At 41.3% G+C, this 115,343-nt stretch carries 103 protein-coding genes, 1 tRNA gene, 3 pseudogenes and 1 CRISPR repeat array (1 of these 108 running past the window's edge); of the genes and pseudogenes, 56 read left to right on the top strand and 51 right to left on the bottom strand.

The features are described from left to right. The coding region (locus V7K76_RS31265) for a WD40 repeat domain-containing protein (protein ID WP_335030371.1) at window positions 1-248 on the top strand (248 nt) is incomplete at its 5' end. Window positions 249-414: 166 nt separating this feature from the next. Here the strand turns inward: V7K76_RS31265 and V7K76_RS31270 are convergent. Both V7K76_RS31270 and V7K76_RS31275 read right to left on the bottom strand, forming a co-directional pair. After that, window positions 415-5,589, bottom strand: coding sequence for an nSTAND1 domain-containing NTPase (locus V7K76_RS31270; protein WP_334951563.1), 5,175 nt, complete (start codon window positions 5,587-5,589; stop codon window positions 415-417). Next, the gene (locus tag V7K76_RS31275; RefSeq protein ID WP_334777236.1) at window positions 5,565-6,896 is read right to left on the bottom strand and encodes a P-loop NTPase fold protein; all 1,332 of its coding nucleotides are present in this window, start codon (window positions 6,894-6,896) and stop codon (window positions 5,565-5,567) included. The genes V7K76_RS31270 and V7K76_RS31275 overlap by 25 nt, the downstream gene beginning before the upstream one ends. Window positions 6,897-7,617: 721 nt before the next feature. On the opposite strand from V7K76_RS31275, the gene V7K76_RS31280 reads away from it, so the two are divergent. Continuing rightward, entirely contained in the window at window positions 7,618-7,770 is a 153-nt protein-coding gene (locus tag V7K76_RS31280) for a hypothetical protein (protein WP_334777237.1), read from the top strand. 64 nt (window positions 7,771-7,834) lie between these two features. Here V7K76_RS31280 and V7K76_RS31285 read toward each other — a convergent pair whose 3' ends face one another. The 4 genes from V7K76_RS31285 to V7K76_RS31300 form a co-directional block, all read right to left on the bottom strand. After that, window positions 7,835-8,179 carry a DUF1815 family protein gene (locus V7K76_RS31285; protein WP_334777238.1) on the bottom strand — a complete coding sequence of 115 codons (345 nt, stop codon included), beginning with the start codon at window positions 8,177-8,179 and terminating at the stop codon, window positions 7,835-7,837. Between the two features lie 1,068 nt (window positions 8,180-9,247). Then, the gene (locus V7K76_RS31290; protein ID WP_179066914.1) at window positions 9,248-9,463 is read right to left on the bottom strand and encodes a DUF2839 domain-containing protein; all 216 of its coding nucleotides are present in this window, start codon (window positions 9,461-9,463) and stop codon (window positions 9,248-9,250) included. Window positions 9,464-9,547: 84 nt separating this feature from the next. Continuing rightward, window positions 9,548-9,697, bottom strand: a complete 150-nt coding sequence (locus V7K76_RS31295; protein WP_334777239.1) for a hypothetical protein — start codon at window positions 9,695-9,697, stop codon at window positions 9,548-9,550. 36 nt (window positions 9,698-9,733) lie between these two features. Further along, a complete protein-coding gene (locus V7K76_RS31300; protein ID WP_334951557.1) occupies window positions 9,734-11,311 on the bottom strand; it encodes an ATP-dependent DNA helicase in 1,578 nt (525 codons plus the stop codon). 118 nt (window positions 11,312-11,429) lie between these two features. Here V7K76_RS31300 and V7K76_RS31305 point away from each other — a divergent pair, with 118 nt between their 5' ends. Then, entirely contained in the window at window positions 11,430-12,392 is a 963-nt protein-coding gene (locus V7K76_RS31305) for a M48 family metallopeptidase (RefSeq protein WP_334696048.1), read from the top strand. Between the two features lie 187 nt (window positions 12,393-12,579). Here V7K76_RS31305 and V7K76_RS31310 read toward each other — a convergent pair whose 3' ends face one another. Both V7K76_RS31310 and V7K76_RS31315 read right to left on the bottom strand, forming a co-directional pair. Beyond that, entirely contained in the window at window positions 12,580-13,443 is an 864-nt protein-coding gene (locus V7K76_RS31310) for a CPBP family intramembrane glutamic endopeptidase (protein ID WP_334777307.1), read from the bottom strand. 178 nt (window positions 13,444-13,621) lie between these two features. Continuing rightward, entirely contained in the window at window positions 13,622-14,059 is a 438-nt protein-coding gene (locus V7K76_RS31315) for an AbrB family transcriptional regulator (protein WP_094350106.1), read from the bottom strand. A gap of 1,583 nt (window positions 14,060-15,642) precedes the next feature. Here V7K76_RS31315 and V7K76_RS31320 point away from each other — a divergent pair. Beyond that, window positions 15,643-16,650, top strand: coding sequence for a succinate dehydrogenase/fumarate reductase iron-sulfur subunit (locus V7K76_RS31320; RefSeq protein WP_334777308.1), 1,008 nt, complete (start codon window positions 15,643-15,645; stop codon window positions 16,648-16,650). A 116-nt stretch (window positions 16,651-16,766) separates the two neighbouring features. Here V7K76_RS31320 and V7K76_RS31325 read toward each other — a convergent pair whose 3' ends face one another. After that, window positions 16,767-17,291, bottom strand: coding sequence for a TolB family protein (locus V7K76_RS31325; protein ID WP_334777242.1), 525 nt, complete (start codon window positions 17,289-17,291; stop codon window positions 16,767-16,769). A gap of 110 nt (window positions 17,292-17,401) precedes the next feature. Beyond that, window positions 17,402-17,491, bottom strand: a pseudogene (locus V7K76_RS31330) (site-specific integrase); the annotation flags it as partial. A 143-nt stretch (window positions 17,492-17,634) separates the two neighbouring features. Between V7K76_RS31330 and V7K76_RS31335 the strand changes: the two are divergent. Then, complete coding sequence (locus V7K76_RS31335) at window positions 17,635-17,841, top strand: DUF6888 family protein (protein ID WP_442936695.1); 207 nt, start codon at window positions 17,635-17,637, stop codon at window positions 17,839-17,841. Between the two features lie 65 nt (window positions 17,842-17,906). Further along, a complete protein-coding gene (locus tag V7K76_RS31340; RefSeq protein ID WP_334777246.1) occupies window positions 17,907-18,086 on the top strand; it encodes a DUF6887 family protein in 180 nt (59 codons plus the stop codon). Window positions 18,087-18,426: 340 nt separating this feature from the next. Here the strand turns inward: V7K76_RS31340 and V7K76_RS31345 are convergent, their stop codons facing one another. From V7K76_RS31345 to psbX, 3 genes are all read right to left on the bottom strand, one after another. Then, a complete protein-coding gene (locus tag V7K76_RS31345; RefSeq protein ID WP_334777248.1) occupies window positions 18,427-18,987 on the bottom strand; it encodes a TolB family protein in 561 nt (186 codons plus the stop codon). A gap of 47 nt (window positions 18,988-19,034) precedes the next feature. Continuing rightward, window positions 19,035-19,949, bottom strand: a complete 915-nt coding sequence (locus V7K76_RS31350) for a Ycf66 family protein (RefSeq protein WP_334777249.1) — start codon at window positions 19,947-19,949, stop codon at window positions 19,035-19,037. A 351-nt stretch (window positions 19,950-20,300) separates the two neighbouring features. Next, a complete protein-coding gene (gene psbX, locus V7K76_RS31355) occupies window positions 20,301-20,420 on the bottom strand; it encodes a photosystem II reaction center X protein (RefSeq protein ID WP_334696052.1) in 120 nt (39 codons plus the stop codon). A 285-nt stretch (window positions 20,421-20,705) separates the two neighbouring features. Here psbX and V7K76_RS31360 point away from each other — a divergent pair, with 285 nt between their 5' ends. After that, the gene (locus tag V7K76_RS31360) at window positions 20,706-20,999 is read left to right on the top strand and encodes a YggT family protein (protein ID WP_292853255.1); all 294 of its coding nucleotides are present in this window, start codon (window positions 20,706-20,708) and stop codon (window positions 20,997-20,999) included. A 184-nt stretch (window positions 21,000-21,183) separates the two neighbouring features. On the opposite strand, the gene accC is transcribed toward V7K76_RS31360, so the two are convergent. Next, window positions 21,184-22,527 (bottom strand): acetyl-CoA carboxylase biotin carboxylase subunit, encoded by a 1,344-nt coding sequence (gene accC, locus V7K76_RS31365; RefSeq protein WP_334777251.1) that lies wholly within the window; start codon window positions 22,525-22,527, stop codon window positions 21,184-21,186. A gap of 433 nt (window positions 22,528-22,960) precedes the next feature. On the opposite strand from accC, the gene V7K76_RS31370 reads away from it, so the two are divergent. The 13 genes and pseudogenes from V7K76_RS31370 to V7K76_RS31430 form a co-directional block, all read left to right on the top strand. Further along, window positions 22,961-23,041, top strand: a tRNA-Leu gene (locus tag V7K76_RS31370). A 367-nt stretch (window positions 23,042-23,408) separates the two neighbouring features. Next, on the top strand, window positions 23,409-24,038 hold the full coding sequence (locus V7K76_RS31375) for a chorismate lyase (protein WP_334777253.1): 630 nt from the start codon (window positions 23,409-23,411) through the stop codon (window positions 24,036-24,038). A 653-nt stretch (window positions 24,039-24,691) separates the two neighbouring features. Beyond that, complete coding sequence (locus tag V7K76_RS31380; RefSeq protein ID WP_334777254.1) at window positions 24,692-26,422, top strand: DUF3352 domain-containing protein; 1,731 nt, start codon at window positions 24,692-24,694, stop codon at window positions 26,420-26,422. Window positions 26,423-26,643: 221 nt separating this feature from the next. Further along, window positions 26,644-27,741, top strand: a complete 1,098-nt coding sequence (gene ccsB, locus V7K76_RS31385; RefSeq protein ID WP_334777255.1) for a c-type cytochrome biogenesis protein CcsB — start codon at window positions 26,644-26,646, stop codon at window positions 27,739-27,741. Between the two features lie 197 nt (window positions 27,742-27,938). Next, window positions 27,939-28,247 (top strand): KGK domain-containing protein, encoded by a 309-nt coding sequence (locus V7K76_RS31390; protein ID WP_334777256.1) that lies wholly within the window; start codon window positions 27,939-27,941, stop codon window positions 28,245-28,247. A 167-nt stretch (window positions 28,248-28,414) separates the two neighbouring features. Then, on the top strand, window positions 28,415-30,205 hold the full coding sequence (locus tag V7K76_RS31395) for a hypothetical protein (RefSeq protein WP_334777257.1): 1,791 nt from the start codon (window positions 28,415-28,417) through the stop codon (window positions 30,203-30,205). Window positions 30,206-30,232: 27 nt separating this feature from the next. Beyond that, on the top strand, window positions 30,233-31,162 hold the full coding sequence (locus tag V7K76_RS31400) for a hypothetical protein (RefSeq protein WP_334777258.1): 930 nt from the start codon (window positions 30,233-30,235) through the stop codon (window positions 31,160-31,162). A 285-nt stretch (window positions 31,163-31,447) separates the two neighbouring features. Beyond that, entirely contained in the window at window positions 31,448-31,702 is a 255-nt protein-coding gene (locus V7K76_RS31405) for a SemiSWEET transporter (protein ID WP_334777259.1), read from the top strand. Window positions 31,703-31,723: 21 nt separating this feature from the next. Continuing rightward, window positions 31,724-33,379 (top strand): B12-binding domain-containing radical SAM protein, encoded by a 1,656-nt coding sequence (locus tag V7K76_RS31410; RefSeq protein WP_334777260.1) that lies wholly within the window; start codon window positions 31,724-31,726, stop codon window positions 33,377-33,379. A gap of 119 nt (window positions 33,380-33,498) precedes the next feature. Beyond that, window positions 33,499-33,687 carry a CPXCG motif-containing cysteine-rich protein gene (locus V7K76_RS31415; protein ID WP_012411100.1) on the top strand — a complete coding sequence of 63 codons (189 nt, stop codon included), beginning with the start codon at window positions 33,499-33,501 and terminating at the stop codon, window positions 33,685-33,687. Between the two features lie 19 nt (window positions 33,688-33,706). Then, window positions 33,707-34,156 carry an SRPBCC family protein gene (locus tag V7K76_RS31420; RefSeq protein WP_334777261.1) on the top strand — a complete coding sequence of 150 codons (450 nt, stop codon included), beginning with the start codon at window positions 33,707-33,709 and terminating at the stop codon, window positions 34,154-34,156. A gap of 987 nt (window positions 34,157-35,143) precedes the next feature. Next, window positions 35,144-35,911 (top strand): beta-carotene ketolase CrtW, encoded by a 768-nt coding sequence (crtW, locus tag V7K76_RS31425; RefSeq protein WP_334777262.1) that lies wholly within the window; start codon window positions 35,144-35,146, stop codon window positions 35,909-35,911. 242 nt (window positions 35,912-36,153) lie between these two features. Further along, window positions 36,154-36,387: pseudogene (locus V7K76_RS31430) on the top strand (transposase); the annotation flags it as partial. Between the two features lie 120 nt (window positions 36,388-36,507). Here V7K76_RS31430 and V7K76_RS31435 read toward each other — a convergent pair. Beyond that, window positions 36,508-36,693, bottom strand: a complete 186-nt coding sequence (locus V7K76_RS31435) for a hypothetical protein (protein WP_179063627.1) — start codon at window positions 36,691-36,693, stop codon at window positions 36,508-36,510. 57 nt (window positions 36,694-36,750) lie between these two features. Then, on the bottom strand, window positions 36,751-37,821 hold the full coding sequence (locus V7K76_RS31440; protein ID WP_334777263.1) for a glycosyltransferase family 4 protein: 1,071 nt from the start codon (window positions 37,819-37,821) through the stop codon (window positions 36,751-36,753). A 456-nt stretch (window positions 37,822-38,277) separates the two neighbouring features. Between V7K76_RS31440 and xth the strand changes: the two genes are divergently transcribed. Further along, window positions 38,278-39,060: an exodeoxyribonuclease III gene (gene xth / locus V7K76_RS31445; protein WP_334777264.1), complete on the top strand. Its 783-nt coding sequence runs from the start codon at window positions 38,278-38,280 to the stop codon at window positions 39,058-39,060. A gap of 77 nt (window positions 39,061-39,137) precedes the next feature. Here xth and V7K76_RS31450 read toward each other — a convergent pair whose 3' ends face one another. Next, window positions 39,138-39,296 carry a hypothetical protein gene (locus V7K76_RS31450; RefSeq protein ID WP_334951547.1) on the bottom strand — a complete coding sequence of 53 codons (159 nt, stop codon included), beginning with the start codon at window positions 39,294-39,296 and terminating at the stop codon, window positions 39,138-39,140. Between the two features lie 346 nt (window positions 39,297-39,642). On the opposite strand from V7K76_RS31450, the gene V7K76_RS34750 reads away from it, so the two are divergent. Continuing rightward, window positions 39,643-39,768, top strand: coding sequence for an IS4/Tn5 family transposase DNA-binding protein (locus V7K76_RS34750; RefSeq protein WP_442936197.1), 126 nt, complete (start codon window positions 39,643-39,645; stop codon window positions 39,766-39,768). A 217-nt stretch (window positions 39,769-39,985) separates the two neighbouring features. On the opposite strand, the gene V7K76_RS31455 is transcribed toward V7K76_RS34750, so the two are convergent. The 5 genes from V7K76_RS31455 to V7K76_RS31475 all read right to left on the bottom strand — a co-directional run bounded on the left by V7K76_RS31455 (window position 39,986) and on the right by V7K76_RS31475 (window position 46,461). Next, the gene (locus tag V7K76_RS31455) at window positions 39,986-40,690 is read right to left on the bottom strand and encodes a hypothetical protein (protein ID WP_334777266.1); all 705 of its coding nucleotides are present in this window, start codon (window positions 40,688-40,690) and stop codon (window positions 39,986-39,988) included. Beyond that, window positions 40,665-41,912, bottom strand: coding sequence for an urease accessory protein UreH domain-containing protein (locus V7K76_RS31460; RefSeq protein ID WP_334777311.1), 1,248 nt, complete (start codon window positions 41,910-41,912; stop codon window positions 40,665-40,667). The genes V7K76_RS31455 and V7K76_RS31460 overlap by 26 nt, the downstream gene beginning before the upstream one ends. Window positions 41,913-42,118: 206 nt before the next feature. Beyond that, window positions 42,119-42,511, bottom strand: coding sequence for an ankyrin repeat domain-containing protein (locus tag V7K76_RS31465; protein WP_334777267.1), 393 nt, complete (start codon window positions 42,509-42,511; stop codon window positions 42,119-42,121). A gap of 417 nt (window positions 42,512-42,928) precedes the next feature. Continuing rightward, window positions 42,929-45,604, bottom strand: a complete 2,676-nt coding sequence (locus V7K76_RS31470; RefSeq protein WP_334777268.1) for a DNA polymerase III subunit alpha — start codon at window positions 45,602-45,604, stop codon at window positions 42,929-42,931. Window positions 45,605-46,311: 707 nt separating this feature from the next. Next, on the bottom strand, window positions 46,312-46,461 hold the full coding sequence (locus tag V7K76_RS31475) for a hypothetical protein (protein ID WP_334777269.1): 150 nt from the start codon (window positions 46,459-46,461) through the stop codon (window positions 46,312-46,314). 120 nt (window positions 46,462-46,581) lie between these two features. Between V7K76_RS31475 and V7K76_RS31480 the strand changes: the two genes are divergently transcribed. Then, window positions 46,582-47,325: a peptidoglycan-binding domain-containing protein gene (locus V7K76_RS31480; protein WP_334777270.1), complete on the top strand. Its 744-nt coding sequence runs from the start codon at window positions 46,582-46,584 to the stop codon at window positions 47,323-47,325. Between the two features lie 62 nt (window positions 47,326-47,387). On the opposite strand, the gene cobO is transcribed toward V7K76_RS31480, so the two are convergent. The 3 genes from cobO to V7K76_RS31495 form a co-directional block, all read right to left on the bottom strand. Further along, the gene (cobO, locus tag V7K76_RS31485) at window positions 47,388-48,065 is read right to left on the bottom strand and encodes a cob(I)yrinic acid a,c-diamide adenosyltransferase (protein WP_334777271.1); all 678 of its coding nucleotides are present in this window, start codon (window positions 48,063-48,065) and stop codon (window positions 47,388-47,390) included. A 1,117-nt stretch (window positions 48,066-49,182) separates the two neighbouring features. Continuing rightward, window positions 49,183-49,638: a GFA family protein gene (locus V7K76_RS31490; RefSeq protein WP_334777272.1), complete on the bottom strand. Its 456-nt coding sequence runs from the start codon at window positions 49,636-49,638 to the stop codon at window positions 49,183-49,185. A 219-nt stretch (window positions 49,639-49,857) separates the two neighbouring features. Then, entirely contained in the window at window positions 49,858-51,126 is a 1,269-nt protein-coding gene (locus V7K76_RS31495) for a plasmid pRiA4b ORF-3 family protein (RefSeq protein ID WP_334777273.1), read from the bottom strand. Window positions 51,127-51,320: 194 nt separating this feature from the next. On the opposite strand from V7K76_RS31495, the gene V7K76_RS31500 reads away from it, so the two are divergent. From V7K76_RS31500 to V7K76_RS31515, 4 genes are all read left to right on the top strand, one after another. Further along, on the top strand, window positions 51,321-51,857 hold the full coding sequence (locus tag V7K76_RS31500) for a nucleotidyltransferase family protein (protein ID WP_334777274.1): 537 nt from the start codon (window positions 51,321-51,323) through the stop codon (window positions 51,855-51,857). 255 nt (window positions 51,858-52,112) lie between these two features. Continuing rightward, on the top strand, window positions 52,113-52,247 hold the full coding sequence (locus V7K76_RS31505) for a hypothetical protein (protein WP_334777276.1): 135 nt from the start codon (window positions 52,113-52,115) through the stop codon (window positions 52,245-52,247). 475 nt (window positions 52,248-52,722) lie between these two features. Next, complete coding sequence (locus tag V7K76_RS31510; protein ID WP_334777278.1) at window positions 52,723-53,385, top strand: nuclear transport factor 2 family protein; 663 nt, start codon at window positions 52,723-52,725, stop codon at window positions 53,383-53,385. A 264-nt stretch (window positions 53,386-53,649) separates the two neighbouring features. Further along, entirely contained in the window at window positions 53,650-54,882 is a 1,233-nt protein-coding gene (locus V7K76_RS31515; RefSeq protein ID WP_334777279.1) for a DUF4336 domain-containing protein, read from the top strand. 133 nt (window positions 54,883-55,015) lie between these two features. On the opposite strand, the gene V7K76_RS31520 is transcribed toward V7K76_RS31515, so the two are convergent. Beyond that, a complete protein-coding gene (locus V7K76_RS31520; protein ID WP_334777280.1) occupies window positions 55,016-56,350 on the bottom strand; it encodes a GTPase family protein in 1,335 nt (444 codons plus the stop codon). 84 nt (window positions 56,351-56,434) lie between these two features. On the opposite strand from V7K76_RS31520, the gene V7K76_RS31525 reads away from it, so the two are divergent. After that, a complete protein-coding gene (locus tag V7K76_RS31525; protein WP_334777281.1) occupies window positions 56,435-56,677 on the top strand; it encodes a hypothetical protein in 243 nt (80 codons plus the stop codon). Between the two features lie 129 nt (window positions 56,678-56,806). Here V7K76_RS31525 and V7K76_RS31530 read toward each other — a convergent pair whose 3' ends face one another. From V7K76_RS31530 to V7K76_RS31545, 4 genes are all read right to left on the bottom strand, one after another. After that, entirely contained in the window at window positions 56,807-57,118 is a 312-nt protein-coding gene (locus V7K76_RS31530; protein ID WP_334777282.1) for a type II toxin-antitoxin system RelE/ParE family toxin, read from the bottom strand. Beyond that, window positions 57,118-57,345, bottom strand: a complete 228-nt coding sequence (locus V7K76_RS31535; RefSeq protein ID WP_334777312.1) for an addiction module protein — start codon at window positions 57,343-57,345, stop codon at window positions 57,118-57,120. Before V7K76_RS31535 ends, V7K76_RS31530 begins: the two co-directional genes overlap by 1 nt. 221 nt (window positions 57,346-57,566) lie before the next feature. Continuing rightward, window positions 57,567-60,200: a PAS domain S-box protein gene (locus V7K76_RS31540; RefSeq protein WP_334777283.1), complete on the bottom strand. Its 2,634-nt coding sequence runs from the start codon at window positions 60,198-60,200 to the stop codon at window positions 57,567-57,569. A 424-nt stretch (window positions 60,201-60,624) separates the two neighbouring features. Continuing rightward, complete coding sequence (locus tag V7K76_RS31545; protein ID WP_334777285.1) at window positions 60,625-61,323, bottom strand: rhomboid family intramembrane serine protease; 699 nt, start codon at window positions 61,321-61,323, stop codon at window positions 60,625-60,627. Window positions 61,324-61,706: 383 nt separating this feature from the next. Between V7K76_RS31545 and V7K76_RS31550 the strand changes: the two genes are divergently transcribed. Together V7K76_RS31550 and V7K76_RS31555 are read left to right on the top strand one after the other, a co-directional pair. Next, complete coding sequence (locus V7K76_RS31550) at window positions 61,707-63,839, top strand: tetratricopeptide repeat protein (RefSeq protein WP_334777286.1); 2,133 nt, start codon at window positions 61,707-61,709, stop codon at window positions 63,837-63,839. A gap of 349 nt (window positions 63,840-64,188) precedes the next feature. Further along, window positions 64,189-64,308 (top strand): ATP-binding protein, encoded by a 120-nt coding sequence (locus V7K76_RS31555; protein WP_334951534.1) that lies wholly within the window; start codon window positions 64,189-64,191, stop codon window positions 64,306-64,308. A 373-nt stretch (window positions 64,309-64,681) separates the two neighbouring features. Continuing rightward, a CRISPR array of direct repeats spans window positions 64,682-65,223; the repeat unit is 35 nt; unit sequence GTTTTAATTCCTTTACCCCTCACGGGGATGGAAAC. Between the two features lie 153 nt (window positions 65,224-65,376). Here V7K76_RS31555 and V7K76_RS31560 read toward each other — a convergent pair. The 7 genes from V7K76_RS31560 to V7K76_RS31590 form a co-directional block, all read right to left on the bottom strand. Then, window positions 65,377-67,128: a serine/threonine-protein kinase gene (locus V7K76_RS31560; protein ID WP_334777287.1), complete on the bottom strand. Its 1,752-nt coding sequence runs from the start codon at window positions 67,126-67,128 to the stop codon at window positions 65,377-65,379. A gap of 228 nt (window positions 67,129-67,356) precedes the next feature. Further along, the gene (locus V7K76_RS31565; RefSeq protein WP_334777288.1) at window positions 67,357-67,758 is read right to left on the bottom strand and encodes a type II toxin-antitoxin system VapC family toxin; all 402 of its coding nucleotides are present in this window, start codon (window positions 67,756-67,758) and stop codon (window positions 67,357-67,359) included. Next, window positions 67,758-67,994, bottom strand: coding sequence for a hypothetical protein (locus tag V7K76_RS31570; RefSeq protein WP_334777289.1), 237 nt, complete (start codon window positions 67,992-67,994; stop codon window positions 67,758-67,760). Before V7K76_RS31570 ends, V7K76_RS31565 begins: the two co-directional genes overlap by 1 nt. Before the next feature lie 81 nt (window positions 67,995-68,075). Further along, complete coding sequence (locus V7K76_RS31575) at window positions 68,076-69,629, bottom strand: YcjF family protein (protein ID WP_334777290.1); 1,554 nt, start codon at window positions 69,627-69,629, stop codon at window positions 68,076-68,078. A gap of 1,282 nt (window positions 69,630-70,911) precedes the next feature. Further along, complete coding sequence (locus V7K76_RS31580) at window positions 70,912-72,405, bottom strand: catalase (protein WP_335030372.1); 1,494 nt, start codon at window positions 72,403-72,405, stop codon at window positions 70,912-70,914. A gap of 242 nt (window positions 72,406-72,647) precedes the next feature. Beyond that, the gene (locus V7K76_RS31585; protein WP_334951526.1) at window positions 72,648-73,694 is read right to left on the bottom strand and encodes a DUF1611 domain-containing protein; all 1,047 of its coding nucleotides are present in this window, start codon (window positions 73,692-73,694) and stop codon (window positions 72,648-72,650) included. Next, complete coding sequence (locus V7K76_RS31590; protein ID WP_334951524.1) at window positions 73,678-74,730, bottom strand: dipeptide epimerase; 1,053 nt, start codon at window positions 74,728-74,730, stop codon at window positions 73,678-73,680. The genes V7K76_RS31585 and V7K76_RS31590 overlap by 17 nt, the downstream gene beginning before the upstream one ends. Before the next feature lie 125 nt (window positions 74,731-74,855). On the opposite strand from V7K76_RS31590, the gene V7K76_RS31595 reads away from it, so the two are divergent. The 4 genes from V7K76_RS31595 to V7K76_RS31610 all read left to right on the top strand — a co-directional run bounded on the left by V7K76_RS31595 (window position 74,856) and on the right by V7K76_RS31610 (window position 76,950). Beyond that, the gene (locus V7K76_RS31595) at window positions 74,856-75,410 is read left to right on the top strand and encodes an NUDIX hydrolase (RefSeq protein ID WP_334777296.1); all 555 of its coding nucleotides are present in this window, start codon (window positions 74,856-74,858) and stop codon (window positions 75,408-75,410) included. Window positions 75,411-75,610: 200 nt separating this feature from the next. Further along, complete coding sequence (locus V7K76_RS31600; protein ID WP_334777297.1) at window positions 75,611-76,009, top strand: hypothetical protein; 399 nt, start codon at window positions 75,611-75,613, stop codon at window positions 76,007-76,009. Between the two features lie 8 nt (window positions 76,010-76,017). Then, window positions 76,018-76,200 (top strand): hypothetical protein, encoded by a 183-nt coding sequence (locus V7K76_RS31605; RefSeq protein WP_334777298.1) that lies wholly within the window; start codon window positions 76,018-76,020, stop codon window positions 76,198-76,200. Window positions 76,201-76,689: 489 nt separating this feature from the next. Beyond that, window positions 76,690-76,950, top strand: a complete 261-nt coding sequence (locus tag V7K76_RS31610) for a hypothetical protein (RefSeq protein ID WP_334777299.1) — start codon at window positions 76,690-76,692, stop codon at window positions 76,948-76,950. Window positions 76,951-77,154: 204 nt separating this feature from the next. Here the strand turns inward: V7K76_RS31610 and V7K76_RS31615 are convergent, their stop codons facing one another. Beyond that, on the bottom strand, window positions 77,155-78,078 hold the full coding sequence (locus tag V7K76_RS31615) for a nucleoside hydrolase (RefSeq protein WP_334777300.1): 924 nt from the start codon (window positions 78,076-78,078) through the stop codon (window positions 77,155-77,157). 14 nt (window positions 78,079-78,092) lie between these two features. Between V7K76_RS31615 and V7K76_RS31620 the strand changes: the two genes are divergently transcribed. Then, a complete protein-coding gene (locus V7K76_RS31620; RefSeq protein ID WP_334777301.1) occupies window positions 78,093-78,524 on the top strand; it encodes a nucleoside deaminase in 432 nt (143 codons plus the stop codon). A 152-nt stretch (window positions 78,525-78,676) separates the two neighbouring features. On the opposite strand, the gene rbsK is transcribed toward V7K76_RS31620, so the two are convergent. Then, window positions 78,677-79,612, bottom strand: coding sequence for a ribokinase (rbsK, locus tag V7K76_RS31625; RefSeq protein ID WP_334777302.1), 936 nt, complete (start codon window positions 79,610-79,612; stop codon window positions 78,677-78,679). A 378-nt stretch (window positions 79,613-79,990) separates the two neighbouring features. Between rbsK and V7K76_RS31630 the strand changes: the two genes are divergently transcribed. The 3 genes from V7K76_RS31630 (at window position 79,991) to V7K76_RS31640 (ending at window position 86,089) form a co-directional block, all read left to right on the top strand. Beyond that, a complete protein-coding gene (locus tag V7K76_RS31630; RefSeq protein ID WP_334777303.1) occupies window positions 79,991-80,899 on the top strand; it encodes a nucleotidyl transferase AbiEii/AbiGii toxin family protein in 909 nt (302 codons plus the stop codon). Between the two features lie 262 nt (window positions 80,900-81,161). Next, complete coding sequence (locus V7K76_RS31635) at window positions 81,162-81,860, top strand: hypothetical protein (RefSeq protein WP_334777304.1); 699 nt, start codon at window positions 81,162-81,164, stop codon at window positions 81,858-81,860. Between the two features lie 371 nt (window positions 81,861-82,231). Continuing rightward, window positions 82,232-86,089 (top strand): CHAT domain-containing protein, encoded by a 3,858-nt coding sequence (locus V7K76_RS31640; RefSeq protein ID WP_334777306.1) that lies wholly within the window; start codon window positions 82,232-82,234, stop codon window positions 86,087-86,089. A gap of 404 nt (window positions 86,090-86,493) precedes the next feature. Here V7K76_RS31640 and V7K76_RS31645 read toward each other — a convergent pair. From V7K76_RS31645 to V7K76_RS31660, 5 genes and pseudogenes are all read right to left on the bottom strand, one after another. Beyond that, window positions 86,494-86,749: pseudogene (locus V7K76_RS31645) on the bottom strand (transposase); the annotation flags it as partial. A 239-nt stretch (window positions 86,750-86,988) separates the two neighbouring features. Next, window positions 86,989-87,174 (bottom strand): DUF6887 family protein, encoded by a 186-nt coding sequence (locus V7K76_RS31650; RefSeq protein WP_334779140.1) that lies wholly within the window; start codon window positions 87,172-87,174, stop codon window positions 86,989-86,991. Continuing rightward, entirely contained in the window at window positions 87,171-87,347 is a 177-nt protein-coding gene (locus tag V7K76_RS34755; protein ID WP_442936196.1) for a DUF6888 family protein, read from the bottom strand. The genes V7K76_RS31650 and V7K76_RS34755 overlap by 4 nt, the downstream gene beginning before the upstream one ends. A 201-nt stretch (window positions 87,348-87,548) precedes the next feature. Next, window positions 87,549-88,547 carry a UDP-glucose 4-epimerase GalE gene (galE, locus tag V7K76_RS31655; RefSeq protein ID WP_334779141.1) on the bottom strand — a complete coding sequence of 333 codons (999 nt, stop codon included), beginning with the start codon at window positions 88,545-88,547 and terminating at the stop codon, window positions 87,549-87,551. A gap of 181 nt (window positions 88,548-88,728) precedes the next feature. Beyond that, window positions 88,729-88,950: a hypothetical protein gene (locus V7K76_RS31660; protein ID WP_334779142.1), complete on the bottom strand. Its 222-nt coding sequence runs from the start codon at window positions 88,948-88,950 to the stop codon at window positions 88,729-88,731. Between the two features lie 27 nt (window positions 88,951-88,977). Between V7K76_RS31660 and V7K76_RS31665 the strand changes: the two genes are divergently transcribed. From V7K76_RS31665 to V7K76_RS31680, 4 genes are all read left to right on the top strand, one after another. Then, window positions 88,978-89,637: a hypothetical protein gene (locus tag V7K76_RS31665; RefSeq protein ID WP_334779143.1), complete on the top strand. Its 660-nt coding sequence runs from the start codon at window positions 88,978-88,980 to the stop codon at window positions 89,635-89,637. A gap of 217 nt (window positions 89,638-89,854) precedes the next feature. After that, window positions 89,855-91,606 carry an ABC transporter ATP-binding protein gene (locus V7K76_RS31670; protein WP_334779144.1) on the top strand — a complete coding sequence of 584 codons (1,752 nt, stop codon included), beginning with the start codon at window positions 89,855-89,857 and terminating at the stop codon, window positions 91,604-91,606. 523 nt (window positions 91,607-92,129) lie between these two features. Next, window positions 92,130-93,434, top strand: coding sequence for a sensor histidine kinase (locus V7K76_RS31675; protein ID WP_334779146.1), 1,305 nt, complete (start codon window positions 92,130-92,132; stop codon window positions 93,432-93,434). A gap of 303 nt (window positions 93,435-93,737) precedes the next feature. Further along, window positions 93,738-94,376, top strand: coding sequence for a HupE/UreJ family protein (locus tag V7K76_RS31680; RefSeq protein WP_335030374.1), 639 nt, complete (start codon window positions 93,738-93,740; stop codon window positions 94,374-94,376). Between the two features lie 141 nt (window positions 94,377-94,517). Here the strand turns inward: V7K76_RS31680 and V7K76_RS31685 are convergent, their stop codons facing one another. Further along, the gene (locus V7K76_RS31685; protein ID WP_335030375.1) at window positions 94,518-95,210 is read right to left on the bottom strand and encodes a class I SAM-dependent methyltransferase; all 693 of its coding nucleotides are present in this window, start codon (window positions 95,208-95,210) and stop codon (window positions 94,518-94,520) included. 327 nt (window positions 95,211-95,537) lie between these two features. Between V7K76_RS31685 and V7K76_RS31690 the strand changes: the two genes are divergently transcribed. Together V7K76_RS31690 and V7K76_RS31695 are read left to right on the top strand one after the other, a co-directional pair. Then, window positions 95,538-96,101: a leucine zipper domain-containing protein gene (locus tag V7K76_RS31690; RefSeq protein ID WP_334779151.1), complete on the top strand. Its 564-nt coding sequence runs from the start codon at window positions 95,538-95,540 to the stop codon at window positions 96,099-96,101. A gap of 53 nt (window positions 96,102-96,154) precedes the next feature. After that, window positions 96,155-96,541 carry a DUF2358 domain-containing protein gene (locus tag V7K76_RS31695; RefSeq protein WP_335030377.1) on the top strand — a complete coding sequence of 129 codons (387 nt, stop codon included), beginning with the start codon at window positions 96,155-96,157 and terminating at the stop codon, window positions 96,539-96,541. Window positions 96,542-97,025: 484 nt separating this feature from the next. Here the strand turns inward: V7K76_RS31695 and V7K76_RS31700 are convergent, their stop codons facing one another. Then, window positions 97,026-97,796, bottom strand: coding sequence for a pentapeptide repeat-containing protein (locus tag V7K76_RS31700; RefSeq protein WP_334779153.1), 771 nt, complete (start codon window positions 97,794-97,796; stop codon window positions 97,026-97,028). A 526-nt stretch (window positions 97,797-98,322) separates the two neighbouring features. Between V7K76_RS31700 and V7K76_RS31705 the strand changes: the two genes are divergently transcribed. Together V7K76_RS31705 and V7K76_RS31710 are read left to right on the top strand one after the other, a co-directional pair. Then, on the top strand, window positions 98,323-98,589 hold the full coding sequence (locus V7K76_RS31705; protein ID WP_334779154.1) for a type II toxin-antitoxin system HicA family toxin: 267 nt from the start codon (window positions 98,323-98,325) through the stop codon (window positions 98,587-98,589). After that, the gene (locus V7K76_RS31710) at window positions 98,573-98,785 is read left to right on the top strand and encodes a type II toxin-antitoxin system HicB family antitoxin (RefSeq protein WP_334779155.1); all 213 of its coding nucleotides are present in this window, start codon (window positions 98,573-98,575) and stop codon (window positions 98,783-98,785) included. Before V7K76_RS31705 ends, V7K76_RS31710 begins: the two co-directional genes overlap by 17 nt. Before the next feature lie 438 nt (window positions 98,786-99,223). On the opposite strand, the gene V7K76_RS31715 is transcribed toward V7K76_RS31710, so the two are convergent. After that, entirely contained in the window at window positions 99,224-100,285 is a 1,062-nt protein-coding gene (locus V7K76_RS31715; RefSeq protein WP_334779156.1) for an L-histidine N(alpha)-methyltransferase, read from the bottom strand. A 216-nt stretch (window positions 100,286-100,501) separates the two neighbouring features. Here V7K76_RS31715 and V7K76_RS31720 point away from each other — a divergent pair, with 216 nt between their 5' ends. The 4 genes from V7K76_RS31720 (at window position 100,502) to V7K76_RS31735 (ending at window position 105,109) form a co-directional block, all read left to right on the top strand. Beyond that, window positions 100,502-102,280, top strand: coding sequence for an ABC transporter ATP-binding protein (locus V7K76_RS31720; protein ID WP_335030378.1), 1,779 nt, complete (start codon window positions 100,502-100,504; stop codon window positions 102,278-102,280). Window positions 102,281-102,503: 223 nt separating this feature from the next. Then, a complete protein-coding gene (locus V7K76_RS31725) occupies window positions 102,504-104,303 on the top strand; it encodes an ABC transporter ATP-binding protein (protein WP_334779158.1) in 1,800 nt (599 codons plus the stop codon). Between the two features lie 208 nt (window positions 104,304-104,511). Beyond that, entirely contained in the window at window positions 104,512-104,838 is a 327-nt protein-coding gene (locus V7K76_RS31730; RefSeq protein ID WP_334951509.1) for an ArsR/SmtB family transcription factor, read from the top strand. 70 nt (window positions 104,839-104,908) lie between these two features. Next, window positions 104,909-105,109: a hypothetical protein gene (locus V7K76_RS31735; protein ID WP_334779161.1), complete on the top strand. Its 201-nt coding sequence runs from the start codon at window positions 104,909-104,911 to the stop codon at window positions 105,107-105,109. A gap of 139 nt (window positions 105,110-105,248) precedes the next feature. Here V7K76_RS31735 and V7K76_RS31740 read toward each other — a convergent pair whose 3' ends face one another. Continuing rightward, window positions 105,249-105,482, bottom strand: coding sequence for a hypothetical protein (locus tag V7K76_RS31740; RefSeq protein WP_334951506.1), 234 nt, complete (start codon window positions 105,480-105,482; stop codon window positions 105,249-105,251). 39 nt (window positions 105,483-105,521) lie between these two features. On the opposite strand from V7K76_RS31740, the gene arsB reads away from it, so the two are divergent. The 4 genes from arsB to arsC all read left to right on the top strand — a co-directional run bounded on the left by arsB (window position 105,522) and on the right by arsC (window position 107,680). Continuing rightward, the gene (arsB, locus tag V7K76_RS31745) at window positions 105,522-106,583 is read left to right on the top strand and encodes an ACR3 family arsenite efflux transporter (protein WP_335030379.1); all 1,062 of its coding nucleotides are present in this window, start codon (window positions 105,522-105,524) and stop codon (window positions 106,581-106,583) included. A 34-nt stretch (window positions 106,584-106,617) separates the two neighbouring features. Continuing rightward, on the top strand, window positions 106,618-107,052 hold the full coding sequence (locus tag V7K76_RS31750; protein WP_334951502.1) for an ArsI/CadI family heavy metal resistance metalloenzyme: 435 nt from the start codon (window positions 106,618-106,620) through the stop codon (window positions 107,050-107,052). A gap of 126 nt (window positions 107,053-107,178) precedes the next feature. Continuing rightward, a complete protein-coding gene (locus V7K76_RS31755; protein WP_334779166.1) occupies window positions 107,179-107,310 on the top strand; it encodes a hypothetical protein in 132 nt (43 codons plus the stop codon). Then, a complete protein-coding gene (gene arsC, locus V7K76_RS31760) occupies window positions 107,285-107,680 on the top strand; it encodes an arsenate reductase, glutathione/glutaredoxin type (RefSeq protein ID WP_334779167.1) in 396 nt (131 codons plus the stop codon). Before V7K76_RS31755 ends, arsC begins: the two co-directional genes overlap by 26 nt. 54 nt (window positions 107,681-107,734) lie before the next feature. Here the strand turns inward: arsC and V7K76_RS31765 are convergent, their stop codons facing one another. After that, window positions 107,735-111,451, bottom strand: a complete 3,717-nt coding sequence (locus tag V7K76_RS31765) for a PAS domain S-box protein (protein ID WP_334779168.1) — start codon at window positions 111,449-111,451, stop codon at window positions 107,735-107,737. 1 nt (window position 111,452) lies between these two features. Continuing rightward, complete coding sequence (locus tag V7K76_RS31770) at window positions 111,453-111,773, bottom strand: helix-turn-helix domain-containing protein (protein WP_334779170.1); 321 nt, start codon at window positions 111,771-111,773, stop codon at window positions 111,453-111,455. 911 nt (window positions 111,774-112,684) lie between these two features. Between V7K76_RS31770 and V7K76_RS31775 the strand changes: the two genes are divergently transcribed. Both V7K76_RS31775 and V7K76_RS31780 read left to right on the top strand, forming a co-directional pair. Continuing rightward, window positions 112,685-113,083 (top strand): VOC family protein, encoded by a 399-nt coding sequence (locus V7K76_RS31775; protein WP_334779171.1) that lies wholly within the window; start codon window positions 112,685-112,687, stop codon window positions 113,081-113,083. A gap of 454 nt (window positions 113,084-113,537) precedes the next feature. Then, window positions 113,538-114,464, top strand: coding sequence for a bestrophin family protein (locus V7K76_RS31780; protein WP_334779172.1), 927 nt, complete (start codon window positions 113,538-113,540; stop codon window positions 114,462-114,464). A gap of 268 nt (window positions 114,465-114,732) precedes the next feature. Here the strand turns inward: V7K76_RS31780 and V7K76_RS31785 are convergent, their stop codons facing one another. Next, window positions 114,733-115,343: the 3' portion of a M28 family peptidase gene (locus V7K76_RS31785; RefSeq protein WP_334779173.1), read on the bottom strand. It continues 238 nt past the right edge of the window; only the last 611 of its 849 coding nucleotides appear in the window; the start codon falls outside the window, past its right edge — the gene reads right to left on this strand; its stop codon occupies window positions 114,733-114,735.

A 115,343-nucleotide genomic window follows, 5' to 3' on the forward strand; every position in this document is an offset into this window, starting at 1 on the left:
TGCGTGGTCATGAAGGTTGGGTCTATTCTGTCGCCATCAGCGCCGATGGGCAGACCATTGTCAGTGGCGGTTATGACGGCACTGTGCGGTTGTGGCGGGGTGGCTGGCGTGCATGGTTGCAAGTCTGTTGCGACAGGTTGCGCTACCATCCCATCTTCACCAATCCGCAAACAGAGGAAGCAAAAGCCGCTTGCGAAGTCTGCCGTAAATATGTTTGGAGTAAAGAAGAAATTAAAAGCGGGGATTAATGAGAACAAAACAGGAAAAATCAAGCTTTAATTTCCAATTTTAAGGCTCAGAACTCCATTTTTCACCTTCAGAACTAGAAACTTCCTGTTCAAAACTAAAACGTTCTGTCCCTAAGTTTTTGGATAGATAATTAATATATATAACGCCTTTCATAATTCTTCTACGTCACCTACCAGAACACAAGGCGCGATCGCTATTCATTACCTTTTGATTAGTCTGCAAATAATCATGGAGCAAGTGGCAACCCTGCGCCAGTAATTTTTCTAGTTGGATATCTGCCAAATTCTGTAAAATCACCGTACCGTTAGCACTTCCCGCAGCTAAAGTTTTGCCGTCATGGCTGAAAGTGACGCTGGTTAATTCATCCTTATAACCTTTCAAAGCAATCAGCAACGTCCCTTCTCGGTTCCAAAGTCTCACGTTGTCATCACTGCTGGCTACCAGAGTCTTGCCATCGGGGCTAAAACTGACACTGATGAAACTATCGCCATCTCCCGTGAGATTATTTAGTAATTCACCGTCTCGGCTCCAAATCTTCACTGTGCTATCAATACTAACTGAAGCGATCGCCTGACTATCAGGTGTCCAAGCAACCCCATTTACCCGGCGGATATGACCAGTTAATGTGTATAGCAATTTACCATCTACACTCCAGATTTTCACGGTTTTGTCATCACTGGCTGAGGCTAGTAACGTGCCATCAGGACTAAAGCTGACCCAATTCACCGCATCTTGATGTCCCTGCAAGGTGTTGAGCAGTTTACCGTCGCGACTCCAAAGTTTGACTGTTTTATCTTTACTAGCTGAAGCTATTACTTGACCATCAGGCGACCAAGCAACACCCAAGACGGCGTCATTATGACCCTGTAAGGTGTTGAGTAATTGACCGTCATGACTCCAAAGTTTTACCGTTTTATCTTTACTAGCCGAAGCAATTACTTGACCGTCAGGGCTGAAACTAACGCCCCAGACTTGGCCTTTATGCCCTGTGAATGTACGGAGAAGTTTACCGTCACGACTGAAAATTTTTACAGTTTTATCTCGGCTTGCTGCTGCTAAGGTGCGATCGCCTGGGCTGAAACTAATACTAGTTACCCAGTCATCGTTATCAGCTTTGGGCTTCCGCAGTAACACATCGTCCCAATGCCAAAGTTTAATAGTTTTGTCCCGACTAGCGGAAGCCAGGGTGCGACCATCTGGGCTAAAACTGACGCTATTCACCCAATTATTATGTCCTTTCAGGGTTCCCAGCAACACACCTTCAGAACTCCAAAGTTTGATTGTCTCGTCGGTACTTGCAGAAGCGATCGTTTTACCATCGGGGCTAAAACTGACGCTGGTAACTCCAGCACTATGCCCCGATAAGGTTCGCAGTAGCTTACCATTCAGATTCCACAGTTTGATAGTCTGGTCTAAACTAGCAGAAGCAATAGTTTGACCATCAGGCGACCAAGCTACACTTTTGACGGCATCTTCATGTCCCTGCAAGGTTTTGAGTAATTTACCATCCCGACTCCACAATTTCACCGTCTTGTCAGCACTCCCAGAAGCTAGGGTTTGACCATCGGTTGACCAAGCAACACCCAAAACTGCACCATTATGTCCCTGCAAGGTTTTGAGTAATTTACCGTCCCGACTCCACAGTTTCACCGTCTTGTCGGTACTCGCTGAAGCGATAATCTGACCATCAGGGCTAAAACTGACACTATTTACTACAGCTTGATGCCCTAATAGAGTCGCAAGCAATTGACCCTCTCGACTCCAAAGTTTTATTGTCTTGTCCTGACTGGCGGAAGCAAGGATTTGACTATCGGGGCTAAAACTGACGCTATTGACGACATCATCATGCCCCGACAAGGTTTTGACCAAGCTACCATCGGGATGCCAAAGTTTGATTGTATTATCCGCACTGGCTGAGGCAATTAAAGAGCCTTGGCTGTTAAATGTAACACTATTTACCCCAGATATATGTCCTTCTAAGCGGTTATATTCTCTTACCCCCGAAACTGCTTGATAAAGCGCCGTCTGCACTTGCTCTCTTGTATAGGAATCTACCCAGACTGTTTGTTGTAATTTTATCCCTGCTTTTAAACCTTCCTTTAAGGCATCAATACCTTTTTGTGAGGCAAAGAGGGCTTCACTGGATACACTCAGGGTTTTAATTTCGCTATCTATTGCTGTAACTATGGAAACACTTAATCCTAATATGGCCAGAACAGAAGCAGTCAGGGCAATTTTCAGCGAACGATTTAATTTAGCTTCACTGAGCCTTTGTTGTTCTTGACTCTCTGCAAGTTTAGCTGTTAACTCTTTTTCTTTAAGTTGAGCTCGCAATTGCTCAATTTCTAACTGACTTAATTCTTCCCGCTTTTGTAACTCCCGCAATTCTGTTAATAAATCTAATCCTTGTTGGGTATGAGGAACTACGAATTTAGAACGCTGCTTATTTTGGAGTTCGCTTTTAAGTCGCTCAATCTCAGCTTTACTTTGTTCTACTTTATAGCGTAGTTGGTTAAGTTGTACCTGTAGGCTCGATTCTTGTTGTTGCAGATAGCGAATCAAGTCTACTAAATAATCGTGAATTAGTTGATAGCGTTCTGGGACATCAGGAAAGAGAACTACTAAACCGGAACGCACTAAAATATCTAACACTAAATCTAATTTGCCAGCATCTTCTAATTCTGCTAGCTGTGTCGCCAACTCAGCACGAGTTTTAAAAGGTCGGTTGTTACTTTCATCTGTTAATAAATATAAGACAAGTAAGGCGGCTCGTTCGTTTTCTGGTCCGCAATCTTTAATCAGTTCTTTAATATATCGCTCAATGAGTTTATTAGGTCTATATGGCTGATATTCTTCTAGTGTAGTAATGCGTTCATCTTGAATCTGCGCTCCCACAACTTGTAATTCAATGGGGCGGACTTCACCAAATTCTGTTGATAAATCTTCGATTAAGGCATCAATTAAAGCCGGCTCTAAATTAAACTGCGATCGCTCCGTCAATTTTCGGATAATTGCTTTAGCATATTCTGGCGAAAAATTATTTAATTGATAGCGGATATGCTTGTCGAGAATATTATTATTAATCGCTTCTAGTGCCGAAAGATGTTTAAAGTCTAATAACCGATGTAAATAATCTTCTCGCAAGGAAAGGATAACTTTAACAAAGGGTATATTTAGGCAGTCGCTAATAAATTTATCAAATTCTTGCTTTTGATTGCGATCGCTATAACCAAAGAAAAATTCTTCAAACTGGTCAAAAATCAAAACTGTGATCAGATGGTTGTCAGCATTTTCTTTGAGTTGCTGTAAAATTCTCAGGATGGTAATAGGTGTGCCAGAGTAGGGTAAAACTTCCGGTTCAATGGCTGCTTCTGGCTTAATATCAGCATAAATAGCAAGGGATGCGTCACTAGACATCGCCTCACTTAAAGATTTCCCTAATTCCCGCGCCCAATCGGTATAAACTTGCAGTACCACAGGCACGGCTATTTGATCGCCAATGGCTCGATTTTGCAATGCTGGAACTAAACCCGCCGTGACGGTGGAACTCTTACCCACCCCTGACTGTCCGTGAATCACCGTCAACTTTTGATCGGCGCGGCTAATTCTGCCAATTAAGTTATTAATATCACGCTCCCGACCAGAAGCAGCAATTTCTAAAGCAACGGTGCTACTTCCAGAAGGTGCCATCAATGCGGGGTTTGTCGCTTGTCTTTGGGGTTGCAAGCGTCCCGCACCAATAAAAGCCCGAAAACCATACTGCTGTTCAACAGAACGCCGTTTCTGTCGAATGCAATAGGCTTCCAGATAGCGCCCTTCTTCAAAATATAGCGATCGCAGTGTCCGCAATAAGCGAATATAACGATGGGCATCGTATTGATGGGCACTGTTTTCTAAGGCTGCTGGTAGTTCTTTTGTGGCCTTATCTAAGTATTCATCAGCTACTACTAGTTCACCTAAATTTCGCTGTGCCTTCGCCAATACTAAATAGTAAATTTGCCCCAATAATAATGGAAATAAGCAGTTATAAGGGTCGTTGTGCTTTTGCGCCTCACCTAATTTCAGCAGTGATACGTGTGCTAAAATACTTGCCTGTACCCACCGCGACTGCTGCACAGCCACTTGTGCTAGAAAGCCGTAGTCACAAGCTAATTGGATTTGACTACCATAAGTTTGATGTAACTCCAAAGAATTTTGAGCAACTGTCTGCAACTCTTCCCACTCTTGCAGATATTGCAAAACCTCTGCAAGTTGATTAATAAATCCAGCCACTATATCTAAACGCCCAGCCACCTGCAAGATATTCAAGCATTGCTGAAAATAAGATTTAGCTGTATTCCAATGGCGACGGTTTTCTGTTTGATTTTGCTCTGCAAAACGGCAGTAACACAGCCCAATATAAAACAGCAAAATTCCCTGTCGCAGCAGCAAGGGAGATGGAGGCGATGGAGGAGATGGGGAAGTAAAGGGAGCAGGGGGAGTCAACTCCTCATCTTCTCCAGTCTTTTTATGCAATTTTGAATTTTGAATTTTGAATTTTGAATTGATTTCCTCTGTCTCCGCCAACTTTTGCCAAACTTGCAAGCTTTGTTGAAAATGGCTTAAAGCTTTATTGATGCGATCGCTAATATAATTATCTAGACCAAAAACAAATTCTAAACTAGCGTATAATTCTGGCTGTAAGGTAATACCACGATTGTGCAATTCTCTAATGGCAAAGTGGAGTTCATAGCTATGCTCCCAGACTTGCTCCACAGTGGAATAATGCTTTGCAACTTGCAGATTTTGATTTTGTGCAGCATCACTTAGTAACACCGTAGCAAATAAAGAGTCAGTTTCCTGTTGCAGAAATTGCAGCAGAGATTGAGTTGTCATTTCAAACCGAATCGGTGTCGCCGCCCAACTAGCAAAATCTGGTGCTAAACGGACTACCTTTTGCAATATTTCTTCATTCACCCACAAAATCATCGGAAATGGGTGGCGTTTGCGAAATTCATCCCGAATATGATTAATAGACCTCAGTAAATCATCGATTCCATCTACTGACTCTAAACCCAAAATCATCAACGCCGATGGCGGATTAGCTTCGGTTAGCAGTTGTAAATGAATACTTGTGTAAAGACTTCTAGCATTATGTGGCAGAACTACCTTGAGAATTTGGTGTACTCCTGAAGAGAGTTCTTCGAGTCGTTGCAGCATTCGCTCTTGCAAAGCTCGATAATTGCAGCACACCAAAACCAGAGAAAATTGACCACTAGAAAGGGTAATTGCTCTCCCTAAACTCCGCAAAGCCCGCTCATTAGCTGCTCTGACATCTACTTGTGGGTGTCGTTCAACCATGATTTAAATTTTTCCGTCTCTGCTAAAACTGGGTTGACGGCAAACCAAGCTCCCTGATGATCGCGGTATTCAAATACAAACAGACTTCGCAATAGAGTGTAGTATTCTATATCACCTCTAACTCTCTGCTGCTGCACCACCTGAAAGATTAATTCCCACTCCTGGGGATCGATGGCGTTAGCTCGGTAATCTCGCTGTCTTTGAATCACCAATTCGACACACTCCCGCTCAAAGGGTGGATCTTGTTCTCGCAGACAGTCAAACAGCAACCCTAGTAAGTCGCGTACATGACCACCACTAATCAAGCACAATCGATCTAAGGTTTCTAGACTATCAAACACTTCTGTAATTAAGCCTAACCGATCGCTAGCTAAAATGTCTGGAAAAGCTCTAGCTAGTACCATTTGCCGTAACATTGTTAGCCCTTGCGGAAAAATCTCGCCAGAGCGCAGACGTACAGGTATCATCGGCAAAACTTTTGGTGCAACTCCACCCCCCAAACGATGTTGAAGTTCGGCGCTATCGTTGGAAAAAGTCAAGGCTAGGGGAATAGTGTAGACTACATGACAATTCAGTTTGCGTAATTGTTCACCACGCTGAATAAATAAATATTCTGGCAGCGATCGCCCCGATGGTAAAGGTCGAATTGCGACTCGATCCAAGTTATCAACAATCACTACCAGTCCTTTTTTCCCCCTGGCTTTCAGTTGCTTGATGGCAGGTTCTAGCAATTCTTGATTAATTGACTGTAAAATATTTGCTGTTCGCGGTTCTAGATAATCCCTTAGCCGCCGCCGCAATTGGGGACTTTCTTTAGTTTTAGCTGTAATTTTGGCAATTCCTACAGACAACTCTGCTTCTACCCCAAGTTCAATTGGTGTTTGCAGAAAATCGACAATTTCACCAAACAACTTGGTAAAATAGGTAGGTTTGAGCCTGATTTTCATCGCTTCTAAGCTTTCACTTACCTGTCCTGCGATCGCTAACAAAATATCAGTCACATCCACATCAGCCATTTCTAAGACGTGGGTAGACTCAAAGTAAACTACATGAAATTGCTCCACTTCTAACTCAGCTTGCAGCCGCAACAACTCCGTTGATTTTCCACAGCCGAGATGTCCGGTAAATAGCTGACAAGTTGGAGAATTCGGCGAGATTCGAGCGATCGTGCGCTGCAAAGCCTCGATGATTTTACCACCCCGCACCGCAGCAAAATCGATATAGTACCTGCGATCGCTAGGGTTTCCTATAATTAGAGGTCTGCTCGGATTGCAAGCCTGATAAAATCTTTCTAAATCTAGGAGCATAACTAATCAAGTTCACTCAGGAATGGGGATGACAAAATTTACTAGATAAATATATTGATTTTAGGTAATTTATGCCTTATTTTAATCAAACTACTAACTAAACTAGCAGCATTCAGGATAATTGTTTATATCTATAGGAATCCGATTTGATGACTGAACTTACTTGTGTAGGCAGAGAACTCTTAACTAGGAAGAAGGGAATAGACGTGTACTAAGTTTTTTCACCCAATCAAATACGAGTCCTATATGTTCGATATAGCATAGATTAATGGTGATATTTGAGTTAAAGTAAGCAAAAATACTACTATAAGTACAAATAGCAAAAATATCTAATATCAAATAAGGTACTCTTATGAATATTAAAAATATCCAACACAAAAAAAGGTACTGTTAAGTACAATTTTATCGCTCTCTTGAAGGGAGCATCTCAACGAAAGCAAATATACCAAGCGATTAGAAATCGCAGCTACAAAAACCAAGTCCGCTTATGCAGACTCAAATAATTTTAAACCCAGGTCGGTGGGTTTTGTCTGTATAGCCGCGACTTCTAGTCGCCAGGGCTAATAATAATTTAGACTTTTCAAAATGTAGAGAACTGCTGGAGAATATTCTGATTCTGGTATGGATTAATATGAGCAAAAATACCAAGAACTGATTCTCAAAAATCTCAGGCTTTTGGTTTGGAACTTATTCCTATTTCTCACCCTACCGAATGTGTTTCTTGAAAAACACCGTCAGCATTTTGATAGCACTTTGGAAAAAGAGCAGTGGCGAATTAGTGAGGTTTTGGCAAATGCAAAAAATTTGCGATGGGCAAGCTACGAGCCAATCACTTAATGGTAATGGAGAATGGGTAAGAGCGATCGCTAACTAAGCCACTATTACCGATTACCAGTCACCGATAATCAATTTATAACTTGCCATCGACCTTTGAAACCTTAATACTTCTTGGCAAGAGTTTTAGTACCTGTATCAGTTTGCATAGATTGCTTGACAAGATCAGCCAGTTCGTCTAGCTGGCTAATTGCCTCCGCACCTTCTAGCTTCATTAATTCGCGGTCATCCCGCATTTCCGTCCAAGTGATCCCGTAATCGGACACTAAAAACCGAATTAGATGGTTATCACCCAAGCTAACCATAAATGATGCACTATTCATTTGGTCGCCACAGGTGTAGCAAGACGCAGGATACCCACGCCGCTCAAGTACAACCGCCAATGCTTGCAGGTTCATTACCAAGTCTTGGACGAATTGTCGATGTTGATGTGCTAGTCTCAGAAACACTTTTGTCCTCCAGACACCACAGTTATTTGAGTCTCTTTTATATTTTCTTTAGATTTATCTCATCCACTGGTATTGTAAACTATTTGCTACAATTACCAGACAGATAATATTGAGTCGTTAATTAACTACCTTGTTTAGGGTAGCAGATCGGGGTTTTGAGGGTCGTATCAAACTATTCAGTTTGCAAATTCAAAATCTCGGACATAATTGCTAAATTTAACTATATCTTTATACACTTCTGTCAGGGTAGATTCTTACAAGAAGCGATCCGCTTTAAGAGTAACTTAAATTTAGCACTAGTCAACTACAGAAAAGCTACATATTTCGTTTTTATTGATGACATTTAGCCAAAATGACTGTGATTAGAAGCCATAACATAGTTTTGCATCACTATAGTGTTTTTTACTCAGATGTTTGGTCTATTCTCTTTATACCGTAGATTTTGGTATAGACAAATGATGAAGTATACCAAATTCATTCCTCTTGTATATATAAAGTTAAATAGATGACAGTGCAAATCTAATATTACGTGCTAATAGTAGACTAAACGTAGCTCTTTACACAAACTTCACGTAATTGATAGACCAATAGGCTTGGGTTAGGGACTTCCAATTAACAATTCAAAATTCAAAATTAAAGAAATTTCAGACGGGGATTTAGCGAGAAACGCGGTCTTGGGCTTTGCCCAAGTGGAGCGATTTCTCAAGACAAACCCCGACTGAAATGGGTGCTACATGTAGATTTGCCTCGTTCCCAGTCTCCGACTGGGAATGCTTGTCTTTGAGGCTCCGCCTCTCTTTACTAGCGGCAGAGCCGCTTTGAGTTGCATTTCCAGCCTCCGGCTGGAAACGAGGTTTGAAAAGGGTTTTAGCTTAAGTGTATTGATTGATAGAAAAAGCAAATCAACCCAACACTGACAATACCTAAACTCAGGAGAGCAATGTTGTCATTTAGGCAATATTTTTAGCTATTTTGGGAATATAAACCGCCCATTTGACAATTTGGTGCAATCTCACCAATAATTACGAATTACATAGCTTGCTTCTCGCCGGAGGCGAGTATTACGAATTAGTAGACTACTTGCCACCAACCGAAAGCTGGGCCGATAAAACGGATAGTTGCCCATCCTACAACCATAATACCAATGCCTATCCAGGCACCACGAGTAGTCCAAGTGACAAATTGTTCGCCTTGAGTTTTTGTGATGGGAACCCAAGGCAAGATGCGAGCCTCTTGACCGTATGTTTCCTTCTGTGTGGTTTTACGACGTTTTGCTTCACCCATAATCAGCAACTCAAATTCTACTTAGGTTCTAAATTTATTTTGCCAGGAATCATCGCTACAGAGAGGCGATGATTCGCATATCTTCTATAAGCTGATAATAGTGCTTGCTTTGAAGCGATCGCATTTTGGTTGACAAAATTTAAATTGAGTATTCGGCAAAACAGTTCCGTTAGCGTTAGCGGGGCGTTTAGCCCGTTCCGAGTTACGAGTGGGGAATCTCACTTCTTTACTCATTACTCAGCACTCCTGAAGGGCGTTGGTAACTGGACTTTAGGCGGAATTTTCCTCATCGGTATTAGAAAACAGACTGGGATCGAGATAGTTAATGCGTGCCAGAGGACTTAAAGCAGCGAGAATTTGAGCGCCGTAGCTGCGGTTAACTACACGACTATCAAGTAAAGCTACGATTCCTTGACTTTCTCGTAGTGGAGCGATCGCACGTTGTAATTCATTTAAAGCTGCTGGCAACAAGTATAAACGGAACCAATCTTGATGCGATCGCTTATAAAGAGCTACCCTACCAGCTACCAGGGGATTTTCTAAAGATGGTAGGGGTAAAGTCGCAATGATTAACAGATGAGGTGCTGGCAAAACTCGTTGATGTTCTCGCCAAAATTCCCAGCCGCTAATCAAAATACCATTTTCATCCAAACAAGTTTTTTCTACTTGCACCCGCGAACCAAACTCTGAAGCCAGAATTGTCGCAACTTGAGATTTTAGTGGTACATCCCCCACCAAGATAACCGTTAATCCTGGTACTGTCGCACTTAAACAAACCAGTGTGCGGACTTTGTGAATAAATGCCGCTTGAAACTCTGGTGTGTTGGGTAGAGGCAACTTATAAGGTACATAAAGTTGAATTGCTTCCGCTTGACTTTCCGAAGAGAACTTCAGGCAAGTTAAATCTTCCAAACCCAGGCGTTGGCGGAAAAGGGGAGCCTCAGTTTCCGGTTCGATGGCGCTACCAACTAAAACGACTGGTTGTCGCTGCCAAATTGGCGAGAGTATTTCGCCTAATTCCATTGGGGCGTAGTGCAAAGAAAATAAACCTTGTCGATGGGCAATAGTTGCCCAGAAGAGGGCAGGGGGGGTAGGGGAAACAGGGAGGGCAGGGGAAGAAAGATTTTCATCAAGGGTTTGAAGTTGTTGCCAGAATTGTTTCCAAGGTTCTGGCAGTGATTGTACTGACTCTAAAGCCAAATACAGACGACTCAAAATTTCTATTTCTGGCTGGGAAATTAGATAGCACTGATATGGATTAGCTGGATGCTGAAAAAGTTCGTGTGTTAGTTGTATCCGTGCTTCGCGAATTGCCTCAGCTTGGTTTGGGCAAGCTAGCATTAGCTGATCCCAATCATGGGGTTGAATATCTTGGGTAAGTTGATCGCGCACCCAATCTTCGAGATCGTCTACCCCCTCAATAATTGTGGGAATACCTTGGGGAAAGCGATCGCCACCAGTCAATTGTCCTCTTAACCAAGCTTCTGGGGAGGTTAACAGTAGCCCTTGAAACTGGGCATCAGGCCAAGCGTCACCTGTTCTAATCGATTTATTGGTTGGTAGCCACTGCTGTAGGCGGGGAATTTCCACCCGCAGCAGAAGTTGCTGCACTGCTTCTTGAGCAACAATAATTACAGGACCATGCCACATTAGGGCTGATGCTACGAAACTAGTACGATACCGCCCTTGATAACCACAAACTGCCCCGACTTGAATTAGGGCGCTACGTCCCAGGCGCAAGGCGCGTGCTACCAACCGTGCCATCGTCAAATGATGGGGCCAGGAAGGGAACCCCGCTTGCGATCGCAAAAAGTTATGTAGTGACAAATGAACTTCTGCCTCAATCACACGCTTTTAATTCCATACAAAGTGACTTTTACTGCCAATTGCCCCATTTCTATTATCTTGTCATTTGTCCTTTGCTAATGACCAATGACTAATGACAAATCACCCAACACCCTAAATTATGCCAACTTACACAGGAATTTCCAGCGAAGCCTTCAGGCATCCACTAGATCGCCAAGCCGAGCAAGCTTTACGAAATTTACCAGGATTTGATTTAATTGCTCGTAAATTTGTGGAATTTATCTACGAACGCCCTCAATTAGTCTATCTAATGGGTAACACCATCCAAGTCGGGCCGCGTCAATATTCCACTATTTACCAGATGTTTCGTGAATGCGTCCGGGATTTAGATATTTACCCAGAACCAGCACTGTTTGTCTCGCAAAATCCCGAAGCAAATAGCTATGCGTTGGGGCAAGAGAATCCTTACATAGTTATAAATACAGGGATATTAGACTTACTAGACGAAACCGAGATTCGGACGGTGCTAGCCCATGAACTGGGGCATATTAAATGTGGTCATACTATTTTAATTCAAATGGCGATGTGGGCGATGAATGCTGCCTCTGCCTTGGGAGAATTAACCTTCGGCATCGGTAATATTGTCACCCAAGGCTTGATTTACGCCTTTTTTGAGTGGCGGCGCAAAGCCGAGTTATCGTCAGATCGTGCTGCACTACTAGTAGTGGATGACTTGAATCCGGTGATGTCAACGATGATGAAACTCTCTGGCGGTAGTCACAAATATGCCAATGAGTGTAGTTTACAAGAGTTCATCAAGCAGTCGGAAAATTATCAGGCGTTGGATGAAGATGGACTGAATCAGATATATAAATTCTTGATCTACAATGGCGCTCAGGGTACGATGTTGAGCCATCCTTTCCCTGTTGAACGCTTGCATTACTTACGGGCGTGGGCAGTATCCGAAGAATACCAGCAAATTCGCCGAGGAAATTATCAGCGATCGCCTGCTTCTGGATCGGTAAATGTTTCAGCAGAATCTTCCGAAAATCAAACAGAAACTTTACGCCGTCAAATTGAAGAATTACAACGGGAAATCGACAGAATCAGAAGGAATCAGTAGTTTTTATTAAGGAGGCAGGAGGCAGAAGGCAGGAGGCAGAAGGTTTTACCTCAGTTGAGGATTCAGCCTCCTCCTCAATTGACATCCTCACCGCCGTGTTCGCCCTTGGCGTTCCCGAAGGGTACGCATGGGGAAAAAGGAGTAATGAGTAATAAATAGCCCCAAATTTTTAATTTGCTGGGGTCTTCTATGCGAAATTAAAATACTTAGAGAATAACCAGATAATTACTCCAGTTCCCAGTACACAAATAATTCCTGCCAAGCCAGCTAGGGGTTTTTTATTTTTACCGGTAAACCAGTCAGAGACAATACCAGTGTATGTAATTAGTTCTGCTGTATCTATGGTAGCGATCGCCCATACCCATCCCGCGTGTAATCCCCAAGCTAAACCCAAATTACCACTGGCGGCAAAGCGTGCCAACACTAGCACCATTCCCATCAGCCACAATCCAGGCAGTTGGGGTGCAGTTTCGCGCTGCTCCCAAACCAGATGTAACAAGGCAAAAATCAAGCTAGAAATTACTGCTGCTACCCAAACTGGGTAATCTTGCGCTAATTCTGTGAACAGGAAACCGCGAAAAATTAACTCTTCTATGCCACTGACTAACAACGCGATCAAGAAAATCGGTAGCAATATGGGTAGTAGTAACTTGAAATTCGTTTTTTCAAAAGAACATAAACCTAACCCGAATTGTCCACCAAATACAATAGCTAGGCTCCCGACTCCCAAAGCAAAACCTAGCGCTAAATAACCAAGAGTTGAAAGATTGCCAACAAAGCCGTAATCTGAAAAAGATTTATTAGTCAGCCAAACAACTCCCCAGAGAATCAGAGGAGCTAATAGGTAAAGTGACACCAATAATGGCATCTTCTGCTCTGGCTGCAAAGGTTTAAGGGGTTGCCAATTTAGCAATATTGCTGATATTGTTGCTACTGGCAACCAGCAAACTATCCAGCAAATAAAAAATGCCACCACTATCACTAGTGCTGGTGCATTTTCGATAAATGCCAGTAAGGCGTTGACCGAAGGCTCAAAGAAAGTTATCAAAATAAATAAAAAAACACGATAGACTTATTGCATTATAGATTTCTTGCCGATTAATCAAGACTCTACTAAATTTGGTGACTTCTGCAAGGGGTCTAATCGTATTTTTTACCTGGTTATCAGTTTGCTATTGGGTTAGGGACAAGTTATCATCACCTGAAACTTATCCCTACCATCAGCAAATTTACTCTTCGTCTTCCAAATCTTCGTCTGATTCGTCAGAATCTATATCTTGTGATGTTAGTTTTTTATCACTTTCACCTAGTTGAATCAGGTGAATATGTTTGTATCCCAGTCTAATTTCAAACTCATCTCCAGCCTTTAAGCCCATTGCTTTGGTATATGTAGCACCAATTACAATCTGACCATTTTGATGGACACTAACCCGGTATGTCGGTTCGCGGCCACGACCATCTTTAGGTGCTTCTGGACTTAGAGGAATTCCCCTAGCAGATAGCAAAGCATCATAAAAATCAGTGAGATTGACACGAACCTGGTTATTTTTAGTAACAGTGTAATAGCCACACTGTTTAGCTCTTTCTCGGCGTGGTAATGTGGAAAGTTCTTTTACTTTAGCAAGTAGTGCTTTTCCGGTTAATGGCGCGGTTGCAGTTTCAGTCATTATGCTCAAATTTTCCTTACTCTCTCCAAGCTGATAAACGATGTAGTCTTATGCTGGCATTTGACTTTTTAGCATTTGCATAGAGCTACTCAAGACCCTAGTGTAACGGGTGAATTCCTGCCGATAGGAGCCAAAGGCACTTCTATATATGGTTGTCCACAACCAACTAGAGGCCATAGTTGCCATAGACATTAATTTTGGTGATGTTACGGCACTTTTAACCATTATTCGCCATCAGAAAGAAAACTATTTTTTCCTTTGGCGCTACTGTAGCGGTGTAACTTTCAGCCACCTTTACAAATCGGGTAGGTTCTACTGCAAATAAGTCGTAGACCCCAAAAATTGCAGGTTTTTCACTTTCAGTGCTTGCCTTTCTTGCCAATGAGCAAGTAGAGTTTTCTCTACTCGTCCTCTCAAGCTTAGGACAGCATAGTATTTCAATAGAGTCCTACGGGCTTATGCCCTTTTGTCCTGCCAGTAGAGACGCGAATTCTCTTGTCTCTACATTACGAATCAACAAAGCAGTAGTAACCGCGCTGATACGGCTATTGATTCTGGTTTTGTCACTTCGTAATTTTATATTAAATACTAGCATGGACTAATAATAGCAAAATAGTTGTTTAATTTTGAATTAAAGTTGCTAGTAAATTTTTATTTAAATTCCTGGACTTGAAAGTTGAAAAAGCAGTGACGATTTTCCTAACCCTTTATTGCAAGCCTGAGCATTGCCATCTAGATTTTATAAAAATTTATATAATTGAGACGAGCAGTTTTGACCAATGAGTTCAATCCAATATTTTCTTGATTGAGAGCAAGCCAAAAACCAAAAAGTCTCGCGTATCAGGGTTTCGCGGTTCTCTAACTTTTCTTTGAAAGTGGTGAGGATTTTTCCTCGGTTTATTATCTTCAGGTCAAAAGTGGTAAGAGGATTTTGCACGTCTGTCTATGGGAAGAACAAATCTCTTAACATCTGCCTAGTGATTGATTGCCACTACTATATATTAAACATGGGTTTTCACACTTCTATATAGAGTGTTCCAAAAAATAAATGATCCAAAACCCGTCATTGCTTCGCTTCGCTCTCTACGAGACGCACTCGCGTTCGCAATGACAATTGGGCATTTTTTTACTTGGAGTACTCATAATCAAAAAATTCTGTCAAGCGGTAGCGAAGGCAGAATTTTAGAGTCAGGACTGCTTGACTCTAGTTGACATCAAGATGTGTTGCTAACCTGACATGCATTTCATTTGGATATGCTCGCTAGGTCAAAAATTAACCTAAGTTCCTTTTTAAGCAAACCCTCTTTCCTTTATATTCCCAAACAGGTAAATTCAATGCAAAGCGGCGATTATACTTTTGGCGTTTTAACTCAGAATTTGACAAAAATCTTGCTTACAGGGCTGCTACAAGTAAAATTTTAATGGTTATCCTTAAACTAGAATCAGTTACCCTTTAATCGTCAGCCTATTAACATCAGAGTTTGAATTAAGGGCAAAAAAGTATAGCTCACTTTTCGGAACTACCTGCTTGACTGATGATTTTTGAGGCTGGCGAAGCAATTTTAAAATTTTGGTTAGTGGTTATGGAAGTTATTTTTAAGGTCATTCGACAGCAACAAAATTCCTCCCCTGTTGTACAAACCTACCTGCTAGAGGCAGAACCAGGTAATACAATCTTGGATTGCCTGAATCAGATTAAGTGGGAGCAAGATGGAACTTTGGCATTTCGCAAAAATTGCCGCAATACCATTTGTGGTAGCTGTGCTATCCGAATTAATGGGCGTTCGGCTTTAGCTTGTAAAGAAAATGTTGGCAGTGAACTTGCCAGATTACAACAAATACCATCATCCCCAAGTAAAGTAAATGCGATTCCTGAAATCACGATCGCGCCTCTTGGCAATATGCCCGTGATTAAAGATTTGGTTGTAGATATGAGTAGTTTCTGGAATAATCTTGAGGAAGTTGCCCCTTATGTGAGTACGGCAGCACGACAAGTACCAGAAAGAGAGTTTTTGCAAACACCACAAGAGCGATCGCGCCTCGATCAAACTGGTAACTGTATTATGTGCGGTGCTTGTTACTCTGAATGCAACGCCCGTGAAGTTAATCCCGACTTTGTAGGGCCTCATGCCCTTGCCAAAGCTTACCGAATGGTAGCAGATTCCCGCGATAGCGATACCGAAAATCGTTTAGCAAGCTACAACGAAGGTACTAAAGGCGTGTGGGGTTGCACCCGTTGTTTGTACTGCGATTCAGTTTGTCCAATGGAAGTTGCACCATTAGAACAAATCACCAAAGTTAAACAAGAAATTCTCGCCCAGAAACAAAAGAGTGATAGTCGCTCAATTCGTCACCGAAAAGTATTGGTAGATTTAGTTAAAGAAGGTGGTTGGATTGATGAACGTCAATTTGGTTTACAAGTTGTCGGTAATTATTTTCAGGATTTAAAAGGATTACTCAGTCTTGCACCCCTCGGTTTGCGAATGATCCTCCGGGGTAAATTTCCCCGATCATTTGAACCTTCAGAGGGGACAGAACAAGTGCGATCGCTAATTGAATCTGTGCAACAAGAAGTAGGGAATAGGGAATAGGGAATAGGGAGTAGGGAGTAGGGAGTAGGGAATAGGGATTAAAAGAATTCTTTCCCAGTCCCCAGTCCCCAGTCCCCAGTCCCCAGTCCCCAGTCCCCAGTCCCCAGTCCCCAATCTCAACGCGGCTCTTGAGGTATATTCAACGGCTGTCCATAACGGTCATATACTAAAATATCCCACTGCCCATTATTACTGGACTCAAAGGCAATCCTGCTACCATCAGCGCTAATTGTAGGGTTGCGGACTTCCGCTTGCAGGTTATTAGTCAAATTCCGTGATTGACGTGTTTCCCGATCGTAGAGAAAAATAGCCGATCGCCCTTGACGGCTAGCACCAAAGACAATATAATGACCATCTTGGGAAACACTAGGATGATTTGCGATCGCATCAAAAGAGTTTAAACCCGGCAAATCAACCAAATCACGAGTTACCGTATCAAACATATAAACATCTTGGCTACCCCGTCGGTCACTAATAAAAACAATGTATCTCCCAGAGATTTGGGGGTCTAACTCCGACGATAAACTATTGAGACTCCGACCCCCCGGATCAAAGGGATAACTCAAAATTCGAGGGTAGCCAAAACACCCAGTCAATAAACTTAAACAGAAAAATACAGGTATAAAAAAAATACGTTTCATATAATTAGTAATTTAGTCATTAGTCAATAGTCTCACAACTCCTAACTCCTAAGGTACAGACGCGATTAATCAATCACTGGGAAGGTGTGATGCCTGCGGCGGGCGTAGCCATCGCGGTCATTGTCTAAGCCACCACTGAAGATTAGCTGTATCTCTTGCTGAGTAAGAACCTTGGCGCGTCCATGCCGATTTATTTTCATTGGCAGACTGTAGACCCTGTGATCCACAGCCTATAATGTTTTGACATATGATTTGCATAACTGTTTGACCTTTAGGTGAAACTAGAGGTGGTAGTACAAAAAATAAAAATTCTGAGGAGATAATCAAACCACTGCATCCTACAATAGAACAGCTAGAAACCTTCTACCGCGTATGTGTACGAGCAAGCAATCTATTAAGAACAATTGAATTAACTCGCTACGATACACGCTCTCAAAGAATCGTAGTGTTAATAGGCGAAACAATTCAAGTAGAAATTTTAAGTAACGGTGAGGAATTAAAACAAGTCGCAAGTCGCAAGTCGCAAGTAAGTTTTGTGACGTGGATTTAGACCCCGACCCAAAACTTGCCGGTTATTGAACCGGGGGACTTAAACCCACGGAGTTTGTTAATTCAATGAGTAACTATCAACAATTAAGCGAAGCCGAACTGAGAACTTATGTAAAAACACATCCAGATGATGAGGAGGCTTTTCAATATTATTTAACAAATATGAGGGCAAAACCTAACCGCGTTGTAGTTAGTACAGAGGAACAAGCCCTAATTGAATTTAGGAAGAGAATACAAGCGGATTGACACTCCCAGCCCTAACCCCGTCACACCCAATCAATTCCCCCATTCCCTCAGAACCCCAATTCCTACCCCGTAGTGTGTCTCTAGCTGTGGGGTTTTGTTTTTGGTGGTTGGGTGCGATCGCTTTTTGGGCTCTTGCGTCCCTTTTATGGTGATTGAGGATTGATTGTAACAAAACCCCTGTGGGGCAAGGGTTATAAAGAGTTATGGCACTGTTTTGAATGAAATGCTTACAGGGCAAGGTTTTCAAGGGTTTTGAACCGGGTTCTCCATAAAAATAACCGAAGAGCCACTTTTTGGTTTACTGTTAATCGCGTCTCTCCAAACTCCTAACTCCTAACTCCTATGGAGGTGAACCTACAGTTGCACCATTAGGAATATCTAACTCAATATTTGGTCCCCGGTCTAAGACTTCAATATCCCACTGACCACGGGTAGCGGTTTCAAAGACAATATAACGTCCATCTGGGCTGATATTTGGTTTTCTGACCCAGCCGCGATAGATGGGTGTGACGATTTGCGACTGTTGTGTAGCGCGATCGTAAAGCGCTACCACTGGTCTACCTTGGTCACTAGTAAGATAAGAAATATAACGCCCGGTGTAGCTCAAACTTGGACTTTCGGCAATTGTCTCCTGTCGGTTTATTCCCGGTGTGCTAATAAACAGTTGCCTCTCCAAATCGTATACCAAGAGTTGCTGATTACCATTTCGATTAGATACAAACGCTAAAAAGCGCCCATTTCCACTCAAAGCAGGTTGCTCCTCGGTGTAGCGACTGTTGAGGGAAGTAGGCCCTATGGAGATATCATTAGAACCACAAGATACAAGTAAACTTGCTAAACCAAAAACCAGGCTCCAATGAATTGGTCTTTGGAGCCAAAATGTCGGCGTAAATTTTTCCACCTCAACTGTTTTCCGTCGCCTCTAAATCTACTTCCACACCAAATGTTTTAAACATCGTCATCAAAATCGGTCAAATTATCTGGTCGCTCATTTGGTTTTTCAATTGGATTGTATGGCACATAATCAGTTGGGATTGCATCATCATCTTCGCGCGGTCTTCGAGGAGTTGAGTCAGTGGATGGACGACGCCTTTTCGGTCTGGGAGAAACATCATCTTCACGAATTTCGGGACGCTGGGGGCTATTATTACTGCGGCGAGAAGGTTTTCTGACTTCCCCACTCGAACTTTCCCAATCATCAACTTGCCTAGATGAAGAACCCCAATTTTCCTCTTCAGAACTTTCAGAAGGGCGATTCACAGGACGACCAGAAGTCCGCCTACGTGTTTTATCCCCTGAAGTCTGTCTTTCACTACTGCTGCTGTTGCGGCGTTCTGTACGACGGGGGGGTTGCTCCTCGTAGTAGTCATCACGTGTTGAAATCTCATCCCTACTACCCCGAATTCGGGGACGCACGGGGCGATCCTCTTCTTCATAAGGCAGTGGATCTAAGTCTGCATCCATTTCAGCTTGATACTTTCTGCGATCGTTGTACGAATAGCGATCGCTAACTGGTCGATCTTCATCCACAATCGGAGTGTTGCGCTTTGCTTGTTGGGTAGCTATACTCCGCAGGCGAATACTTTCAACTGCAAAAAATACAGTTGTGCCAACTAAAAGTAATTGACCAAATTGTAGAATTGGGTCTAGCCGCCATCCTTGAAACACCAGAATGAAGCCGCAAAGCAAGCCGACTGCCGCAAAAAAGATATCTTGATCCCGTGACAATTCTGGACGCACAGTGCGGAGAAAATACAGTGCTGCCCCAGCCACAGCCAGGAAAATTCCTAGAATACTGGCTGAGTTTGCTCCAAAATTTACCTGAGCCAGAAAACTGGCTGAGTTCAGCCCAAAATTTATCATTGCTGTTTTCCCAATATCAAATCTATGTTAGCGAGTCACAATTAAAATCACTACTGTAATTAGTCACGAAATATTGAAGCTTCAAAGCCTCTGGCAAAGAAGCTCTGAAGCTATTCACCGAAAAGTAAAAACACATACTTCTGTCAGCAAACAGGGAGTAGGGAACAGGGAGTAGGGACTGGGGACTGGGAAAGAATTCTTTTAATCCCTATTCCCTACCCCCTACTCCCGCCCCAACGGGGCTTGGTCATCTACAACCGCCACCAGCAGCAGAAATTGCTGCTTTTAGTGCAATTAAGTAGATAGCTGACAGACAATCGATTATGAGAGTTAAATTAACTCTCATAAGCATTATGAACGCTGAATTTTATCCTTTTGGCTAACGAAAATTAGACCAACTGTAGCAGGTACTACCACAATTGCAGCACCCCAAGCCAGACTCCAAAGAAAATTTGCTAAAGAAGGGGTCATACTTCTAAACCTTTTTTTACACACTTCATCCTAATTTTAATAGTGTATTACTTTCTTGAGAAGCCTCTAACTCCGAACTTCTAAACTTGGTAACTGCTGTGAGAGAGTTTGCTTTTCTATTCCAGAAGGAAGTGGCAGCATTTGGTTAAAATGATGATGAGAGTGCTTTACAAAGCTTCAAACTTTTTTTGTGGCGATGTCTACGACAGGCTACGCCTACGCAAAGCGCAGCTTGCCGTTGCCCAAATTTTTTCTTTCTTTACAGATAGATAGTAGCTGAAACCGATGACTGGTGTTAACCTGACTGCTTGGATACTTGGCCCTGTATTAGGGGTGATGACGTTTTTATTTATATTTCGTATCATTCTCACTTGGTATCCGCAAGTGGATCTGAATCGTTTGCCTTTTAATTTAATATCTTGGCCCACTGAACCATTTTTAATCCCACTGCGAAAGCTAGTGCAACCTATAGGTGGGGTAGACATTACACCTATTATTTGGGTTGGTATCTTTAGCCTGCTGCGAGAAATCCTACTAGGTCAACAAGGATTGCTGACTATGCTATCTCGTGTGAATTAGGGATGGGGCATTGGGCATTGAGCAATTCAATTTTGGATTTTGGATTGACGATAGCGCCGGCGGCAAGCGAGTCCGCGTTCGCTTTTAGCGTCTCGTAGAGAGCGTCTTTTGGATTAAATTTAAATCTAAAATCCAAAATCTAAAATCTAAAATTCTTACTCCCCAATCCCCAGTCCCCAATCCCCTAACCGTTCATTTCCTGCACAAAATTTGTATAGACATTACCTTGCAAAAACTGTGGAGTTTCCATAATTTTTTGATGAAACCCGATGGTAGTGGGTAGTCCAGTGATGGCACATTCCCGCAGTGCGCGTTTCATCCGGTTAATAGCAGTGGGTCGGTCTGGGGCCCAAACAATTAACTTGCCAATCAAGGAATCATAGTAAGGCGGAATTTGGTAATCAGTGTAAACGTGAGAATCAATCCTAACACCAGGGCCACCGGGGGGAAGATAGCCGCTGATCCGTCCAGGAGAAGGGCGAAAGTCATGATCGGGGTCTTCAGCGTTGATTCGGCATTCGATCGAATGACCTCGTAATACTACTTGGTCTTGGGTAAGCTTGAGTCTTTCCCCTTGGGCAATGCGGATTTGTTCAGCAACTAAATCTATCCCCGTAATCATCTCTGTTACAGGGTGTTCTACTTGAATTCGGGTGTTCATTTCCATAAAGTAGAATTTACCGGATCTATCCAAGAGAAACTCGATAGTACCCGCCCCACTGTAATTAATGAATTGAGCAGCTTTAACAGCAGCTTGTCCCATCTTCTCACGTAGGTCTTGGTCGAGAGCCGGACTAGGTGCTTCTTCTAGTAGCTTTTGATTCCGGCGCTGAATTGAGCAATCGCGTTCACCCAAGTGAATTACATTACCATAGTTATCCGCCAAAATTTGAAATTCGATGTGGCGGGGACGTTCAATAAATTTTTCGATGTAAACGCCAGAATTACCAAAAGCTGCTCCGGCTTCCCCTTGGGCTGCGAGGAAAAGTTTGACAAACTCATCTTCAGAACGCACTAGGCGCATACCCCGTCCACCGCCACCGGCTGTAGCTTTAATCATCACTGGGTAGCCGATATCCTTGGCGAATCCTAATCCTTCTTGCTCGGATTCTACCAATCCCTCACTACCTGGTACTGTTGGTACTCCAGCTTTTTGCATGGTTTCTTTGGCAGTGGATTTATCACCCATCCGTCTCATAGCTTCTGGAGTTGGGCCGATAAAAGCAATATGATGGTCGGCACAGATTTCCGCAAACCGGGCATTTTCTGCCAAAAAGCCATAGCCTGGATGAATGGCAGTCGCATTGCGCGTCAGTGCAGCAGCAATGATATTGGGAATATTCAAATAACTTTTACTGCTAGCAGGTTCGCCAATGCAAACCGCTTCATCAGCAAGTTGGACGTGGAGAGCATTACGGTCAACGGTGGAGTGAACCGCAACTGTGGCAATCCCCATTTCTTCACAGGCGCGGAGAATGCGAAGGGCGATTTCTCCCCGATTGGCAATTAATATTTTGTCAAACTTCATTTTTTAGTTTCGATATCATTACCAGTAGATTGACATTTTCTCTGATCCAATTTGAAATAATGCAGAAGCGTTGTTTCAAATTATCACAGGAGATTCGCCACCCTGATTTTAAGCAAACGTAAGATTGCAGGCTGGTTGCCTTTAAGGGTCTTACTACACTAACAACATTGCTGCTGTAAGTCTTGGCTAGACTACCAAGCTGGGCTTTTGCAATCGCTTATGGCGGGCAGGTACGCGATGGCTACGCCCGCCGCAGGCATCGCACCGCGCCGAACACAGTCGCTCTACCCTTTTTAATATCACTTGTGCAGCTGCTAGATTTCTGTCAGTCTGATACCGCCTTGAAAAAATTTATATTTTTGAGCAACTGAATTTAGATATCACCTTACTATAATTATTTTCTTATGCTATAGTCTATCTTTAGACAAACCATGCGGATGTGGCGGAATTGGTATACGCGCACGCTTGAGGTGCGTGTGGCTTTGCCTTGCGAGTTCGAGTCTCGCCATCCGCATTTTAGCTTGTCTAACCATAGGGTCAATAGTCAAGGATAAAAAAACCTCAGACTATTGACCCTTAAATATAAGTTTTAGTTAGTACTCTAGTGATTGTCTAAAGTATTTAAGTGTTACTAAATACTAGTCAAGTTTGCATTGTCAAAGTACTAGTTTTTTATAATAAGAAGAATTCAGGGTTGAATTCTGTACGACTGGATAATGAATATTGGTTAAAAGCGAGTGGAATAGTGGGCCAAACTAGTATTAAATATTCTCGCCTTAAAACTCTATCCCTTTATGGGTGGAGTATTCTGAATTCTGAATTCTGTATTCTGACTCCTAATTTATGCTTTTATAGAGATACGTGAAGTTTTGTAAAAAGCATTGACTATTACTTTTACGCCCACAAACAACCTAACAGTGCCACCAGTTTGGCATCGCCTCGCTCCGATTTGGCAAGGAGGAGAGGAAATAATTCAACAAAGTTTACCTCACACTCAGCTAGCACCAGCTTGGCAGCTAATGCTTTTGGGTGACGGCTCCCCAACACGTCACTTAGAATTGCTCACGAGTGAACCTGTAGAAGTAGATGTTATTGATATGTCATTGATTGGTATGGACTTGGATGCTGCTCCTGAGTTAATCCAAGCTGTCCCAGGACCTCGACTGCGACGACAAGTATGGCTACGTACTGTTTCTGGTCAGCGATTAGCCTATGCTACTTCTTGGTGGGAAGCCAGTCATATCGATGAGTATTTGCAAAACCGTTCATTACCAATTTGGGCAAGTTTAGCTCGTCTTCGCACAGAGTTGTATCGGGATGTTCGAGGGATTTACTACGGTGACTCATCAGCACTACAGTCGGGTTTTGATGTAACTGGGCCTTTTTGGGGCCGCCACTACTTGTTTTGGCATCATGGACAGCCATTGACTTTAATTTATGAAGTTTTTTCGCCTTATTTAACCAAATATTTGGGGCCTATGCAGTTGAGTGCTGTTAATGCTGAGGCCTAGTATTATTTAAAAGTTTTTCATCCTTGGCAGTGTGCCCCAGGGCATGAGAACTTTGCACCAATTTCAATAACACTATTGTTGTAGGGTAGGCACTGTCTACAGTATTTAATTGATTTTTAATTTTTTATTTCTCAACAAATTACCAGTTGCTTCTCAGCAAAAATAACATCCATTCTGTATCATTTTGATGCCAATTCCCAAAAATGATCGTTTAACAACATATCTGACTTGGAAGATTGGTAATCGATGCGAAATCTCGGACACTGAATTGATCTTGGTTAGATAAAGTTAATACAACGGGTGGAAGCTCTGTAAATAGAAGCTGGTGTGGATATAACTAACTTGCAGCAATGCCCAAGTTAGTTATATCCTCGAAGTGCTTGAAATGACGGATGTGAACTTTTGGAGACTTGCCGATAGAGGCAACCGTTTAAAGGAAGTATCCTGCGAAATTCAAGAAAGCGTGTTAAAAAAGGTAACTAACCACGAAAGAACTGCTTTTGAAACATTCGGGAAGGTTGATTACGGAAATATCATCAATTTTTAGGATCGAAAAATTTATGCAGTTAACTGTCCTAGATAACGAGAAATTTATTGGTTAATTTAACTAATCAAGTAAGTAATGAGTTTGCAAGTATGAGGTATAGGTTTCAATGGCACTACCTCTTGTGTCTGTTCGGATGAAAAAAAATAAGAAACCATCTCTGGTGCTGACGCTCTCGGCTGCTGGGTTATTGATTGGTGCGGGGAGTGCAGCATACTGGTTGTTAGCTCAGAGACGGCTATCTTCTAGCGATTTGCTAGTAGGGGCAAATATTATTCCTGGTGATGCCCTGTTTGCGGTTTCTTTAACAACAGATCCCCAGCAGTGGCAGAAGTTGCGGCAGTTTGGGACAAGAGAAACCCAAACAGAACTGGACAAAAATTTAGTCCAGTTACGCGATCGCTTTCTGACTAATAATGGTTACGATTTCCAAAAAGATATCGCTCCTTGGGTAGGCAATGACGTTACCATCGCAATCCTTGCCCCGACAATCGTGAGTAAACCTACACCCAAGCCAGTTACTACTAACGAAGATGCTGGTAGCGATCAGCAGTCGATGGTAATGGTATTGCCAGTAAAAAACCCAGAAATCGCCAAAAGCATTTTGGCACAACCCAAAACCCTTAAACAAGGTAAATGGATTGACCGTACTTATCAAGGGTTCGCCATCAAACAAAGTGAGGGACAAGTAGGGGAAAACTTCTCAGCCGCATTACTAGATGGGCGTTTTTTAGTTATAACTGATAATCCTAAAGCTACAGAAAGAGCGATCGATGCCTACAAAAATAAAACATCCTTAGCGACAACAGGGGGCTTTGCCGAGAATTTCCCAAAAATTGCCGATTACCAACCCTTTGCCCAGTTTTATGTAAATGTGCCAACAGCAGCCAAAATAGCCGCAGCCTCTCCAAATCGCCCTTTACCTGCTCAAGTTTTGGCTCAACTGCAAAATAACCAAGGTTTAGCAGGGACAATTACCTTAGAGTCAGAAGGAATCCGCTTCAAGGGCGTTTCTTGGCTAAACCCTAATAGTCAAAGAGTGCTGGCAGTGGAAAACAAAGCTGGCAAAATGCAAAGCCGCCTACCAGCCGAAACCTTAATGATGCTTTCGGGGGGCAACTTACAGCGATTGTGGGGAGATTATGTTTTAACATCCCAGGGAAATCCCCTCTCGCCGATCGCACCAGAACAGCTACGAGGTGGTGTAAAATCTCTTACCAATCTTGATTTAGATAAGGATTTACTCAGTTGGATGAAAGGTGAATTTTCTCTATCAGTGATTCCGACTACTCCAAAAGCAGGTTCACCAGATGATTTTCGTTCTGGCTTAGTGTTTATGGTAGAGGGAAAAAATCGCAACTCAGCTGAAGCATCCTTAAAACAGCTTGATGATGTGATGAGAAATCAATACCAGTTCCAAGTTCAACCGGGGAAAGTCGCTGGACAACCTGTTGTTAACTGGATTTCACCTTATGGTACCTTAACTGCTACCCACGGTTGGTTAGATGGAGATGTCGCCTTCTTGGTAGTGGGCGCTCCGATTACGGATAAAATTGTTCCTAAACCCAACAACACGCTAGCTAACACTCTTGCCTTCCAACAAACAGTTCCTACAGAACCAAATCCGACAGATGGTCAATTTTTTCTGGATGTGGAAAAAACTGTGAAAAATTTTCCATTACCAACTCTAATTCCCAATCAACAAACTTTGCTAGATGCAACGCGCTCAATTGGGATGACATCTGCTGTCAGCGACAGTCGTAGTAACACCTACGACATTTTTATCGCACTCAAAAAAGTTACTAATGCGACTGCTTTGCCTACTCCAGAAACTAGATAGGGGATTGGGGACTGGTGATTGGGGATTGGGGATTGGGGACTGGGGACTGGGGATTGGGAAAGAAATTCTTTTAAGATTGGTTGGGATATGAATCTAGATACTTATCTTCGCCAGTCTCCAATGCCCAATGCCCAATGCCCCATTCTCTATTTCCCTTTAAACATATAGGATCAAAACAGTCAAGAATCAATATTTTAAATTATCCACGGAGAGAAGACTTTATGAATCTGGTTGTACTCCAGAATTGGCTGGACAATGCCTCCTTTGCCATATTATTCCTGACAATGCTGGTTTATTGGGGAGGAGCGGCTTTTCCAAATCTGCCTTATCTAGCCGCTTTGGGGACAGCTGGGATGGCGATCGCAAATTTGTGTATAGCTACTCTATTGGGTGCAAGATGGATCGAAGCTGGTTACTTTCCCTTAAGTAATCTCTATGAATCTCTGTTTTTCCTAACTTGGGGAATTACCGCCGTCCATCTGATTGCCGAAAATAGTAGCCGTAGCCGCTTAGTAGGAGTTGCTACAGCTCCGGTGGCAATGGCGATCGCAGCTTTTGCTACTATGACACTACCATCCCAGATGCAGGCGTCAGAACCACTAGTACCTGCTTTGAAGTCAAATTGGCTGATGATGCATGTCAGTGTCATGATGTTGAGTTATTCTGCCTTGATGGTGGGTTCATTATTAGCGATCGCTTTTTTAATTGTCACTCGCGGTCAAAACATCCAACTACAAGGCAGTTCTGTTGGTACTGGCGGCTATCGCAGCAATGGCTACCGCTTGCACAAAGCCACTGAACTAATTTCTCAACCATCAGCCCCCGCTATCGAAAATAACGGCTTTGCTCGTTTTGAAAGTAGTAGCAACGGCAACGCGAACACCGCTGTTTTGGGTTTAGTCACAACAACCCCAATCCAAAATCCGCAAGACGCTCGAGGACTCGCTAACGCTTCGCTATCCGAAATTCCAAATTCTGAACCCCTTTCACCCCAACGCCTTAGCCTTGCTGAAACCCTTGACAACATCAGCTATCGCATCATTGGACTAGGATTTCCTCTGCTGACAATTGGTATCATTGCTGGTGGTGTTTGGGCTAACGAAGCCTGGGGTTCTTACTGGAGTTGGGACCCGAAAGAAACTTGGGCATTAATCACTTGGTTAGTTTTCGCCGCCTACCTTCACGCCAGAATTACTCGCGGCTGGCAAGGGCGCAGTCCTGCAATTTTAGCCTCCGCCGGCTTGCTTGTCGTTTGGGTTTGCTATCTCGGTGTGAATCTTTTAGGTAAAGGTCTGCATTCTTACGGTTGGTTTTTCTAATACAGTGATTCCATACACTCTGACCTTTTTAGGAGAGAGACTTTGAATCTTACCCCCTTCCCCTTGTAAGGCAAGGGACTGGGGGTTAGGTCTGTATTGAACTCAACAGAAAACTGCCATAACCTTAAAATCATTATTTTATTTCGGATGAACTGTTATATCTCTGGAAAATATAGATTTAGTGACAGGAGATTTTTATGGAAGATGGATTTGAGAGACTAAATCATGATGAAGTTGTGTCTATAGAACCAAACACTTTCAATAAGTTAAATATTGCTAAAACTTTTAAAGTCCGTGATTTGATTACAGCAATTAAGGAATATATTGGAGCAGAAGAGACAGATGAAGTAAATTTGTATACCCAAGGATTAAATTGTGAAGTTTTGCAATTTAGCACTCAGGGATGGAAAAAAGGAAAAGTTAGACTTGCTTTAGAATTTTGTTCTGATGAATCTGAGTCACCACTTGATGAAATTTTTCAAAAACTCAAACAAGTGGAAAATTAATACTCAATGAGGATTCCTAAGTTCATTGATGAAACTAAGTTAACAGGATATTAACTTCAGAAAATATTTATGCTTCGAGGGTGAGTGCCTTACTCGCCCTTTTTTACTGGTATTGCTATAGTAGCGGATGAAACATTTGACTAAGTGCGAGCGCATCTACTATCAACATGGATAAAGAGTCTCAAAATCGCTTAAAACACTTTGCTGCTTTAAAGTCCAAGTACCAGGCAACTCAATATCAAGATTCATCACCCGCTAGTCTCCTGTATCTCATACTGCGTAAAGTTGATTTAGGTATTGAACTCAGTGACCTAGAACTTAATTGGTTACAAGAGCATCAACTTTTTGAAACTATTGAAATTATCTGGCTACAACAATTTAAAATGGGAGAATTCAAAAGACTAGAAGCTGAATTTTCTCATCTTAAAGCTAAGTATAAAGTTGCCAAAAACTGGGAATCATCAGTAGGTAATGTTTTGTATCCGATACTTTGGAAACTTGACTCAGAAAATAGTTTGACTGATTCAGAAGTCAAATTATTGCAAGATAATAATCTTACTCAAACAGTTGCAATTGTTCAAGATATAAAACGCTTTGCTGATCTAAAAAATAAATATCAAGCCACCAAGTATCAAGATTCATCTCCTGACAGCCCACTGTATAAAATACTAAAAGAGCTAGACACAGAAATGAGTTTAAGTGATCATGAATATGAGTGGTTGCTAAATCATGAACTTTTTGAAGTTATAGAAATTTTTGAAAAACAAGAGTCTGCAAGACGGGCTAAAGTTATCCAGCTAAAGAATAAATATCAAGCAAGCCAACATCCAGATACGTCCTTATCAGGTCAACTATATCAAATACTCCAAAAAATTGATGCGGACAAAAAATTAATTTATTCAGAAATTTACTGGCTAGAACAGCAAGGACTTACCAATACAATTGCTATTGCTGAGGAACTTGAACGAAAACGAGAATTTATCGCATTGAAGGCAAAGTATAAAGCTAGCCAATATCAAGATTCATCACCTACTAGTTATTTATATACGATTCTTAAAAAACTTGATTCAGAAACTCATTTAAATGAGCAGGATATTAATTTTTTAAGACAGTCTCAACTACCTGAAACAATTGAAATTGCTAATGATAAATATGCTTCTATTTTGAAGTCAAAGATAATATCAGGAGTAGTTCTGAGCGATTTAGAAGTTGACTGGCTAAGAAATAATGAATATGAAGATATCATTATTTTAGCCCAGCACAAGCACTTTGCTGCACTCAAAAGAAAATATAGATTGGCAGCTCCTTCACTTCCATTAGAGCCATTTTACACGATCATGGTCAAGCTAGAGAAAAAAGAACGGCTAGATCCTAAGTTAGTTTTACAGCTTATGGAAGAGAATGAACTATATCGTGGTGGTGAAATTGCTCTTGCGTATTACAGACTAGAAGCAGAGTTTTACGAACAAGAACTTGGACGTACTGGACACAAGTGGAATATCCCCACAGCCAGTGGTTATTGGCGCAAAGCAAATGAGCCTGAACAGGCTTTAAAACTTACTAACCTAGACTTAAATAGAGTTAACAACAGTAATCTCAAATCAGCTATTTTAGTCACTAGAGGGGCAGCATTCAGAGATATGGATAACTTAGCTGATGCAGAGATTTGTGCAAAAAAAGCTATGGAATATCAGCCTGATAGTCATCAACCTTACACCTTAATAGGTGCTATATGTTATGACCAATATAACTATGAAGAAGGGGATTGTTGGTTTGAAAAAGCCATTCAGCGTGGAGCTGAAACTGAAGATATAGATGCTGAAAGAAAACGAGTAATCAAGACTACAAAAGATGAGAATAAACGACATGAAGCAGCAGAGTACTTGTTAAAAAAAGATTCACAACGATATGCTTGGGCTAAGTCTTATCTCAAAAAATCGTCAGAACATGGTAAATAAACTGGTTTGCATCACCAAACTACCAACATGACCAGATTTATCCATGACCAATTTGCCAAAGACTATCTCGAACAATTACTCACTCCTTACGGCGAAGTCCAAGCACCTAGACGAGTCGCAGGAGAAGTTAGACAGATTGATGTTTATTTCATTCCCAAACCACAACCAAGGGAGATGCCAGGAACACTCGGATTATTAGGTCAAATTGTCACTACCCCTTCTCTACTTGAACCCTTTCGTAACGCAGCCTCAGCTACAGAAATTTGCGATTGTCTCTTAAAATTATTAGAGGTGCGTGGCGATTTACAACGACAAGCAAATCGGAATAAAACTCGTATTCTAGAATCTGATTTACCAAAATTATGGATTCTTACCCCCACAGCATCAGCGCAACTCTTATCAGGATTTGGTGCTAACCCAAAAGATGACTACCTACCTGGAATACACTTTCTGCCACAATATCTACGTACAGCTATAGTAGCAATCCATCAGTTGCCTTCTATCCGAGAAACCTTATGGCTGAGAATCATCGGTAGGGGAAACGTTCAAAAGCAAGCAATTGATGAACTAGAAGCACTTACTCCTGATAATCCTTTCCGAAAAGCAGCGTTAGAATTGCTGTACAATTTGCAACAAAACTTACAAGTCACTCAAAATCAAGACGAGGAAGATAGGGAATTACTTATGCGATTAGCACCACTTTACCAACAAGACCGCGAACAGGCGATACAAGAAGGAGAACAACGGGGACTCCAAACAGGACTCCAAACAGGACTCCAAAGAGGAATTCAGCAGGGAGAACGCTTGGTGGTAGAAAACTTGCTCAAAGTTCGCTTTGGTGAAATAGATAATGAGCTTCAAGCAATTATTGAACCTTTATTATCGTTACCGCCAGAAGAGTTTACGCCTTTACTGTTGCAGTTGTCTCGTGAAGAATTAATTCATCGGTTTTGCTAGTGTTTATCACATATCCTTGAATGAGTTTTATTTTGTCATGCTAATTGCATTTATAATCGGTCTTTTTTGGTGGTTAATATACATAAATTACAATTTTTACCGATTATTCTTGCTAAGACCGTGATACATTTTTAGATTACCGACTTATTGAATAAGTCGGTAATCTTGTTGTTAAGATGTTGTAGCGATCGCTCAACAGTGTAAAATGTCTCGTATAGCGTTGTATTAATCAGACAATGGCGATCGCTGATGTATGATATGGCAACTTAATATGAATAATTAAACATGGATTTTCTGACAATTCTAGGATTAGCTGCCGCCACATTAACCACCACCGCATTCTTACCACAGATGTTTAAAACTTGGCAAACAAAATCAGCCAAAGATGTTTCTTTAGTAACGCTGGTTACATTCATAGCTGGTGTTTTTTTGTGGCTAATCTATGGAATTTATTTACAATCTTTACCAATTATTCTTGCTAACGCCGTAACATTGGTTTTTAACTTAATTATTCTATGGCTTAAAATTAAATATAGATAAACTTGCATCTAACAAACACCTGTGACATCATCTGTATTTGACTCTGAACGCCTTCTATTTAACCCCACTACCCCAGATACCAACGCTATTCCCATAATCTTCGCCTTTCCCAATGAGTACAGCGTAGGTATAACTAGTCTCGGCTATCAGGTAGTGTGGGCTACTTTTGCAATGCGTGATGATGTGCAGGTGAGTCGCCTGTTTACCGATATTCACGAACAACTCCCCAGAAAACCGGAAATTATAGGATTTTCGATTTCGTGGGAACTGGATTATGTGAATATTTTAAATTTGCTGGAATCTTTAGAAATTCCCATTCGAGGAACCTCTCGTGATGATTCTCATCCGATAATTTTTGGTGGCGGCCCCGTTCTCACTGCTAACCCCGAACCTTTTGCAGATTTTTTTGATGTCGTTTTACTGGGGGATGGCGAAATCCTATTAGGGAATTTTATTGAGGCTTACAAAGAAGTCAGAAATGCCTCAAGACAAACTCAACTAAAAAGACTTGCACAAATACCAGGAATTTATGTACCCAGTTTGTATGAGGTGGAATATTACACCAGAGATGGTGAAGTAAAGTCAATTAAACCAATTTCTCCCGAAATTCCCGCAGTGGTGCAAAAGCAAACTTATCGGGGTAATACACTATCAGCATCAACTGTAGTCACCGAAAAAGCCGCCTGGGAAAATATTTACATGGTGGAAGTGGTGAGAAGTTGTCCAGAAATGTGCCGCTTTTGTTTGGCGAGTTATCTCACACTGCCTTTTAGAACAGCGAGTCTGGAAGATTCATTAATTCCAGCGATCGCCAAAGGTTTAGAGGTCACAAATCGGTTAGGATTATTAGGGGCTTCAGTTACTCAACATCCAGAGTTTGAGGCGTTGCTAGATTATATTAGTCAACCAAAGTACGATGATGTCCGTCTCAGTATTGCCTCAGTGCGAACTAATACTGTAACAGTCCAGTTAGCAGAAACTTTGACGAAACGAGACACGCGATCGCTTACTATTGCTGTAGAAAGTGGTTCTGAGAAAATCCGGCAAATCGTCAATAAAAAGCTGCATAACGATGAAATTATCCAAGCGGCGATAAATGCCAAAGCTGGCGGATTAAAAAGCTTGAAACTCTACGGAATGGCAGGAATTCCTGGTGAAGAAGCAGAAGATTTAGAGCAAACCGTGGCAATGATGCGTAATATCAAAAAAGCTGCACCAGGATTGCGCTTAACATTTGGATGCAGCACCTTTGTACCCAAAGCACACACACCCTTTCAATGGTTTGGGGTGAATCGGCAAGCCGAAAAGCGGTTGCAGTTTTTACAAAAACAGCTAAAACCACAGGGAATAGAGTTTCGCCCAGAAAGCTATAATTGGTCAATTATACAGGCTTTGTTATCGAGAGGCGATCGCAGACTCTCCCAACTTCTCGAACTTACTCGTGACTTTGGCGATTCCTTGGGTAGCTACAAACGTGCTTTCAAACAACTCAAAGGACAAATCCCCGACTTAGATTTCTACGTCCACACCGAATGGTCAACAGAACAAGTATTACCCTGGAGCCACTTGCAAGGGCCTCTGCCACAGTCTACACTACTAAAGCATTTGGCTGATGCTAAGAGTTATATCAATCCATCCCCAAAAGAATTACAGCCAGTATTGGGGACTAGGGATTAGGGATTAGGGACTGGGGACTAGGGACTAGGAATTAAAAGTTAATACCCAGTAGCCAATACCCAATACCCAATACCCAATACCAGTCCCCAATACCCAGTCCCCAATACCTTGAAAACTTGATGCAAAACACAGCCGAGTATTACTGTGCCTATTGCGGCGAACCGAACTTAACTTTTATTGATTTGAGTGCTGGAGGACAGCAATCTTACGTTGAAGATTGTCAAGTTTGTTGTAACCCAAATATTTTGTATGTGCGGGTTGACGAAGATACCCTAGATATCGAAATTGATACTGAATCCGAAAGTTGAATTTTAGGTTTTTCTTTCCATGCTGCACTTTAAACATTCCTCAGTAATTAATGCCTCACCAGAAGTAGTTTGGAAATTTCACGAAAGGCCAGATATTCTACAACTGTTAAATCCACCTTGGCAGCCAGTCCAAGTGGTTCGTCGTGAGGGGGGATTGAAAGTAGGCGCTATCACCGAATTTCGCTTGTTTCTCGGACCATTACCCTTAACTTGGTTAGCGCGTCATACTGAATGTGAAAAATATCGTCTGTTTACCGACGAACAAATATCTGGCCCTTTCGAGTATTGGGTACATCAACATGAATTTGAACCAGAAAATGGCAAAACTAGACTAACTGATGCTATCTCCTTCTCTATGCCTGGTGGAGGAACAGTTGAATTTATCAGTGGTTGGCTAGTACAAGCGCAATTAGAAGCGATGTTTCGCTATCGGCACTATGTAACTAAACGAGAATGCGAGTCATATTAAGTAGGTGGGCGTCAATATTTGTCGTTGGGATAAGGCAGGAAGCAGGAGGCAAGAGAGTTTCAGCCTCGGTCATTTTTGTTAACATAAACCTCATCTATGTTGAAACCTAGAGTTTTTTAAAAGATATATTTATGTAGGTTGGGTGGAGTGAAACGCAACCCAACATTACCACCAAATTTTATGTTGGGTTACGCTATCGCTGCACCCAACCTACAAAACTACTAAGTATGTGTAGGGTGTGTTACGGCTTCCGTAACGCACCAAAATCTTCGGGTGGTGCGTTAGCCTACGGCATAACACACCCTACAAGACTACTGGAAGTCGCGGCTATACAAACAAAACCCACCTCAGTGGGCTAAAAACCCTTGATTTTCTCTTAGTCCACGTTCGCGTAGCGTTCCGCAGGAAAGGTGGACTAAGTTTTGTGTAGTAGCGAATTCTATTCACCTAATATTTTTCTTTAATACTATAGATAGTCCTAATTGATAGGTTAAATCAGTAAAATAAGCAATGAACTTTACCTAAGTGACGCTTTAGAGTTGGGGTTTAATCCTCAATCTGAACCTTAGACGCTTGGCGATGATTCAGTTTCTAGACTACATTAGTTTGGGATCTCAACGGCTACAGCATCATACACGAATTACTCCACTTCATTACCTACTCTTGCTGCTAATTATGTTACCGCCTTTTTCCCCGACTTCGGCTCTTTAAAAAGCCCCATATTACAAATACTAGTTTTTATCATCACCAAAACCATCAGTACTATAACTTGTATAATCCAACCGCCATACCAAAAACAGTTGTTGGTATGGCGATTGTATGTGTAATAATAGTTAAAGTATCTTAATATTTCTAAACATCTTAAAGTGTTAGCACTATCCAATGCAAAACACTGACCGCTAATAGGGTTTTCTGGCTGGTGGTTAGTGTTTTTTGTGGTGACTATATTTTAGGAATTTTTACCTGAATACTAGACGGAATAATAGCGTGATTCAATTAGAACAACCACCCAGTCATCAAACAAAACTGACTCCAGTAGTGAAAAGTCAATCCCAGTTTAAAGGACTTTTCATTGCTATTGTCATTGTGAGTGTATGGGTTATTAGCTTGAGTTTATTACTTCCCCTTGACATCTCCAAGTCAAAACTTTGGGTGCTATTGCCTACCATAGCTTGGCAAACATTTTTATATACGGGATTATTTATTACGTCTCATGATGCTATGCATGGGGTAGTGTTTCCCCAAAACAGCAAAATTAATCATATTATTGGGATATTAACCCTATCTCTTTATGGTCTTTTACCATATAAACAATTATTAAAAAAGCATTGGTTACACCACCACAATCCAGCAACTCAAAAAGACCCAGATTTTCATAATGGTAAATACAAAAACTTCCTTGCTTGGTATTTATATTTTATGAAAGGTTACTGGAGTTGGGGACAAATAATTACCCTCATCATTATTTATAATTTTGTTAACAATATACTCCATATCCCCAGTGATAATCTAAATTACTTTTGGGTGTATCCTTCACTTTTAAGTTCATTCCAATTATTTTATTTTGGTACTTTCCTCCCACATAGCGAACCAAAAGGAGGCTATATTCAGCCTCATTGTGCCCAAACGATTAGCCGTCCAATTTGGTGGTCATTTATCACGTGCTATCATTTCGGCTATCACGAGGAACATCATGAGTATCCCCATCTTCCTTGGTGGCAGTTACCAGAAATTTATAAAGGGACTTCCAAATAAAAAATATCCAATTAACTCTTGTGGGGTGGGCGTCTCGCCCGCCCAGTTCATAGGGCGGGCAAGATGCCCACCCTACGATATTGGATAATTTATTTCTTGGAGTTCCCAAAGCAAAATAGCTCTTGTTTCTCTAATAAATCAGTAGGCGTGAATAATTAAAGGTTTCAGCCCTTAAAATAAGTCTGGGCTGCTTACAAGAAAGACTGGGAAGTTTGAAAACCCCTAAAGAACAGGTACGCAGTGATGTAGACCGTTCTGAAAACATAGAGCCTACTGGCAACACAGTTGGATTAGATGTTGGATTGAAAGAGTACTACACCGACTCTGATGGAACAATGGTTGAAAACCCTAAGTTTCTTCGTATTGGTGAAAAAGTTCTTAAGCGTTCACAACGTCGTGTCTCTAGAAGACTAAAAGGCTCAAAAAACAGAGGCAAAGCTAGACATATTTTAGGCAAGCGCCACCTCAAAACCAGTCCCGAAGCGCCAAAGATTCCCCAACTTGATACGCTGAAGTTGGGGAATCCTGAGGGCAACCTGTTGATAGGTCTAAACTAAATCAGTATTGATTTTTAGTAAGTTTTATATGTTGAAAAACTAAGTATTCACTGCTGGCTGGGGAACTACTCCGGTGTTCCGGGTATCCACATTAGGTAAGCGAATAGCATTTAATAGCGGTACTTCTTGTCGGCACGACAGGCAAAACCAATATAGTTCACCATGACGGGCATGACGCAGGAGGGAACCGCCGCAGCATGGGCAGGTGTTGGCTCTCGTACTCATACCAATATCCTCCTTAAAAAAATTTGTTGTTTAAACTCAGCAAAAAAAAGCAGTTGATTAAAAATGGATTTTGGTAGCATGAATGCGACCATTCGATTCTATGCGGTCTTTAATAATTTGTCTGTAAACAGCTTCATATCCGTTAACCATTTGGTTAACGCTAAAGTTATTTTCCACATATTTTCGACAGGTTTGACGATTGAGTTCCAAAGCTAGTGGAATCATTGCGGCCATTTCTGCGTAGTTATTGCAGATAAAACCTGTTTTACCGTGGGCAATAACTTCAGGTACCGAACCTAAATTCATCGCAATAACTGGTGTACCAGTTGCCATTGATTCAATCATTACTAAACCAAAAGGTTCTTGCCAGTTAATAGGGAAAAGAGTGACAGCAGCATTGCCCAAAAGTTCAGCTTTTTCAGCGTGGTTAATTTCGCCGAGATATTCAATTTGCTGACCATCTATATGGGGAGCAATCTCTTGTTCAAAAAACTCAGAGTGTACTGCATCAACCTTTCCTGCCATCTTCAAGCGCCAACCACTTTGTTTAGCAATGGCGATCGCATGTTGCGGCCCTTTATCTGGCGAAAAACGCCCTAAAAATGCCAAATAAGGAGGTTCTGACGGTTGGGTTATGAATGGGTAATCTGCTAGCTCAATTCCGTTATAAACTGTGGCAACATAATTGAGATCGATTTGACGCTGCGAGTTACTAATGCTGATATAAGGTTGCTTTTGGTGGTAGCTAAATGCGTGACGGTTGTCAGTTGTAAAATTATTGTGCAGGGTGTGGACTGTAGAAGTTGTTGTTATCAAACTCGCTAAAGGTAATGCCGAAATCCCTACATGAGAATGGATAATATCGAATTGGGCAGCACCTTGGTAAACTTGGCTTAGTTCTAGCATTTCATACACTACATACTCTTTCACATTTGGGTCTAAGCGTAATGCACGTGGATAAACTGCTTCTAAATGAGCCAAAGTTTGAGAATCGCCAGAGGCAAATAAAGTTACCTCATGACCACGACGAACAAGTTCATCAGTTAAGCGACTCACTACCAGTTCTATCCCTCCATAATTAGGAGGTGGAACCCTTTCCCATAAGGGGGCAACTTGAGCGATTTTCATAAGTTTTTTTGGTTCAGTCTATGAAATTTACCTCAATAATGAGCTACATCATTATTTTATGAGGCAAGAGCATTTCTACTTACTCTTTTGACATTTAAATTAACCTAAAAGGCTAACAAAAGCGCAATAAAGGTTAATCGCACCGCACATTTCCTTCCGTCAAATCTAATGGGCTATCGGCAAAAGTCAACTCTGACCTACAGTTCTAACCTATAACTAATCTATTACTTGTTGCATCTGTCCTGGGGATCATAATGAGGTAGACTATTTTGTAGCGGAACTTACAAAATTGAATATTTTGTAGCGGAAAATACTAAAATATTCAATGGGATCAAATCATTAAAGCTTGGTTTAAAGGTAATTGGTAAAAGGAAGAAAAATTATAAATATTAAGTAATTGTACAATAATTACATAATTTGTAATTAGTAATTTACAAAAATTCTGATAATTAACTAATGAAAATCGCTACTTGGAACGTCAACTCAATTCGCACTCGCCTTGAACAGGTTATCGATTGGTTAACCCTGAATCCTGTTGATGTTCTCTGCTTGCAAGAAACTAAAGTTGTGGAAGCTGAATTTCCGCGATCGCCTTTTGAGGAGTTAGGCTATAACCTTTATATATCAGGACAAAAATCTTATAATGGCGTAGCCCTGATTAGCCGCCAGCCACTTGTAGATGTCAGTAGCGGATTTCGGGCGATTTTGCCAGATTTACATCATGAATGGGACGAGCAAAAGCGCGTGATTACAGGTGTAATTGATGGTGTTCGCGTTGTAAACTTATATGTTCCCAATGGTGCAGCAGTAGGAACCGAGAAATATGAATACAAACTACGCTGGTTGACAGCGCTACACGAGTATTTAAGATTGCTGGTGTTGTCAGAATATGCAATTTGTGTGTGCGGCGACTTCAACATTGCCCTAGAAGACAAGGATATTCACGAGCAAGTGAGTACAGAAAATCATATCATGGCAACAGAAACAGAGCGTCAAGCCTTACGGGACATTTTGGCGCTGGGATTTGCCGATGCTTTTCGCAAATTCAACACAGAAGGCGGAAATTATAGTTGGTGGGATTATCGCTCTGCCGCTTTTCGTCGCAACTTAGGTTGGCGAATTGACCATCACTATTTGACACCCGTACTATATGAACGTGCTAAAAGTTGCATTATTGATGTCGCGCCAAGAAAGTTAACTCAACCCAGCGACCATGTGCCGGTAATTGTGGAATTTTAAATTGGGGATTGGGGATTGGGGATTGGGGATTTGGGACTGGGGACTGGGATTGGGGATTGGGGACTGGGGACTGGGGACTATAGCGGTTCTCGTTTGGATGCAATACACAATAGAGTAAAGCAATGCTCATTGGTGTCAACTTCAGCTGAAACTCCTTTAAAATCTCGTTTCCAGCCGGAGGCTGGAAATGTTGCTCCTGGTGGCTCTGCCGCCAGTAAGGAGAGGCGGAGCCTCAAAGACAAGCATTCCCAGTCGGAGACTGGGAACGAGAGAATCTAAAAGCTAGTTCTAGACTTGCTTTCACGTTAAGTTGACACCAATGAGCAATGCTGTGCCCCTACAAATGGTCTGTATTCTATGCAATTAAGAACCGCTATAGAACAATCTGACTTTTACCGTTAAGTCTCAAAAGGCTTGCTTACAAAGGATTTTAGATAAAGCACAGCACATAGGGTACAGTAATTGAAATTGGGTGCTAAAGGTGACAAATCATGTTGGACTGGTGGGAGAAAAATTTTGCTACTTGTGAATTAGGCGATTACCTACGGTAGGCTTCGCCAACGCCGATTGAATGAGGGTGCAATGTCAATTGGCTACGCTATAAGTCAAGGATTTGGCAAAGCACTGTCGGAAATATTCAACGGAGGAACCGTACTCAAGAGGGCTTATGAGTTTTTGCGAACGCTAAAGTGGAATTTTCCAAGATAATTGAGCCGCACTGTTAAATGACGGCGGAAACTGTTGCGGAATGCGAAGTAGTGCCCATTTCATTACGGCAAGAAATTTCATAGGGCGGGCGAGACGCCCACCCCACAAGAGTTAATTGGATATTTTTTTATTTGTCAGTCCCAAAATATAGCGATGTAATGCTCCCGGAGCAGAGGGCAAAGACTTACTATAACTTAACCCTCCACTCCACTACTCCCTATTCCCCACTTCCCCCTCTCGTCCCTCGTACTGCAACAACTAAGATGGCAATGAATCCGAAGATTGGCAGTGCGATCGCCCAAGTTGGTAATTTCTGAGATTCTCCCTCTGCTAAATCACCATTGACATCTCGTATGTTTCGTGTATTCTCTTGTGTAGACCCGCCTGCTACAGTAACTTTAAATTTGAACTCAAAGGGTTTGAATCTTGCCCCAGAGATCGGTTTACCATTCAGTTGCAACTCATAAATACCTGGCTTGGGAAAAACAACTTCCGCACCTGGAATACCTTGATAGCGTTCGGCTGACACAGGTTTTAACTCTGGTTCTAGCAGTGCAGGCTCTCCGGCTGCATAAGGTTCGGCATAAACAGCTAACTGACAATTACACTGTGATAGGGGAATTACCCTTCCACCTCTGCGGGTAAGTGCAAACCAGGCTTGGCTCGGTTCTCCAGCACGGGGATTATCATTTGGTTCAATGTGGATAGTGGCACCGACATCTCCAGCTACTTCCACTTTATGAGCAGATGCAGGGTAAAGATTAGTCATTGATATAACTAAGCAACTCAGGAATAATAAATACTTTATTGTTCCTTGATTCTGCCAGGAAATGCCTTTGAGTAGGTAATGCCTCTGTTTTTGACTTGTTGGGATGAAGCCAGAAAATAAGGATGATTTACCGCGATTTGGTTGGGGGAACATAAAACTTTTCTACGGCTAACTTTGACCAAAAAAAGCGCGAACGGATTAGCAAGACACTGAGAGTAAAAAATACCAACAGTACTGCCGCTAATTTATTTCCCCAAGTTGATTGCAAGGAACCCAGGTAATGGGAACCAATCAACACAGTATGAATAGCACTCAAGAGCAAGGCTGGCACACCCAATAGATGAATCTGTCGCCAACGCTTACCCCAAGATTTTTGCAAAGATTCCCAACTTGTGAAAGCGGCGGGGGACATTAATACTAATGCTACAGCACCCGCAGCCATACCCCACTGAAATTCTCGCGGCATAAAATCAAAGGCGGCAAAATTCCATTGCAATGAGTGTTCTATCATGTGGGCGGTATGAACTACAGAAAGCACAAAAGCTCCCACTCCCAAGCCCCGGCGGTAACGCAGTGGTGAAGCCCACAAGCCACTAATGGGACGCGCAATTAGTGCCAAAATTAAGCAGATTAAGGCAGCGTGTCCGGTGTAATCTACCATTGTGTCACCAGTCCGCAACAAGGTAATGATGCCAATGATCAGCGTCACCCAACCGCCTAATCGAAACAACTGACTGCGCTTGTCTTGACTTACCAAAGATGTGGAAACGCCTACACCTAACATCGTCGGCAGAGTTCCTAAGCCAAAAGCTAGCATCGTTGCCCCACCCATCCATAAATTGCCAGTTTCAGCAGCTTTAATTTGGGCAGCATACAAAAAACCACAGGGCATTAAACCCCAAGTCATCCCCAAAAACATTGGTGTCCACCATTTGGTTTTTAAGGAAAGCTTAACCATTCCGGTGCTGAGGCGATCGTGTAAACTACCTTGCAATAGGGGATGTAGCACAGGAAGACGCGGCAGTAAATCGGGTTTTACTTGTCCTAAGCCAAACCAAATCAACATGACACCAGTTAGAATTGCCATCCAGCGCCGGAAGTCACTGCCAACACCCGCTAGCTGTCCGCCTTGCAGTAATACCGAACCTAGCGCCCCAATGCTCGCACCGACTAGGGCATAGCTCAACATCCGCCCCAGATTTAGCAGGATATGAAATTTTAATTGCTGTTGCCAAGTGTTGGGCTTTTCTAAGGGTGATGTCTGTTTCGGCTGATGAGACAGGGAAAACGCCACTGTTAAAGGGCCACACATCCCGAAGCAATGTCCAAAACTCCCCAGGAATCCCACGATCGCGATCAGCAATAAATCTACCATAAAAAAGCCCTGAGTCATGAGTCCTGAGTGTCAGAATAAAGATTTTGAAGAAGTAATAAGAAATTCTTTTCTTTATTCAGCACTCCTCTAGTGCGGCACTTTACGTGAAGTTGCGATCGCTGTCAAAAGACAAACCGTCAAACTTGATGTTTACTCCAGTCAGGAAAGCCTGGGTGTAAACAACCGTAAAACTCCTTACACACAAGCTACTGAGAGCCTTTCAACTCAAGCAACCCTGGAAATCCGCGCATTGGGCAAACTTTTATCAGCGATTTGCCTGTATCAGGTCTAAAACGATGCGACCTAATATCACTCTGCTTACTGCCATCTTCTAGCAACGCCTGTTCACAGTAAAAGTGCATTTCACCTCCCCCAGCCAGAACGGTATTTTGAGATTCTTGTTGAACAGCATTCACATTCGCGCCATGTTCCAAGAGGAAGCGAATCATATCAATACCTGCATTGGCGCTGCTAACCGCACACATTAATGGTGTTTGCTGGGAATACTCGTCTAGGCGCTCAATATCAACCCCATTGGCTATTTTACGTGCGACTCCTGCAATATCTCCCTGCTGTGCATAAATATGAATTTTTTGCATAATTTTTCTGAGCTAACTTTTGATATAGATTATTGGCGTTGCTGAATCAAAATGTGAATTATGCGTAAACATCGCCTCCAACGCCAGGATTTGTGGTGTTGCTCAAGCGTTGGCTTATTGAAAGAACATTTTAGCCTATGTTCTAGCTTATTAAAATCCACCACCTTTCTATCCTTGCAATCCGGGTGTTTGATAAACTCGTGCTGGGAAATTTTCTAAAACATCAGTTTCACTGTTACTAGACTCATGTGCAGGTGCTACATCTTCCTCTGGTAATGGCAACATCCGCGCTGCTGACTCAATCCGTTCATGTAATGCTTGTGTTAGCGTTTTAATATTCGTCTGAAGACGACTATGTGAAACTAGTGAACAATTAAACCAAGTTTTTTCTAGTCCTCTTCTAGAGGACTTGCACCATTAGACAGGGAATTCTATTCCCTGGCGCTCTGGTTGGTAAACCAATGAATTTGGCAAACCCTCAACCCGCATCAAATCTAATTCGCGTTCAAATATTTCATCAATTGGCAACATTTGACCATCAACAGTCATAAATTTATGGTCTTTTGTTGCCCGAATTAATGAACCATCTTCCAAACAATACTCAAATACCTCTTGTTCGCCGCGATCGTGCCACTGTGCTACAGGTTGCGTGTAAATATTCCCATGATTATCAACACTATACACACTGCATTCAATGCTTTTTTCGACAATTTCTCCAATCGGCAGCAATCCATATTCTACGGTTAATATTTCTGTGTCATAGCTTAAACAATATTCCGCAAACTTCAACATTTGCTCAAATAATTCATCCGCAACTTTTTTCTGCACGCCATTTTTAGCTGCGCCATCCACGAATTTTTCTCGCTGCTTTTGCATCTCCGAAACTTTCTTTTTACCCATCGCCCGACGCAGCAAGTCAGCTTGTCCTAAAGAATACCCAGCCATATCTTGAGCAATTTTCATGATTTGCTCTTGATAGACCATAATTCCATAGGTTTCGTCTAATATTGGTTCTAGAACTTGGTGTTGATAATCAATCTTTTCTCGACCATGTTTGCGGTTGATAAATTTAGGAATTAGTCCTGCATCTAATGGGCCTGGTCGATAAAGTGCCAAAATTGAAGAGATATCTTCTATATTAGAAGGTTTCAAATCTCGCACGATCTGACGCATCCCAGAAGATTCTAGTTGAAATATCCCTTCTAGTTCACCTGCTTCTAATAAATCATAAGTTTTTTGGACATCTTTTGGTAAAGTGCTATGCTCACCTTTAGCTAATATCCTCTGGGCTTTTCTTTCCTGGCGGGGAATTTCATCAGGATCAATCCGATATCCTTTCGTTTCTTGAATTAAATCAACAGTTTTTTGAATCAGCGTCAGGTTGCGTAAACCCAGAAAATCCATTTTCAACAAACCCATTGATTCCAGGTCTTCCATGAAATATTGGGTAATTACAGAACCGTCATTATTTTTCTGTAATGGGACAATTTCATCCAGTGGATCGGCGGAAATTACTACACCTGCTGCATGAACACCAAAGGTTTTGTTAGTTCCTTCAATTCGCATCGCCATATCAAGCCAATGGCGAACATGGGGTTCTTTATCATATTTCTCTTTAAACTCTGGTTCTGGAGTTTGATCGGAAATCATCACCTTGAGTTTCGTTGGCTTCCCCCGTACTACAGGAATCAATTTCGCCATTTTGTCAGCTTCCCCGTAGGGAATATTTAATACTCTGGCGACATCTTTTAAAACTGCTTTAGAAGTTAGGCGGTTAAAAGTAATAATTTGGGCAACTCTATCTGCACCATATTTCTCGGTGACATAATCAATAACTTTATCCCGTTGTTCAATACAGAAATCTGTATCAATATCAGGCATAGATTTACGTTCTGGGTTCAAGAAACGCTCGAATAGTAACCCATGATGTACGGGGTCAATATTAGTAATTCGCATTGCATAAGCAACTAATGAACCAGCCGCCGAACCCCGACCTGGCCCTACGGGAATATTATTATCTCTAGCAAATTTGATGTAGTCCCATACAACTAAAAAGTATTTGGAAAAACCCATCTGCTGAATCATTTTCAGTTCGTATTCCAATCTTTCTTTATAGACGGAATCGACTTCCTGGCGAGATTTGCGATTTAATCGTTCTAAAAGTCCACTCCATGCAACATCTTCGGCGTAAGTGTCAGCAGTATGACCAGGGGGAATGGGAGGTGTAGGAATCTGAGGCTCACCCATAATATGGTAAGGCTCGACTTTATCAGCGACTTCTTCAGTAGTAGCGATCGCTTCTACAATCACATCATCTGGTAAATGGTCACGAAATAGTTGCCGCATCTCTTCACCAGACTTGAGATACTCTGTACCGCTATAGCGCATCCGCTTATCTTCAATAATTAATTTGCCAGTTTGAATACATAGCAAAGCGTCGTGGGCTTCAACGTCAAAACAAGAAATAAAATGTGAATCATTAGTCGCAACAATTTTAATTCCTAGTTCCCGCGCAATTTTGACGATTTCAACATTCACAATCCGGTCTTCTTGAGAACCGTGGTCTTGGATTTCTAGATAATAATCATCACCAAATATCTCTTTATACCATTGTGCAACTTTCCGGGCGGCATCTGGTCTATTACTGAGAATCGCTTGGGGGACTTCTCCACCTAAACAAGCGCTGGTGACAATCAAGCCTTCATAATACTCTTTTAATAAATCTTTATTAATACAAGGTCGAGAAAAAATTCCTTTACCTTGAACACCTTTGAGGTGAGAAATTGTAGTTAATTTAACTAAATTTTTGTAACCTTTGGTATTTTTAGCTAAAACAACTTGATGATATTTGGGGCGGCGTTCTTGTTTCTCAATATCGCCGTTAATTACATACATTTCATTGCCGATAATCGGCTTAATATTTTGACTACGGCAGATTTTGATCAGTTCAACGGCTCCATACATGACACCATGATCGGTAAGGGCGATCGCTTTCATCCCCAGTGCGATCGCTTGATCCACCAACTCTGGTAGTTGACTTGCCCCATCGAGCAAACTATAGTCGCTGTGAATATGTAAAGGAACAAAGGACATAAGCATCTCCAACCACAAGCCAAGATACCTCTAGAGGCCTACCTTGTGGTATACCCTTTTGAGCTAGATTTTGCAAAGCAACGAAATCTTAGAGTGAACTACTCAGACTTGCCTACGGCTGAAGTCTGGGCTTCCCAATTCATCGGGAATAGCCATCAATTACTCCGTAGTTTTTTTTTGGTCTTACATTCCCTCCAAGGGCAGGAGTCCTGGTTCCCAAGACCCAAATCTTTTTCTTCTCCCAAGGGGAGACGCCAAAGGCGATGCAACATATACCTCCACCGCTTGGTTTCGCTTGTGGCATTGATGGTCAAGACAGTAACCACCTTACCAGAAAAACAAGTAGGATTCGTCATCCATCCAGAATTTGTTTTTACTTGAGTTTTAAATCAATTCCAGATGTAAGGGACTTCCAGAAAATAAACTATTCCATTAAACAATAATGATAATCATTTTAAAAGGGATGAAGGGGCTACTGACGGCCATAGGTGTCAACTTAAGCTGGAAATAGCTTATCTGTTGGCTTCCATGCCCACCCGGAAATAAATGAGTAATGAGTAATAAGTAATAAGTAATACTCATTACTCATTACTTATTACTTCAAAAATAAATTTCTTTGGCTTTTAGCTTAAGTCTACTGAAGTAGACTGGAGATTTTTGGCGATATTTAGTCATCTTCAGATGACTTTCGCTATTATACGGGAATTTCAATTCCCGGCGGACAAGTGATTTCGCGTTAAGTTGACACGTATGACAGCTGTGCTGCCCTGCTGCGTAGTATCATCAATAGTTGAGAATAAGCGATCGCGATCGCCCTTTCTTTTTCTCGGTGTGTAGTCGCCTACGCCAAACGTCACACATCATCTTTTGGAACGCCTTGCAAACAAGAAATGTTAGATTTATTTATTTCTACTTACCTAATTTTTGTAAACCAAGATACATTAAATGGTAGTTTAATCGCAAAGGAACCAAAACCTATGTCCGTTAGTAGCCCTGAAGTCATCCGTCATATATTGATTGGGCTAGGATATTTAGCTCCTGAGATTGATCCTAAGCCGGATCTCACTAAATTTGCTCCCTGGAAGCGGAATAACAACTCCTTGACAGACGATCCTACTGAAGAAGCTATTAAAAAGTTTCAGAAACAGTACCCACAAAAACTTACGGTTAATGGTAATGCTGATACTGATACTAGAACTGTAATGGAAGATACAGTCAAAGGGCTTCAGAATAGATTGAAGTTTCACCATTTTGCAACCGATGCTGAAATTCCTCCCGACAAGCCTTTTTATGGCCCAGCTACTTATACCGCAGTCAAAAGATTTCAGAAATCTCAGGGTTTAACTGAAAATGGTATTGCGACTATTGAACAGCGTCAAATTCTACAGCAACCGAGTCTCACAGATAAGCCCCCAACTCCGCCTCAGTCACAACTCAAGCTGATAGATTTGTGCTTTCAATTCAAAAAAAATCCTCAAAATCCTTCTTACATTGCAGCGTTAAATAACTTACAACAAAATTTACCCAAGGATGTTTTAAACAAAGTTACTAACAAATGGAGGGGAACAAACGATCAAAACCCTGAGATTGTCAAGCTGACAAATCTTTTTACTTATTATGATGACAACAATGCAAATCATCGTGATGCACTAAATCACTTACAAAGTCAGATTACCCCAGCCATCTCTCAAGCATTTTTAAATCTCTGGAATAAGAAGTAAACAAATACAGCAGAATTCAGAATTCAGAGTGGATATTTGCGATCGCAATTCTGATTTCTGATTTAATACTCAATTCCCGGTTGTGCTTTCACACCTTGATCGCGGAAAGGGTGCTTAACTAGGGTCATTTCGGTTACTAGGTCAGCACGTTCAATTAAAGCCGATGGTGCGCCTCTACCTGTGAGAATGACGTGTTTGTTAGCAGGTTTTTGCGCTAAACCGGCTAAAACGTCTTCTACTGGTAAGTAAGCCATTTTGAGGGCGATATTGATTTCGTCTAGCAACACCAGATGAAAGTCTGGGTTGCGGATGTATTCTAATGATTTTTCCCAAGCGGCGCTAGCTTTGTCAAGATCGCGATCGCGGTCTTGAGTTTCCCAGGTAAAGCCTTCGCCCATTGCGTGAAATTCTATCTGGTCTTCCCAATAGCTGAAAACCCTTTTCTCAGAAGGTTCCCAGCTACCTTTGATGAATTGAATGATCGCTACTTTATACCCATGACCTAGCGATCGTAACACCATCCCTAAAGCCGCAGTGGTTTTACCCTTGCCGTTACCAGTATTTACAATAATTAACCCTTTTTCTGGTACGGCTTCTGCTATGCGCTTGTCTTGAACTTCTTTGCGTCGCTGCATCTTTTTGCGGTACTGTTCATCAGTCAGAGACGAAGACATTACCTCATCAATCAAGCGCCCAATTTCTTGGTCTGAGTTCAATTCTTGTGGTGTATCGTTTTTCATCAAGCTTGTCTAAAAATAACTGTTAAAAGTGTTGAAAATGAACCAAAATCGTCTTAATTATCCAATTTCACCTAAATTACTTGATTGGAAATGTCCAGTAAGTCTTCATCTGAAATATTCATAATGTGTTAGCTTTATTAATGATTTGCAGACAAGTAGAAATATAATATATATAATACACAAACTGAACTTATAATTTGAGTTTACTATTACTGTTTTAAATATTTTAATATGTTCATTAAAGTAGTTTACCAGTAAAAATTTATCATTATCACCTTTGCTACAGTCGTGAATTAGACTATAGGACTAGTACCGCAAGGCGGAATTCAAAATGACGCTCGTTCGCGTAGCGTGTCGCAGACAAGACTCGCTTGCCGCCGGCGCTAACAAAATTAAAAATTCAAAATGAATACAGCGTAAGGTTTTCAGGGATTTAGAATGGTATATCTATTTACGCCGTGCTGTACTAGTATTTGATTAGTGTATTTAGACGTAGGTTGGGTGGAGCGGAGCGCAACCCAACAGATATCAGGATGTTGGGTTACGCAAAGCCTCCATCCAACCTACAATTTTTTTGGGAGCATCCCAAATGTGCAAAAACCTTGATAGCCCTCATCCCCTAACCCCTTCTCCCATCTTTGGGAGAAGGGGAACTAGAATTATGTCTCCCCTCTCCCAAAGATGGGAGAGGGGCTGGGGGTGAGGGAAAATATTTAAGCAAAATTGGGATGCTCCCATTTTTTTGCTTATGCAAAAACTCTCTGAAACTCCTATTCCGAATGGCACTAAGAAAAGCCCAAAAGCCTGTGTAGCCTCGTTCCCAGCGTCCAGGCTGGGAATGTATTCCGAGAGGCTCCGCCTCTGGTCAAGAAAGAGGAGGCGGAGCCTCCCAGAATGGGTTCCCAGCCTGGAGGCTAGGAACCAGTCAGCGCAAGGGCTGTATCTTAACTTAGTGCCATTCCTCCTATTCCTTCGTGTGCTTTGCGTCCTACCCTACGGAAAGCCGCTCCGCGTCTATGCGGTTTGTTTTTTCATGATTTTGCGTAAGTGCTGTCAGGGTTAAATCCACGTCTGAAATGTCTTTAATTTTGAATTTTGAATTTTGAATTTTGAATTGTTAAGGATGTTGTTGTTTCCATTTTTCCCATAACGGCTGCGTATCCTCTGGTTGACCGTCATAGTTGAGTAATTGGTCTGAAATTATTACCCATGACTGGGCACTACCTGTCCAAATGTTACCCACTGGGCGTAACCAACTTGTATCATCTAAGGTTCCAGCTTTGATATTGATGGTATTTGGTTTGTAAGTTCGTTCATGGAACAATCGCGTTCCGCAGTCGCCACAAAACAGGTTATTTACTTCACGTCCGCTATCATTTTTCCGAGTCCAAGCTTTCGGTTTTCCCTGAACAATTACAACAGCATCTCGTAATACTGTAAGAGACATTCCAAAAGCACTAGACGATTGTTTTTGACACTCCTTGCAGTGGCATAGGTAAAGTGTTAATGGTTGGGCATGAATTTCATAACGAATCTGTCCACATTGACAACCTCCAGTATATGGAAGACTCACAAGTTTTATCTCCTGAAAATTTGTGTTGCCTGATTGTAACTAAAACTGTCTCTGTCTTAAAGCGGGTTTTGCTAGACACAAACAGAAGACACGTGGACACGATTCTCTACGCGTCCCTAAATCCCTCTTATTAGACATCTCCAGAAATAAATATACGTTACCCAGAACCCTTGTAGAGACGTAGCAGTGCTACGTCTCTACATTCTTTTTCGGAGATGTCTATTCTTCATCTTCATCCGATTCATCATCCTCACTCCAATACTGTTGAGGTGCATTTCCGTGAACATCTAAAATCTTAGCTTTTTTAATTTTCTTATCAGGTGGATTCATTGCTTCTAACTGTACATCAAATTTCCAGTTGTCACCAAAATCATAAAGATAGGTCATTTTACCACCTGGTTCTAGAGATAAATCACCAATTTGCACTTGGTCTGCAAATGGCGGTGTTTCCATGTAGGCATGACCGATTTTTATGATGCGACCAAAATGGTCTTTATAACTAAATTCGTATAGGTGATCGTAATCAAAATCAAAAGCATCAAGAATTATCTCTGCTAACCAGCTTAATGGTTTATTTGCTGGTATCGCAATGCGTCGCCAAGCTTTAGAAAGGGACACTTTAAAAATATAAATACCATCCGTGAAGCCTTGCTTAGGAACAAGTAAATTATGCTCCCATTCTGGAAAAAATGGTTGTAAATGTGACTGTAGTTTTCCAAAAGTTACATTTACATCATCCTGTAATTCTCCTCGTATACCCAATGGGAAAAGTAATTGCAACAGAGCATCACCAAAGGGTAAGCGTTGTAAACTAGTAATGCGCCACCCCTTGCCTTCTTGTGGTTTACCATGTTTGATAGATAACAATCCAAATAACTCTAACAGGGCAACATTATGTAGACCGGGGTAATAACTAATATCGTGTTGGTTTTCATATTTAGGAAATTTTAAACCTTTATCTGGGACGCGGGGCCAAAGCTGCATACATCTAAATAAATTCCCTAATGAATCTTGATGTTCGCCCAAAATTTCGTTATTTCCCCAAATCAACCAAGCTTCTAATAAGTTGAAATAACGTTCTGTTAAGTTCAGGTTTGACCAGGATTGTAAAGTTGCTGCGTCTAAAACTAAAACCTGCTTTTTCCCTTGGGATCTAATTTGGGCTATTCCAGAACTGCGTAATAACAGATATAGTCCATTAATGTAGGGGTATGATTTCTGTACGGGGCGTTTGAGTTTAGTTTCAATTGGGTGACTTAACCGAGAATTAACTTCTGATAGTACTTTTAGCGGTAGAAGGTTATTAACACTACTAACTTCCACTCCGTTTGGTTGCAAGAAATCTATCAGGGTTTGAAAGTCATGCAGAATCGTACCGGGTTGATTTTCATCAATACTGAGTTCTTGTAGGAGTTGTTGTTGTGACTCTGCAAGGGTTGGCAGTTCAGGATTGAGTGTGCGTTCTAGTCGCGCAAATAAATCTTCCATAAATAAAAATTATTAATTATCAATTCACAATTTAACCTTCGTGTAACCTTGTTTTCTTTATACTATGACTTCAGCAGTTATCCTCAAAAAGATTGACTTGCCAAGTGTCACAGCAGGACTATCAACACCGTAAGTTTCATGAAATGTGAATGATAATATTTTCACCTTTTACTTGACAATCCCAGGCATTTAATATGAATAGTAACACTCGCCTACAGATGATTTTAGCTGATACACGTATTAATACAGTATTACCTGCGATCGCTCAACTAAATCTACCTAACTGGTGGTTAGCTGGTGGTGCAGTCCGAAACACCGTTTGGTCTGCAATTTTTGGCAATGATTGTGGGTTAGGTATTAAAGATTTTGATATTGCATTCTTTGATACAGAGGGAAACCGTTCCCAGGAACAAGTAGCAAAGACAACCCTCACAGAAAAATTTCCTCATGACGAGTTTGATGTTAAAAATCAAGCCAGTTTTGCTCGTTGGCGACTTGGCAGCAGACCTTATACTAATACAGAGGATGCGATCGCAGATTGGCTGCATACTGCTACTGCTGTGGGAGTTCGACTAGATGCCCAAGGCCAATGGCAATTTTTCACACCCTACGGGTTGGATGACCTATTTGGTGGCATTATTCGACCGACACCAACGCATACTCATAATATAGACGCTCACAATAAGGCCTCTAGTTTTTTACAAAAGTGTCCTTATCTGCGGTTGGTGTAAAAATTACAGTCAGATTTTAGCCACTACTTTCCGTTACCAGGCAATAATCGCTTTTTAATATACAACCCTTGAGTACGGAATCCCAGTGTTAATAATTTTCTCCTGCTGGGAATAATTAAACTAGAACCCCTTTCACGATAGAACGGGGGTGATGCTAATTTTATAACTTTATAATCAAAAATCAATGCCAAATCGTACTGGATATCAAATCAACTCGACTCTCCACGAAGGAATTCCAACAATGACGAGGAAAGGATGCTGCCAGTTCATCAGCAAGTAAATAACCTTTACACAATTAACCATTTATTTGTTAATAAGCTAATGCTTTTTTACATATTTGGAGACTATTTTAAAGCTGTAGAAAATGCTGCGATCGGTAAAGTTAAATAGTCATTGGTGCTAATGACTAATGACTAAATCGGCGTACGGCTATCCTGGACACCCCTCTTTTTGGGATGGGATTACCGCCGATTTTCGTTGAGGAGTTTATCATGAATCTTTTAGAATTGCTATAGTAATTCTATTTAGGGCTTACTGAAAATTGGTAAACTAAAATTCATTTTGCTATTACTAAAACTATCTAAGTGGTAACTTTATTACTTAATCAAATCAACACAAACTTAGTTGCAATTAACACCTCTAACTTACTAATTAACTGTTATAACTAATTGTATACATCAAATCTTGTACGTACTAGTTTTTTCATTTACTAGAAAATAGATTTTCTAGCGAATATAAAATATCATTCCTAGCAAAATCTCCAAGCATTTCAGCCAGGTTTTATTGGCTAAAATTATTATCCAAAACTTTAGTTTTGGCTACAGTACAAGATGCGAAAATTGTAAATAATTAAGGGAGTAATCTTGTGGAAAAAAGAAGAGAAAATGGGGGAATAGTTTCCAAGGCTATTTCGTTCCTGTTAAATCGTATAACTTTGATTGTGCTTGCAGTCACTCTTGTGCTGTTTATTGGTGGTAAATTTGAACTAGCAAGTGCATCTCAACCTAACGCGGAACTAGAAATTCAAAAATTAACATCCTGTTACTCGCTAGGAACTGACGCTATTGGTAGAGGAAATCTCCAAGAAGGCAAGAATATTTATCGGGATTGTTTTACTCAAGATGCAGTTCTCACTGTCATTTCCCCTGATGGGACAACTCAAACAAGTTATGGGACAGATTCTTGGGCAGATTTTGTCTATTCAGTATTCCAAGGAAATGGTTATACAGCTACTCAACACTTGATAGGTACAATAAACATTTCAGTTGAGAATAATAAAGCAACGATTACCTCTTATCTCCATGCTACTCATAAACGTTCGGAAACTAGCATTGATGTAGCTAATGGCACTTATGAAGATCAAGTTGTTAACAGAAATGGAGGCTGGAAAATTCGTAATCGTACCCTTAAACTCATTGATTTCTTGAATCTCAGTTCGCCAACTACTGCTTCTTCAAGCACTAATGCCCGAAGCACTAATTCCTCACTCAGGTTTGTAAGACCAAATTTACCTCGTTTAAAAGAATAATTCTTCAGTATACCCGTAAGGGCACGGCAGTGCCCATTAGTGTCAACTTCAGAGGATAAAGCCCAAATTTGTTGAGTGTAAGCGTCAATCTCAAGGGTGGCGCTTACGCTTACATCAAAGATATTACGAATTACGAATTAAGTTAGCGAAGTGGGACATAACCCATTACGAATTGGTATTGTTATCTCAACAATTTGCTAAACTCCAACTTTAGGAATAACAAATAAAAACAATTTGAGCAGGGAATTTAGAGAGGGTTGCAGAGTGGCTGATGATGAACCCATAGTCAATACACAACAGATTTACCCAAGGGATTTTTCCTGGGGATTATGGCCTGTTTTGCCACTCTACCCTTATGGCAGGCGGCAGACAATCCGTAAAGAAGTCCTTAAGGACACAATCTGGAATTTTGACCAGATTCAGGGCATTTTCTACGTTGTTGTCCCGATTCGCATGACTGTTGTCAAACTCGAAGCTGGAGGTCTTCTCGTTTACGCGCCTGTTGCGCCAACTCCAGAGTGCATCCGGCTTGTGAATGAGTTGGTGGCAAAACACGGTAATGTTAAGTACATTATTTTGCCAACAATCTCTGGTATAGAACACAAGGTTTTCGTCGGCCCCTTCGCCAGATACTTTCCAACTGCACAGGTGTTTGTGGCTCCCCATCAGTGGAGTTTTCCGCTAAATCTACCCCTTAGCTGGCTTGGCTTACCCCCAAAACGAACTCAATTACTCCCAGAAGATAGTCGCAAAACACCCTTTGCTGATGAGTTTGATTATGCAATGCTTGGCCCCATCGCTCTTGGGGCTGGTCGATTTGCGGAAGTTGCTTTTTTTCACAAGCGATCGCATACTCTTTTAGTAACAGATTCCGTGCTTTCGATCCCAGAAGATCCACCTGCGATCGTTCTATTAGATCCATATCCTTTGCTATTCCATGCCAAGGATCGTGCTTCTGATATTGTTGCAGACATTCAGGAAAATCGCCGTAAGGGATGGGGGCGGATCTCGTTGTTTACTTTGTACTTCCAACCAAGGGCACTAGAGATACCCCAATGGAGTCAGGTGTTGCAAGATGCCCTGAAAGCACCAGAACGCTCAAGAAAAGCCTATTTTGGATTGTATCCCTTTAAATGGCATCCAGATTGGCAGCGATCGTTTGATGCTTTGCGAGGAAATGGGCGTTTGTTTGTCGCCCCAATTTTACAGACATTGATTCTGAACCGCGCACCCAAAGAAACCATTGAGTGGGCTGATAAAGTTGCAAGTTGGGACTTTGAGTGGATTATTCCCTGCCATTTTGATTCACCGATTAAAGCCGAACCGCAGCAATTTCGCCAAGCTTTCTCTTTTTTGGAAAAGCAACCTGCTATCAGTGAAGGTTTGTTGAGTAGTAGTAGCTATCCTTTGCCAGAGGAAGATTTTAAAACACTTAGAGAAATCGATGCAGGTTTAAATAAGTTTGGCATTGTGCCAGCAGCCAAGGAGAAGGTGTAGGCATAGATCAATACGCTTGGGTTACAAGACGCGATAAATCGCCGTCTCTACAAGTGTTTTGGCTAATTAGATTTTATTACCCCTTCAGTTAATTACATAAGTTGAAGCAGCCAACTCAACATCTAAAATTTTCTTAACGTTTGATTCCCTTAAACCGTTCTTGCGCCGCCTGAAACGCTTCTTGCATCACCAACTGAATTTTCTGGGGATCGGGTTTTTTACCTCCCATTAAATCACCAAAGTAAACGCAGGCTGCTTCCCCTAGTGCCCAAGTATAAGCGGCTGCCCAAGAGGCAGCGATCGCACTCCCAAAACCTGGTATAAATTTAATTAACTCCCGTGCAATAGCTTGTGCTAAAAAACCACCTGCGATCGCACTTACAACACCTCCCGCCTGAGATGGCGTAATTGTCTGCCCATATAATTTACCCAATAGTCCCACCATTGATACTTGCAAGGCAGTGAGTACGGGCATTGTGGCAAATGGCAGAGGTACAGCAGCGAGGGTAGCAGACATAATCGCAAATGGCAAAATATAACGGCGTGCAGCATCTCGGTAGAGGTTACTAATTTGCTGACCTACTTCTTCTCGATCTAATAGCTGATAAATTGCCTGGGCTTCTGCCTGTGGAAGGAGTTCTGCTAAGGAATCTCGCAGTGCTTCTAAGCCGTAAAATACCGGATTGTAGCCATCTTCTTCTAAGGTAAAGTCGATGAGTACAGAGCGATCTGTTATTCCTGCGAAGGCTTGTTGGATTGCGGCAAATGGGCGATTGACTTCCTCATAATCTGGCGGATAGGTGGGATGATCGGCGGTATCGGCAGGATAAACCTCATGTAAGGAAGTAACTACCAGCAGACAGGGGATGTCTGGATACTTCTGGTGTAGTTGTTGAGCAATTTGTCGTAGAGTTTCAGTTGCAAAATCATTGATTTTAACGGTCAAAAGGAGGATTCTGGCGGAACGCGTTTGCTGTTGTAAATCGCCAACTAACTCCTGAATGATTGTTTGAGTATCTTGTTTAACATCACCCAATCCCACCGTATCAGTAAAAATCAGTAACGGCAGGTCATTGGAAGGATAAGCATAGCGCTGGGTGTGTTGCGTATGAGGACGAAATCCCTGACCGATAATTTCGGCAGAGACTCCCGTCAACCCCCGGACAATTGAACTTTTTCCGGCTTGGGGTTTACCAATTAGAAGGGCTTCTGTAGTTGGTAGTTCGGCTCGGATTTTCTCTAAAATCTCTGCAACCTGAGTTTCGCTGACGCTAAACCATTCTACAACCGTCTGTGCCACTTGTTCTACGGGTAGGAGTTGCGTTAGACGTGTTGTTGCTTTGTTCCAGATACCACCAAGGCGGTTTGTCCAGGAATTATCGACCGACTTGGTAATCGTTTTGTTGGTCGGTTCGCTCAATTGCTGAGAATCGGTTGATGGTAAATCAGCATCACGTTGCTCAGTCATTTTCATCCAAACCTAGAAGACCCTTTTACTAATCTTATAGCGATTCTCAAAGGGATAACTAGTACCTTTAGTAGTGTTATAAATATGAGCGATCGCGTTTTGAGGGCTGACAATGCGATTGTTTTACCTGACAATGCGATTGTTTTACCTGACAATGCGATTGTTTCGCTTGACAATGCGATTGTTTTGCCTGACAATGCGATTGTTTTGACTGACAATGTGATTGTTTTGACTGACAATGTGATTGTTTCGCCTGACAATGCGATTGTTTCGACTGACAATGTGATTGTTTCGGTTTGCACTCCCCGGAGTGTTTTTGAGGCTTAACTAATGACCAATGACTACTTGATCAAATCAGCGATCGCTTTCACCAATGCATCTGGATCTACTGATTTGGAAATATACATTTAAAATCTTGCTGTTGATTCATTTTTAGAAATTTATTTCGAGTTTATTTTATCCATCCGATGGTTTCTCTGTGAGGCGCTCTTTCCAGTATCCCGGTTCACGACTACAGTGCATTACCGCCAAAATTAAAACGCGATCTTCCTCAATAGTGTATAAAATTCCATAGGGAAATTTGCGCGTTAGACATCGACGAATGTCTTCGTCAACAACAGCCCAACGAGTCGGTGACTGGATAATTCGGAAAATTGCATCCTCAACCGCATTAATAAATGCTTGTGCTAATTCAACCCGGCGCTCTGCGTAAAACTTGACTGCTTCACCGTATTCACTCAATGCTGCTGGATGAAAGACGTATTTCATTACTCCAAAAGTTGTCTTACTCTAGCTAACGCTTCCTCTCCAGGAATGGGTGAAACTGCACCACTACGAACTTCGTCTCTACGCTTCTTGGCTTCATCTGTCCACAGTGTTTGGAGTGTTTCGTCTACATCAAATTCAAGACTTTCAACCAGCTTTTCTGCCAACAATGCTCTCGCTGCACTGGGCAAAGTTAAAGCTTCTTTCATAATCTGCTCAACAGATACCATAATTCCTGAAAGCATAAGGACTATTCAGAGTCTAACAGTAAAGCAGATTTGTAGGTTGAATTTCGTTCCTCAACCCAACCTACCCCGGAGTGTTTTTGAGGCTTAACTAATAGACATCTCCAGAAATTAAAGATGCGTTACCCAGAACCCTTGTAGAAACGTAGCAGTGCTACGTCTCTACATTCATTTTCACCAGATGTCTAATGACCAATGACCAATGACTACTTGATCAAATCAGCGATCGCTTTCACCAATACATCTGGATCTACTGGTTTGGAGATATGCATTTGAAATCCTGCTGCTAGCGCCTGCTGTTGATTCATTTCTCCTGCATAAGCTGTCAGCGCGATCGCTGGTACGCTTCCTCCTTGTTGAGGCGATCGCGATCGCACTTCCCGCATCAGCATATAACCATCTGTCTTTGGCATTCCAATATCACTAATTAAAACATCTGGTATCGACTCAGATAGTGCTTGTAGTGCTTCTTGTGCTGATGCTACGGCGGTTACTTCTACACCGTAATCTTGTAAAATAAAGGTAATTAAGTCGCGGATATCTGGTTCATCGTCTACCACTAAAACTTGAGTGTCCGCAAGGAGGGAGGATTCAGACTCAGAAGATAAAGACTGATTCTCTTCACCCCAAACCTGTTCGCTTCTGATTAAAAGCGGTAATTCAACAGTGAAGGTTGCACCTGCTTGTTCTCCAGGACTTTCGGCTTGAACTTTTCCCCCATGCATTTCTACAACTTTACGCACGATCGCTAATCCTAAACCTAGTCCGCCAAATGTCCGCGTAGTTGTGCCATCAGCTTGGCGAAAGTAATCAAACACATAAGGTAAAAAATCTGGGATAATTCCCTTACCTGTATCGCTGACCTGAATTTGAATCTGATTATCAGCTTCCATGAGTCGAATTTCTACGCGTCCGCCTGTTGGTGTAAATTTTACCGCATTAGAAAGCAGGTTCCACACAACTTGTTGCAGCCGATTTGGGTCGCCCATCACTTGTCCTAAACTGGGATCAAATAAGGTCTGAATTTGAATTGACTTAGCTTCTGCTGCTAGTCGTACCGTTTCTAGTGCTGCTTCAACTACCATTACCAAGTTTACTGGACAGACATTCAAGTTTAATTTTCCTTGGAGGATGCGAGACACATCTAACAAATCTTCAATTAGCTGGGTTTGTAATTTGGCGTTGCGTTCAATGGCTTCTAAGGCGTGGTTAGTAGTTTTGTCGTCAAATTTGCGAGTCCGCAGCATTTTCGACCATCCCAGGATGGGGTTGAGTGGGGTTCGCAATTCATGGGAGAGAACTGCTAGAAATTCATCTTTAATTTTGTTGGCGATTTCTGCTTGTTGGCGTGCTGTCCTTTCGCATTCGAGGAGGCGATCGCATTCTTTTTCTGCTAGTTTGCGATTGGTAATATCTAGTACAAAAGCAACACCATGTTCTTGAGAGTCATTCAGCAGGGCCACCCCCAAGACAATTGGTACTCGCTTGCCGTTGCGATGGATGTACTCTTTCTCGTAAATTTTGGAAACTCCAGTGGTTTGCACCTCTAAAATGGCGCGATCGTCTAAATCTTTATACTCAACAGGAGTAAGTTCTCTCCAATTAATTTTACCTAAAGTGGTAAACTCATCACGAGTGTAGCCAGCTAGTTGAAGAAAGGCATCATTAGCATCAATCACTAATCCATCTACAGTCCAAAAAGCGACTCCAATAAGGTTAGATTCAAACAAACGCCGAAATCGTGCTTCACTTTCACGTAATGATTTTTCTGCCCGTTTATGTTCGGTGATATCACGAGAAACAGCAATTACGCCTTCAATTGTTTGGTCAACATTGCGTAATGCAGTGAGAATATATTCATAATAATGAATGCCATCAGCAGCAATATATTTACACTCATCTTTGAGCGGCTGCCCAGTTTTCATTACAGCTTTTCGTTGGTTATCTACCTGCATTATGAGGTCTGGAGGTAAATCCAATTCTGGCAAAGTTTTGCCGATAATATCTTGGGGTTTTAAGCCTAGTATTGTTGCACCATCACGACTAATATATTGATAACAACCTCTACGATTAAAAATATAAATATGATCGACGGAGGCAGTAAGGATAGCATTTAAGATATTTGCCTGTTCTTGGACTTGGGTTGTTAGTTCGCGAGTGCTTTCTTCTGCCTGCTTGCACACAGTAGTTTCCATACAAACGCCGATCATTCTTACTGCTTGACCCCCATCGTCATAAATAAATTTTCCCTTAGCAGAAATCCAATGTACGCTTTGGTCTGACCGAACTATGCGAAATTCATCGTTGTAGTCAGTTTTGTGTGTCAAAGCGTGAGCGATCGCCTGCATAACAGATTGCTTATCTTCAGGATAAACGCACTTTTGAAAGGTCTCGTAAGGCCCATCGAAACTACTTGGGATTAGACCAAAAAGCATTTCATAATTTTCAGACCAGATTACTTGATTGGTAACAACATTCCAATCCCACAAGCCCATCTCAGAAACATCTAGAACTAGCCTCAGCCGTTCTTCACTCTCTCTTAAGACTACTTCTACTTGCTCTCGTTTGGCAATTTCTTGTTGAAGCTGCTGTAGAATCACTTCCACATTTGTTGATAGATTGATAGTGGATGTGTCCTTATCAATATGCAGATCGACAACTGGAATATCAGGATTTCCTACTTCTTCTGGTAGATTTCTTTTTAATTCTATTAATTCTTGCTCAAGCGCTGCTTGCCTTTGCTGATAAGATATCTCTGATTGCTCTAACTCAGCTACACGCTGCCGCAAAACTGCTAATTCATCAGTGAGTTGAAAGTTAATTTTATCAACATTTGGCATCTTGTACACCACTCATACTTAATAACATCGATTTGAAGAGATGTATGCCCTAATACGCTTGGGTTAAGGGCTACTGGCAAAAATTTTGGGTTTCGAGACGCGATAAATCGCCGTCTCTACAAGTGTTTTGTTCCTAAATCTGAACTATATTGAGGTATGTCCTAGTTTGATCTATGAATTTTATAGATGAAAATTCAATCCATCAAAAGGTATATAAATACTTTAAAAGTCAAAATTTAAAATATTATTACAGCAATCATTTTGTCTATTAACGATATGTTTCTTTAAGCAAAACCAAGATATTTCAGCCAAAAGATATATGTGAGTTCCAATAACTGTAGGTTAAGCACTGCCACAAATATAAAAATAGAGGTTTTCGGCATCAGTCAATAATGACCACGCTACAAAAGTAGCTAAAGAAAATTTATTTCTTTAATCGCATGAAAGCTGCACCTATTAATAATGCCACTACTTGCCCCCAGAAAACAACACCCGATTGATTTACGCCAACAGGAGGAATATTTAAGCTGCCGATACCATAAAATAATTGTTGTCCAAACCACCAAAATATATAGAAAAAGGCCGGTACTTGGATAGGGATATACAAGATTATTAACGGCAAAATGGTGTCAATTTTAGCTTTAGGAAACTTCATAACATAAGCTCCTAAAATAGCTGCGATCGCACCATTTGCCCCAATCAGTGGTACTGTCAAACTCGGTTCAGTCAGAATTTGTAATACCTCTGTAATCACGCCAGCAGCAAGATAAAATCCGAGATAGCGTTTGTGTCCCAGAATATTTTCTACAGTTTTCCCAAAAACCCATAAAAATAGTAGATTTCCTAATATTTGACTAAAACTGCCGTGCAGAAATATTCCAAAAAGTAGCGAAAATGTTCGCCAAATTACAATTATCCAAGCAGCATTGTTGAAGAAGAGTGCATTTGTAATTGCCCCACTAATCTGCGCTGGAATTACACCCCAACTATTGACAAAATAGCCCAGTTCATCATTAAATTCTAGTTTAAGTTCCCATAAAAACACAGCCAGATTAATGCCAATCAACCAATAATTAATAATCGGCTTACTTCGACAACGAATATTATCACTAATAGGAATCATATAGATTTGGGGTATTGGGCATTGGGCATGGATAAGAAACAAGGGAGACGGGGTAGACAAGGAAAAGACTTGTTCATAATTCCCCCTTGTCTCCCTTGTTCCCCTTGTCCTCTTTATGAAAAGAAGTGAGTTTAAAACCGTACTTCGTCCCGCTACGCGCTTTCGCCCGCAAGTGGCGCGTTCGCGGTAGCGTTCGCACGAGAAAGAATCATTGTTTCCCAAGGGTTGTTGAAACCCCACCCGCAAGTGGCGTGGCTGTCTTTAATTTTGAATTTTGAATTTTGAATTTTGAATTTTGAATTGATTCATCCCCTCATCTCCCTATTCCTTAACGTGTGGCAAGATTGAAATCAGATCGCATCGCACTTAATTAGGTAAACGAGATGCTGGGAAACACACTTGTAGGAAGATACCAAATTATTAGTCACTTGGGAGGTGGGGGTTTTGGTGAAACTTTTGTGGCTTCTGATACTCAATTACCCGGTTCACCTCTATGTGTCGTTAAGAAACTCAAACTCCAGGCAAGCGATCCAGTAACTTTGGAAACAGCTAGGCGTTTATTTAATACGGAAGCACAAGTTCTGTATAAATTAGGAACTCACGATCGCATTCCCCAACTTTTAGCTTATTTTGAGGAGGATGCCGAATTTTATCTCGTACAAGAATTGATCGAAGGTCACGACCTCAGTCAAGAATTAACACCAGGTAAAACCCTAAGTCAAGAGGAAGTAATTTCACTTTTACAAGAACTTTTGACAATCTTAGAATTTGTCCATCAACAGAATGTAATTCATCGTGATGTCAATCCGCGAAATATTCTCAGACGCAAACCAGATGGCAAACTAATTTTAATTGATTTTGGTGCGGTTAAACAAATTGCTACTCAAGTTATTACTCCCCAAGGTCAAACTATCGCAACAGTAGCTATCGGTACACCTGGCTATATTCCTGGTGAACAAGCTCATGGTACGCCAAAATTAAGCAGTGATATCTATGCTGCGGGAATAATTGCTATTCAATCTCTCACGGGATTATCACCAGAAGAAATAGTCAAAGATGCTGATACTAATGAAATTATCTGGCATAATCAAGCCACGGTTACGCCAGAATTCGCTCAATTCTTAGATAAAATGGTGTGCTATGATTTTCGGCAACGCTATCCTTCTGCAACGGTGGCATTACAAGCGCTGAAAGAGTTAACAAAACCACCTGCCCAAACAATAGCTTTAACTCCCATTTTGCCACCAAAAAATATTAATAAACCGCAACCGAAAAAAGGTACACTTGGTAAGATTTTACTATCAATATTTTTGCTTGGGGTTGGTGGTGTAGCATCAATATTTATTTGGAATAATATTAATTCAAATAATGCCATAGAATTATCTAAACAAGGAAATACGCTTTTTGATTTGCAACGTTATCAAGACGCGCTAGAAGTATATGAAAAAGCCGTTAATATTCGACCAGATTATCCTCAAGGCTGGAATGGTCAAGGCAAAACGCTAGATAAATTAAAAAAGTACAAAGAAGCATTAGTGGCGTATGACAAAGCAATTCAAATTAAACCAGATTATTTAGATGCTTGGGTTGGAAGAGGTTTTGTATTGGGAAATTTACAACGATATCAAGAAGCGATCGCTTCTTTTGACAAAGCCTTAGAATTAAATAACAACAACTCAGAAGTCTGGAATGCTAAGGGTGACGCTTTCAGTAATTTAAACCAATATGACCAAGCAATTAAGTCTTATGAAAAAGCGATTGAACTCAAGCCAGATAATTACGAAGCTTGGTACAAAAAAGGATTAGCGTTGCAAAATTCTAAACGATATGAAGAAGCGATCGCAGCCTTGGAAAAAGTCGTTGAACTCAAACCAGACTACGAGCAAGCTTGGTACAACCTGGGAAATAATCGAGTGAAGCTCCAACGCTATCAAGATGCATTCACCGCTTATGATAAAGCTGTACAATACCAGCCAAATTATTATCAAGCTTGGTTATCAAGAGGTAACATATTGTTAAATTTAAAACGTTATCCAGAAGCAATTGAATCTTTTAATCAAGTAATTAAATCCAATCCCAGAAACTATCAAGCATGGTATAATTTGGGCTGGTCGCTGCATCAAAGCCAACGTTATGAAGAAGCAATAAAATCTTACAATAAAGCTGCAACAATTAAGCAAAATGACTATCAACTCTGGTATAATCTAGGGAATTCACAATACATATTGCAGAAATACGAAGATGCGATCGCGTCTTATAATAAGGCAGTTCGCTATAAACCAGACCATTCTGAAAGCTGGTATAGCAGAGGCAATGCGCTATTAAATTTGAAACGGTTTAAAGATGCGATCGCGTCTTACGATCAAGCAATAAAATATAAGTCTAATTACCAACAAGCAATAGACGGCCGCAATCAAGCCCAAATTCAACTGCAAGGCGAAATATCAAAGCCTAAGCCTGTAATTGTGCCAGTTCTGCCATTTCCTAATTCCACCAATCCACCGCAAGGGAATTAAATAATTCGTAATTCGTAATTCGTAATTCGTAATTAAGTTTTGTGACGGGGATTTATACCCCGACCCAAAACTTGCCGGTTATTGAACCGGGGGACTTAAACCCACGGAGTTTGTTAAAAAGGGAGCATCCCAAATGTGCAAAAACCTTGATAGCCCTCATCCCCTAACCCCTTCTCCCATATTTGGGAGAAGGGGAACTAGAGTTATGTCTCCCCTCTCCCATGTTTGGGAGAGGGGCTGGGGGTGAGGGAAAAGATTTAAGCTCTCATTGGGATGCTCTCATTAAAAATTAAAAATTAAAAATGAATACAGTAAAAAAATTGTAGGTTGGGTGGAGGGGTTGCGGAAATTGAGGCTTGGTCTATCTATTGCTTACCAAATTGTGGTCAATAATCATCATGGCAAGCTCACATACGATTCTAAACCAGGTGAAGGTATAGAGTTTATCATTGAACTACCCATCCGATAATTTAGAATTTGTAAAGTCAATAAAAGAAAACATCACTATAGAAAAGTTAATACTTCCGGCTTTCAAAACTTTAAGTAGTTTGTTATACTGCTGCTTATAATCACAGAACCTTGAAAACTTAATATCAAGTTCCAAAATAAACCTAAAAGTGCTTAGTTTTACTTTCCATACGTAAGTTTTTCGCGGGGGTAGAGCGATCGCCAAAACCCTTATGATTTCGTTGACCCCCGCGAAAATCTCTCTGGGTAAGCTTTTGAGAAGGGTCTACTAGTACTAAATTCTCAATAAATGTAGCTTATTGACAGGTAAATTAGACCCCCCGCGAAAATGGGTATCTGTAACCCTGTCTGTATAAGGCTTCTAAATGGGTAGGGTTTTAATTCCTTTACCCCTCACGGGGATGGAAACATTTCCATGATTTTAATTTCCTAGTAATCAAACAACAGTTTTAATTCCTTTACCCCTCACGGGGATGGAAACCAACCAACAATCTACAAAGTAATCAACAATTTCAGGGTTTTAATTCCTTTACCCCTCACGGGGATGGAAACCAGCTTCTGATCCTCCAAATTCATCGTCCGGTGGATCTATGGTTTTAATTCCTTTACCCCTCACGGGGATGGAAACAAGAAAACCAGAGGGTCTTCTGTAAACGCTATATCGTTTTAATTCCTTTACCCCTCACGGGGATGGAAACTCTGAATTGTAAATCATCCGGATTTGAGAAGCCCATTGTTTTAATTCCTTTACCCCTCACGGGGATGGAAACTACCTCCCACATTAATATTAATATCGGGAACTTTTAAGGTTTTAATTCCTTTACCCCTCACGGGGATGGAAACATACCCTCTATCAGTCAGGGTTATGCCTAACTCTAAGAGTTTTAATTCCTTTACCCCTCACGGGGATGGAAACAATCTCACGCTAATTACGAACCGACAGCCGTTTTCAATTGAATAGACCATACGCATAGGGGCACAATAATATATGTGCCCCTGCAATAATGTATATTCCCCGCATTTTAAAATTACTGTATTTCACAAATCCATTTTCCAGAAATTGTTGTAACTATCGAATATTCACCTCTTGCAAGTAATTTACTCCCTGAAGATATTCAATTTTAGTAGCTGAGTTTTTAGAGAAGGATGAATTTGTTCTTTTTGCAAAAGCTACCTTTTGATTGTCATCTGTAACGCGTTGTTTTTGAGTATACTCATTCAATTTGACTTGAGCTTGAGCATAAACTAGAGTATCTTGAGGAATCTTTTTGAGAAGTTTTAGAGCCAGCTCGAAATCACCAATAGATGCTTTTTTATAGGCTTTCTGTAAATAATAGGCTGCTCTGATCTGCCGCTTTCGATCGTACTCAGCTAACTTTTCTTGAACTAAAGCACCTGCATGACTTTCTTGAGGGATTTGACGCAGGTATTGTAATGCGCCAGAAAAATCTTTTATCTCGGCTCTTACGTAAGCTTTTGCTAATAAATCTTGTGTCTGTACTTCAATATTGACAGCTGCTTTCTGAACTAGTTTATCTGTTTTAGATTGCCAATATAAAATATTTGGAACTTTACCAGCAGCATGAAGAACATCTGACCATCTGCTATCATGAAAAGCTATTTGTGCTATTTCGTATTGCTGTGCAGCTACTTGCCATTGCTCTTGCCATTCTTCAATTGTGGCTTGCGCTTCTGGATAAACATTGCTATGGGATGGAATTGATTTAGCGAGTGCGATCGCTTCTTCTAAATCCCCTGCTTGATATTCTTTTTTTGCTTTATATAAAGTATCTGTTTCTGAGTATGCAGGTGCAGTATTAACTAAAGAATATACACCAAATCCCATCAATAAAGAATTAGCTGCCAATCCTACTTTCATTCCTGTGAATAACAGTGATGACTTTACAGATGCAGGATTTTTTGCCGCTTCTAGAAGAAATTGAGAATCTGCTTCTAATATTTCTGATGGCTGAGTTTCCCATACTATTTGCTTAAGTACCCGCAGTACCTCACCGGCAGACTCAAAGCGGTCTTGGTAATTGTAGCGGATCATTTGGCTGAGAACAGCAGCTAGATAATCGTTAACTGGCGTGTTTGGAGAACGCCAAAAAATTTCATTAGTACAAGGATCAACTTTTAATTGTAGTGGTTCTAACCCAGTTAAAGCCTGAATGGCAATCATACCCAAAGCATAAATATCACTGTTGGGCTGTGTTTGACCAATAAATTGCTCTGGTGGTATGTATCCCAATGAAGTGACGGGAATTCGATAAATGGGCAATTCTGCGCCTATCCCAAAATCGATAGACTGGATTGAGCCAAAGTCAATCATAACTAACTTGCGATCGCTATTACGTCTGATCAAGTTTTCCGGTTTGATATCGCAATGAATCACGCCCTGAGAGTGAACAAATTCTAGAATACCTAAGGCATCTATCAAAAATTCTACAACTTCGCTTTCACTCCACAGACACCCGAAAAATTGATCGATGGGCAATTCCGCAGTCAGCGCATGTCCTTCAATACACTCTTGCACTAAATAAAATTGCTCGTTTTCTTCAAAGCAAGCGATAAATTCAGGAATTTGGTCATGGCTTCCCAGAAGCTTGAGGGTTTGGGTTTCAGTCAGAAACAGTAACCTCAGCATCTCCAAGTAGCCAGATTCGGAACTGCTAACTTTAATCTGCTTAACAACGCATTTGGGATTCTCTGGATAATCTACGTCTATAGCAATGTATGTTTGCCCAAACACCCCTGCACCCAGGCTTTGGACAATTTGGTAACGCCCTTGTAGTAATTTACCGATTATGTGGTGGCTCATGACCTGGTTACTCAGTAAGTTCTTTTATTTACTTTTTCTGACATTCCCTCCTGTTTCCGGAATACTTTAGAAATAAATAACCAGAATTTTGATACCTTAAATGCAAGTTTAATTTGTTAAGTATTATTACGTAATAAAATATTATATTTGATTACAATTCTTAATATCTCTAAGAGTCGCTGCACAGAAACCATAATTTCTGAAAATGCCAAGGGATTAATTTCTCCTTTACCAAACAATACTTATTCCAGATGAAACTATTTTGGCATCTCGACTAATCAAAGCTAAACCCATATACCTTGCTGTTGCAGCAATAATTCTGTCAGGCATATCTGGAACATTATCGCGTGGTATTGTGGATAATACATCAACAATTTCAGTTGTTAAGTTAACTAAAGCTAATCCACTACTTTTACTAGCTAATGCAGTATCTAGCTGATATTTCATATCTGCTGATATTCGTCTTCTTTCCTGCAAGTAAACTATTTCGACTAAGCAAATTGTTGGTATATAGATTGTAATTTCACCTCCATCGCACTTGTCAAATGCTTCGTTGGCAGCAACACTAAGGTTTGGACTATCCTCTAAATACCAAATTAGTGCGTGAGTATCTGTTACCAAATCAGACATTAAACATCCTCACGTGGAAAGTTTCTCCAAACTTGTCGCCGCATCTGGTCAATATCCGATTCAGAAACATTACTACCTCGCCATAATCCTCGCAACGATTTTCGCGGTTTAGATTGAGTATTTGTTAACTCTCGTTCAATTTGGGGTGCAATTCGCTCGATTAAACGTATTTTATCTATCAATGAAAGCTGTTTGATTAATTCTAATGCGTCTTCAATAGTTACTGTTCGATCCATTGTTATTTTACCTTGATTTTTGTCAATAGGGTAGCACACTTAAAAGCTTAATAACAGTAAGCACATTGATTTCTGAATTATTTAACTATTGATTTCTTCATCGTGTTCAACCACCTCAGATTTATCTTGTAACGGCTTCACTACCCGCGCGATCGCTTCCTGAATAAAAGCTTTGATAAATTCATCTCTGCGATTAATTTGAAACTGTCGCTGTACAACTTCTGTCATTCCACCATCACCCCAATCTTGGTCATGACGAAAATATTCAATAAAACTTTTACCAGCAATTCGCGTTAAATAAGCTGCTGTCACACCTTGAATTGCTCTACCAATAATAAAGGTGGCAACATTAAGTTGCAAAGCTGTAGATAATAATTGAATTGCTCCCTTAACAATGCCCAAACTGGCGATGGTTTTCGCTAAAGAAAGGGCTAATTCTCGTCCTCGTTCCATATTCAATTCGCAGCCGTACACTCTGCCAATTTCCACAACCATTTGAGCATTAACTGCGGCTGTCGCCAATAAATCTACAACTGGTATAGGGGTTACTGATACCACACCAGCACCAATCCATTGAAACCGTTCTACAATTTTGTCAGCTTGACGACGGCGCTGGCCATCGATGAGTTTTCGCGCTTCGTCTCCCAATCGCAGAGATTGCAAAAGAATATTATCCGCCACCAAATCTTCACCTTCAGCACGTAAAACAGCAGCCGTGCGCCGCAGCAACGGAACAATATCGGGTTCCGGCTGGAAGGTTTCGCCAGTTTCGAGTTGTGCCGGTTGGGGATTAGCTGCGATCGCTACCACATCATTAGTAGCAATAAATCCCCGTACCCGTTGACGCAATCTCGCGAGGATGGATTCTTTATCTTCATCTGTATATAAATCAGTTTTGTTGAGAACTAGGAGCGATCGCTTCCCAATTTCTGCCAAACCTCGCAGTGGCTCATATTCTGAACGTCGTAAATCATTATCCACCACAAACAACAGTAAATCTGCTTCTGTTGCTAGTTCTCGCGCCATCTGTTCCCGTTCTGTTCCCGCTACCCCTGCTTCTAAAATCCCCGGCGTATCTGTAATTAAAATCTTCCGTTCTAATCCTTTCAACCGCAGACAATAGGTTTCTCCAACCTGGGTTGTACCCATCGGTGCATCCACCTGACCAACCATGCGTCCCATAATTGCATTAACTAGGGAAGTTTTGCCAGCACTCCCCGTACCAAATACCACCACTTGAATTTCACCCCGCGCTAGATTGGCTTCAATCTCTCGCGATCGACTTAATAAAGCCTGACGTGCTACTTCATCTTGAATTTGCCCTACCTGTTGCCGCACAGCCTGTAGAGTTGTAGAAGCAGCGTCAGATTTAGCAGCCGGAATTTGTGCCGCAGTTACTCGCTTTGGGTTGCGACGCGATCGCTTTTCCCCAGTTCTAATTACCAATACATAATAGACGAAAGCGGCAACCAAGGCTCCAATGAGGACAATCAGCAGCAACAGCAGCAAATTACCTAGCAACGGCGAATAGGACAATTGCCAGTAGAGGCGTGATAGGGAATCAATTAGCCATAGGGCTAGCCCCAAAATGACAATTAGACCGACAATCAGCGTTACTATGCGTGACAGAGGCATGGCTGGGAAAGATTAGTAAGTATTCAGTAGGCAGATGCTCTAATCTTAATAGTTTCAGCATTTTTTACCAGAGTAGTAAGAAGCAGCTTTTGAGGTTCTGAGGGTAGAACTATTAAAAAATTGCAACAATGTCATGCAATTCGTTGTGGAACAATTATTTGTGGACGATTGTTTTAAGCCGACATTGATCGTCATGTGCTGCCGTTTAAATGAGATATCAACAGAACAGAACAGCCGCAAATCGCCAGTTATTGACCCAACGCTGTAGAATAACAAGAGCAGTCAACCCACAGCGCTCGATCATCGCAACTCTTGGAGACGCTGTGCGTTAAGCGAATCTATGCCGTTGGCGAAGCCTCTCGAAGAAAAGGCTTTACGCTACAACTGGCTAGTAATGTACTAGAAAACACATAGTAAATGTGCGATCGCTCCGAGGAGTATGTTTTTCCGATTAATTTGTGATTTTTAATTATTAAAATTAGTCTAATTTCGAGCAATAAATTTGAAATCTACTGTTACCCTTAAACATCAAGCAATTACCATCAATATTGTTTCTATTGATAAAATTTCCATCTAGATTGCTATTGCTGATTCTAAATAAAATTGTTATTAACAAGCCTGTGCATACAGACATCAATATGATTAGAACAATATTAATTAATTTTTTATAAGAAGATTTTCGGCTGGAATCTGCTGATTTTGATTGAATATAGGCAGTTTTTGGTGACCAGAAATGCTCATCAAAATCATAGTAGCTCATTTTTATTCTTTTAACTAATAAATTTACCTGTTATTAGGAGTTACTAAATAACATTGATATAAATAGGACAAACCATAACCTACCGGAATTATCAGATGCTTATTAAAAGCCGATATTCCAATATGTTTTAGATTATTTAGTTTCTGCCTCACATTATTAAAACTCTTTTCTTGAAAAAAATATTATTACAAAAGTCACAAATATATCCATGACTAAAGTCACTGTTCAAGTATACATAATATATAAAAATTCTTACCCCAGAAATAAAATACCCACACTTACAGCTATTTTCAGGTAAATAAAGGATGCGGTAGAGACACAGCAATGCTGTGCCCTTACGACTTGATGTTATGAAAAAACATTCCAGCGATCGCCCTTAAAAAATACAAGCGATCGCGAATTATTGTAGAGACGGCGATTTATCGCGTCTTTTAGCGTCTCGAATTTCATTTATTAGATCCCCGACTTCTTGAAGAAGTCGGGGATCTGAATCTGCATAACACATCCTACGAAACTACGAGGCTACCAGTTACCTACAGGTTGAGCATTATGAGAAAATACTGAGGGATCAATTGAAATGCCTAACCCCTCAGCTACACGACTACCATAGGAAACATCTGCCCTAAAAAAGTGGCAGAGTTGGCGCATTTGGATGTCTTGCCTTGCTTGAGAGAGACTACCAACAATATTTTTAGCAAGACGCTCTTGCTGTTCAGGAGTTAGTAACCGATACAGATCACCAGCTTGGGTGTAATCGTCGTTTCCTTCACGATGACTGTAACGATCAACTGTGACATCGCCCAAATGACTAGGTGGTTCTGCATAAGCTAGATTTTCTTTAGGCGTACCCTCAGCACTATTCGGTTCATAGTTAGGAACGCTACCGCCGTTGTTCCCCGGTGCCATAAAGCCATCTCGCTGATAATGCATCACTGGACATTTGGGCTGGTTAACAGGTAGTTGCTGGTAGTTACCACCCAAGCGATACCGTTGAGCATCTGGGTAAGAAAAGATGCGAGCTTGCAGCATTTTGTCTGGAGAGAAACTAACGCCAGGAACTACTGCACTAGGGCTAAAAGCGGCTTGCTCTACTTCGGCGAAATAATTCTCAGGGTTACGATTTAGCTCTAATATCCCGACTTCAATTAAAGGATAATCTGAGTGCTTCCAAACTTTAGTTAAGTCAAAAGGATTATCAGGATGTTTGGCCGCTTGCTCCTCGGTCATCACCTGAATACACATCCGCCACTTAGGATAGTCTTTTTTAGCGATCGCTTCAAACAGATCGTGAGTCGCATGATCGGGATCTTCGCCCTTAATTTTAGCCGATTCTTCCTCTGTCAAAGTTTGATGCCCTTGCAGAGTTTTAAAGTGAAATTTACACCAGACGCGATCGCCCTTAACATTAATTAAACTGAAGGTATGGCTACCAAAGCCGTCCATGTGTCGATGGGTTTTGGGAATTCCTCGGTCTGAAAACAGGATCGTCACCTGGTGAAGCGATTCTGGACTGAGTGACCAAAAATCCCACTTTGCATTCTGGTCTTTGCAATTGGTTTGGGGATTGCGCTTTTGGGTATGGATGAAATCAGGAAACTTCAAAGGGTCGCGGATGAAGAAAATAGGAGTATTGTTGCCGACAATATCCCAGTTGCCCTCTTCAGTGTAGAACTTGATGGCAAAACCTCTAGGGTCGCGCTCGGCATCTGCTGAACCCTTTTCTCCGCCAACTGTAGAAAAGCGCAAGAGAAGTTCTGTTTTCTTACCAATTTCCGAAAAAAGTTTGGCTTTACTGTAGCGGGTAATGTCATTGGTAATAGCCAAAGTGCCGTGAGCAGCAGCACCTTTAGCGTGGACAACTCTTTCAGGAATACGTTCTCTGTTGAAATGAGCCAGCTTTTCTAAGAGATGGAAATCTTGGATTAATACAGGCCCCCGCGATCCAGCCGTAAGTGAGTTCTGGTTATCGCTAACTGGAATACCGTCAGCAGTTGTCAAGTTTTGGGGTTCAGTCATGGGTAAAAAAGCTCTCCAGTAAGTTACTCAAATTGCCCACAATACATTTTAGCTAGTAGATAGAGGGATGCTCTATCAGGGAGCATCCTAATTCATAGTCATAACGAGTTCATATATAAAGCATACTCGATATGACTATGAATCGCCACAAATTTGTTTTGTATTTTTGGGTAGAGAACTGGGGATTGGGGACTGGGGACTGGGGATTGGGGATTGGGGATTGGAGATTTTGATTACAGCAGCTAATTCTTCATTACTGCATCCAAAAGCACATTGGCATCAAAGCGTACTACATCGGTGCAAGGTAGTCCTGTTTCTGCTATTATTTGAGCGATACTTTCCTTAGCCGCAGACTCATCTAGATGGGCTGTATTCAGCGCTATACCCACTACAGGAACACTGCCAAAAGCACCACCAGCACTAGCAACAGTTTCATAAAGCTTAATCACCTCTGGTAAGGGTGGAATTAGTACATGGGGATGATTACGTACATGAACTTGTCCCGCCCGATGTACTAATACCAGTTGGGTTGGTTGCGAACCACGAATGAGGGGTAAAGTTGCTGTTGAACCAGGGTGTAGTAGTGAACCTTGTCCTTCAATGTGCAAAATGTCGTAGTTTTTGCCATAACGCATAACTACTTGTTCCACAGCACCGGCGGCAAAGTCTACCCGCACGGCATCTAAAGCCACGCCGTCCCCTTCTAACATCACACCAGTTTGTCCTGTAGCGAGAAATTTAGAACGCCAACCCCGCAGTTTTGATGCCCAATGTAACTCTAGGCTAGTTGACATTTTACCGATCGCCATATCGGTTCCCACTGTCAACACCCGCCGACAGGGAAGGGTGCGTGCTATGCCACTAGCAACACTGATATTAGACGGCTCTTTTCGTATATCCCAAATTAATTGCCCAGGTTTGAGTAGTGCATTTAACTCTGGGATACTTGCCATTGGTGTATGTAAACCATTTACCAGAGACATTCCCGCTTCTAAAGCATTTTTGATTTCTAGCCAGTAATCATCTGGTACAGCACCACCACCAGGGGCAATGCCAATTACTAATACTTCCGGCTGGTACTCTAGGGCTGCGGCTACCGATGCCACAATTGGCACTTCACGCTTGATACCTGTTAATTCTGTTAGGGATTTGCCAGCAGATTCGCGATCGATTACGGCTACGATTGGGGCTTCACTATAACGTAAAATTGCTAGCCCTGTTTTGCCGTGATGCCCGCTAATTCCCTCATGAAGTAAGATAGCTACTCGTTGATTAAGTGGTAGACGCACTGTGTTGTACCCCCAAACCTGGTAAATCGTTTGGCAAAACTCTCCCTTCTTTTAGCAATGCACCCGTAAAAGGATCATCGATTAAATTCAGGTGACTGTCTAAATCTAAATAATCAGCTAGTGGTGCTAGCTGTAATGCTGCTGTATTAGCTAGCGAACTGTCAGAATAGCAACCGAACATTACTTGCAACCCGTAGGCTCTTGCTGTGTGTACCATTCGCATTGCCTCCGTTAGTCCCCCTGATTTCATCAGTTTGATATTAATACCATCCACGTAGTTTGCCAAATGGGGAATATCGGCGCTTGTGAAACAACTTTCATCGACAAAGATGGGTAGGGGAGAGTGTTCTTTGAGTTTTGCTAAACTTGATTCCTGCCCTCGTGGCAATGGCTGTTCTACATACTTTATACCCAAATCAGCCAGCCAATTGCACATGGCGATCGCATCTTCTAAACTCCAACCGCCGTTGGCATCAACAAAAAACTCTGGTAATGGTGCTTCTTTTTGCACTGCTAATAGCATTTTTTTATCTGCATCTATACCATCTGGGCTACCTAGCTTGACTTTGAAAAGGCGAACATCAGCAAATTGTAACCAGTCTCGCGCTCTGGCGATCGCACCTTCAGGCGAATTAATCCCAATTGTGACTGAAGTCGGGACTATTTGATTGCGATCGAGTCCCCAAATTTGCCACAAGGGTAATCCGACGCGCTTACCCAACCAGTCATGCATTGCCATATCCAAAGCAGCCCTGGCCGCAGAAGGAACCTGGTTTTGTGTTAAAACTTGCTCAACTTCCTGCCTCTGTAAGGGGCTGAATGTTTGTAACAGTGGTACAACTTGCTGTAGCGCGTCTTTGATGGCATCAGTTGATTGCCGATGATTACCCACACCGAATGGTGATGCTTCTCCCCAGCCTTCGATGCGATCGTGTGAGATCCTCACCCATACATTCGTCGTCTGTGCCGTCGTACCCCGACTAATAGTCAAAGGAAATCTCTTGTTGACTGTAAATAAATTTACATTTATTTGCATACTTGTTATACATATTGTGATATAGCAAAAGCTAGTGTAAGTTGAAAATTTAGATTATCGGATGCATCTGTTATAGTTTTTTACATTCATAGCGAATTTTTTATACATAATATATTACTTAATTTATGAACAACTTAAAAAAATGGAAGACTTTAAAATCAAAAATGGTCTTAGATCATTATTGGTGTAAGGTAAGACAAGATGAAATAGAATTGCCCAATGGTAAAATTATCGATGATTATTTTGTCAGTATTAAGCCTGACGTTGCGATGGTTTTACCTATCACTAGTAGCAGAGAAATTATTTTTGTCCGGCAATACAGACACGCCATAGGTGAATTTTTCTTAGAACTGCCAGCAGGGAACTTCGATCCCACAAAAGAGAGTGCAGAAATAGCAGCCATTAGAGAATTTACAGAAGAAACTGGTTATATTCCCCAAGAATTTAGAAAAATTGGAACTCTATACGATAAGCCGAGTAAAGATACCAATCAAATACATTTATTTTTAGCAGAAAATGTGAGCAAAGCTGGAGAGCAACAACTAGATATTACAGAAGAAATTGAAGTTGTATTGATTCCTGTAGAATCAGTTTTAGATAAAATTATTCAGGGAGAAATTTCTGTTGCCGGAACTGTAGCTGCTCTCTTCTTAGGTTTAAAGTTTATTACTTATGAGTAATCAGTCACGATGAAGTCCGAAATTATCACTATGATTTTACTCTAGCCAATCGATAGAATCGGTACGATTCTAATGACGGAGAATTAATTTAAGCATCTCTTAAGGCTCTACTAGCTATATTTATTGCTTCTAAAAAGTCACTTAAGGGAATAAGATTTTGTTGCTATGCTAAGGACAGAGGACAAGTAGCTAAATTCAGATTGGCGGTTCGTAACGTGGATGTTCTAATTGAGTCAACAAGGAGCTTTGAGAAGGATCTTGGTAGGCTGAGTGAAGATGAGAAAGCCGCAACGATTAAAAAAATCAATGATTGCGCCAGCCTCTTCCCAACTAAAAAAGCTGACATTTATCATAAGTTGCATCGTCTTGCGCTACCGTTAGATATTAATGGCTATGAATCTTCGCTGTACACGCTAAGGGTTTCGCAGAAACTAAGGGTGATTTTGACAGTTGACGAAGATCCAATTTTTGGGCAAGTTATTTTTACTCTTTTTCGAGTAGTTAAACACGATGATCTCGACAAAGCGTATAAAGGTGTGGCAGAGTCTTTGTATCAAGGATTACTCGATCACAATAGAGAAACTGCCCAGTTCTCGTAAGTTGGTTTATGGCACAAACCCTTACTCTGTGTGATGAATACGGCATTATTTATCAAGCCATGAAAATTTTGCCAGATGACGAGCTAAAGATTGCTTTTCTTGAAGCCTTGGCAGAGCTTGAAGATAATGAGTGTCATAGAACAAGAAAATTTCCAAAAACGAGGCTGCACAAAGTAAAAGGTGTGAAGTAGGCAATTTATCGTGCTGATATCGATAAAGTTTCAGGTTGGCGCATCCATATTCAATACATTAATGGGCAAATTCATCTCAAGGATATTATCGAGGGGCAAAGACACGATGATGTCATTGAGGTGATTAAATCTAAAAAGGCACGCTATGAGTAATTCTCAGTCTTAGAGGATGTTTGAAAAGTTTTCGGCGAATATAATTCGCTACTACACAAACCAAGTCCACCTCCGTGGACTAATGAAAAATCAAGAGTTTTTAACCCACGGAGGTGGGTAAAGTCTCGTGTAGCCGCGATTTCTAATCGCCAGGGCTGGTATGAATTTAGACTTTTCAAACAACCTCTTACAGCAGTTTGCAAGTAACTGACGTACAAAATGTAAGACTCTAATCATGCAACATTGAGGGGTTTAAACCCATAGCAAGTTAGTCAACTTCTTACACCTACTGTTCTTAATCCAGCAAAGCAGCAGTTATAGCTTGGATCACCTAGAATGATTACCCCTAGAGTTTTTGTAGATTTTCATAATGCTGATGTTGAAGGACGTTTGCGTTTGAACTGTATTGGTACAATCGAAGACTTGGCGAATCAAAGTATTGAACTACAAAATGGGCGATTACTCACGCTATATAGTGAGGATTTGGAAGTTGATGGAGTGGTGCAGTTCTCCGAAGATGAGAAGTTATGGGTTGCTGCCATTGATTGGGATCAAATCAGACAAGTTGAAGATTTTTTTGTGCAGGCAAAAGTTTGAGTATCCACTTCACTTAATTTTTTAGATTTTTATGAAAAAAGTGAAGGTTTAAAACCGTACTTCGTCCCGCTACGCTAACGCCTGCAAGTGGCGCGTTCGTGGTAGCATCTCGTAGAGAAAGAATCCTTGTTTTCCAAGGTAGGTAGAAACCCCATCCCTTGTAAGTGGCTGAATTTAATTTTGAATTTTGAATTTTGAATTGATTCATCTTGCCCATTGCTGCAAGATGTAACCATAAAAAGCCTCTTTATCTACCCGATCCATTGCATAAATTTTCCGACCACCAGGAACTACTTTAGTACGCCCCTGACTAAGACCAGTGGTAATAATTTCTGTTTCCCATTCGCGCAGTTGATAATATTCTGGATGTCCTAAATAAGCCGTTGCCAAAACATCCCAGAAATAATAATCTTGAGGGATAACTAGTGCATAACATTGTCCAGCTAAATCAGAGATGGGATAGTGGCGTTGTCGCCCCATTTTTTGCACTAATTCTGATGTGACTGGGACATTGTTAGTTAAATCCAAAGGACACATAATAATTTCAATTTGGCTTTGCCATACCCGCGCTGCTGAAACTGCATCCCAATAAACATTCCATTCAGCAGAACCATCTTGTCCTGCTTCCAAACTTTTTTCCACATTGCCACCAACATTTAACGCGCCCCCCATCCACACAATTTTGTGAATCTTGGCTTCAATGTCTGGTGCTTTGTCTAAAGCTACTGCAACCGTTGTCAATGGGCCAGTTACCATCAGCGTTACGGGGCTTGATGCGTCACGTAACACCTGTATCATGAAATCTTGACCTGTTTGGGCAACCAAAGGCGTAATAATGGTTTCCCTTTGATTGAGAATCGGGAGATGATCGACGATAAACGAATCACGGCGATAGAGAGTAGGAAATGGATTGATACCGCGCACTGTGCTTTCTGCTACCGGGATATGAGAAAATCCCATCAAATCGAGAATTTTACGTGTGGCGCTAACAGCTGGTTGAATGTAGCAATCTGCTGGAGTGACGACAACACCAAGAAGTTCTATATGATCCATCGTCAATAGCAGCATAGTTGCTAGATAATCATCTACACCGCCATCATGATCCATTAATACAAGTTGTTTTGTCATAAAAGGAGAATTATATGGATGAGTTTATGGAAGCTGCTATTCAAGAAGCAAAACAAGGCAGACAAGAAGGTGGAATTCCTATTGGTTCGGTTCTCGTCAAAGATGGCAAAATTCTCGGCAAAGGACACAATAAACGTGTGCAAGACGCCGATCCTGTTACCCACGCCGAAATCGATTGTCTCCGCAATGCTGGAAGAGTTGGCAGCTATAGAGGGACAACACTTTATTCAACTTTAATGCCGTGTTACCTGTGCGCTGGGGCAGTGGTACAATTTGGCATTAAAAAAGTCATCGTTGGAGAATCCAAAACTTTTCCTGGTGCTAAAGAATTTATGGTATCTCATGGTGTGGAAGTAATTGATCTTAATCTTGACGAATGCGAACAAATTATGAGTGAGTTTATTGAAACTAACCCTGAACTTTGGAATGAAGATATTGGTAAATAGGGATTAGGGATTGGGGATTGGGGATTGGGGATTGTGTATGGATCAATAGACATCTCCAGAAATTAAATATGCGTTATCCATAACCCTTGTAGAGACGTAGCACTGCTACGTCTCTACATTCTTTTTCGGAGATGTCTAATAGTTCATCTCCCCTACTGTCTAGTCCCCAATCCCCTTTCCTTAAGAAATGCATCAAATGTAAATCTATTCGGTAGCGAAGTTTGTGCGCCTGGTTTTGTCGCCGCTAAAGCACCGGCGGCTGCACCCCAAATAACTGCCTGATGTAAAGAAAGTCCTTCAAAAAGTGCCGCCGCTAAACCGCCATTGAAAGCATCGCCTGCGGCTACTGTGTCAACTGCATGAATTGAAAACGCGGGTACAAAAAATTTCTCCTCAGCAGTGGCACAAAAAACACCTTTAGAACCAAGTTTGACGATCGCACATTTCACACCCCGTTCCAACAAAGCCGCAGCTGCTTTGGCTGCTTGTTCCTCTCCATCCACAGAAAAACCCACTAACTGCGCTGCTTCAACTTCATTTGGTGTGATAATGTCTACTAACGGATACAGTTCATCTGGTAAATTAGATTGTGCGGGTGCTGGGTCTAAAATTACTTTTATGTTTGCACCTTTTGCAGCTTTAGCAGCAGCAACTACGGCATTAATCGGAATTTCTAGTTGTAAAAGTATTGCTGTAGCTGTTGGTAAAAGGTGGAATAATCGCTCTACATCTTCTTGATTTACACGCCCATTTGCACCAGGAATAACGACGATTTGATTTTCACCAGTATGACTCACGGTGATGATCGCAACTCCAGAACTAACAGTTTCATCCACAAAAATGTTATCAGTCTGCACACCAGCTGCTTGCAAATTGTTAACAAGTTCCGTTCCAAAATCATCTGCACCTATACGCCCCACTATCTGAGTAGGAATGCCCAATTTTGCTAACGCTACGGCTTGATTGGCTCCCTTACCTCCCGAAACTTTAAAAAAATCTTCTCCTAGCAACGTTTCTCCTGCGACTGGCAATCGGGGTGTTGTTGCTACCAAGTCTATATTTAGACTGCCAAAGACAATAATACTCATGATGCTGATTTTTATTGAGCTTAAAGTTATTTAGATTGATATATTATGAGGCGATCGCCTGTTTTTTAGAATAGACATCTCCAGAAATTAAATATGCGTTACCCATAACCCTTGTAGAGACGTAGCACTGCTACGTCTCTACATTCTTTTTCGGAGATGTCTAATACAGCGAGTATAAATCATTCACAAAGACGCGATAAATCGCCGTCTATACAAGAATCAGTCTTTTATCTTGACGGCGATTCATTCATCGCGTCTCTTGCTTTAACTGAATAGTATTGGCATAATAGGCGCATTGAGGAGAGCGATCGCTGTCATTCATCCTTGCTCTTTTAATTGTTGACTATGACAACAAGATAAAATTTCAAAATTAATGTGATGCTCAATCCACAAAAGCTACCATTTCTAGAATCTATTGGTTGGCAGATAAAAAATGTATATCAAATGAGTGAGAAAGAAATGGTTCAATTGTATCAACGCAATTGGCATTATCAAACTACCTTCAACAATTTAAAACAAGAAGAGAAGGATTTTGTCCATTATTTAGCAAAAAAATATAACTCTTGGATATTACCAGATTTTGAAATGTTCCATCTCGAACACCACAAGAATATCCTGAAAATCCTTAATGCTTTCAATCCAGAAGTTTTCAAAAAAGCTTCTGCATACTTTGGCGGTGGTACACTCTTGGCGTTAGAGTATGATGAATACCGGCTTAGTAAAGATATTGATTTTCTCTGCCCTTATGGAACTGAAAATTACAAGTATTTAAGAAATTTGATTTACGACGAAGGAATTGTAGCATTATTTCAAAGTACAACAGATATCGAATTAGGTGATGCTACAATAAATCAATATGGTATTCGTTTCCCTGTTGTAGTCAAGGAAACAAGTATTAAAGCAGAAATTGTGGCCAATGGGATTTTTACTTTAGACCCTCCTGTTTATCCAGAATGGACAAAAATACCTTGTCTGAGTATAAGCGATAGATTTACATCAAAACTAATGGCTAATGCTGACCGATGGAACGATTCAAGTACACAATCTAGAGATTTGATTGACTTAGCAATATTGCGTGTAAATAACGAAATACCCGCACGTGCGATCGCTAAAGCTGAAGAAAGCTACGAAGTAAAAAAGCCATTAGTTAAAGCCATCACTAATTTTACTGAAAAAGAAAGATATAGAGATAAATGTTTTCAGGAGTTAAACATACCTGAAGAAAAATTTCCAATCATAATGGATGGAATAAGAGTGCTGAGTGCTGAGTTAGGAGTTAGGAGTTAGGAGTTAGGAGTTAGGAGTTAGGAGTTAGGAGTTAGGAGTTAGGAGTTAGGAGTTAGGAGTTAGGAGTTAGGAGTTATTATTCCCCTCCCCAATGCCCAGTGCCCAACGCCCAATCCCCAATCCCCAGTGCCCAATCCCCAATCCCCAATCCCCAATCCCCAATCCCCAGTGCCCAATCCCCAATCCCCTCTATACGTTTTATTGACTGAACTAACGCCATAGTCCAGTGCGATCGCTACAATCTTAGGATAAGCAATATTCGATGGTGCAGCAGATGCTCAAGCGGCTATTTCAATGGTTCAAAAAGCTTTTTCAGAGCTTGTTTGGTGGAAAACAGACTGCCTCCAAATCTAGGGGGAATGTGGAAAAGGAACCAGCGCCACCCCTAAGCGATACGGATCTGGAATTTCTCTTTAACGAACTGTTGCAAGGAGTTCATCAAGCACGAGGCGAAGCATGGGCGCGAAAGTGGCTGCATAATATTGAACATCGTATCCCAACTGAAGACTGGGTTGAGTGGTTAGGGCGCTTTGGCGACAGATTGCTTGCATCACCTACACCCAACAATGAAATGGCTGCGCGGTTAGTGCAACTGGGTGAATTGGACATCCCAGAAATCGGAGATGTTGCCTATAGTATTGGGATGCAGTTGTTGACACGCAATCCCGGCGAACCCATTTGGGAATATGCCGGGCCAGATACCACTAGCATAAATTTGTCCTCTGAGCCAACCACCCCAGTATCAGAGTTAGCAGATACGCCAGAGAACCCCCCGGAGGGAGAATACCAAACTGTCACCCTAGAAGAGTTGTTTGTGATGTTACAGGAGGATGAAAACTTACGCCAGCAGATTGCTCAACAGCTTGCCGTTGAAACAGATGACCCACAAGTGCTTGTCCAGGCATTGATTAGCAAATTATATCCCGGTGGTGAATCAACTACAGAGCCAACAGAAAATTAATGGCAGAGTCAAGAGATTTTGGATTTTGGATTTTAAATTTTGGATTGACCCCATTGATAAACTGATGAAGCTAGAAGATTTTGGATTCTGGATTTGTGTAACCTCCGAAGGTTGAAAGCGCGAGTGGGACGTTAGTTAGGCATGAACCATAAAGAATCTAAAATCTAAAATCTAAAATTGGCAGGGTTAAAACTCAAAAGTTAAATCTGGGAATTGTAACGTTGTAATGCTATGCTCTTGAAGATTTGTATATTTTTTGCTAACCTGCTACGGAAGCGCTGTGCGAATCTAATGGATTTTTACGTAATTGATGATTTTTTTAACACAACGATGGCTACAATCTAGAAAAACAAAATCCAAGAGTGTGGCAGATGCTCAGGCGGATATCGCAGTCGCTTAAAAGGTTTTTAAAGCGCCTCATTGCAAGTAAACAGACTACTTCTCTCAAGGGTGTGAGAAGACGCAATCTGGTGGGAATGCTACCAGAACTAACCAATGCGGATCTGGAACAATTGTTTATCCAATTGTTAGATGGCGTGCATCAAGCACGAGGACGACAGTGGGCATTGAGGTATCTGCAACGGGTTGAAAATCGCGTTCCGGCTGAACGCTGGATAGATTGGTTGGTGATGTTTGGTGAAAGCTTACTAGCTTCACCTACACCAAATCCTCTTTTAGCAACACAGATGGTGCAATTAGGGGAACTTGGTGTTGGCAGAATTGGAGATGTTGCTTATGACATTGGCATTCGGCTAATGCAAAATTTACCCACAGAAATACAGTATCAGGACAATCAGCCACAAGATGACGGAGAAATAACTCCTGGGCAAGAACTGATCGGCGATTTGGGCGAACAGTTATGGGAGTATGATCAGCCAGAGTTTGTAGAAATAACTCCTGGGCAAGAACTGATCCGCGATTTAGGCGAACAGTTATGGGAGTATGATGAGACAGAATTTGTAGAGATCGCGACAAATGAAGAAATTATTATCCCAAGTTCCCCTGGACAAGAGCTAATCCGTAGCTTAGGTGAACAGTTATGGGAATATGATCTGCCAGATGTTGAACCAATCACGTCAGCACCCCAAAATGTCTCTTTTGAGGAAAGATTACCGGAAAATTTAGAGGAACTGGTATTGGAGTATGAAGGGGAAAACGCCCAAACCGCAATACCTGAAAATGTTCCTCTCCCCCCACTGGAAGATTCAATCACTTCCTTAGCCCAACTAAGGTTCGGCGATGAAGAAGTTGTTCAAATTACAACACCAGCAAATCTCCTTTCCACTAGGCAAAGGACTGATTTAGCAACGTCTTCCTCGGTGGAAAGCTGGGATAACACTTTAACGAATTTAGAGCCAAATGTAGCTAATACCTTAGATGAGTTGTGGGTAAGGTTGGATCAAAGTACCAATTTAGTCCAGCAACTTGCTTCGGATTTGGCAGTTCAAAGTAGTAATTCCTCTGCTAGTATTGAGCGACATGGTGATAATCCGATTATCCACGCTCAAGGGTGGTTTTACCAAGGTCTTCAACAAGCGAAAACAGGTGATTTGTTAGGCGCGATCGCATCCTATGACCAAGCCATTGAAATGCAACCAGGATTCTCAGAATATTGGTTTAACCGAGGCTTGACGCTGTTCCATTTAGAACGTTTTGATGAAGCGATCGCTTCTTATGAAACCGCCATAGAACTGAAGCCAGATTTCTACAAAGCTTGGTATAACCGGGGTGGAACTCTCGGTGAATTAGGATATTTTGAAGAAGCGATCGCTTCTTTTGATAAAGCTATAGAAATCAAAGCAGACTACCAAGAAGCTTGGGCTAGTAAGGGTTTGGCACTGCTGAAATTAGGTTGGCTACCAGAAGCTATTGCTAGTTATGACCAAGCCCTGAATCTGGAACCAGAAGATCAGGAAAACTGGTATCACCGAGGCATCGCCCTAGCTGTCAGCGAACAATTTGCCGAGGCGATTATATCTTACGACAGAGCTATAGAAATTAACCCAGAGTACCACGAAGTTTGGATAGATAGGGGTGTAGTGCTGTTTAATTTGGGAAGATGGTCAGAAGCGATCGCTTCCTGGGATAAAGCCCTTTCAGTTCAAGCCGATTTCTACTTAGCTTGGTACAACAGGGGTATAGCATTAGACAACTTAGGACGTAGAGAAGAAGCGATCGCCTCCTATCAGCAAGCGATCGCCATAAAACCCGACTTCCACCTAGCTTGGTATAATCAGGCAGTAGCACTATTTTATTTAGAACAATTTGCCGAAGCGATCGCTTGTTATGACAACGCTTTGCAAATTAAACAAGATTATTGGGAAGCTTGGATTGGTCGGGGAACTGCGATCGGTAATTTAGTGAACTCTGACGAATTGCGGAATTTATCGAGTAGGATCACAGCGACAAATCCCGCCTTACTACAGGGCGGCTACGAAGGAAAATTAGCCAGCTACGAGGAAGGTTTAAAGCATCTGCGGACAGATACCCATCCAGAAGGTTGGGGTAGATTGCATTTTGCGATCGCTAATACTTACTACGACCAAGGCAAAAAACATCCCAATCCCCGCGATTATTGGCGCAAAGCCGCGTCTGAATACCATCAGGCGCTACTAACCCTCACGCTAGAATATTTTCCCCAGCTGCATCTAGAGGTTTTGCAATCTCTAAGCAAAGTGCTGATGGGCTTGGGACAAACCACACAAATTCCAGAATTACTGCAACGCGGTAGAGATTTATTGGGACAATTACTGAGTGAAGAAACTCGCTCAGACGAAAGTAAAAAACAACTAGCTTTGAAATTTGCAGGCTTCGATCAATTAGCAGTAGATTTAGCCGTCGAGTCTGGTGATTTAGTAGAAGCTTGGGAAATTGCCGAACAAGGCAAAAATACTTGCTTAAACTGGCTACTTTCTGGCTGGAATGATCATATTTATTCGCCTTATTATGAGGCAATTCAACAACTATTTAATCCCACAACAGCAATTATTTACTGGCATATTAGTCCAGTTGCCCTACAGACTTTTATCCTCAAAGATCAAGCGCCATCACCGATTCTGCTCTTTACACCAATGCAAGACGTTGGGGGGCTATCTTTAGGAGAAGATGCTATTCGTCTAAATGAATTGCCCCTACCCGAAGCAGTACAACGCCTAATTGAATTTGAAACTTGGCTAGAAGATTGGCATCAACAATACCAAGAATATCGCAGCACAGCCCAAGATAAAGAAAGTAAAAGCCACCATCCTTGGCGAGGTGAGATGGAAGAAAAGCTGTTGCAACTGTATGAAATCCTGAATATTTCCACAATTGCCCAGGAACTCGAAGGCATCACCCAACTGGTTTTAATTCCTCACCGTGACTTATACAGATTGCCCATTCATACACTTTTCCATCTCTCTTCTGAAAATAGCGAAGAATTACCGAATGTGGAATCAAATTTCACCGTCACCTATTTACCCACTGCCCAAATAGGTTTATCAATCAGAACTGAGGATATTTGGCAGTGGCAAAATAAGTTATTGCTCAGTATTGAACATCCTGAAAGTACAGCTTACCCGCCGCTTAAATTTGCCAAACTTGAATCTGAAATTGTTAGTCAGATGTTCAATAATATCCAACGAATTCAGGGAGCGGAAGCTACAAAAAACCTTGTCGTAAATGCTTTATCTGAGAATTACAACATCTTACATTTTACGGGTCATGTCACTAATAATTTAGTTGAACCGAAAAAGTCAGAATTAGCATTAGCAGGTGAAGATAGACTTATACTAGATGAAATCTACCAACAAAATATCGCAAGTTACAACCTTATTACCCTCTCTGACTGTGAAAATTTAATTACTAACAATCACACTATCAGCAGCGAATACGTGAGTTTAGCGAGTGGTTTTGTCAGTCAGGGCGTACCTCATGTAGTGAGTACTCTCTGGAGTGTAGAATCGTCGGCTAGTGCTTTGGTGATGATCGAATTTTACCGACGATTACAGCCAAATAAATCAGCCGTTACTGCTTTAGCGGAAGCAACACAATGGCTGAAAGAACTAACTGCTGGAGATTTGACAAAATGGTATGAAGATATTTTGAATAATCTGCATCCAGAGGAAGTAAGAATTCAAACTTATTTAGCAACACAACTATATAGAAATAGTAAAATGGCATCAGATAAAATTCTTTATAACCATCCTTACTACTGGGCAGCTTTTACGATTATGGGTAAACCTAATTAATCCTTTGAAACTTCTATTCCAGCCATAAAATTAGCTAGATACTTATTTTTAGCTTCACCTCTCTAAAAGTTCAATAACCTCAGTAAAATCGTCTAATTATATACAAAAATTGTATGAATTCGCTGTGGTCTGAAAGTTATGCCAGGAGTGAAGATTAAAACAATTCGCAATTCGCAATTACGTTTTGGGACGGGGATTTAGACCCCGACCCAAAACTTGCCGGTGAAGAGAACCGGGGGACTTAAACCCACCGTACTCTGTTGACATCCTCACCGCAGTGAACGGTCGGGGATTCTGGAGTAATGAGTAATAAGTAATAAGTAATGAGTAAATACCCATTTTTCATCCACTCATTACTCATTACTTTAAAGTATTGCGTGAAGCACGTAGCTCTAGACCCAATTTTTCGGTAAATAAGTCAGCTGCAACAGTTCAACAGCAATTATACTCAAAAACCAATAGTATTGCCTTCATACCATCGGCAGCAAGTCTGTATCGTTCAACTTGACACCCCGATTTTAAAATTTTATGATATTCCTCTACTCGCCAACGGTAAGAATACCAACGCAGAATTGTAGCAGCAATAGTTGCATCGGTGACTGCTTCTGTTGTCAATAACATCCATTCTACAGGAGTTTCACCTTCTGGACAATCTATTTCTATGACTTATAGCGTAGCCAATTGACATTGCACCCTCATTCGATCGGCGTTGGCGAAGCCTACCGTAGGTAATCGCCTAATTCACAAGTAGCAAAATTTTTCTCCCACCAGTCCAACATGATTTGTCACCTTTAGCACCCAATTTCAATTACTGTACCCTATGTGCTGTGCTTTATCTAAAATCCTTTGTGAGCAAGCCTTTTGAGACTTAACGATAAAAGTAAGTTCCCAAGTTAGTGTCAACTAGCTTGGCTAATACGCCGTTGTAACTCGGTTTCAAATTCTTCATCAGTGCGAGTAATAACTTTTGGTCGCTGGTCTAATCTGTCCATTAAAATATGGAATGCCTCGGTGTCCTCTGGGTGATATCTGACCCAATCTCTTAATTCATCATCTGACATAACTTGATAATCAGGTTTAGTCATGGAAACGTCACCTCACCATTTGGATATATCTCTATTTGTATTGTGTCCCCAATCAAAATGTATATGCGTTTTGTTCTTTCGTCCAATCGCACCACGTTGATCGGTTGAAACATATTACTTGCTCTCACACATCTACTATAAAATGCTCTCAACTGTTCTGTTGTTGGTTCCATAGTTATAAGCAGGATAATCGTTAAGAGCTTTAATTTCTGAATATGCAGCTATCGTATCCGCTAAATATCAAGATAATTCATAATTTCAATCAGTGGTAGCTCTTGAACTATCCACTGATTGAAGACCACTAAATCAAAAATTCAGTGGAGGGTTTGTACCCATTCTCTATTTATGAATTAATAATTATTTGGTCATCAAGTCTACTTGTGTCGCTTTTGATGCCACTGCCACGCATGAGCAACAATATCTTGGATTGATGGATACTTCGGTTTCCAGCCTAAGATTGTTCTGGCTTTCTCACTGGTGCCAATGAGAATTGGGGGATCGCCAGGGCGGCGATCGCGTTCTTCTACTGGTATGGAAATTCCTGTCACCTCTTCGGCGGCGGTAATGACTTCTTTAACAGAGAAACCGCTACCATTACCTAAATTAAAAACTTCGCTATCACGACCTTTTAATAAATATTCCAATCCCAAAATATGGGCATCTGCTAAATCGTTAACATGAATATAATCACGAATACAAGTACCATCAGGCGTGGGGTAATCAGTGCCGAAAATTGAGATCGATTTTCGTTTGCCTAAAGCTGTCATCAGCACCAAAGGAATCAAATGGGTTTCTGGATTATGATCCTCGCCGAGTAAGCCATTGGGATTAGCACCAGCAGCATTAAAATAGCGGAAACGCACTGATTGCAAACCGTAAGCGACATCAAAATCAGAGAGAATCCGCTCTACCATCAGCTTTGTAGCACCGTATGGATTAATCGGATTTTGGGGATGGTTTTCGGGAATGGGCACGAATTCTGGTACGCCGTAGGTGGCACAGGTAGAAGAAAAGACAAATTTCTTTACAGATGCCGTCAGCATCGCTTCTAACAAGGTCAAAGTACCAAGAACGTTATTGTTGTAATATTTCGCCGGGTCAGTTACCGATTCTCCTACGTAGGCATAAGCAGAAAAATGCATCACAGCGGCAATATCGTGGGTTTTAAATAGGCGATCGAGCAAGGCGCGATCGCCTGTATCCCCTACGATCAGTTCTACCTGTAAAACCCTTTCTACCAGGTCGCGATGCCCATAGACCAGATTATCAAGGATGACAACGTTATAACCCGCTTGCTTCAAAGCAAGCACCGTATGAGAACCAATATATCCAGCTCCCCCCGTTACTAAAATGGTAGGCTTTCCAGGCGACATAGTTTTTCCTTTTGAGTGGGTTATTCAATTAATTTAGTTTACCGGTACCAGATTACTCTTCTGGAAAATTATAAATAATGGACGCAGTGTCAAAAAATTGCACTAAAATCACTACGACGGTAGTCTTTGGGTGTGAGGTTTGAGATATTTTAAGTCAAACAGTGCGATTACAATTTGACAATCAAATAAATCCATTTCCCGAAACCTCTAGGTTGACCTTTGCGGGTGACGCTGCTAGCGTTGCTATGGCTAAGAAGTCGCCAGTTGTTTTATCCAGGGAAATCATGCACGGCAGTCCCAGTTGGGGAGCCACTACGTTCATTACCGGGGTTTCCCCCGTTGAAGAACTAGCGTCGTGGAAACCCCGAACAAAGCGGGCTGCCTCATCACCACACTGGCTCACCGCACCAGAAAATTTGAGAGTTAATCTATGTTTCTATTGCTAAGCCGGGTACTGCTGTGGCTGCTGATTGGCACTATCGTATATTCTCTGTTCCAGCGATTTTATCCCTCTGGAACTTTTGTTGGGCGATTAATCTTAGTCGTTATGTTGGTAATCGTAGCCCTATCATTTCTTAACCCCAGTGAACCAGCTGTGGCGTCGTTATGGAGGATGCTGTCTTTTCCACTTAAGCCTCTAGGAGCCTCTGTTTTACTGATGATTTTTGCTGCTCAGAAAATCAAAGGAGGTGGGATAGAGAAACCAGGAGGAGTTTTGCTTGGTTGGGCACTGACGATTTTGCTGTTATCAAGTACACCAGCAGTCGCCTATTTCCTTTATCGCGCACCTCTAGGAGCAATGGCAGGTCAAAATTATGTAGCAACTGCTGCACCAACATCTGGGACACTAGTGGCGTTAGGGCAACCAAGCACCAGAGCGAACATCTCAGATGTGATGGGGGATAGCATTCTTTCTTATAATTTGAAAGTGCCTCCCTACCTACTACAAGGAAGTCCTCAAGATATTCGCACACGGGGTTTACGACTTGAAGACTTTGTACCAAATGCAGAAACGTTGCAATTGACAACCAGAACTTGGGAAAGTTATCTCGTTGAAATTTATAGGTTCTTGCGTGTTCAGCGGTCATAAAGTAAAAAAGAAATACTAAAAAGGCCCCAATGTCACGCTTTAGTAACGCTACTCAGAATTCGGAATTACGAATTTGCAAGGGTTTCATTAAACTAAAGACTTGGGGATTGAGAAAATTTAAATAGGGATTCAGACCCCATTCTTTCCCAATCCCCTACATAGCTGCCTTCTTGGACTAGCAGTTAATCTAGGATGATAAAGTTGCAAAATTGCTTTAATGGCAAAATCTCGACGACTCGCTAAACTCAGTGCTTACTTACGACCCCATTGGCAGGAGGCATCCTTAGGCATTCTCGCTTTGTTGTCTGTCAATGCACTGGGCGTTTATATCCCTTGGTTAATTCGTGCTGGTGTTGACAAGCTCTCAACAACCTTCAACTGGAACCAAATATTACATTATGTAGTAATCATTGTCTTACTTAGTTCGGCAATGTGGCTAATGCGAATGGCATCACGCATTTGGCTATTTGGGGTGGGGCGTCAAGTGGAATTTGACCTGAAACAACGGATTTTTGAACACTTGCTCAAGCTGGAGCCTGCTTATTTTGCTAGTAATACTGCTGGCGATTTGATTAGTCGGGCTACCAGTGATGTAGACAATATCAAGCGGTTGTTGGGTTTTGCAGTCTTGAGTTTAGCAAATACAGCCTTTGCTTATGCCCTGACACTGCCAGTCATGCTGGCGATTAGTGTGGATCTCACACTAGCCTCCCTGGCAGTGTACCCTTTTATGTTCTTGTTGGTGAGTCTGTTTAGCACTCGCTTACGTAAACAACAAGCAACAGTCCAAGAGCAACTCTCTGACATCAGCGAACTCATTCAGGAGGATATCAGTGGCATTGCCTTAATTAAAATCTATGCCCAAGAAGCAAACGAGCGTCGAGCTTTTGCCAAGAAAAATCAGCAGCTATTGACTGCTAATCTAGAACTAGCAAAAATCCGAAATACATTGTTTCCGCTAATTGGGGGCCTAGCTAATATCAGTTCACTGATCATCATCTGGCTAGGGACAGCGCGGATGTCTTCTGGGACGCTTGAGGTTGGCGACTTTTTAGCACTGTTAATTTATGTAGAGCGTTTGGCCTTCCCCACGGCTATTTTAGGATTCACAATTACTGCCTACCAACGGGGTGAAGTTAGTATTGATAGACTGGAATCTATTCTTTCTGTCACACCGAAAATTAAAGATGCAGCCGATGCCATACATCTGCCGGTGGCTGAACTGAAAGGGGAACTGACAGCGAAAAATCTCACTTACAATTACCCTGGTTCAACTACTCCAGCTTTAGCAAATGTGAACTTTACCATTGCGGCTGGAGAAACTGTCGCTATTGTTGGGTCAATTGGTTCAGGGAAATCAACTTTGGCCAATGCTTTGCCCCGCTTGTTAGATATTGAATCAGGACAATTGTTTTTAGATGGGGTGGATATTACTAAGATTGCTTTGGCAGATTTACGAGGTGCGATCGCCTACGTTCCTCAAGATAGCTTTCTATTTAGTACTACAATCAAAAATAATATCCGCTACGGCGATCCAGTTAGCGAACAAGAGCAGGTAGAATCTGTTGCTAAACTTGCCCAAATTGAATCAGAAATTTACAATTTTCCCCAGAAATATGAAACTATTGTTGGTGAACGCGGTATTACTCTTTCTGGCGGTCAACGACAACGTACTGCTTTAGCTAGGGCGATGCTGGTCAATGCTCCAGTGTTAATTTTGGATGATGCCCTCTCTAGTGTAGATAATCAAACAGCCACGCAAATCCTCAAAAACCTCTCCGATGATACTAAACGCAAAACAGTAATTTTTATCACGCATCAATTATCAGCAGCAGCAATTGCTGACCGAATTTTTGTGATGGAAAAGGGAAAAATTGTACAGATAGGCAATCATTTAGAACTTGTAAAACAGCAAGGTTTATACAGAACTTTGTGGAGCCAACATCAAGTTGAAGAATTACTGCACTAATATCGCAAGGGAGCATCCCAATTTTGCAAGAACATGTTTATCATTGCGTACTCCTTCGGAGAACCCAATGACAATTTGTAACCTGAGTTTGATATAACTTGCACATTTGGGATGCTCCCTATCGCAAGGCGGAATTAAAACAATTCGCAATTCGCAATGACGCTCGAAGACTCGCTAACGCTGCGCTAACGCAATTCGCAATTACGTTTTGGGACGGGGATTTAGACCCCGACCCAAAACGGGCTGCCTGTATTGCTGGGGACTTAAACCCCCAAAGTTCATTAAAAATTTTAAATTTTAAATTTTAAATGAATACAGCCTACAGCCTAAGCGTTTCATTAATTTGGAATGGGTAGTTTAAAATAGCCATAAAGCTTACAAAATAAACATTCTTTCTTTTTACTTTTGCCTTTTTACTTTTGCCTTCTTCTACTAGTACAGCCTTTAACATTAAGGACAATTTGTTATCCAGCGTGTATAATTTGTCATTTAATAGTTGACAAATTACCTGGTTTGGCGGTGTATGCTGGAACTTTTGCAAAACTTTTTGACTGAGAGTTCATTCATTCCACATGGACATTGTTATCTCTGGAAGCCGAATTTAGTGTGGCTAAATATCATCTCAGATTCTCTGATTGCTTTGGTGTATTATTCTATCCCCATCATCCTGATTTACTTTGTCCACAAGCGAAAGGATTTCCCCTTCAAATTGATACTTTTATTATTTGGAGCTTTTATCGTCTCTTGTGGTACAACCCATGTAATGGATGTATGGACGCTTTGGCATCCAACTTACTGGTTATCCAGCTTCATCAAGCTTATTACGGCTATTATCTCACTATATACAGCGATCGCACTGTTACCCATCATTCCCCAAGCTCTAGCTTTACCGAGTCCTGCACAACTAGAAGCAGCTAACTGCCAACTCAAACTGACCTTAAAGGAACTTGAAAATACGCAAGCTCAACTCATTCAAACTGAAAAGATGTCTTCATTGGGGCAATTAGTTGCCGGTATTGCCCATGAAATTAATAATCCTGTGAATTTTATTGACGGTAATATCGTTATTATTAATGAATATATTAAAAATTTACTCAATTTGATTACGCTTTATCAGAAATGCGATTGCAATTTACTATCAGAAATTAAAGCTTATATCGAAGAAATTGAACTTGATTTTATTAAAGAAGACTTACCAAAAATCTTATCTTCCATGAATATGGGAACTCAGCGCATTTCCAACATAGTCTTATCCTTGCGTAACTTCTCACGGTTAGATGAAGCAGGAAAAAAAGCAGTTGATATCCACGAAGGTCTTGATAGCACTCTCTTAATTTTGCAAAATCGCTTGGAAGGTGAAGGAAATCAGCCAGATATTCAAGTGATAAAAGAATACGGTAATTTGCCTAAAGTTGAGTGCTATGCTGGACAACTCAATCAAGCATTTATGAATATCCTGAATAATTCTATTGATACTTTGAGAGAATCAATCATTGGTTGCAATTTGTTAGCGGTCAATGTAAAAACAACTGACAACCAACAACCGATAAATAACAATCCCCATATTCGCATTTGCACTGAGGTTTTAGACACGAATAAAGTGATAATTCGGATTGCCGATAATGGTTGCGGTATGACAGAAACAGTAAAGCAAAAAATTTTTGATCCGTTCTTTACAACTAAACCTGTTGGTTCAGGTATAGGTTTAGGAATGTCGATTAGCTACCAAATTATTAACAAACATGGTGGTCAAATCAAGTGTATTTCTACACCGCTTCAAGGCACAGAGTTCATCATTGAGATTCCGATTCCGATTAAGTCTGTTTGAAAAGTCTATATTTATTATTCATCGGGCGACTGGAAGTCGCGGCTACATAAACAAAACCCACCTCCGTGGGTTAAAAATCCTTAATTTTCTCTTAGTCCACGTTCGCGTAGCGTTCCGCAGGAAAGGTGGACTAAGTTTTGTGTAGTAGGGAATTATATTCGCCTAATACTTTTTTTATTACGTTAGTTTTTTGGAGTATATGGGTAGTATAAATTACCGAAAAAACTAATTTGGCCTATAGTGATGTTCAAGACTAAATTATCAGAATCCTCTGTTTCAAAGGAACTTTATACCTCGAAGTTAATGCCTCGCCATATTGGGGCGATCGCAGCTTTAATTTTAATTAGCTTACTGAGTTCCTTGAATGGTACACCAGTTGACCATAGCATCTCTAACGGCTGGGAAGGCTTTCTCTGGGGATTGGCAGATCCAGTAATTAGCTTAAATTGTTTAGTTGGTATTGTTGCGATTGGCTTACTCTCATCAGTGTTTGTTCGTGGCGCTGCGATCGCTGGATGTTTTATCTTCGCAACAGTTTTGGGCATTGTAATTCATTTATTACAGCTAAATTTACCAGGCACAGAAATAGCGTTCGCTGAAAGCGTTGGCGCAGCCATCGCTATCTCTACCATTGTTTTTGGTACTATGTTGATGATGCCAAATCAACTAAACTTTCTGGTGCTTGCTCTGGTAAGTATTAGTGCTGGTTTATTTCAGGGTTACGCGAATGCTGAATCTATTGTTGGTGCAGAAATAATACCAGTAGTTGCATATATACTAGGCATTACCTTAACTCTATTTGCAGTTGCCATGAGTGCTAGAGAAATTGGTGTGGCAATGGGTATGGGAGAAATCAACCGAACTTTACCTTGGAAAATGAGCATTGCTGGCTTCGCTTTATGTGCGATCGGCATCGTGTTTTTGAGCAATTCGATCATTTAAATCACATATTTCAATTCAGTGGAATACATTCATTCGTGGGGGCGCACACCTACCTATTCGACTTATATCTTTCTTGCTCGGTCGTGGCTGGCAGAAGGGAAAAGTATTGAACCCCTTTCCCTTTTCTATATCTGTAAAAAGTCATGTAATCTTCTTACCGTAAGTATAAATAAAGTAGTTTTCTGTTATTTTCACTTCGGCTTTGAAGTGAGCGCTCACCAATTCATTATCCAATTCATCTGGTTCATAGAAAATCTTGACGATCTGAAATTTATGACCATCATTTAATTTACGAACCTTATAAATACTTTCGTCGTTCTTAAGAATATGGTCTTTTGCAGTAGAGGTTGGTTCAAAGCGAGAATCCATGATAAATATCTCACCTCCAGGGCGAACAGAGCGAGAAACTTTCTGGAGAAAAGAATTGAGTCTTATCGGAGGAACGTGAGAGAGCCAGAAAGAAAAAAACACTAAATCGTATTGCTGATAGGGTTCCCAAGAGAATAAATCCCATTGCTGATAATTAACTTTGGGAGATTGAAGTTTTTGTTGATGAATCTCAATGACTTCAGAAACAGCATCGATCACTGTAATTTGCTGACCAATTTGTAAAAGTTCTTGTGTCCAGATTCCTGTACCACAGGCGAGTTCTAAGATGTGTTCGACTGGCTTAATTTGGTGTAAGGCGGTTCTGACGATAGCTAATTCATCAAACCAGCTTTGATTGAGTTCTTTACCACGATCATAACGATCAGTTCGATAAAACCACTGATCGTATTCATTAGCTCTGGCGCGATAATATTCAATTTGTTGTTGAATCACATCATTTGTCATGGTGTATGTCTTTGCTAAATGAACGATGAATTGATTTATGTAGTTACAATTTGATACTTCACTACTTGAAGTAATAATTTAATTAAGTAACCAGCATCTTCACTATTATTTACTATAAATCGGTCAATTTACCGTATTTAATAGCAAAATATTCTATAATAATTTTTAATATTAAGACCATTAGCTATAAACTGTGTGCAGGGCTGAATATCACAGGTGTAACAGGGTTAACGTCAGCACAGCGCGTAGCATTAAAACTAATGGGAGCGATTGAATAAGCTGATGCACCTCTGCGCTAATCTAGAGGCTATATATAAATAAAGCCTTATGACACCTGAAGAAATTGCGGGTACGCTCACAGAATTATTTGGCACATCGGCTGTTGTAGTCATTGCTCCTGGATCGTGGCAAGTAGATACTTCTACTTTTCGGCTGTTGGTGCTGCTTTCCGAAGATAATACTTGGCTGCGAGTTTTACTGCCTATTGTGCCCATCCAAGAAGCCCAGCCATTTTTAGAACAGTTCCTAGAAGCTAACTTCGATGACACTCAAGAAGTACGTTACGCTTTGCATGAAGGGGTAATTTGGGGGGTATTTCAACATCACAGTGGCACTTTAGTCAGTGCAGATTTGTCCAATGCAATTAACCGACTTGCATCTCTCTATCAAGCCAGATTAGATAATGTCTTTAATCGACTAATTGAAAGCCGCATCCGGCAAATTATTCAGGCAGCAAAACAGCAAGGACAATCTCTGCAAGCTACTATGCAAACCTTAGAGCGCTTTTACGCAGAAGGAATGATGGGCGAAATAGACTCATCTGCAAAAGGGCGAGAAGAAGTCTTAACTGCTTGGCGGCGTCAGTTAGAACGTCTATGGAATGAGGGCTAATTTCCATTTTTCAGCTTTCATATTAAACCAATTTACAGATATATTTATCTATCATGGATATCATTGAAATTCTCAAAGAAGACTATCAAAGATTCCCCGTCAATCAAACTTATAATATTTATGCTCCAGACGTTTATTTTCAAGATCCTCTGAATAAATTTCGTGGTGTTAAACGTTATAAAGAAATGATTAATTTTATCCAAACTTGGTTTTTAAATCCCAAGATGGATTTACATAATATTCAACGTTTAGGAGACACAATCAAAACTGAGTGGACACTCAGTTGGAATACTCCTCTCCCTTGGAAGCCAAGGATCTCTATTCCTGGTTGGAGTGAATTAGGTCTTAATTCTGATGGTTTGATTGTCTCCCATATCGATTATTGGAACTGTTCACGCCTAGATGTGGTAAAGCAACATTTATCTACTTCAAAAAGTTGATTATTTTCAGTCGAGGTTTAAATCCCCCGTTAGTGCTAGGGTTAGCGACGGAAGAGTTTAAGAAGTAAAAAGTAAAAAGATTGTTAGCGCAGCGTAAAGCCTTCTCTTCTCCTTCTCCTGTCGGAGACGCTAACGCGAACGAGAAGCTTGTCTGCGACCATGAGTGTGAACTTAAGCTGAAACTCCTTTAAAACCTCGTTTCCAGCCTCCGGCTGGAAATGCTGCTCTTGGCGGCAGAGCCGCCAGTAAAGGAGGCGGAGCCTCAACGACGAGCATTCCCAGCCGGAGACTGGGAACGAGGCAATCTAAAAGCTAGTTCTAGACTTGCTTTCACGTTAAGTTGACACCAATGGTCTGCGACACGCTATTAGCGAACGCCAACGGCAAGCAACGCTTAGAGCCTGCGTACCCCTGCGGGGATCTTGCTACGCGCAGCGTCTCATAGAGAGCATCCTGCTTGAATTTTGAATTGTTATTATTCCCCTCAAAAAGGGAAGAACTGAAGCAAGACTGAGGCAAGACCTCCAAAAAAGTCCATGAAACTGGGGCTACCACTACTTACCTTGTCATTTACTGGTGTTTGCAGTTCTTTAATAAAAGCTTGGGCCGTTAACGTACCAGTGTTGTTCTTTTGGGATGTAAACAATTTTTCAGCAACTTGGGCATCTTGAAATGCACCTTGTCTATCTAGTATTTGGTAGCGAGCAACACCACGAGCTAGATAAGCACCTGCATATTCTGGTTTAATAGCGATCGCTTGATCAAAATAACTTATTGCTTGCTGTTGGTTGCCTTTTTGCCCTTCTGCTATACCCCAAGCATAAAATTCTTCTGATGAAGCTACTTGTAATGGTATCCCAACTGCACCCTGAAAGTTAGCGCCATTCAGGTAAGCACCATTTAGTTCTGCATTCGCTAAATAAGTATTTCTCAAATCAGCACCAGTCAAATTTGCCCCACTAAATTTAGCTTCGCTCAGGTTAACACCAAATAAACTCGCACCACTCAAGTTTGCACCCCGTAAATCTGCGCCGCTCAAATTTGCACGGCTGAGGTTAGCACCTGTGAGATTAGCACCGCTCAAATTTGCTCCAGATAAGTCAGCCAGAACTAAACCTGCATTCGTCAAATCGCAGTTTTGACATTGTTTGGTTGCTAATAACTGTCTAACATGTTCGGAGTTTGCTGCTTGTACCGTTACTGTCAAACTAATAGTGGTTAAAAATGCTGCTGCGCCGATAATTTGGTTTTTCATAATCGTGTAATATTTCTTACTCCATACTAAGGTTGCTTGAGACGGATTTATACCTCAGCATTATGATATGAGCAATCTTAACAATTTGCCCTCTGTAGTTGTCTATATTACTGATAAATTGGTGATACCTTTACTAGGGAACGCTACGCTAAGGGATTGTAGAAAAGTATTCAAGCTATTAATTGAGCCAATATTAAGACTGATAACCCCAGTAAGGATGGTAAATGAGCGTCATTCGTCAAGAGAAATTATACACTCCACAATAGGTAAAACTGATGTCACAAAATTAAACTCATTGCAAAACATCACTTTCAACAAAGCATCTGTAACATCCAAACAACTAGTATTTTTTGAAATCAAGTAAATTATTAGAGCAGTATCCAAGCATACAATTTGCCCTGATAACTAGACTAGCCATTGTCATAAGGGATGGTCTAGCTCAGGAGTAAAATGATAGATTTGCTTTTGTATACCCTGATTTTAAATAAATATGAGACTATAGAAACATTAAGACAGTCAGAAAAACGTGACTCAGCAAGACAAACTCTTAGAAAAAATTCTCTCTGGGACTTCTGATACAGACATCCCTTTTGCCCAACTGTGGCAACTTTTATATACATTAGGCTTTGAGGAACGGATTCGTGGCGATCATCGTATTTTTATCAAAGCCGATGTTGAGGAAATATTGAACCTACAACACAAAAAAGGAAAAGCCAAAAGCTATCAAATTAAACAAGTCCGGGCAGTGATTATTAAGTATAAGCTAGGAACTAAAAATGATGTTTCGGTATGAAATTATTCTCTATTGGAGTGAATTAGATCAAGCCTTTATTGCTGAAGTCCCAGAATTATCAGGCTGTGCTGCTGACGGCAATTCTTATCAGGAAGCCCTACAGAATGTAGAATTGGTTGTGCAGGAATGGATAGAAACGGCTAAAGATTTAGGGCGTCCGGTTCCTGAACCTAGACCGCGTTTGATGTATGTTTGATTGATACAGAAGCTAAGTCGCGTCGCTTTGCTCCGAATTCAAAATTCAAAATTCTAGATAAGAATCAGAAAAATTTTCGCTAAAAGACTTAGAAAATTCTAGCAGCTGGCATAATCGGATCTAAGTTATAAATCATCCAATATTGTGGGGTGGGCATCTTGCCCGCCATCTAAACTGGGCGGGCGAGACGCCCACCCCACAAGAATTAATTGGATATTTTTTATTTGTCAGTCCCTTAGCGTCAAAAACTATCAACGGTGTAGTGGTCTGTCCCAAAAGTTTTGAGAGGTTAGTGGTGTTCAGATCCCCGACTTCTTCAAGAAGTCGGGGATCTAGCAGCCCAACAAAATTAATGGGACAGACTAGTAAATTATCGTTGTAGAAGTCAATTTTTTTAACAAGCTACAGATAGTCCAAGGTCTTGTCTAATTGAAAAGCTTATTCACTGGCAATCTTACAAATCACCATGATATGTGATTTGTATTTGTCAGTAGTATAGTGAATAAGTTGTAGTCCAGAACGTTCTATTTCTTGCAAAAGTTTAGGTATTTCATACTTGTGGTGTCGCCAGATAGTAATCTCTTCACCTTCAGAGATTTCAATTTTTTTATCTATCCCTATCCGACTAAAATTTATAGTGTGATGATGACGGAGTTTGAGATTAGCAACTATACTATCTGTTTTTAGATCGTACTTTCTCACTAGTTCACAATCTTCAGATTTAATCCCAATCTTATTTTTAACCCATCCATATATTTCTTCTACATGATACTTGCAGCCGCCTCTAAATATTCCATCCCATGTAGAGTTAGAACCAGTTTCATTGGTGAACACTAGAAAATCATTTTTTCCCATACTATCTCTAAAATTTTTGAATACCTCATCTCTATTTTGATGATTTCCAATGGTAACTCCTAAGTGTAAAAATATTTTTGCTGTGTCGTCAATTTCAAGACTATTTTGATTTTGAAACAAAGTTTTAGGTACACAACTATTTTCTATATCAATTGTGGAACTAATAAAATTGACTAGGGGAAACCATTTTTTTAAATTATTTCTGGATACCTGAAGCAATTCATCACTAATATCTAAGGCAATATATTTATTAACTTTCCCTAATTTATTGAATCTGCGGATAAATTCTTTAACAGGATAGGAATTTCCAGCACCAACGTCTACAATATTGACTCTCTCGCCAGTTTTAATATTGCTATTCAAATATTTAAAATTACTCTTTAAAAGATCAATTTCTACATTTGCTCTTCCATACCATTTAGGAATAACATATTTTAGATAAAAATCGTCCCAAATTTTTGCACCTCTGCCTTTATAAGAATACTTGAGAGGTATTTCTCGTCTAACTTCTAATGCATCAATGATTCCTAAAACTTCTTCTTCAGAAAAAAGAGAGTAGAACTCAGAACTTGGCTTGGCTGTGCGACTGATAGTAGTTGAGATATCTGAGGTAAGTTGGGAATTGCTATGAAAATTTTGAGCCATTATTTTTGTTCTTTGGTTTTCTTCGGTCTGGAAATGGATGAGCCGCAATGCTTGCCAAACAGGTATTCTCCCATACCACTGTCTCAAAACTCAGAATTTCCACCAAAAATAGAAGGTTAATCTATAAAATCCCCCATTTGGTACTCTACATAATGACCAATTGTTTTTTTACAATCAAAGTACGATAATTTTCCAAAGATACAGGGGTGAATACCATTGGTTCAGCAACCAGAACTCCAGGAAACTTCATTGATACAGCCAACCCAGCGCGTGCTGAAAAGTTTAAGTACTTACCGATGGACTTCACTGGGAGCATTGGTCAGTCTGTTGCTGTTGACGATCGCAAACGCACTCACCCCACAACTATTTCGCTGGGGAATTGATGAGGGAATATCGCAAAAAAATCTCCAAATTGTGCTATACAGCGCCGCTTGGATGGTAGTAGCCGCGATCGCTCGTGGTGTATTTAACTTTGGACAAAGCTATCTAGCAGAAGCAGTATCTCAGGGTGTCGCCTATGACCTGCGAAACAAAATTTTCAGCAAAATTCAAAATCTCAGTTTCAGTTTTCATGACCAGGCGCAGACTTCCCAACTCCTAACCCGTGTCACCAACGACATTGAGCAGATTCGTACCTTTGTTGGCACTAGCCTAATTCAGGTTATCGGTTCAATTGTGACATTGGTAAGTATTTCGGTAGTTTTGTTGGTGATGAATTGGCAACTGGCACTGATTACCCTGACAGTAGTGCCCATCGCCGCATGGTTAATGGCGCGATTCATCAGCAAAAATAACAAACTTTTTCGGCAAGTACAAGAGCAACTGAGCAACCTCAATGCTGTATTACAAGAGAACTTGCTAGGCATCCGGGTAGTGAAAGCCTTTGTGCGGGAGTCAACGGAAAGGTCGCGTTACACAACCCTGAATGATGGCCTAGTCAAGGCGAACATGAAGACCATTAGCGCCATCCGTAATACCTTCCCATTGATTTTTTTGCTGAGTAATGTGGTGACACTGGCAGTTTTCGGCTACGGAGGAGGGCAGGTAATTGGGGGTAGATTTTCCATTGGCGAACTAGTGGCGTTTAACTCCTACCTAGCATTGATTCTCCAACCGATTTTATTGATTGGATTTGCCGCACCTGCGATCGCTCAAGCCGCTGCTTCCGCCGAACGTGTCTACGAAGTTGTAGATGCAGAAGTAGAAATTCGCGATCGCCCCGGCGCTGTCCCCTTTGACACCTGCGGTGGTAGAATTACCTTTGAAAATGTTTCCTTTCGCTATCCAGGAGCGACAACCGAAACTCTCAAAGAAGTATCCTTTGAAACCAAGCCCAATGAGCTAATCGCCGTTCTTGGCATGACTGGTTCGGGAAAAAGCACAATTATGAACTTGATTCCCCGCTTTTACGATGTCACAAAGGGAGCAGTTCGCATTGACGGACGAGATGTAACAAGTTTCACACTCAAAAGCCTCAGATCGCGTATTGGGATTGTATTTCAAGAAACCACCCTCTTCTCTGGCACAATCCGCGAAAATATTGCCTATGCCAAACCCAATGCAACCTTAGAACAGGTGATTGAAGTTGCAAAAACCGCCCAAATGCACGATTTTATTAGCGGTCTACCCGATGGCTACGAGACGATTGTGGGTGAACGAGGTGTAGGTTTATCTGGTGGACAAAAACAACGAATTGCGATCGCTCGTACCTTGTTAACCGATTACAGCATTCTGATTTTGGACGATAGCACCTCGGCTGTGGATGCCAGAACTGCTGCCCAAATTCAAGCCGAACTAGATCGCTTAATGCACCAAAAAGCTTGTACAACCTTTGTCGTGGCTCAACGCATTAGCACCGTCCAGAATGCCGATCGCATTTTTCTCATGGATAAAGGACGATTGGTAGCACAAGGCACTCACGAAGAATTGATGCAAACTAGCCCACTCTACGGTGTGATTTTGGAATCTCAGGTCAAACCAAAGGAGAAAAAATGATCCGCAATTAGCATCATTAAATTTTGCTCACAGGCTTGTATTGAAGAAGAATTCAGAATTCGACTGAACGCTCACATTGAAATCTCCCCTTCATACAGAATACCCAACTGAATTCTGACCTGAGGCGGAGCGTCTCCGGCTCCGCTCCTGACTCCTGACTCCTGAATTCTGTTTTGATAAAGACTTTTAATCCAAAATCCAAAATCCAAAATCCAAAATTTTTATGAGAGGCACTATTCCTGTTGTTGCATCTGAGCAGACGAGTCAGAAACTTTCCACCCTGCGGCGCTTTTTGCAATATGTGCTACTCTATCGCAAAGAAATTCCCATCGCTATCACATTAGTATTAGTTGGTGCTATAACCCAGGCAATTGGGCCATTCTTTCTCGGTTGGTCGATCGATCATCTGATTGCACAAGGTAATTTACAGGGACTACTGCAATTATTAGGACTATTAGGGCTGAACTATGGACTTGGTGTCTTAGCAATCCGGGGTCAAATTGTTCGAGTCGGCTGGATTATGCAGCGATTGCTGGCTCAACTGAGGCAAGATATTTTCCTGAAAATCCAAAGTCTACCACTCAGCTTTTTTGACCGCAGCGAAGCAGGCGATTTAATGAGCCGCTTGCTAAATGATGTCAACACGGTAAATCAGGCATTTGGATTGACAGTTGCTCAAATGCTAGGCAACACTTTCAGTTTAGTTGGCATTGTGATTGCAATGCTCTCAATCAACCTGCAACTCGGTTTGTTGAGTAATCTGGTTGTGCCACTGATGATTTTTACCACAAGCTTATTTGCGCGTTGGGCAAGAGCCAGATTTCGCATCACTCGACAAACTATTGGGGAGCTTTCCGCCAAGTTAGAAGAAGATATTGGCAGTGTGCGAGAAGCACAAGCATTTAATCGCGTACAGATGAATATCGAAGAATTCGACATCCTTAACGCCGCCAATCGAGATGCCAACGTTGAGGCTGTGGCAATTACTTCGGCCTTTTTGCCCTCCATCGATTTTCTCAACACACTAGCAACCGCAGGTGTCCTAGCTTATGGTGGTTATCTAGCGGTAACGGGAGCTGCAACTGTCGGTGTGGTGACATCCTTTTTACTTTACGTCCAGCAGTTCTTCCGCCCGATTCAAATTCTCAGCCAGTTTTATACTCAAGCCCAATCTGCCTTCGCCGGACTAGAGCGAATCTTTTTATTATTAGATGAACCATCAGAACTCAAAGATGCAGCCGATGCCACAGAAATGCCGCCTATTCAAGGTGAGGTGACATTTGAGAATGTCAAGTTTGGCTACAACCCAGATCAACTGGTTCTCAAAGGAGTGAATTTGCACGCCTATCCAGGGCAGATGGTTGCATTAATAGGACAAACCGGTTCAGGAAAAAGTACAATTATTAATTTGATTTTACGCTTCTATGATGTGTCTGGCGGTGCAGTGAAAATTGATGATATTGATGTGCGTAGTGTGACTCAAGCAAGTCTGCGCCGTCAAATTGGCATCGTTCTGCAAGACAATATTTTGTTTACCGGCACCGTTGCCGAAAATATAGCTTTTGGCGTTCCTTACGCCACTCAAGCTGATATCGAAGCGGCTGCCCAACTAGCAAATGTACATGAGTTCATTACCTCACTACCACAGGGTTATACAACTCAATTGGGTGAACGGGGCGCACCTCTGAGTCAAGGACAGCGACAACTCATCAGTATTGCTCGTGCGGTATTAATTAATCCCCGAATTCTGATTCTGGATGAAGCCACTAGCAGCATCGATACCCGCACAGAAGCGCTAGTGCAAAGTGCGATCGCTCGTTTGCTCCAAGGTCGCACCAGTTTCGTAATTGCCCACCGTCTCAGTACAGTTACTCAGGCAGATCAGGTATTAGTCATTCAGCAGGGACAAATTGTCGAGCAGGGTACTCACAACGAACTTGTCAATCAACAAGGTGTTTATGCCAACCTCTATGCTCTGCAACTGGGTGTAGGAGACATAATGGTTATGCAAAATCAAAAATGAAAGGGAGTGGGGTGTGGGAGGTGTGGGAGGATGGGGAAGAAGTCTTACCCCCCACACTCCCCACACTCCTCTTCCCCCTCTGCCTACACTATGCGTGAGAAATCCGGGAGAAGACTGCGACCCCCTCACCGCTACGCGTCTACGCACCTAAGCTATAGTTTTTAGTTCACAATAGAGATAACATATCCTTATAATATCAATATCATTGATGCCAACTTCTTCAGCTACTACTATTCCTCATTTAATTGCTGCTGGTTTTCATGCTCTTTCCGAACCACTCAGGATTAGTGTGCTGGAATTGCTACGCCAGCGAGAATTATGTGTATGTGATTTGTGCGAAGTCTTGGGAGTAAGTCAGTCGAAACTATCTTTTCACCTGAAAACCCTCAAAGAAGCTGGCTTAGTTACCTCTCGTCAGGAAGGACGCTGGATTTATTACAGTTTGAATTTGCCACAATTCAGTATTTTAGAGAAATATTTGGCAGATTTTACCCAGAATCAGGTAATTTCATCTGCGCGTCCCTGCTGCGATTAGGAATAAGTTTATAAAAAGAATTCAGAACTCAGGAGTCAGAATTCAGTATGAATTTTGTACGAGTGGGTGATTGTCTCGTTCCCAGTCTCCGACTGGGAATGCCATCCTAAAGGCTCTGCCTCCTTTGCTGGCGGCAGAACCGCCAGGAGCAGTCCAGCCAGAGGCAGACTGGAAACGAGATTTTAAAGAAATACAGTTCAGAATGAGCAACAAAACACTTGTAGAGACGGCGATTTATCGCGTCTTTGTGATGATTTATCGCATCTTTTAGCGATCTAAAATTTTCATCAAAAAACCTTAACCGAACCGTATTAGACACCAATGTACATCTGTGCATCCCTACAAACTATTGCCCTAATTGCTATACATCAACTTTTTTTGATGAATTTTTATGTATAGTGCTATGCTTGTTATTGACATATCAAGTTTTTTTGAAATGATATAAACATACTTTCAAAATTACCGATAACAGTGAAGTCAATGAACGCAATGGCAAAAAAATTAGCTCTCTTATTTGGAGTGTTGGCTTTTGCGAGCAGTTGCACAGCTACACCCAATTCATCAACTGAAACTGTGCGATCGCCAAAGGTTACAAAGGATAGTTTTAGGCATGGACAATCATCCAAACCAACCAACTTGTTCATGATGAAACTTTGAATAATGTAAGTTATATGAACTCTGTAATGAGCAAAAAAACTTCAAAACGCCTCTCATTTATTGACCGCTTCCTGACCTTGTGGATTTTTTTAGCAATGGCGATCGGTGTTGGTATTGGCTATTTTTTTCCGGGAGTAGAAGCGTTTATCAACCAGTTTCAAGTAGGAACAACCAATATACCAATTGCCATCGGGTTAATTTTGATGATGTACCCACCTCTGGCTAAGGTGCGATATGAAGAGTTAGGGGATGTATTTCGCAACGGAAAAATTCTTGGTGTGTCACTACTTCAGAATTGGATTATTGGGCCAATTTTGATGTTTTCTCTGGCGGCAATCTTCTTACACGGTTATCCAGAATATATGACGGGATTGATTCTGATTGGATTAGCCCGTTGTATTGCAATGGTAGTTGTTTGGAGTGATTTGGCACGAGGTAATACAGAGTATACGGCTGGATTGGTTGCCTTCAATAGTATCTTTCAAGTCATCTTTTATAGTCCTTATGCCTGGTTTTTCATCACTGTATTGCCACCACTATTTGGGTTAAAAGGCAATGTTGTGAATGTCAGCATTGCCGAGATTGCCAAAAGTGTATTTACCTATCTTGGTATTCCCTTTTTAGCTGGGTTTTGCACTCGTTTCTTTTTAGTCAAAGTGAAAAGTAAGCAGTGGTATCATGAGGAGTTTGTGACTAAAATTAGCCCGCTCACGCTGATTGCTCTGCTATTTACAATCGTGGTTATGTTCAGCTTGAAAGGCAATTTGATTGTTCAAATACCCTTGGATGTGGTGAAGATTGCAATTCCTCTGATTGTCTACTTTGTGATTATGTTTCTGGTCAGCTTTTATATGGCTTGGCGGATTAAGACAGACTATTCTAGAGCCGTCAGTGTTGCATTTACAGCCGCCGGAAATAATTTTGAACTGGCGATCGCTACTGCGATCGCAGTGTTTGGCATTAATTCGGGTGTGGCATTCGCTGCCGTTGTCGGGCCTCTGGTGGAAGTGCCTGTGTTGATTGGTCTGGTTAATGTTGCTTTTTGGTTTGAAAAACATTATTTCACAACATCTGAGTCAAGAACCTGATAAATATTTGAAAAATCCGACAAGGAGCAAAATTATGGCACTGCTGAAAACTCATGTGGCTTTGAATGTTACTGATATTGAAAAGTCTGTAACATTTTATCGGGCAATGTTTGGCGTGGAACCTGTGAAATATAAGCATGACTACGCCAAGTTTGATATTTCTAGCCCAGCGTTAAATCTAACGCTAAATTTAGCATCTAGTATTCAGGCTGGTGGTGCATTGTCTCACTTGGGCGTACAAGTTGAAAGTACAGAAGAAGTGCGATCGGCTATCCAAAGGTTTACGGAAGCTGGATTAGCATTATTTACTGAGGATAATACTGATTGCTGCTACGCTTTGCAAGATAAGGTTTGGGTAACAGATCCAGATGGGAATCGCTGGGAAGTCTTTGTGGTGAAGGTGGGAGATACAACACCAGAACAAAATTTGGTGGTGGGACAGGCTGTTAATAAGTCGTGTTGTGGGTAAAGAGAAAACGAACCACAGAGACGCAGAGAACGCAGAGAGTTTGAGGGGAGTATTTATCCCTCTTTTATCACTTTCGGGAGAGAATAATCTGGAATGCTTACAGCATAAGACTTTTACCAAAAAAACATGATTTCAGCCATTGTGTTAGAAAATAAACGCTCAAATGCCCGTTCTATCTACAGTTCAAAATTTGGCTTTGATTTTTACTTTCCCAGAGTGACAAAACAGGGTTATGAAGAAGGTGATGTTTGTTTGTAAGCATAATTCGCGGCGATCGCAAATGGGAGAGGGATTTACGCGAATATTAGGAGAAGGTAAAGTTGCTGTTGCTAGTTCAGGTTTGGCAGCAAGTGAGGTAGATCCCGTCACTGTTGAGGTTATGGCGGAAATTGGGATTGATATTAGCAATCAAACTTCTAAGCCTTTAAGTGATTTCAATGCTGATGACTATAATGCTGTGATTTCATTATGTGGCTGTGGTGTTAATTTACCCGAAGAGTGGGTATTAAGAGAGGTGTTTGAAGATTGGCAACTTGATGACCCCGCAGGGCAATCAATTGAAACTTTTCGCCGCGTTCGAGATGAAGTTAAGGAACGAGTTGTAAAATTGATTGAGTCTCTCAATTAACAATTGCTACGACTATAAAACAGGAGTCAGAATACAGAATATATCGTACAGAATTCATACTGAATTCTGACTCCTGAGTTCTGAATTCTTCTTATAAATTAAGTTAGCGATCGCTCGAAGTAATTTAGCTGGCTCCACAGGCTTGGTGATATGCTGCTCAAATCCGGCGGCAATTACCTGTTGATAATCAGCCTCACCAGCATAAGCTGTCAGGGCGATCGCCGGAATTTTCCCTCCTTCTTCTAGTGACATTGCTCTAATTTGACGAATCAGCATATAGCCGTCTACTTCCGGCATTCCAATGTCGCTTAACAGCAGATTTGGCTGGAACTGAGGCATAATTCCTAGTGCTTCCATCGCCGATGCAGCCTGGATTACTACCGCGCCAGATTGCTCTAAAATAAAAGCAATTAATTCTCGCGTATCACACTCATCATCCACAAGCAGAACTTTCAACCCATTTAAATCGGGCAAATCATCAGCTTGAGAGAGAACTTGGTGACTATTTAGATCGATCTCGATCAGGGGTAACATGACTGTAAAGGTTGCTCCCTGTTCTTCACCGAAACTTTCTGCCTTAACTGTGCCGCCATGTAACTCGACAATATGACGAACAATAGCTAATCCTAATCCCAGTCCGCCGAATTTTCTGGTGGTTGCGCCATCAGCTTGTCGGAAGTAGTCAAAGACATAAGGTAAAAAGTCAGGGCTAATTCCTTTACCTGTATCACGCACTTGCAGCTGAACCTGAGAACCAATAGACTGTAAACTGATTTCTACCTGTCCACCTTGGGGTGTAAACTTAATCGCATTGGAAAGTAAATTCCAGATAACTTGTTGCAAGCGACCGGAATCACCTGTTACTAAAAATTTGGAGTTGCAACCTTGGGGCGCTTCTAGCACCATTTGAACTTGGGATTTGAGATTGTCTGGTTGCTGATTAAAATCGATTGATTCTAAATTTCTATCAGAATTTTCTAATTCAAAATCTAAAATTGTAAATTGCAAATTAATAGATTTGGCTTCAGCAGCTAGACGTACAGTTTCTATGGCTGCGGCGATCGCAGTTTCCAGATTCACAGGAGCAATATTCAGACTCAGTTTACCTTGCAGAATGCGAGATACATCTAACAAATCTTCGATTAATTGGGTTTGCAACTTGGCATTGCGCTCAATGGTTTCAAGAGCGCGAGTAGTGGTTGTTTCATCATACTTTTTCATTTGGAGTAACTTCGACCATCCCAGGATCGGGTTTAGCGGCGTGCGAAGTTCGTGGGAAAGAACCGCCAAAAATTCATCTTTGATTCGGTTAGCTTGGATCAATTCTTCTTTCCGTCGCTGTAACGAAGCCATTAACTGAGCGCGTTCCAGAGCAACCGCCACCTGATCGGAGGTTGCTTGTAATAGAGCAATTTCCCCAGAAGTAAACTGAGTACGGGTGCGACTAGCAAAGGAGAGGACACCAAGTAGCTTTCCCTGAGCAATTAATGGCTGACCTGCGTAGGCTGTAATTTCTAAAGCACGGAGAATGGGGACATTTGGATGGGTAGAGTGCGGCACATTATTGACGACGATTTGACGGCGTTCTTGCACCACTAGTCCGCACATCCCCTCATTAAATTCCAGATATTCAATTGCTTGAAATACTTCATCAGTAATACCGTTCCAAGCCACTAATCGAAGTTTCTGCTTGTTTTCGTGTGTATCAATGAGATAGTGAAAGTAAAAATGCAAATCCATCTGCGCCGATAGTTTGCTAAACAAGCTGTTCATCAGATCCAAGGGGCGCTCGGTTGAAAGCAAATCACTGGTTGTTTCTGAGAGGAGTTTAAGTCTTTCACTACGCTCTTGTAAGGCTTGTTCTGCAAGCTGACGTTCGCGAAGGGCGCGTTCGCGTTCGGTGATGTCAATCGCAACTCCCCCTACTAGGCGTTGCCCAGATGCATCGGCGATGGGAAACTTATAGATCAAAAATTCGCCAAGAGTGCCATCTGTGCGTGGAGCAGACTCGATGGTTTGAATAACCTGATTCGTCTCGGCAACTATTCTAATGTTATCGAGGAGGGGTTGAGCAATTTGGACTGGATAGAGGTCAACAATGTTTTTATTAATCGCCTTATTTGTTGCTAAATTGAATGTCCTCAAATAAGTTGGACTGAGGTAAAGTACACGCCCCTCTGCATTGGTAATCCAGGCGGCGGCGGGAATATTATCCATAAAAGCTTGAAATTGCTCTTGACTCTGACTCAGAGCTTTTTTCGCTTGTTTGAGATCGCTAATATCCAGAATGAATGCGACTGATTTCTGGCGAGATTCTCCTAAAAGGGAATAGCCAACGACAACCGGGACAATGGAACCATCTTTGCGAATACATTCTTTTTCATAAGGAGTGCAGGTTCCCTTCGCTGTTGCCTCGGCAATAGCTAGTTCATCTAAATAAAGATACTCAGAAGGGGTGATATCAGCCCACCGTAATTTACCTGCTTGAATATCCTCCTGGGTATAGCCGACAATTCGCAAAAACTCGTCGTTGGCTTCCGTGATGCTACCATTAACATCACCAAAAATAATACCAACTATATTTGCTTTGACAAAACTCCTGAGCCGCTCCTCGCTTTCTTGAATTGCCTTCTCTGCCTGCTTGCGAGCGCTGATATCTGTAGTGCTACCAACTAAGCGTAATGGATTTCCACCAGCATCCCGTTGCACCACTATTCCTTGATCTAATACGTATATATATTGATTATTCTGGTGGCGAATTCGATACTCAGCAGTATAGCGATCGCTATTCGCCAAAGCAACTACCATCTCCTCTTGTACACGTTGCAAATCTTCGGGATGGACAAGTTCACACCACCAATTACCCGTTGGTTGAGCTTCTGCGAGGGAATAGCCCAAAATTCGGGTTAACCCCTGGGTTCTTTCAACGGTATCCTGTTCTAGATTCCAATCATAGATGAGACAATTAACGGCAGAGGCAGCTAACTCAAACCGCTCGTTAGCTTGCTTTAATGCCATTTCTGTTTGTTTGCGTACACTCAAATCAACAACAAAGCCAATGACGGTTTCTTGAGTGTCTCCCAACATCACAGAACCGAGCAGAACGGGAATGCGATCGCCATCTTTACGAATGTATTCTTTCTCAAAGGGCTTACATACTCCGGTAGTTTTCAGTTCTGCCACTGAACGCTCACTTAAAAGAAGATACTCAGGCGGGGTAATCTCGCGCCAGTTCATTTGATTAGCAGACAAATCTTCTCGCGTATAGCCGATTATATTCAGAAAAGCATCATTGGCTTCCACAATCGAGCCATTATTCAGATCACTGACGATTACCCCAACAATGTTGGATTCTCCCAGTCGGCTAAACCGCGTTTCGCTATTTTGCAACAAGTTTAGGCTTGTCTCTGCCTTGCCTCTAGCAGTTTGTAACTCTGAAGAGAGGGCGGTAATTAAAAAAGATACGAGTGAGAATGTGGTTAGTTGTACCCAGACTTTCAGGCTGAGGAAATCAAAGGAGTAGACTGGCTCAATCAAAAAATAGAGGGAGATTGCAACAGATAAAGCGATCGCTAATATTCCAAGTCTCATACCGCCATACCAGGCGCTCACTGCTACAGCTGCATAAAATAATGTAAATATGCTCGGTTCAAAAACTGGCAATAACAGTTTTGTCAACAGTAGCGCCGCTATGACTGTCAAAATCATCACACCATAAGCTATTAACCGAGAACGCATCATCAAAATTTTTTCCGGTACTTTCACCATCATCTTAAGAGTCCTCCCGTTGCTCCGGTTTTGGGAGATACTCGTTTATCAGTCTTTTGCCTACTTCACCCATCTTTTCTAACATTTCTTCAATTAGCTTTATTGCCATTGGCGAAGGCACTGTAGATCCGTTCTCCCAACGATTCACTGTTCGCAGGGAAACTCCCAACTTGGCTGCAAACTTTTCTTGAGAGAGATCGAGTTGCTGCCGAAGTTCACGGATTAAATCTGAAATTTTGACTGGTTTTCCTAGTTCCATAGTAGGAAGAGTAGGACAGGTGTCTCGCCATTTGTCTCCAGCTTGAGGAAGAATTTCAAGAATCATCAGTTGTTATCAATTTCATCTTTTGGCGAAATACCAATATTCAGTTATCAGTGTTCACCAATTACTGTTCACTGTAGAAGCTATATATAAAATAAACATTAAATTTTGTCTAATAAGCGATTGATAATAGTATAATTTTTGGCTATCTGACTAATAATTCTCAGCGATCGCACACAACCAAAAACTTTGTGGTGTTTAATATTATCATGATTTATAGCAAAGCTAATTTTATATATAGATAACCTATATATAAATTCTAGTTAACACTTTTCGTCTGATGAAATTTTCCAAATCATTGCTAATTTTGGCAACTAAATCTGAACATAGATTTTCAAATCCGTTGTTAACTTTACTTCTATGGTTAGATGCCAATGACAAAACTAGAAAGGTATAGTTCACCCTTATTGAAGAAGAATTCTGACTCCTGAATTCTGTTCGATAATGAAAAAACTCCAGAAATGTTTGTAGCAAATCTGGAGTCAGGAAAGATACGCATTTACCTATACCAAATTTTCACTCTGAGAAAATCCTACGTCATCAGGGTATACACTCAAATGTAGGTGAAAGGGAATAGGGAATAGGGAACCTTCTCGATTGGAAGTAACGCAAAACAGCCTCAGTTTATCTGGGGCTGTTTTGCGAGAGTTGTTTGGCAGAAAGGGTACATCAATTAAGTGATGCCCTGCGTTAGATATAAATAATTCAGTATGCATCCTTATTCAGCCACCTTTTGGCATATCAGGATAATTGGGAAAATTTTGTAGGCGCAGCCCGTCGTAGACATCGCTTTTTCCAAAAAGAAACTCCAGATGCACTTAAGGCATTCTGGAGCAGTAACAGGTTTCTAACATGAATCAATTTTTACATCAGCGATCGCCTAATGTCGTTGGGGTATATACTTAAATGTATTTATGTCTACTCATCCGCAAATCGAACAGCAAATTACCTTCTTTTCTACCCATAACCTCAATGTATCTACAGAATTCTATGAAAAAAAGCTAGGTTTGGAGTTATGGCTTGACCAAGGAACCTGTCGAATTTATACTGTTAATGGCTCTGCGTACTTGGGATTGTGTGAAGCCAGCGAAAAATCAACTCCTGCAACCAACAACCAATCAAGTGTCATTTTTACTTTGGTAACAGAGCAGGTGGATGAATGGTTTGAATATCTCAAAGAACGTGGCGTCGATTTTGAAAAGCCGCCTACACTAAACGAAAAGTACAATATTTACCACTGTTTTTTTCGCGATCCTGATGGTTATTTGATTGAAATTCAACGTTTCGAGACTAACGACAAGAAAAAGACATAATTTATTTAGTTAGGACTCAAGAAATTGGAAACCCACGGAGGTGGGTTTTGTCTATACAGCCAATAATTCTATTCGCCAGGACTAGATATATTTCTAAGAAAATGAGATGCTCCCAATACAATCATTGTCGCGAGGATATAATGCTTATTGAACAAAATTATTTTCAAAATAGCTTCTTTGCCAGTTGTGCTATTTCTATAGTTATTACTTTTAACAAACTCCGTGGGTTTAAGTCCCCCAGTTCAATAACCGGCAAGTTTTGGGTCGGGGTCTAAATCCCCGGACGCGACGTTCGAGTACTCGCTTGCCGCCGGCGCTATCGCAGACTCGCTTTGCGCGTCGCTTTCACAAAACTTACTTGCGACTTGCGACTTGCGACTTGCGACTTGCGACTTGTTTTAACCTCTATGATATTTAATGTATTCGGTTTACTAAATATTTTTCCGGTAAATGCATGAAAGCCAAAACACTCAGATGGCTAGGCGCAATATTACAACTTAAGGGTTCGGTAATGAAATCAATTTACAGACATATCTTATGGTGTGGAGCTTTCGGATTTTTGATTTCTCTACTTTACCATTTTGACAAACCTGTATCCCAACCTATTTTAGGAAGTGTGATTCCTAGTATTGTTTTAGGGTTGTTACTTGTCTTTCGTACAAATACTGCTTATGAGCGATTTTGGGAAGGGAGAAAATGCTGGGGTTCTATAGTAAATAACGTCCGAAATCTAGCGCGGCAAATTTGGGTATCAGTTGAGGAAATTTCACCAGAAGATAAAGAAAATAAAATTACGGCATTAAACTTATTGGCAGCTTTTGCTGTGACAACTAAATTACATTTGCGTGGAGAAGCTGTCAATCGCGAGTTAGAAGACTTAATGCCGTCCACTAAGTACAGAAAACTGAAGATTATGAATAATCCCCCCATAGAGGTTGCCTTTTGGATAGGAGATTATTTACAACAACAGTACAATCGTAATTGCCTTAACAGTTACCAGCTAACATCTATGCAAGAATTATTGAATAATCTGGTAGATAATTTAGGTGCTTGCGAACGCATTTTAAAAACACCCATGCCCCTTGCTTATGCTATTCATTTGAAGCAATTGCTGATACTATATTGCTTTTTGCTACCATTTCAAATAGTAGAAAGTCTTGGTTGGTGGACAGGTTTAATTTCTGCTTTGGTTGGTTTTACTGTATTTGGTATTGAAGCCATCGGCTTAGAGATAGAAAACCCCTTTGGCTATGACGCTAATGATTTACCATTAGATGCAATTTGCGAGACAATGAAACGCAATATTGATGATTTAATTACTTTGACTCCAAATGCGCGATCGCATCAAGATAGCAGCATACACCATCTTCCAAGCAACTGAGATACACCCAAATCTTTAGACATCTCCAGAAATTAAATATGCGTTACCCATAATCCTTGTAGAGACGTAGCAGTGCTACGTCAAAACAATTCTTTTTCGGAGATGTCTTTTCTTTAAAATAGGTGCGGTTCGGTAAACTATAAATCTCTCCTAGTACAACACGGCGGAAATAAACCACCCATTCCAAATCAATGAAACGCTTACGCTGTATTCATTTTGAATTTTGAATTTTGAATTTTGAATTCCGCCTTGCGGTACTAGTATCTTTTCATAACCGCCGAATCGCAATTTCTAACCCCTCACAGACACGAGTTAGAAAATCTAAATCCAAAGTAGCGATCGCATCACTAGCTTTGTGATAATGGGGATTTCGCAAAAATGCTGTATCTGTCACCATCATCGCCGGATAACCCAAATCCCAGAATGGCGCATGATCGCTAAGTCTGGTTTGGGGAACTATTAAACCTCGATTCGGCACGGGTAGCCATTGACTAGATACGCCAGCTTTGCGAATATTACGGCTCATCCCAATTAAGTCAGGCAATATCCGCAAGTTGCCAATTAAAGCAATAAAATCACCTGTATCTGGGTAGAAGCGTTCCAGAGGAGGGGGGTAATTTTGGGAACCAGGTGTAGAATCCTTATAGCCCAGCATTTCCAAGGAGATCATTAAGCGTAGTTGTTGCTTTTGTTGATGCAACAGGGCTGCATAGTCAGCACTACCCAGTAAGCCGTATTCTTCCATATCGAAAGCAACCAGCCTTAAAGGATATCTGACAGCTTGGGCAGCAAACTTTCTCGCCAATTCCAGCAACACTGCCACACCTGTAGCATTATCATCAGCTGCAACTGTTCCCGGAACACCATCATAATGAGCGC

The organism is Nostoc sp., assembly GCF_036917975.1.
GTDB lineage: Bacteria > Cyanobacteriota > Cyanobacteriia > Cyanobacteriales > Nostocaceae > Nostoc.

Excerpts from the sequence above, each read along its gene's own strand:
- V7K76_RS31270 (WP_334951563.1), bottom strand. The coding sequence starts at position 5,589 with ATGGTTGAACGACACCCACAAGTAGATGTCAGAGCAGCTAATGAGCGG.
- V7K76_RS31275 (WP_334777236.1), bottom strand. The coding sequence starts at position 6,896 with ATGCTCCTAGATTTAGAAAGATTTTATCAGGCTTGCAATCCGAGCAGA.
- V7K76_RS31290 (WP_179066914.1), bottom strand. The coding sequence starts at position 9,463 with ATGGGTGAAGCAAAACGTCGTAAAACCACACAGAAGGAAACATACGGT.
- V7K76_RS31295 (WP_334777239.1), bottom strand. The coding sequence starts at position 9,697 with ATGAGTAAAGAAGTGAGATTCCCCACTCGTAACTCGGAACGGGCTAAA.
- V7K76_RS31305 (WP_334696048.1), top strand. The coding sequence starts at position 11,430 with ATGCCAACTTACACAGGAATTTCCAGCGAAGCCTTCAGGCATCCACTA.
- V7K76_RS31315 (WP_094350106.1), bottom strand. The coding sequence starts at position 14,059 with ATGACTGAAACTGCAACCGCGCCATTAACCGGAAAAGCACTACTTGCT.
- V7K76_RS31320 (WP_334777308.1), top strand. The coding sequence starts at position 15,643 with ATGGAAGTTATTTTTAAGGTCATTCGACAGCAACAAAATTCCTCCCCT.
- V7K76_RS31325 (WP_334777242.1), bottom strand. The coding sequence starts at position 17,291 with ATGAAACGTATTTTTTTTATACCTGTATTTTTCTGTTTAAGTTTATTG.
- V7K76_RS31340 (WP_334777246.1), top strand. The coding sequence starts at position 17,907 with ATGAGTAACTATCAACAATTAAGCGAAGCCGAACTGAGAACTTATGTA.
- V7K76_RS31350 (WP_334777249.1), bottom strand. The coding sequence starts at position 19,949 with ATGATAAATTTTGGGCTGAACTCAGCCAGTTTTCTGGCTCAGGTAAAT.
- psbX (WP_334696052.1), bottom strand. The coding sequence starts at position 20,420 with ATGACCCCTTCTTTAGCAAATTTTCTTTGGAGTCTGGCTTGGGGTGCT.
- V7K76_RS31360 (WP_292853255.1), top strand. The coding sequence starts at position 20,706 with ATGACTGGTGTTAACCTGACTGCTTGGATACTTGGCCCTGTATTAGGG.
- accC (WP_334777251.1), bottom strand. The coding sequence starts at position 22,527 with ATGAAGTTTGACAAAATATTAATTGCCAATCGGGGAGAAATCGCCCTT.
- V7K76_RS31380 (WP_334777254.1), top strand. The coding sequence starts at position 24,692 with ATGGCACTACCTCTTGTGTCTGTTCGGATGAAAAAAAATAAGAAACCA.
- ccsB (WP_334777255.1), top strand. The coding sequence starts at position 26,644 with ATGAATCTGGTTGTACTCCAGAATTGGCTGGACAATGCCTCCTTTGCC.
- V7K76_RS31390 (WP_334777256.1), top strand. The coding sequence starts at position 27,939 with ATGGAAGATGGATTTGAGAGACTAAATCATGATGAAGTTGTGTCTATA.
- V7K76_RS31395 (WP_334777257.1), top strand. The coding sequence starts at position 28,415 with ATGGATAAAGAGTCTCAAAATCGCTTAAAACACTTTGCTGCTTTAAAG.
- V7K76_RS31400 (WP_334777258.1), top strand. The coding sequence starts at position 30,233 with ATGACCAGATTTATCCATGACCAATTTGCCAAAGACTATCTCGAACAA.
- V7K76_RS31405 (WP_334777259.1), top strand. The coding sequence starts at position 31,448 with ATGGATTTTCTGACAATTCTAGGATTAGCTGCCGCCACATTAACCACC.
- V7K76_RS31415 (WP_012411100.1), top strand. The coding sequence starts at position 33,499 with ATGCAAAACACAGCCGAGTATTACTGTGCCTATTGCGGCGAACCGAAC.
- V7K76_RS31420 (WP_334777261.1), top strand. The coding sequence starts at position 33,707 with ATGCTGCACTTTAAACATTCCTCAGTAATTAATGCCTCACCAGAAGTA.
- V7K76_RS31435 (WP_179063627.1), bottom strand. The coding sequence starts at position 36,693 with ATGAGTACGAGAGCCAACACCTGCCCATGCTGCGGCGGTTCCCTCCTG.
- V7K76_RS31440 (WP_334777263.1), bottom strand. The coding sequence starts at position 37,821 with ATGAAAATCGCTCAAGTTGCCCCCTTATGGGAAAGGGTTCCACCTCCT.
- xth (WP_334777264.1), top strand. The coding sequence starts at position 38,278 with ATGAAAATCGCTACTTGGAACGTCAACTCAATTCGCACTCGCCTTGAA.
- V7K76_RS34750 (WP_442936197.1), top strand. The coding sequence starts at position 39,643 with ATGTCAATTGGCTACGCTATAAGTCAAGGATTTGGCAAAGCACTGTCG.
- V7K76_RS31455 (WP_334777266.1), bottom strand. The coding sequence starts at position 40,690 with ATGTTCCCCCAACCAAATCGCGGTAAATCATCCTTATTTTCTGGCTTC.
- V7K76_RS31460 (WP_334777311.1), bottom strand. The coding sequence starts at position 41,912 with ATGGTAGATTTATTGCTGATCGCGATCGTGGGATTCCTGGGGAGTTTT.
- V7K76_RS31465 (WP_334777267.1), bottom strand. The coding sequence starts at position 42,511 with ATGCAAAAAATTCATATTTATGCACAGCAGGGAGATATTGCAGGAGTC.
- V7K76_RS31470 (WP_334777268.1), bottom strand. The coding sequence starts at position 45,604 with ATGTCCTTTGTTCCTTTACATATTCACAGCGACTATAGTTTGCTCGAT.
- V7K76_RS31480 (WP_334777270.1), top strand. The coding sequence starts at position 46,582 with ATGTCCGTTAGTAGCCCTGAAGTCATCCGTCATATATTGATTGGGCTA.
- cobO (WP_334777271.1), bottom strand. The coding sequence starts at position 48,065 with ATGAAAAACGATACACCACAAGAATTGAACTCAGACCAAGAAATTGGG.
- V7K76_RS31495 (WP_334777273.1), bottom strand. The coding sequence starts at position 51,126 with ATGGAAGATTTATTTGCGCGACTAGAACGCACACTCAATCCTGAACTG.
- V7K76_RS31500 (WP_334777274.1), top strand. The coding sequence starts at position 51,321 with ATGAATAGTAACACTCGCCTACAGATGATTTTAGCTGATACACGTATT.
- V7K76_RS31505 (WP_334777276.1), top strand. The coding sequence starts at position 52,113 with ATGCTGCCAGTTCATCAGCAAGTAAATAACCTTTACACAATTAACCAT.
- V7K76_RS31520 (WP_334777280.1), bottom strand. The coding sequence starts at position 56,350 with ATGACTGAGCAACGTGATGCTGATTTACCATCAACCGATTCTCAGCAA.
- V7K76_RS31525 (WP_334777281.1), top strand. The coding sequence starts at position 56,435 with ATGAGCGATCGCGTTTTGAGGGCTGACAATGCGATTGTTTTACCTGAC.
- V7K76_RS31530 (WP_334777282.1), bottom strand. The coding sequence starts at position 57,118 with ATGAAATACGTCTTTCATCCAGCAGCATTGAGTGAATACGGTGAAGCA.
- V7K76_RS31535 (WP_334777312.1), bottom strand. The coding sequence starts at position 57,345 with ATGGTATCTGTTGAGCAGATTATGAAAGAAGCTTTAACTTTGCCCAGT.
- V7K76_RS31540 (WP_334777283.1), bottom strand. The coding sequence starts at position 60,200 with ATGCCAAATGTTGATAAAATTAACTTTCAACTCACTGATGAATTAGCA.
- V7K76_RS31545 (WP_334777285.1), bottom strand. The coding sequence starts at position 61,323 with ATGATTCCTATTAGTGATAATATTCGTTGTCGAAGTAAGCCGATTATT.
- V7K76_RS31550 (WP_334777286.1), top strand. The coding sequence starts at position 61,707 with ATGCTGGGAAACACACTTGTAGGAAGATACCAAATTATTAGTCACTTG.
- V7K76_RS31560 (WP_334777287.1), bottom strand. The coding sequence starts at position 67,128 with ATGAGCCACCACATAATCGGTAAATTACTACAAGGGCGTTACCAAATT.
- V7K76_RS31565 (WP_334777288.1), bottom strand. The coding sequence starts at position 67,758 with ATGTCTGATTTGGTAACAGATACTCACGCACTAATTTGGTATTTAGAG.
- V7K76_RS31570 (WP_334777289.1), bottom strand. The coding sequence starts at position 67,994 with ATGGATCGAACAGTAACTATTGAAGACGCATTAGAATTAATCAAACAG.
- V7K76_RS31575 (WP_334777290.1), bottom strand. The coding sequence starts at position 69,629 with ATGCCTCTGTCACGCATAGTAACGCTGATTGTCGGTCTAATTGTCATT.
- V7K76_RS31580 (WP_335030372.1), bottom strand. The coding sequence starts at position 72,405 with ATGACTGAACCCCAAAACTTGACAACTGCTGACGGTATTCCAGTTAGC.
- V7K76_RS31590 (WP_334951524.1), bottom strand. The coding sequence starts at position 74,730 with ATGCAAATAAATGTAAATTTATTTACAGTCAACAAGAGATTTCCTTTG.
- V7K76_RS31595 (WP_334777296.1), top strand. The coding sequence starts at position 74,856 with ATGAACAACTTAAAAAAATGGAAGACTTTAAAATCAAAAATGGTCTTA.
- V7K76_RS31605 (WP_334777298.1), top strand. The coding sequence starts at position 76,018 with ATGGCACAAACCCTTACTCTGTGTGATGAATACGGCATTATTTATCAA.
- V7K76_RS31610 (WP_334777299.1), top strand. The coding sequence starts at position 76,690 with ATGATTACCCCTAGAGTTTTTGTAGATTTTCATAATGCTGATGTTGAA.
- V7K76_RS31615 (WP_334777300.1), bottom strand. The coding sequence starts at position 78,078 with ATGACAAAACAACTTGTATTAATGGATCATGATGGCGGTGTAGATGAT.
- V7K76_RS31620 (WP_334777301.1), top strand. The coding sequence starts at position 78,093 with ATGGATGAGTTTATGGAAGCTGCTATTCAAGAAGCAAAACAAGGCAGA.
- rbsK (WP_334777302.1), bottom strand. The coding sequence starts at position 79,612 with ATGAGTATTATTGTCTTTGGCAGTCTAAATATAGACTTGGTAGCAACA.
- V7K76_RS31630 (WP_334777303.1), top strand. The coding sequence starts at position 79,991 with ATGCTCAATCCACAAAAGCTACCATTTCTAGAATCTATTGGTTGGCAG.
- V7K76_RS31635 (WP_334777304.1), top strand. The coding sequence starts at position 81,162 with ATGGTGCAGCAGATGCTCAAGCGGCTATTTCAATGGTTCAAAAAGCTT.
- V7K76_RS31640 (WP_334777306.1), top strand. The coding sequence starts at position 82,232 with ATGCTCAGGCGGATATCGCAGTCGCTTAAAAGGTTTTTAAAGCGCCTC.
- V7K76_RS31650 (WP_334779140.1), bottom strand. The coding sequence starts at position 87,174 with ATGACTAAACCTGATTATCAAGTTATGTCAGATGATGAATTAAGAGAT.
- V7K76_RS34755 (WP_442936196.1), bottom strand. The coding sequence starts at position 87,347 with ATGGAACCAACAACAGAACAGTTGAGAGCATTTTATAGTAGATGTGTG.
- galE (WP_334779141.1), bottom strand. The coding sequence starts at position 88,547 with ATGTCGCCTGGAAAGCCTACCATTTTAGTAACGGGGGGAGCTGGATAT.
- V7K76_RS31665 (WP_334779143.1), top strand. The coding sequence starts at position 88,978 with ATGTTTCTATTGCTAAGCCGGGTACTGCTGTGGCTGCTGATTGGCACT.
- V7K76_RS31670 (WP_334779144.1), top strand. The coding sequence starts at position 89,855 with ATGGCAAAATCTCGACGACTCGCTAAACTCAGTGCTTACTTACGACCC.
- V7K76_RS31675 (WP_334779146.1), top strand. The coding sequence starts at position 92,130 with ATGCTGGAACTTTTGCAAAACTTTTTGACTGAGAGTTCATTCATTCCA.
- V7K76_RS31680 (WP_335030374.1), top strand. The coding sequence starts at position 93,738 with ATGCCTCGCCATATTGGGGCGATCGCAGCTTTAATTTTAATTAGCTTA.
- V7K76_RS31685 (WP_335030375.1), bottom strand. The coding sequence starts at position 95,210 with ATGACAAATGATGTGATTCAACAACAAATTGAATATTATCGCGCCAGA.
- V7K76_RS31690 (WP_334779151.1), top strand. The coding sequence starts at position 95,538 with ATGACACCTGAAGAAATTGCGGGTACGCTCACAGAATTATTTGGCACA.
- V7K76_RS31695 (WP_335030377.1), top strand. The coding sequence starts at position 96,155 with ATGGATATCATTGAAATTCTCAAAGAAGACTATCAAAGATTCCCCGTC.
- V7K76_RS31700 (WP_334779153.1), bottom strand. The coding sequence starts at position 97,796 with ATGAAAAACCAAATTATCGGCGCAGCAGCATTTTTAACCACTATTAGT.
- V7K76_RS31710 (WP_334779155.1), top strand. The coding sequence starts at position 98,573 with ATGATGTTTCGGTATGAAATTATTCTCTATTGGAGTGAATTAGATCAA.
- V7K76_RS31715 (WP_334779156.1), bottom strand. The coding sequence starts at position 100,285 with ATGGCTCAAAATTTTCATAGCAATTCCCAACTTACCTCAGATATCTCA.
- V7K76_RS31725 (WP_334779158.1), top strand. The coding sequence starts at position 102,504 with ATGAGAGGCACTATTCCTGTTGTTGCATCTGAGCAGACGAGTCAGAAA.
- V7K76_RS31730 (WP_334951509.1), top strand. The coding sequence starts at position 104,512 with ATGCCAACTTCTTCAGCTACTACTATTCCTCATTTAATTGCTGCTGGT.
- V7K76_RS31740 (WP_334951506.1), bottom strand. The coding sequence starts at position 105,482 with ATGAACAAGTTGGTTGGTTTGGATGATTGTCCATGCCTAAAACTATCC.
- arsB (WP_335030379.1), top strand. The coding sequence starts at position 105,522 with ATGAGCAAAAAAACTTCAAAACGCCTCTCATTTATTGACCGCTTCCTG.
- V7K76_RS31750 (WP_334951502.1), top strand. The coding sequence starts at position 106,618 with ATGGCACTGCTGAAAACTCATGTGGCTTTGAATGTTACTGATATTGAA.
- V7K76_RS31755 (WP_334779166.1), top strand. The coding sequence starts at position 107,179 with ATGATTTCAGCCATTGTGTTAGAAAATAAACGCTCAAATGCCCGTTCT.
- arsC (WP_334779167.1), top strand. The coding sequence starts at position 107,285 with ATGAAGAAGGTGATGTTTGTTTGTAAGCATAATTCGCGGCGATCGCAA.
- V7K76_RS31765 (WP_334779168.1), bottom strand. The coding sequence starts at position 111,451 with ATGATGGTGAAAGTACCGGAAAAAATTTTGATGATGCGTTCTCGGTTA.
- V7K76_RS31770 (WP_334779170.1), bottom strand. The coding sequence starts at position 111,773 with ATGATTCTTGAAATTCTTCCTCAAGCTGGAGACAAATGGCGAGACACC.
- V7K76_RS31775 (WP_334779171.1), top strand. The coding sequence starts at position 112,685 with ATGTCTACTCATCCGCAAATCGAACAGCAAATTACCTTCTTTTCTACC.
- V7K76_RS31780 (WP_334779172.1), top strand. The coding sequence starts at position 113,538 with ATGAAAGCCAAAACACTCAGATGGCTAGGCGCAATATTACAACTTAAG.